The organism is Pseudomonadota bacterium (assembly GCA_041395565.1).
Taxonomy (GTDB): domain Bacteria; phylum Pseudomonadota; class Gammaproteobacteria; order UBA9214; family UBA9214; genus UBA9214.
Window position 1 is genome coordinate 228783 of record JAWLAI010000007.1, and the last position, 114110, is coordinate 342892.

At 63.7% G+C, this 114110-nt stretch carries 119 protein-coding genes, 1 other RNA gene and 2 pseudogenes (2 of these 122 cut by a window edge); 30 read left to right on the top strand and 92 right to left on the bottom strand.

Features of this window, described 5'->3' with window-relative positions; translation table 11 throughout:
- From R3F42_12865 to R3F42_12975, 23 genes and pseudogenes are all read right to left on the bottom strand, one after another.
- Positions 1-600, bottom strand: partial view of a conjugal transfer protein TraG N-terminal domain-containing protein gene (locus R3F42_12865; protein MEZ5542914.1) — the 5' portion only. 966 nt of this gene lie to the left of the window's left edge; only the first 600 of its 1566 coding nucleotides appear in the window; the start codon lies at positions 598-600; its stop codon lies off the left edge, out of view.
- On the bottom strand, positions 597-980 hold the full coding sequence (locus R3F42_12870; GenBank protein MEZ5542915.1) for a hypothetical protein: 384 nt from the start codon (positions 978-980) through the stop codon (positions 597-599). The genes R3F42_12865 and R3F42_12870 overlap by 4 nt, the downstream gene beginning before the upstream one ends.
- Positions 964-2208, bottom strand: coding sequence for an integrating conjugative element protein (locus tag R3F42_12875; GenBank protein MEZ5542916.1), 1245 nt, complete (start codon positions 2206-2208; stop codon positions 964-966). The genes R3F42_12870 and R3F42_12875 overlap by 17 nt, the downstream gene beginning before the upstream one ends.
- A gap of 137 nt (positions 2209-2345) precedes the next feature.
- The gene (locus R3F42_12880) at positions 2346-3344 is read right to left on the bottom strand and encodes a TIGR03756 family integrating conjugative element protein (GenBank protein ID MEZ5542917.1); all 999 of its coding nucleotides are present in this window, start codon (positions 3342-3344) and stop codon (positions 2346-2348) included.
- A 26-nt stretch (positions 3345-3370) separates the two neighbouring features.
- Positions 3371-3859, bottom strand: a complete 489-nt coding sequence (locus tag R3F42_12885; protein ID MEZ5542918.1) for a TIGR03757 family integrating conjugative element protein — start codon at positions 3857-3859, stop codon at positions 3371-3373.
- A gap of 107 nt (positions 3860-3966) precedes the next feature.
- The gene (locus R3F42_12890; protein ID MEZ5542919.1) at positions 3967-6708 is read right to left on the bottom strand and encodes a conjugative transfer ATPase; all 2742 of its coding nucleotides are present in this window, start codon (positions 6706-6708) and stop codon (positions 3967-3969) included.
- Positions 6705-7121: a TIGR03751 family conjugal transfer lipoprotein gene (locus R3F42_12895; GenBank protein MEZ5542920.1), complete on the bottom strand. Its 417-nt coding sequence runs from the start codon at positions 7119-7121 to the stop codon at positions 6705-6707. Before R3F42_12895 ends, R3F42_12890 begins: the two co-directional genes overlap by 4 nt.
- The gene (locus R3F42_12900) at positions 7078-8475 is read right to left on the bottom strand and encodes a TIGR03752 family integrating conjugative element protein (GenBank protein MEZ5542921.1); all 1398 of its coding nucleotides are present in this window, start codon (positions 8473-8475) and stop codon (positions 7078-7080) included. Before R3F42_12900 ends, R3F42_12895 begins: the two co-directional genes overlap by 44 nt.
- Before the next feature lie 3 nt (positions 8476-8478).
- Positions 8479-9282, bottom strand: coding sequence for a TIGR03749 family integrating conjugative element protein (locus tag R3F42_12905; protein MEZ5542922.1), 804 nt, complete (start codon positions 9280-9282; stop codon positions 8479-8481).
- 13 nt (positions 9283-9295) lie between these two features.
- The gene (locus tag R3F42_12910; protein ID MEZ5542923.1) at positions 9296-9949 is read right to left on the bottom strand and encodes a TIGR03746 family integrating conjugative element protein; all 654 of its coding nucleotides are present in this window, start codon (positions 9947-9949) and stop codon (positions 9296-9298) included.
- Positions 9921-10301 (bottom strand): TIGR03750 family conjugal transfer protein, encoded by a 381-nt coding sequence (locus R3F42_12915; protein ID MEZ5542924.1) that lies wholly within the window; start codon positions 10299-10301, stop codon positions 9921-9923. Before R3F42_12915 ends, R3F42_12910 begins: the two co-directional genes overlap by 29 nt.
- A 7-nt stretch (positions 10302-10308) precedes the next feature.
- The gene (locus R3F42_12920) at positions 10309-10656 is read right to left on the bottom strand and encodes a TIGR03745 family integrating conjugative element membrane protein (protein ID MEZ5542925.1); all 348 of its coding nucleotides are present in this window, start codon (positions 10654-10656) and stop codon (positions 10309-10311) included.
- A 92-nt stretch (positions 10657-10748) separates the two neighbouring features.
- Entirely contained in the window at positions 10749-10979 is a 231-nt protein-coding gene (locus R3F42_12925; GenBank protein MEZ5542926.1) for a TIGR03758 family integrating conjugative element protein, read from the bottom strand.
- Positions 10980-10988: 9 nt separating this feature from the next.
- Positions 10989-11291: an RAQPRD family integrative conjugative element protein gene (locus tag R3F42_12930; GenBank protein MEZ5542927.1), complete on the bottom strand. Its 303-nt coding sequence runs from the start codon at positions 11289-11291 to the stop codon at positions 10989-10991.
- Positions 11292-11500: 209 nt separating this feature from the next.
- Positions 11501-12235: a TIGR03747 family integrating conjugative element membrane protein gene (locus R3F42_12935; GenBank protein MEZ5542928.1), complete on the bottom strand. Its 735-nt coding sequence runs from the start codon at positions 12233-12235 to the stop codon at positions 11501-11503.
- Positions 12228-14348, bottom strand: a pseudogene (gene traD, locus R3F42_12940) (type IV conjugative transfer system coupling protein TraD). The gene R3F42_12935 and the pseudogene traD overlap by 8 nt, the downstream one beginning before the upstream one ends.
- Complete coding sequence (locus R3F42_12945; protein ID MEZ5542929.1) at positions 14345-14794, bottom strand: integrating conjugative element protein; 450 nt, start codon at positions 14792-14794, stop codon at positions 14345-14347. The pseudogene traD and the gene R3F42_12945 overlap by 4 nt, the downstream one beginning before the upstream one ends.
- Before the next feature lie 96 nt (positions 14795-14890).
- On the bottom strand, positions 14891-15436 hold the full coding sequence (locus tag R3F42_12950; GenBank protein MEZ5542930.1) for a lytic transglycosylase domain-containing protein: 546 nt from the start codon (positions 15434-15436) through the stop codon (positions 14891-14893).
- A gap of 2 nt (positions 15437-15438) precedes the next feature.
- Complete coding sequence (locus tag R3F42_12955) at positions 15439-16230, bottom strand: TIGR03759 family integrating conjugative element protein (protein MEZ5542931.1); 792 nt, start codon at positions 16228-16230, stop codon at positions 15439-15441.
- A complete protein-coding gene (locus R3F42_12960) occupies positions 16208-16501 on the bottom strand; it encodes a hypothetical protein (protein ID MEZ5542932.1) in 294 nt (97 codons plus the stop codon). Before R3F42_12960 ends, R3F42_12955 begins: the two co-directional genes overlap by 23 nt.
- 5 nt (positions 16502-16506) lie before the next feature.
- Positions 16507-17295: a hypothetical protein gene (locus R3F42_12965; GenBank protein MEZ5542933.1), complete on the bottom strand. Its 789-nt coding sequence runs from the start codon at positions 17293-17295 to the stop codon at positions 16507-16509.
- The gene (locus tag R3F42_12970) at positions 17285-17782 is read right to left on the bottom strand and encodes a hypothetical protein (GenBank protein MEZ5542934.1); all 498 of its coding nucleotides are present in this window, start codon (positions 17780-17782) and stop codon (positions 17285-17287) included. The genes R3F42_12965 and R3F42_12970 overlap by 11 nt, the downstream gene beginning before the upstream one ends.
- A gap of 129 nt (positions 17783-17911) precedes the next feature.
- Positions 17912-18778, bottom strand: coding sequence for a phage integrase N-terminal domain-containing protein (locus R3F42_12975; GenBank protein ID MEZ5542935.1), 867 nt, complete (start codon positions 18776-18778; stop codon positions 17912-17914).
- Positions 18779-19803: 1025 nt separating this feature from the next.
- Here R3F42_12975 and R3F42_12980 point away from each other — a divergent pair.
- Both R3F42_12980 and R3F42_12985 read left to right on the top strand, forming a co-directional pair.
- On the top strand, positions 19804-20088 hold the full coding sequence (locus R3F42_12980; protein ID MEZ5542936.1) for a transcriptional regulator: 285 nt from the start codon (positions 19804-19806) through the stop codon (positions 20086-20088).
- Positions 20085-21338 (top strand): type II toxin-antitoxin system HipA family toxin, encoded by a 1254-nt coding sequence (locus R3F42_12985; GenBank protein MEZ5542937.1) that lies wholly within the window; start codon positions 20085-20087, stop codon positions 21336-21338. The genes R3F42_12980 and R3F42_12985 overlap by 4 nt, the downstream gene beginning before the upstream one ends.
- 58 nt (positions 21339-21396) lie before the next feature.
- Here R3F42_12985 and dmeF read toward each other — a convergent pair whose 3' ends face one another.
- The 20 genes and pseudogenes from dmeF to R3F42_13085 form a co-directional block, all read right to left on the bottom strand.
- Positions 21397-22377 (bottom strand): CDF family Co(II)/Ni(II) efflux transporter DmeF, encoded by a 981-nt coding sequence (gene dmeF / locus R3F42_12990; protein ID MEZ5542938.1) that lies wholly within the window; start codon positions 22375-22377, stop codon positions 21397-21399.
- A 71-nt stretch (positions 22378-22448) separates the two neighbouring features.
- The gene (locus tag R3F42_12995; protein ID MEZ5542939.1) at positions 22449-22727 is read right to left on the bottom strand and encodes a metal/formaldehyde-sensitive transcriptional repressor; all 279 of its coding nucleotides are present in this window, start codon (positions 22725-22727) and stop codon (positions 22449-22451) included.
- Positions 22728-22838: 111 nt separating this feature from the next.
- Positions 22839-23087: pseudogene (locus R3F42_13000) on the bottom strand (TMEM165/GDT1 family protein).
- Positions 23088-23273: 186 nt separating this feature from the next.
- Entirely contained in the window at positions 23274-25619 is a 2346-nt protein-coding gene (locus tag R3F42_13005; protein MEZ5542940.1) for a heavy metal translocating P-type ATPase, read from the bottom strand.
- A 12-nt stretch (positions 25620-25631) separates the two neighbouring features.
- Positions 25632-26054, bottom strand: coding sequence for a hypothetical protein (locus R3F42_13010; protein MEZ5542941.1), 423 nt, complete (start codon positions 26052-26054; stop codon positions 25632-25634).
- Complete coding sequence (locus tag R3F42_13015) at positions 26051-26383, bottom strand: P-II family nitrogen regulator (protein ID MEZ5542942.1); 333 nt, start codon at positions 26381-26383, stop codon at positions 26051-26053. The genes R3F42_13010 and R3F42_13015 overlap by 4 nt, the downstream gene beginning before the upstream one ends.
- A complete protein-coding gene (locus tag R3F42_13020; protein MEZ5542943.1) occupies positions 26380-29472 on the bottom strand; it encodes a CusA/CzcA family heavy metal efflux RND transporter in 3093 nt (1030 codons plus the stop codon). Before R3F42_13020 ends, R3F42_13015 begins: the two co-directional genes overlap by 4 nt.
- Before the next feature lie 12 nt (positions 29473-29484).
- The gene (locus tag R3F42_13025) at positions 29485-30639 is read right to left on the bottom strand and encodes an efflux RND transporter periplasmic adaptor subunit (protein MEZ5542944.1); all 1155 of its coding nucleotides are present in this window, start codon (positions 30637-30639) and stop codon (positions 29485-29487) included.
- 39 nt (positions 30640-30678) lie between these two features.
- Complete coding sequence (locus tag R3F42_13030) at positions 30679-32004, bottom strand: TolC family protein (GenBank protein ID MEZ5542945.1); 1326 nt, start codon at positions 32002-32004, stop codon at positions 30679-30681.
- 521 nt (positions 32005-32525) lie between these two features.
- The gene (locus tag R3F42_13035; GenBank protein ID MEZ5542946.1) at positions 32526-33194 is read right to left on the bottom strand and encodes a hypothetical protein; all 669 of its coding nucleotides are present in this window, start codon (positions 33192-33194) and stop codon (positions 32526-32528) included.
- Positions 33195-33321: 127 nt separating this feature from the next.
- Positions 33322-33750 (bottom strand): DUF6573 family protein, encoded by a 429-nt coding sequence (locus R3F42_13040; protein MEZ5542947.1) that lies wholly within the window; start codon positions 33748-33750, stop codon positions 33322-33324.
- Between the two features lie 97 nt (positions 33751-33847).
- The gene (gene radC, locus R3F42_13045; GenBank protein MEZ5542948.1) at positions 33848-34339 is read right to left on the bottom strand and encodes a DNA repair protein RadC; all 492 of its coding nucleotides are present in this window, start codon (positions 34337-34339) and stop codon (positions 33848-33850) included.
- A gap of 104 nt (positions 34340-34443) precedes the next feature.
- A complete protein-coding gene (locus tag R3F42_13050) occupies positions 34444-34848 on the bottom strand; it encodes an STY4534 family ICE replication protein (protein MEZ5542949.1) in 405 nt (134 codons plus the stop codon).
- 194 nt (positions 34849-35042) lie between these two features.
- Positions 35043-36065 carry a ParM/StbA family protein gene (locus R3F42_13055; protein ID MEZ5542950.1) on the bottom strand — a complete coding sequence of 341 codons (1023 nt, stop codon included), beginning with the start codon at positions 36063-36065 and terminating at the stop codon, positions 35043-35045.
- A 42-nt stretch (positions 36066-36107) separates the two neighbouring features.
- On the bottom strand, positions 36108-36488 hold the full coding sequence (locus tag R3F42_13060) for a hypothetical protein (GenBank protein MEZ5542951.1): 381 nt from the start codon (positions 36486-36488) through the stop codon (positions 36108-36110).
- A gap of 75 nt (positions 36489-36563) precedes the next feature.
- Positions 36564-37373 (bottom strand): TIGR03761 family integrating conjugative element protein, encoded by an 810-nt coding sequence (locus R3F42_13065; GenBank protein ID MEZ5542952.1) that lies wholly within the window; start codon positions 37371-37373, stop codon positions 36564-36566.
- 175 nt (positions 37374-37548) lie between these two features.
- Positions 37549-38808 (bottom strand): STY4528 family pathogenicity island replication protein, encoded by a 1260-nt coding sequence (locus tag R3F42_13070; protein MEZ5542953.1) that lies wholly within the window; start codon positions 38806-38808, stop codon positions 37549-37551.
- A complete protein-coding gene (locus tag R3F42_13075) occupies positions 38801-39409 on the bottom strand; it encodes a DUF2857 domain-containing protein (protein MEZ5542954.1) in 609 nt (202 codons plus the stop codon). The genes R3F42_13070 and R3F42_13075 overlap by 8 nt, the downstream gene beginning before the upstream one ends.
- Positions 39410-39414: 5 nt before the next feature.
- The gene (locus R3F42_13080) at positions 39415-41028 is read right to left on the bottom strand and encodes a chromosome partitioning protein ParB (GenBank protein ID MEZ5542955.1); all 1614 of its coding nucleotides are present in this window, start codon (positions 41026-41028) and stop codon (positions 39415-39417) included.
- Positions 41025-41303 (bottom strand): hypothetical protein, encoded by a 279-nt coding sequence (locus R3F42_13085; GenBank protein ID MEZ5542956.1) that lies wholly within the window; start codon positions 41301-41303, stop codon positions 41025-41027. Before R3F42_13085 ends, R3F42_13080 begins: the two co-directional genes overlap by 4 nt.
- 95 nt (positions 41304-41398) lie before the next feature.
- Between R3F42_13085 and R3F42_13090 the strand changes: the two genes are divergently transcribed.
- Positions 41399-42085 carry a S24 family peptidase gene (locus R3F42_13090; GenBank protein MEZ5542957.1) on the top strand — a complete coding sequence of 229 codons (687 nt, stop codon included), beginning with the start codon at positions 41399-41401 and terminating at the stop codon, positions 42083-42085.
- Positions 42086-42288: 203 nt separating this feature from the next.
- Complete coding sequence (locus R3F42_13095) at positions 42289-42534, top strand: AlpA family phage regulatory protein (protein MEZ5542958.1); 246 nt, start codon at positions 42289-42291, stop codon at positions 42532-42534.
- Here the strand turns inward: R3F42_13095 and R3F42_13100 are convergent.
- From R3F42_13100 to guaB, 3 genes are all read right to left on the bottom strand, one after another.
- Complete coding sequence (locus tag R3F42_13100) at positions 42515-43714, bottom strand: tyrosine-type recombinase/integrase (GenBank protein ID MEZ5542959.1); 1200 nt, start codon at positions 43712-43714, stop codon at positions 42515-42517. The genes R3F42_13095 and R3F42_13100 overlap by 20 nt on opposite strands.
- Before the next feature lie 306 nt (positions 43715-44020).
- Positions 44021-45601, bottom strand: a complete 1581-nt coding sequence (gene guaA, locus R3F42_13105; protein ID MEZ5542960.1) for a glutamine-hydrolyzing GMP synthase — start codon at positions 45599-45601, stop codon at positions 44021-44023.
- Between the two features lie 263 nt (positions 45602-45864).
- Positions 45865-47325, bottom strand: a complete 1461-nt coding sequence (guaB, locus tag R3F42_13110; GenBank protein MEZ5542961.1) for an IMP dehydrogenase — start codon at positions 47323-47325, stop codon at positions 45865-45867.
- A 119-nt stretch (positions 47326-47444) separates the two neighbouring features.
- On the opposite strand from guaB, the gene xseA reads away from it, so the two are divergent.
- From xseA to R3F42_13125, 3 genes are all read left to right on the top strand, one after another.
- Positions 47445-48818 carry an exodeoxyribonuclease VII large subunit gene (xseA, locus tag R3F42_13115; protein ID MEZ5542962.1) on the top strand — a complete coding sequence of 458 codons (1374 nt, stop codon included), beginning with the start codon at positions 47445-47447 and terminating at the stop codon, positions 48816-48818.
- 71 nt (positions 48819-48889) lie between these two features.
- Positions 48890-49744, top strand: coding sequence for a peptidoglycan DD-metalloendopeptidase family protein (locus R3F42_13120; protein ID MEZ5542963.1), 855 nt, complete (start codon positions 48890-48892; stop codon positions 49742-49744).
- Between the two features lie 124 nt (positions 49745-49868).
- The gene (locus R3F42_13125) at positions 49869-50534 is read left to right on the top strand and encodes a YceI family protein (protein MEZ5542964.1); all 666 of its coding nucleotides are present in this window, start codon (positions 49869-49871) and stop codon (positions 50532-50534) included.
- 25 nt (positions 50535-50559) lie between these two features.
- Here R3F42_13125 and amrS read toward each other — a convergent pair whose 3' ends face one another.
- The 4 genes from amrS to R3F42_13145 all read right to left on the bottom strand — a co-directional run bounded on the left by amrS (position 50560) and on the right by R3F42_13145 (position 53633).
- Entirely contained in the window at positions 50560-51648 is a 1089-nt protein-coding gene (gene amrS, locus R3F42_13130) for an AmmeMemoRadiSam system radical SAM enzyme (protein ID MEZ5542965.1), read from the bottom strand.
- Positions 51645-52241: an AmmeMemoRadiSam system protein A gene (amrA, locus tag R3F42_13135; protein ID MEZ5542966.1), complete on the bottom strand. Its 597-nt coding sequence runs from the start codon at positions 52239-52241 to the stop codon at positions 51645-51647. The genes amrS and amrA overlap by 4 nt, the downstream gene beginning before the upstream one ends.
- Positions 52238-53041 (bottom strand): AmmeMemoRadiSam system protein B, encoded by an 804-nt coding sequence (gene amrB / locus R3F42_13140; GenBank protein ID MEZ5542967.1) that lies wholly within the window; start codon positions 53039-53041, stop codon positions 52238-52240. Before amrB ends, amrA begins: the two co-directional genes overlap by 4 nt.
- Positions 53042-53135: 94 nt before the next feature.
- Entirely contained in the window at positions 53136-53633 is a 498-nt protein-coding gene (locus tag R3F42_13145; GenBank protein MEZ5542968.1) for an O-acetyl-ADP-ribose deacetylase, read from the bottom strand.
- Positions 53634-53745: 112 nt separating this feature from the next.
- Between R3F42_13145 and R3F42_13150 the strand changes: the two genes are divergently transcribed.
- Positions 53746-55239 (top strand): 2Fe-2S iron-sulfur cluster-binding protein, encoded by a 1494-nt coding sequence (locus R3F42_13150; GenBank protein ID MEZ5542969.1) that lies wholly within the window; start codon positions 53746-53748, stop codon positions 55237-55239.
- A gap of 42 nt (positions 55240-55281) precedes the next feature.
- On the opposite strand, the gene R3F42_13155 is transcribed toward R3F42_13150, so the two are convergent.
- The 6 genes from R3F42_13155 to R3F42_13180 all read right to left on the bottom strand — a co-directional run bounded on the left by R3F42_13155 (position 55282) and on the right by R3F42_13180 (position 60005).
- Positions 55282-55659, bottom strand: a complete 378-nt coding sequence (locus R3F42_13155; protein MEZ5542970.1) for a ClpXP protease specificity-enhancing factor — start codon at positions 55657-55659, stop codon at positions 55282-55284.
- A 125-nt stretch (positions 55660-55784) separates the two neighbouring features.
- Entirely contained in the window at positions 55785-56408 is a 624-nt protein-coding gene (locus R3F42_13160) for a glutathione S-transferase N-terminal domain-containing protein (protein ID MEZ5542971.1), read from the bottom strand.
- Positions 56409-56452: 44 nt separating this feature from the next.
- Positions 56453-57190: a cytochrome c1 gene (locus R3F42_13165; protein MEZ5542972.1), complete on the bottom strand. Its 738-nt coding sequence runs from the start codon at positions 57188-57190 to the stop codon at positions 56453-56455.
- Entirely contained in the window at positions 57187-58437 is a 1251-nt protein-coding gene (locus R3F42_13170) for a cytochrome bc complex cytochrome b subunit (GenBank protein ID MEZ5542973.1), read from the bottom strand. Before R3F42_13170 ends, R3F42_13165 begins: the two co-directional genes overlap by 4 nt.
- A complete protein-coding gene (petA, locus tag R3F42_13175) occupies positions 58437-59030 on the bottom strand; it encodes a ubiquinol-cytochrome c reductase iron-sulfur subunit (protein ID MEZ5542974.1) in 594 nt (197 codons plus the stop codon). Before petA ends, R3F42_13170 begins: the two co-directional genes overlap by 1 nt.
- Positions 59031-59246: 216 nt before the next feature.
- Positions 59247-60005 (bottom strand): Nif3-like dinuclear metal center hexameric protein, encoded by a 759-nt coding sequence (locus R3F42_13180; protein ID MEZ5542975.1) that lies wholly within the window; start codon positions 60003-60005, stop codon positions 59247-59249.
- A 66-nt stretch (positions 60006-60071) separates the two neighbouring features.
- On the opposite strand from R3F42_13180, the gene R3F42_13185 reads away from it, so the two are divergent.
- Positions 60072-61268 carry a Do family serine endopeptidase gene (locus R3F42_13185; GenBank protein ID MEZ5542976.1) on the top strand — a complete coding sequence of 399 codons (1197 nt, stop codon included), beginning with the start codon at positions 60072-60074 and terminating at the stop codon, positions 61266-61268.
- A 502-nt stretch (positions 61269-61770) separates the two neighbouring features.
- On the opposite strand, the gene hisC is transcribed toward R3F42_13185, so the two are convergent.
- The 10 genes from hisC to R3F42_13235 all read right to left on the bottom strand — a co-directional run bounded on the left by hisC (position 61771) and on the right by R3F42_13235 (position 70116).
- Positions 61771-62850, bottom strand: coding sequence for a histidinol-phosphate transaminase (gene hisC / locus R3F42_13190; protein ID MEZ5542977.1), 1080 nt, complete (start codon positions 62848-62850; stop codon positions 61771-61773).
- Between the two features lie 620 nt (positions 62851-63470).
- Positions 63471-64772, bottom strand: coding sequence for a histidinol dehydrogenase (hisD, locus tag R3F42_13195; GenBank protein MEZ5542978.1), 1302 nt, complete (start codon positions 64770-64772; stop codon positions 63471-63473).
- 1 nt (position 64773) lies between these two features.
- Positions 64774-65415 carry an ATP phosphoribosyltransferase gene (hisG, locus tag R3F42_13200; GenBank protein MEZ5542979.1) on the bottom strand — a complete coding sequence of 214 codons (642 nt, stop codon included), beginning with the start codon at positions 65413-65415 and terminating at the stop codon, positions 64774-64776.
- Positions 65416-65477: 62 nt separating this feature from the next.
- Entirely contained in the window at positions 65478-66737 is a 1260-nt protein-coding gene (gene murA / locus R3F42_13205; protein ID MEZ5542980.1) for a UDP-N-acetylglucosamine 1-carboxyvinyltransferase, read from the bottom strand.
- A 19-nt stretch (positions 66738-66756) separates the two neighbouring features.
- The gene (locus tag R3F42_13210; GenBank protein ID MEZ5542981.1) at positions 66757-67002 is read right to left on the bottom strand and encodes a BolA/IbaG family iron-sulfur metabolism protein; all 246 of its coding nucleotides are present in this window, start codon (positions 67000-67002) and stop codon (positions 66757-66759) included.
- 72 nt (positions 67003-67074) lie between these two features.
- The gene (locus tag R3F42_13215) at positions 67075-67377 is read right to left on the bottom strand and encodes an STAS domain-containing protein (protein ID MEZ5542982.1); all 303 of its coding nucleotides are present in this window, start codon (positions 67375-67377) and stop codon (positions 67075-67077) included.
- Position 67378: 1 nt separating this feature from the next.
- On the bottom strand, positions 67379-67999 hold the full coding sequence (locus R3F42_13220) for an ABC transporter substrate-binding protein (protein MEZ5542983.1): 621 nt from the start codon (positions 67997-67999) through the stop codon (positions 67379-67381).
- A gap of 1 nt (position 68000) precedes the next feature.
- Positions 68001-68525, bottom strand: coding sequence for an outer membrane lipid asymmetry maintenance protein MlaD (gene mlaD / locus R3F42_13225; protein ID MEZ5542984.1), 525 nt, complete (start codon positions 68523-68525; stop codon positions 68001-68003).
- A 5-nt stretch (positions 68526-68530) separates the two neighbouring features.
- Positions 68531-69310, bottom strand: a complete 780-nt coding sequence (mlaE, locus tag R3F42_13230) for a lipid asymmetry maintenance ABC transporter permease subunit MlaE (GenBank protein ID MEZ5542985.1) — start codon at positions 69308-69310, stop codon at positions 68531-68533.
- Positions 69310-70116, bottom strand: a complete 807-nt coding sequence (locus tag R3F42_13235; protein ID MEZ5542986.1) for an ABC transporter ATP-binding protein — start codon at positions 70114-70116, stop codon at positions 69310-69312. Before R3F42_13235 ends, mlaE begins: the two co-directional genes overlap by 1 nt.
- A gap of 225 nt (positions 70117-70341) precedes the next feature.
- Between R3F42_13235 and R3F42_13240 the strand changes: the two genes are divergently transcribed.
- The 16 genes from R3F42_13240 (at position 70342) to R3F42_13315 (ending at position 83653) form a co-directional block, all read left to right on the top strand.
- On the top strand, positions 70342-71310 hold the full coding sequence (locus tag R3F42_13240; protein ID MEZ5542987.1) for a calcium/sodium antiporter: 969 nt from the start codon (positions 70342-70344) through the stop codon (positions 71308-71310).
- Positions 71311-71338: 28 nt separating this feature from the next.
- Positions 71339-72313, top strand: coding sequence for a KpsF/GutQ family sugar-phosphate isomerase (locus R3F42_13245; GenBank protein ID MEZ5542988.1), 975 nt, complete (start codon positions 71339-71341; stop codon positions 72311-72313).
- Positions 72314-72322: 9 nt separating this feature from the next.
- Positions 72323-72844 (top strand): 3-deoxy-manno-octulosonate-8-phosphatase KdsC, encoded by a 522-nt coding sequence (gene kdsC, locus R3F42_13250; protein MEZ5542989.1) that lies wholly within the window; start codon positions 72323-72325, stop codon positions 72842-72844.
- Entirely contained in the window at positions 72841-73404 is a 564-nt protein-coding gene (lptC, locus tag R3F42_13255; GenBank protein ID MEZ5542990.1) for an LPS export ABC transporter periplasmic protein LptC, read from the top strand. Before kdsC ends, lptC begins: the two co-directional genes overlap by 4 nt.
- Entirely contained in the window at positions 73391-73927 is a 537-nt protein-coding gene (gene lptA, locus R3F42_13260; protein ID MEZ5542991.1) for a lipopolysaccharide transport periplasmic protein LptA, read from the top strand. The genes lptC and lptA overlap by 14 nt, the downstream gene beginning before the upstream one ends.
- On the top strand, positions 73924-74649 hold the full coding sequence (lptB, locus tag R3F42_13265) for an LPS export ABC transporter ATP-binding protein (GenBank protein MEZ5542992.1): 726 nt from the start codon (positions 73924-73926) through the stop codon (positions 74647-74649). The genes lptA and lptB overlap by 4 nt, the downstream gene beginning before the upstream one ends.
- Before the next feature lie 364 nt (positions 74650-75013).
- Complete coding sequence (locus R3F42_13270; GenBank protein ID MEZ5542993.1) at positions 75014-76468, top strand: RNA polymerase factor sigma-54; 1455 nt, start codon at positions 75014-75016, stop codon at positions 76466-76468.
- A 25-nt stretch (positions 76469-76493) separates the two neighbouring features.
- Positions 76494-76814 (top strand): ribosome-associated translation inhibitor RaiA, encoded by a 321-nt coding sequence (raiA, locus tag R3F42_13275; protein MEZ5542994.1) that lies wholly within the window; start codon positions 76494-76496, stop codon positions 76812-76814.
- Positions 76815-76877: 63 nt separating this feature from the next.
- Positions 76878-77348: a PTS IIA-like nitrogen regulatory protein PtsN gene (gene ptsN, locus R3F42_13280; protein MEZ5542995.1), complete on the top strand. Its 471-nt coding sequence runs from the start codon at positions 76878-76880 to the stop codon at positions 77346-77348.
- Positions 77345-78289, top strand: coding sequence for an HPr(Ser) kinase/phosphatase (gene hprK, locus R3F42_13285; protein MEZ5542996.1), 945 nt, complete (start codon positions 77345-77347; stop codon positions 78287-78289). The genes ptsN and hprK overlap by 4 nt, the downstream gene beginning before the upstream one ends.
- Before the next feature lie 14 nt (positions 78290-78303).
- Positions 78304-79164 carry an RNase adapter RapZ gene (rapZ, locus tag R3F42_13290; protein ID MEZ5542997.1) on the top strand — a complete coding sequence of 287 codons (861 nt, stop codon included), beginning with the start codon at positions 78304-78306 and terminating at the stop codon, positions 79162-79164.
- Complete coding sequence (locus tag R3F42_13295) at positions 79161-79559, top strand: PTS sugar transporter subunit IIA (GenBank protein MEZ5542998.1); 399 nt, start codon at positions 79161-79163, stop codon at positions 79557-79559. Before rapZ ends, R3F42_13295 begins: the two co-directional genes overlap by 4 nt.
- A gap of 1 nt (position 79560) precedes the next feature.
- Complete coding sequence (locus tag R3F42_13300; GenBank protein ID MEZ5542999.1) at positions 79561-79830, top strand: HPr family phosphocarrier protein; 270 nt, start codon at positions 79561-79563, stop codon at positions 79828-79830.
- Positions 79831-79890: 60 nt separating this feature from the next.
- Positions 79891-81630: a phosphoenolpyruvate--protein phosphotransferase gene (gene ptsP / locus R3F42_13305; protein ID MEZ5543000.1), complete on the top strand. Its 1740-nt coding sequence runs from the start codon at positions 79891-79893 to the stop codon at positions 81628-81630.
- Between the two features lie 70 nt (positions 81631-81700).
- Positions 81701-83059 (top strand): magnesium transporter, encoded by a 1359-nt coding sequence (gene mgtE / locus R3F42_13310; GenBank protein MEZ5543001.1) that lies wholly within the window; start codon positions 81701-81703, stop codon positions 83057-83059.
- A 249-nt stretch (positions 83060-83308) separates the two neighbouring features.
- On the top strand, positions 83309-83653 hold the full coding sequence (locus tag R3F42_13315; protein ID MEZ5543002.1) for a hypothetical protein: 345 nt from the start codon (positions 83309-83311) through the stop codon (positions 83651-83653).
- Between the two features lie 237 nt (positions 83654-83890).
- On the opposite strand, the gene pmbA is transcribed toward R3F42_13315, so the two are convergent.
- Entirely contained in the window at positions 83891-85249 is a 1359-nt protein-coding gene (gene pmbA / locus R3F42_13320) for a metalloprotease PmbA (GenBank protein MEZ5543003.1), read from the bottom strand.
- Positions 85250-85335: 86 nt separating this feature from the next.
- Here pmbA and yjgA point away from each other — a divergent pair, with 86 nt between their 5' ends.
- Positions 85336-85839: a ribosome biogenesis factor YjgA gene (gene yjgA / locus R3F42_13325; GenBank protein MEZ5543004.1), complete on the top strand. Its 504-nt coding sequence runs from the start codon at positions 85336-85338 to the stop codon at positions 85837-85839.
- 247 nt (positions 85840-86086) lie between these two features.
- Here yjgA and R3F42_13330 read toward each other — a convergent pair whose 3' ends face one another.
- The 6 genes from R3F42_13330 to R3F42_13355 all read right to left on the bottom strand — a co-directional run bounded on the left by R3F42_13330 (position 86087) and on the right by R3F42_13355 (position 89978).
- Entirely contained in the window at positions 86087-87064 is a 978-nt protein-coding gene (locus R3F42_13330; GenBank protein ID MEZ5543005.1) for a nitronate monooxygenase, read from the bottom strand.
- A complete protein-coding gene (locus tag R3F42_13335) occupies positions 87061-87540 on the bottom strand; it encodes a DUF4442 domain-containing protein (GenBank protein ID MEZ5543006.1) in 480 nt (159 codons plus the stop codon). The genes R3F42_13330 and R3F42_13335 overlap by 4 nt, the downstream gene beginning before the upstream one ends.
- 49 nt (positions 87541-87589) lie before the next feature.
- Positions 87590-87958, bottom strand: a complete 369-nt coding sequence (locus R3F42_13340) for a DUF2784 domain-containing protein (GenBank protein ID MEZ5543007.1) — start codon at positions 87956-87958, stop codon at positions 87590-87592.
- A 59-nt stretch (positions 87959-88017) separates the two neighbouring features.
- Complete coding sequence (locus R3F42_13345) at positions 88018-88422, bottom strand: DoxX family protein (GenBank protein MEZ5543008.1); 405 nt, start codon at positions 88420-88422, stop codon at positions 88018-88020.
- Between the two features lie 81 nt (positions 88423-88503).
- Entirely contained in the window at positions 88504-89286 is a 783-nt protein-coding gene (locus R3F42_13350; protein ID MEZ5543009.1) for a phosphatase PAP2 family protein, read from the bottom strand.
- 353 nt (positions 89287-89639) lie between these two features.
- Complete coding sequence (locus R3F42_13355) at positions 89640-89978, bottom strand: helix-turn-helix domain-containing protein (GenBank protein ID MEZ5543010.1); 339 nt, start codon at positions 89976-89978, stop codon at positions 89640-89642.
- 150 nt (positions 89979-90128) lie between these two features.
- Between R3F42_13355 and R3F42_13360 the strand changes: the two genes are divergently transcribed.
- A complete protein-coding gene (locus R3F42_13360; GenBank protein MEZ5543011.1) occupies positions 90129-90602 on the top strand; it encodes a cytochrome P460 family protein in 474 nt (157 codons plus the stop codon).
- Between the two features lie 46 nt (positions 90603-90648).
- Here the strand turns inward: R3F42_13360 and tldD are convergent, their stop codons facing one another.
- The 12 genes from tldD to leuS all read right to left on the bottom strand — a co-directional run bounded on the left by tldD (position 90649) and on the right by leuS (position 106006).
- A complete protein-coding gene (gene tldD, locus R3F42_13365) occupies positions 90649-92097 on the bottom strand; it encodes a metalloprotease TldD (protein MEZ5543012.1) in 1449 nt (482 codons plus the stop codon).
- On the bottom strand, positions 92090-92917 hold the full coding sequence (locus tag R3F42_13370; protein ID MEZ5543013.1) for a carbon-nitrogen hydrolase family protein: 828 nt from the start codon (positions 92915-92917) through the stop codon (positions 92090-92092). The genes tldD and R3F42_13370 overlap by 8 nt, the downstream gene beginning before the upstream one ends.
- Before the next feature lie 83 nt (positions 92918-93000).
- Entirely contained in the window at positions 93001-96849 is a 3849-nt protein-coding gene (locus R3F42_13375) for a YhdP family protein (protein ID MEZ5543014.1), read from the bottom strand.
- Between the two features lie 39 nt (positions 96850-96888).
- Positions 96889-98361: a ribonuclease G gene (gene rng, locus R3F42_13380; GenBank protein ID MEZ5543015.1), complete on the bottom strand. Its 1473-nt coding sequence runs from the start codon at positions 98359-98361 to the stop codon at positions 96889-96891.
- Positions 98362-98461: 100 nt separating this feature from the next.
- Positions 98462-99049, bottom strand: coding sequence for a Maf family protein (locus R3F42_13385; protein MEZ5543016.1), 588 nt, complete (start codon positions 99047-99049; stop codon positions 98462-98464).
- On the bottom strand, positions 99046-99516 hold the full coding sequence (gene rlmH / locus R3F42_13390; protein MEZ5543017.1) for a 23S rRNA (pseudouridine(1915)-N(3))-methyltransferase RlmH: 471 nt from the start codon (positions 99514-99516) through the stop codon (positions 99046-99048). Before rlmH ends, R3F42_13385 begins: the two co-directional genes overlap by 4 nt.
- A 27-nt stretch (positions 99517-99543) precedes the next feature.
- Positions 99544-99939 (bottom strand): ribosome silencing factor, encoded by a 396-nt coding sequence (gene rsfS, locus R3F42_13395; protein MEZ5543018.1) that lies wholly within the window; start codon positions 99937-99939, stop codon positions 99544-99546.
- The gene (gene nadD / locus R3F42_13400; GenBank protein ID MEZ5543019.1) at positions 99940-100575 is read right to left on the bottom strand and encodes a nicotinate-nucleotide adenylyltransferase; all 636 of its coding nucleotides are present in this window, start codon (positions 100573-100575) and stop codon (positions 99940-99942) included. It abuts the gene before it with no gap.
- Positions 100576-100642: 67 nt separating this feature from the next.
- Positions 100643-101926: a glutamate-5-semialdehyde dehydrogenase gene (locus R3F42_13405; protein ID MEZ5543020.1), complete on the bottom strand. Its 1284-nt coding sequence runs from the start codon at positions 101924-101926 to the stop codon at positions 100643-100645.
- Between the two features lie 12 nt (positions 101927-101938).
- Positions 101939-102982, bottom strand: coding sequence for a DNA polymerase III subunit delta (gene holA / locus R3F42_13410; protein MEZ5543021.1), 1044 nt, complete (start codon positions 102980-102982; stop codon positions 101939-101941).
- A 10-nt stretch (positions 102983-102992) separates the two neighbouring features.
- Positions 102993-103553: a hypothetical protein gene (locus R3F42_13415; GenBank protein MEZ5543022.1), complete on the bottom strand. Its 561-nt coding sequence runs from the start codon at positions 103551-103553 to the stop codon at positions 102993-102995.
- Entirely contained in the window at positions 103553-106006 is a 2454-nt protein-coding gene (gene leuS, locus R3F42_13420) for a leucine--tRNA ligase (GenBank protein MEZ5543023.1), read from the bottom strand. The genes R3F42_13415 and leuS overlap by 1 nt, the downstream gene beginning before the upstream one ends.
- Positions 106007-106142: 136 nt before the next feature.
- On the opposite strand from leuS, the gene R3F42_13425 reads away from it, so the two are divergent.
- Positions 106143-106676 carry a zinc ribbon-containing protein gene (locus tag R3F42_13425; GenBank protein MEZ5543024.1) on the top strand — a complete coding sequence of 178 codons (534 nt, stop codon included), beginning with the start codon at positions 106143-106145 and terminating at the stop codon, positions 106674-106676.
- On the top strand, positions 106669-107061 hold the full coding sequence (locus tag R3F42_13430) for a Dabb family protein (protein ID MEZ5543025.1): 393 nt from the start codon (positions 106669-106671) through the stop codon (positions 107059-107061). Before R3F42_13425 ends, R3F42_13430 begins: the two co-directional genes overlap by 8 nt.
- 327 nt (positions 107062-107388) lie before the next feature.
- Here R3F42_13430 and lnt read toward each other — a convergent pair whose 3' ends face one another.
- The 7 genes from lnt to R3F42_13465 form a co-directional block, all read right to left on the bottom strand.
- Positions 107389-108885 carry an apolipoprotein N-acyltransferase gene (lnt, locus tag R3F42_13435; protein MEZ5543026.1) on the bottom strand — a complete coding sequence of 499 codons (1497 nt, stop codon included), beginning with the start codon at positions 108883-108885 and terminating at the stop codon, positions 107389-107391.
- A 126-nt stretch (positions 108886-109011) separates the two neighbouring features.
- The gene (locus R3F42_13440; GenBank protein ID MEZ5543027.1) at positions 109012-109893 is read right to left on the bottom strand and encodes a transporter associated domain-containing protein; all 882 of its coding nucleotides are present in this window, start codon (positions 109891-109893) and stop codon (positions 109012-109014) included.
- A gap of 118 nt (positions 109894-110011) precedes the next feature.
- The gene (gene ybeY, locus R3F42_13445; GenBank protein MEZ5543028.1) at positions 110012-110491 is read right to left on the bottom strand and encodes an rRNA maturation RNase YbeY; all 480 of its coding nucleotides are present in this window, start codon (positions 110489-110491) and stop codon (positions 110012-110014) included.
- 5 nt (positions 110492-110496) lie between these two features.
- Positions 110497-111480, bottom strand: coding sequence for a PhoH family protein (locus R3F42_13450; protein MEZ5543029.1), 984 nt, complete (start codon positions 111478-111480; stop codon positions 110497-110499).
- Positions 111477-112847, bottom strand: coding sequence for a tRNA (N6-isopentenyl adenosine(37)-C2)-methylthiotransferase MiaB (gene miaB / locus R3F42_13455; GenBank protein ID MEZ5543030.1), 1371 nt, complete (start codon positions 112845-112847; stop codon positions 111477-111479). Before miaB ends, R3F42_13450 begins: the two co-directional genes overlap by 4 nt.
- Before the next feature lie 142 nt (positions 112848-112989).
- Positions 112990-113342: RNase P RNA component class A (rnpB, locus tag R3F42_13460), an RNA gene on the bottom strand.
- 56 nt (positions 113343-113398) lie between these two features.
- Positions 113399-113887 carry a tetratricopeptide repeat protein gene (locus R3F42_13465; GenBank protein ID MEZ5543031.1) on the bottom strand — a complete coding sequence of 163 codons (489 nt, stop codon included), beginning with the start codon at positions 113885-113887 and terminating at the stop codon, positions 113399-113401.
- A 191-nt stretch (positions 113888-114078) separates the two neighbouring features.
- Here R3F42_13465 and ppc point away from each other — a divergent pair, with 191 nt between their 5' ends.
- Positions 114079-114110: the 5' portion of a phosphoenolpyruvate carboxylase gene (gene ppc / locus R3F42_13470; GenBank protein ID MEZ5543032.1), read on the top strand. The gene runs 2809 nt beyond the window's last position; 32 of the gene's 2841 nt are visible here — the first part of the coding sequence; its start codon is at positions 114079-114081; its stop codon lies beyond the right edge, outside the window.

Genomic DNA, 114110 nt, shown 5'->3' on the forward strand with positions numbered 1-114110 from the left:
CGGTCGCTCGGCCTGGTACTTAGAACGCGCCGGGATGTAGCACTGGCTGAAGAAGTCACTGACTTCCTGTCTCAACCGCGGGTCCGCGATGGTGGCCAGTCGCGCTTGTTGTTCGTAAGTACGCATGTCCGCAGCCGAGGGCAGGCCTTCGACCACGGCATGATTCAATCCCGATGTCATGGCCATCACCGCGTACCACCACACGGGGATATTCACCGTTGCCGGTGAGCCAGTAAACCCGGAAGTGCCGTAGGTGCCCTGAGGTGCAGCGACCGTCGCCGTGGTGGGCGTTGGATTGATCAAGGTTGGCGGTGGCGTGTAGCTGAGGGTGCCGGCGTTCAACGGTGTCAGCGCGGCCGGCTGTCCAGCCAGGACCACGACCAGCAGCGCAATGAACAGTTCGATCTCCATGCGGCGTAGCGACAGGCCGGTAACCGTCCCGAACTGACCACCCTCGGCGGGTTCGCGCCAGTTGTCGATGAGGATACCGAGAAACGGCAGGAACACGATGCCCGTGCCCACCAGCACGTCCCAAAGGATGCCGTAGAAGGCCCAGCCGAACAGCGTGGTGAAAAGTTCTAGATAACTGTCGACGGTCATGCACTGGCTCCATGCAATGCGGTCAGGAACTGACCGAGGAGATTCTGACCGAGCAGCAGTTCGATCACGACGAGCCAGGTCACGATCCGCCAACGCAGGGATAGTAATTGCACCGCACCACCCTCGTCGACGCGCCCCCATCGATGGAGCGTTCGAGTGATTGCCGGCCATGACAGTGCTACCAACCCAATTACAAGACATCGAATCGCGCTGAATACCGGCTTCATAATCTCGATTTGAGTCTGAATGTTCACGACGGACGACGATTGCACCGCGTTCCAGTGGAAGGCGCCTATGCCCAACGCCAGGCCAAATGCCAACAGCGTCAGCAGCACGAACCAGCGTCGGCGCATGGCAAAGCCGTTACGGAACGCGGCCATTGCTCAAGGGCCGCGGATCAATCGTTGGTACGGTCGGCGCGCTCAGGGATGACTGGCGTCGAGCCGCCGCACGTTGCAGCAACATGCTCACCGTGTCGGAAACGACCTCCTTGCGCACGCGGGTCTCGAACAGCAGGTTCTCGATTTCCTTGTCCAGCTCGGTGATGGACTTGTCGGCATGTTCACGGGCAACCTCGGTGGCGTAGACTTCCGGTACCTGCCGACCGCTAAGTAGTAGTCGCCTGGCGAACAGCGCCTTTTCCACCGTGCGCGCGGTACTGATCTCAGAGACCAGCCGCCCCATGATCAGGCTCTGCTCGGAGGCCGGCATCTCCCGGATCGCTTCGATGACCTGTCGCGTGATGGCAACGCCGGGCGCGGTAATATTCTCCAGGTTCGCGAGTGTCGACGGCGTCGCGCCGCTGACCAGATTCTGAACCTCCACCGTCACCGCACTGGACTCCTGGTACAATTTCGGCAGCAGCCCAGTGCCGGGAATGCTGTCCTTGCGGCAGGTATCACACGTGGTCACGATGTTCTCGCCCACTACATCCACCACCCACTCTCTGGCATCAGCGGGTGTGGCCCAGACCTCGGACAGCCGTGTTGCCGACGCCGGCGGCACCGGTCCCGCCGCGGTGATGGGACGGTTCATGTTGATGTTGTAACCGGCCTTGACGATGTCGCCGGTGAACTCCAGCACCGGCTGACCGGAGCCACCGGCCTGGCCGCCGATCCACGGCACACCGTTATTGCCGTTGGATGTCTCGACCGCATCCTTCGCGGTCACGGCGTCGTTGCCGCCGATGCCCATCTGTAGCTTCCAGTCGTTGCCCTTGGACAGCGTGATGAGATCGGCATAGGGATTCTTGCCCTTGGCAATCTCCGCTTCCATCTGTTCGCAAGACTTGGTGGCGAGTTGCATGGTCTCCTTGGCCTGCAACAGCGCATTCTGGAACATATCGTAGAGCCCGGGGTTGGCTCGCTGCAGTATCAATGCGGGCAAGGACGCGATAGCGGCGCTCGCAGCAGCGGTCATGGCATTCAACATGTTGTCGACACCGGAACCGATGTCGTTCAGCGTGTTGGTGACCGCTGCAACAGGATCGAATTTGCCGCAACTGTATCCAAGACCCAGCTGCGCCGAACCGCCGAGGGTGACCGAAACCACCGAGGGATTGGCAGGTGCCGACACCGGTTCCGCGCCGCCGATCTCGTAGTACCACAAGCTATCTTCCGTCGGCGCCTTGGCGGCGTACGCGTTATTCCACAGCAACATCGCGATTAGAATTGATGCACATGTGTTGCGTGAAATGATCCGTGTGGATCGGTGTATTGTCTCCATTGGGTATCCTTGCTTGTGCCTCATGGTGGATAGGGAATCCAGTCGATGTCGAACAGGAACCACTGGCCGCGCCGCTGACAACACTTGTAGGGACGCCAGAGGTTCCAGACATAGTCGCCCTCGCTATCGACCTTGCCACCACCCCACCCCGTCAGGGTTGCGAGATCGTTGGTACCGAACACATCACAACTCGTCTCGGTGCGTGGGACCATCATCTGCCAGGTACCGGTGCGGCGGTCCTTCTCCATCAACGGACCGGGCGACCACACCCGCTGGCTCGAAGATGACGACGCGGTCACTGGGACGTAGACGTGCGGCTGTCCCGTGCGAGTGACGATATCGCCGGCGCGCTGCGCATTGATGGCCGCGGCTTTGGGTTCTTCTGCTTGCGTGGTCCAACCGGTGCGTGGATATACTCCACCCCAGGTCTGCAACGGCCAGGTGCCGATCTCGCGCAGACCCGGGATGAAGCTCGGGGGATAAAAGATCTCCGGTACTTCCTGGCGCCAGGACAGCGCATCGAGCCCGGACTGGAAATACGGAACGAAAGAGGTTGTTTCCGTCTGACACAACATGCCGACACCGGCGACGATGCCCGAGAGCGAACTGAGCGGATGCCCGATGGCATCCGTCTCACGGAAGATCATGTTCTTATGGTCGCGGTTGTCGGAGGTACCTTCGGTGCGGTTGCCGGCACTGTCGATGGGTACAGGCAACAGTGACCCGAGCAATCCGTTGGCCGCCGTCTTCTGGGCGAGGCCGAGCGTCGCCCGGATCTCCGCCCAGGGATTACCGCCCAGTTCGTTGTAGCTGCTGACTACAAGGTCCGGGTTGTAGTGCCCGACCTTGAGCGAAGTATTGACGCTACAACCGAACAACGTACAGCGCAGCCAGAAGCACGTACCGATGGGCATCCACTGCATGCAGGCAAGCGCCGCGGCGGTCGTCTTGGCCACGATCTCCGGTGTCGTGATGGTACCTGCCTTGCCGGGCAACGGCATCGCCAGTAATGCGGCCAAGACAAGTGACAGAACCCTCTGCCCTGTCATCGCGTCCGGCCTTCACGCCACTCTTGATAGCGATGCAGTGCTTCACTGATGTCTGTGACGCCATAGATCGCGACCTCACCGTCGAACACAATCGCGGGATAGCGATTGATGCCGTACTGCATCGCCTTCGCCAAACCCACCGCCGCACGCTGCATCCGTGCGCGATCTTCTTCATGGAGTTGCTGGAAACGCTGCAGAACGACTTGCTTGGATTGTTCAGGATCGGCCGTAAGGCCATCAGACAGTTTTGTTTCGATACGCTGGATGCCATCCAGTTCGTAGATGTGGAGCTCCATTTCCGTGGAATCCGGCTGCCGATTGAAGGCTGACTCACCCGTGACAGGCGATTCGGTCGTGGTGAATACCTCGACGAGGTGTGGACGCCCCGCTGCTGGTTGAGCCGCTTGCGCAGTGCCGATGACCAGTTGCGCAAGAAGAACCGAAATCGGCAAGCTGAAGCTGATTGATTGTGTATTCCTGAACATTTGCACGAATAGCCCGCTGATTATGTGATGGGCTATCGTGGCTCGCCCGGCATTCCTATGAAATGGGTAATCCTTTCAACATGCGGCGTGGTTTTTTTGGATTTTTGCTAACTTCGATGACTCACTGCAATCCGTTCTGCAATGGCATAAACCGCCTCGATCTCGCTGCAGTTTCTTTCGCGCATGATTTCCGCGCGTTCCGCCTTTTCGTGCTTTTCCGTCATGGCGAGCGCAAGTGATAGTGGAGGCGGCACGTTGCGGAACAGGGCTTCGAGGTTGTCAGAGAGAACTACTCCCTCGACGTACTTGCCGGGTTCCTTGCGTGCCGACAGCAGGAGACTGCGCTGCACGTCGGTCAGGTCTTTGAAGCGTGCGATCTGCTCGACTTCTTCCTTAGGCATGACCAGACACAACCACCACTCCATCATGTTGAGCATCTTGCGACTGGTGTCGGGGAAGTCCTCGAGGTTCTGGGTGGCTATCCAGAACCAGGCTCCGAGCTTGCGCCACATCTTGGTGATCTTTACCACGTAGCGAGCCAACAAGGGATTCGTGGTGATGATGTGTCCCTCGTCGGTCACCACCAATGTGGGCCGAGCATCGTGCTGGTGGCGTTCCACCAGGTCGTTGATGTGGCTCATCATGGAAATGTAGGCCACGGTGAGCTGATCCTCGTAACCTTCCCGCGCCAGGATGCCCATTTCCAGTATGGTGACGTCAGCCTCCGGCCAGCGGGTACCAGGCCGATTGAAGAAATGACCGGCGAGGCCGGAGCAGAACAGCGCCATGCCATCGCCCATCTCGATTGCCCGGTTACGCCGGTGCTCTGGCAGGTCATGATCGCGACCGATGGTGTGCAAGGCGCTGACCACGTCCTCGGTGATCACTTGTTCGCGTCCACTCTCCTTCACGGTCTTGGCGGCCAGGAAGATGGCGTTGCGGATGAGCAGTCGATCGGCCCGACTCATGCGCGCGTCTTCGCGCTCGTCACCGCCGGTGATCATGATCCGGGCGGCGATTTCCATCTCGCCGAGAATGTCTCGACCGCCACCCTCGTCTTCGACTTCGTCATCGTCGTCGACCAGGTCATCCGATTCTTTGCCGAGACGCACACGGTGTTCTCTGTCCAGCACGCGTATGGCATCCGCGAACGGCGGCAGACTCACGTCCACGTTCGGATTCAAGGTGACCTGGTTGACGGAGACGCCGTGGGCCTTGAAGTGTTGGCCCAGCAACGAGAACGATCCACCAGCCTCGATGATAAAGATGCGCGGGCGGTACACGGCAGCCATCTGTTGCAGCAGATAGACCAGCAGCGCCGACTTGCCCGCGCCGGTGGGCCCGAGGATCAGCATGTGGGCGTTTTTCTTGCGGTCGGCTCTGTGCAACGGATCGAATGCCAGGGGTTCAGCACCGCGATTGAAGAACACCAGCCCCGGATGACCGGTGCCTTTCGATCTGCCATACAGCGGCAACAGATTTGCGGCATGACTGGAGAAGATCAGGCGCGAGCGGCGGCTGGACTTGTCCAACGAGACATCGTAGGCCATGGGTAAGTTGCGAATGTAGCTGTCCAGGGCGAGGAGATCCGTTTCCTGCAGGATCGGCTGCAGGCCGTTCGGAAGTAGAATTGCATTCAACTGATTGACGTTGGCGCGCAGCGATTTGGAATTATCCCCGCGCACATAAAAAGCGATATTCACTGGGTAGAGCTTGTTGCCTTGCGCCATCTCACGCTCGACGAGTTCCGCGTCCTCCCGTGTCAGCGCCGCTTCGGCGGAGTCACCCACCGCAGCCCGCTTGACCTGGGCGATATGGTTACGGGTGAAATCCTGAGGCTTGACCGTCAGGGTCAACACCATCACGGTGTACTCGGGCAAGCGATCGAAGAGCGAGAAGACGTGGTCGCCGGCCTGACGCTCGGCGGTCATGTGCCCTACCTCCGGCGCCCGCCGCAATCCCTGGATCGTGACTACGGTGTGCGGCAGTCCGTCAAACCACCAGGTTGCGGTCTCGTTATCCGAGCGTGGCATCGTGAGCGTAAGCCGCTCGGCAAGATCATAGCCAAATGGCAGGTCCTCGTCGCCGGGATATGGGGCGACATCCAACAGTTTGTCGGGATCGCCATCGGCGATTGCGGGTTTTGGGTTGAACCACTTCAACAGCCACTCGTAGAGATCCTTGCCGGTGCCGCGACGCGCATGTATGCCGGCGGAGGCGAGTGACGCAACCCACTTGGTCGCCACGTCATTCATCGCCTCTTCCACTTCGACCGCCGACGGGGTCTTGCCCTTTACCTTCAAGCGCCGGTAGAGAGTGGCACGCACACGGCGCACTTGTCCCCGCCAATGGGTTCCGGTAACGGCAGTGTCCTCGAATAGGCCACCGGGCCGGGTGATCCGCGCCAGATGTTTCGAAAAGGTCTCCTGGTAATGCCGGGTGAACGTGCTGTCCTTGGCGCTGGGCTGCGCATAGACGGCGACTTCCTGTTGGAACTCCTTCAGGCTTGGCTCGTCCTGCACATAGACCTGCAAGATCCACGGCGCATCGTCTTCTTCGGGGATGGCATCGGTGAGCGCGGTCTGGATGGCATCACGCAATTGCCTCATGAACTGGGTTGTGCGGGCCTCGGTGCCCGCCGGGATAATCTCGAACAAAACACCCACACTGACGCCGTCTTCCAGCAGGAAGGTGCGGCTGTCCGGATCGTACTCGACCCATGGCATGAGATCGGTGAAGGATGGCGGGCGATCATAGAGATGTTGGACTGCCGCTGTGGTCACGGGCGCTTCCGCCGGATCGTGTGCCTTCTTCGCTGAATTGTTCGCTTTAGACTTCGCCACGTTCATTTCCGCTGCAGTTTGGTCGGCACTTCGCCGGGCAATGCGTACTCGACCCGCTCATACATCGGAAAGGTCGTCACATAACCTGGCACCGGTACCTGCTCTTCGTCGGCCAGGTGCGGAAATACATACATGACCAGACTCGGATTCGGCAGCCGGGGAAAAGTGGTGTCGATCTCGTTATGGGCATCGCGCGTATAGCTATGAAGCGCACCGTCGCCGTCGATGACGGGACGGTTGCCCAGCGCCTCGCGCACCGCCATGGGATCGTTGGCACCCGATTCGCGCATGTGCTGCTCGTAGATCGTTTTCATGGACGGGCCGTCCTGGGGTAACACGGCGTCCTTGGTGTTGGCACAACCGCCCAGTACGAGACTAATCAAGCCGAGCGCGGTGATAAGGATTGATGGCTTTCGCATGATCGAGTTTCCTGCCTTTGAGATCGAGATCGATGGGGAGCTCCACGTCGACGTGGATTGCGATGTGAACACCGGCCGGGACAAAGACGGCATCGAAGCTCTGCGACTGGCGCTCCATGAGCCACTTGGCGACCTCGTCACTGCCGCCGGCGATGGTCTTGCCGAGCACATATTTCCCGACCTCGCCGGTGACGTTGTTGCTCGCAGCACCACTGTCACTCACCACGGTGGTCGTCTCGGCAGCGGCCGCTGCATCGGCGGCGGCCTGGATAGCCTTCACACCGATACGCTGAGTGAGAAACGCCGGGGCGTTGGTCTTGCGATCCCCGCTAACACAGGGAATGCCCTGCTGATCCGAGATCCAGCCCAGTGATCGCTTGTTGCCACCGGACTGATTTCCGCGATCGTCACTTGAGATCGTACGGATGGTACCGTCGTCGAACACGAAGGTAACCGAATCGAGCCGGCCGGTGACGCAGGAAAGGGTCCAGTCACCGATGGCGGTACCACTCCATACCATGCCCTGCACGCCGGGCACGGTGAGACCGTTGGCGGCGAGGTTGTCGGCGCCGGTGATCACCTTGAACGGCATGGGATCGCGCACCTGGCCCTGTATCGGTACCCGACCGACCAGGGCCGTCATGGCCGTCGAGCCGATGAGCGTGGCATTACGTGGCACCGTGTAGACGGGATGCACCGTATCCAATTTGTCGGAGATGTTGGCAGTCTGCTCGCGCGCGCTACTCAGCGCACCGCCCGTGGACTGGCGCACCTGGTGTAACAAGCTATTTCCTTTCGTGCCACTTGTGTCATCAGCGATAGCATCCAGCGGTTCGATCCAGACCAGGCTATTGGTAGGTGGCGCCGCTGCGCTGCCACCGTCGAAACCCAGTCCAACCGGGATATCGCCGGTACTCTTCGTCGACTTCCCGTGCGATAGCGATTGCGACAAGGCATCCACCCGTGCCGTTAGCGAGGACAGCACACTGGAATCCAATCGATCCTGCGCGGCCTTGTCATTCTCACGCGACAAGAGCTCGCGTTTGACGCGCGTGGCCACGTTCTCCTCGATCTGAGCACGACTGCTCAGCAGCCGCTGATTCTCGTTGCGCAGTGTCGTGTTGTCCTTGCGCAATGCTTCGACCTCGGCAGTCATCGCTGCGACGTTCGCGGTCAGGGTCTTGATGGTGTCGGCGGGTGTGTCCGCGTCCGGTACCGGTGCTTGCGGCACGGCGTCCATCACGACCTGTTGCTCCTTTCCGTTCGAGCAGGACTTGAGGGTGACGAACACCAGCATAAGCACTACCACGCCGGCGATGATGGGTAACAGTCGATTGCTGGTTGCGATGGCCATGTCTTACCTCGCAGCCTCGAACGGCCGTGCGGAAATCAGATACACCGCCGTGGTATCCGCCTCATTACCAGCCTGCAACAGGCGGTTGTGTTGAAAGGTCGCGGTCAGCCATTTACCACGCAGATTGCGTGGGTCCAGTGTCTGCGGCTGATCGCTACGGTTGGTTAGCTTGACGGCCGTGACATACAGCCCGCCTGCTCGCCAAGCCACCAAGGGCGTTGCATCGACCGCACCGCCAAACATCAAGCTGACGGGCTCACGCATCACCGGCACACGGACGATGCCCGGTCGATCCTGGACGAGGCGTGCGGGTGCATAGAGCTGCTGAGCCGCGAAGCGGGTCAGAGCAACGTAGCTGTATTGCACCGTTGCGCCCTGACTCGCAACAGATGAATCCATCATCTCGGCGTGACTCTCACCGTTCGTCTTCACGTACACCTGCACGGGATGCGTCTGACCGCCATCTTTGGATGCCGACACGTCGAAGAGAAACATCTGGCCACCGTCGAGGCTCTGTGCCATGACACGCGTGGCATCGAACGGTGCGCTGGCGAGAAGGTAAACAGTTCCGTTGACGCTTTGCGTACGCAGCAATGGCTGCAAGGATGCAGGCACACCGACTTTGACCGGACCGGGCAAAGTCACCAAGCGTTCGTGTCCGACATTGAGTTCGAGCTGGATGGGCGTCTTGTTCCATTCGATACGCTCGGTGACTTCCGGCTCGGCGTGGACCATCGACTGCATCAACAGCAGCCCGATTCCCAAGCAGAATATAGCGCCACGTTTGAACTTGTTGATCGAATACATGCGTTGATTCCCGTCAGCCACCCTGCCCGGCCTTGTCGTTGAGTTCGGATTCGCTCAGCCGCCGTGGGCCCGCCGCCGCAAAACCATCGAGCGCCAATCCCCACGGATTCGACTCCGGATCAACATCGAGCCGCACGACGCGTAGCGGATAACGGATGGTCGTCTTCTTCACTGTCATGCCTTTCACCGACTCGTAAAGATCGAGATCCAGCCACACAACCCAGACACCCGGTGCGAGCACATCGACTCGGCGTTCTTCATAGCCGTGACCGGGTACTTCTTGTACTCCTCGGACACGGTAGGCCAGCTCACCCTGTTTGCCTTTCAACTCCATGTCCGCGATGAGATCGGCCCGGTAGCGTGGGGTGACATACGATGAGATACGAAAGATCGCTTTGCCATAGTCGTGCGCGCCGTCCTCGGGCCAGCGATTGAGTTGCTGAAAGATGTAGAAGGCGAAGGAATACACGTTGGCCGGCGGGACTTCATCGACGGCTAGCGCCGCACCTGAGCGCAGGTCCGGTGGCACGTGCACGGTCAGACGATTTGGCGCCTGACTCCAACCAAACCACAGCGCCAGGATGACGACGATCTGCACGCCGATGATTACCCACAACGACCGCAAATGGGCGCGCACGTTATCGATCTCGTAGCGGTAGCGTCGCACTCCGACTCCTCCCGATATCCCAGGCGCCGCTGCGTCGAATGAACGGCGATCGACGCAAACCACGGTCATTAAGCTGTATGGCGATCTGTTGCTGGTAGTAGCCGCCCGGTCGACCGCGCTTCAGCCGCTGGAACAACGTGGCCATCGCGATCACCGTGGCGACCACGCCAACCCCGGCGATGCCGAAACCCATGGTGACCGCGCCCATCAGCCATGCCAGGAGGAGGGAGACAGGCAACCAGATGAGCGCGGCCACACCAACGATGACGCCCAGCTCGGACGACGAACAGCCCTTGAAAATCGACGGCTCAGCGTTGAGCCGATTGGCCAGAATGTCGTCGCGATCGGACATGGGCATGTTAGATAACGCCGGCGGCTTCGGTCAGCAGGTAGCTGGCGAAGATCAGCACCACCGCGCCAACGATACCGAGCACACCGACCTCGGCCCACTCGGCCTTGCCCTGGCGTGCCTCGTTGAACTTCGCGAAACCGAGATAGGCGATCCACAGGAACCCAAGCACGGCGATGGCCAAACCGAGCACGAGGCCGCCGTCCTTGATGTAGCCCTGAATGAGAGCGATCCAGTCACCCGCCGCCGGCGCCGTACTCGGTGCCACCGGTGTCGGCAAGGCCGCCCACACCGACTGATTTGCGAACATTGCCAGCAGCCCGACTGCGACTGCGCTCTTTTTGATTGTCTTCAGCATGATTGCTTTTCTCCGAGGTAACGGGGTTTCCCCCTTTGATGAATACCGGGGCATTCCCCGAACCGTTGCTGCAATGGCGTTATTCATCGCCATCACCGCAGATAAAAACCCAACACCATGAGCACGATGCTCGCGCGCAGCGCGCTCCACATCACGTCGAATATGCCGACCTGCCCGTCTTGCCAGGCCCGGAAGGTACCCAACGTCACCCAGATCACCCACACGAAAGCAAGCACGATCACCACGGAGGCGATGGCTGTGAGTAGCGTCGCAGAGGTGACGCCTGAACCTGCCTGAAATGCCGCGTCTTGAGCGGGTGTCATGATTTTTCATCACCGCCGATAGTCACCGCGCAAAGGCGGAAAGGTTCTCGGCTCCGTGCGCGGCGCATCGATGTGTTCCTGGATGCCTTGCTGCATCCTCGACAAGTCTTGCCGCAGCCAGTCGTATCGAAAATGAATGCGCGCATCCGGCTCGGCCTGCGACTCCGCCTTGCGAATCAGCGTTTCGAGCGCGTCGAGTTCATGGGCGATCTGCGCCAGTGCTTCACGCTCGGCATCTGCGTCCGCAATTGCTGACTGCATCGGCAAGGCCGTACTCAGCAGTACTACGATCAGCAAGTGGACGTTTCGCATCGATGTCTTCCTCATGTCGTTCATGAGGCGCCATGGTGCGGTATCGGTTTAGGACGGGATACGGAAAATCAATTCCGTAAGAGGTGTGGTTTTCCGATGCAGTGGTGACGGGATGACAATTGATAGATTCATGAAAAGGGACAACAACGCATGATCGAATATCCCTGCCGGGAAAATGCCGGCACATTGGAAACGACGTTACGCTTTTCCTATAGGTACTTCTTGAACGTACTTGCAGTCACTGCCACGGCAAGCGCGAACAGCATGGCGAAGGGAAGGATGACGAACGTCGGATGCAGGCTGAAAGGAAGTGAAAGGTAGACCACCCATGTCAGTACCATGAGCGGTATCGCCGCTTTCTTCGCGTAGTGATAGACAAAAGAACTTTCTCGCCCGCCTCCCCAACGTCGAAGATCTCGCCGTACGAGACCGTCCACCAGGGCCATCAGACTAAACAGCAGGAACACCGGCGTTGCCAACATGAGCATCGCCAGGCGTACCGAAAACACTTGAGTGACTTGCATAGCCGCGATCGTATACACGGCTATGGGCCGGTAGATTTTATGCAGCGTCGGTCGTAATCCCGTCTCTTCTGTTCGGGGTGGTGGCGATACCCAACGGATAAACGCGATGATGCGGGTGACCTCGAACAGGTAGTGGTAAGTCCCGTCCGCAACGTCCTTGGCGAAGCGGGCCGGGTCCGATGTCACGATGCTGCGGCGAAAATCCGTGTCCAGATAACTGATCTCTTTTGCGAGCATCGCACGACTGTGGTCGAGTCCTTGCTCCGGCCACCACAGGTTCATTCCGACCCATTCGACGACGATCGAAAACAACAGGGAGAACAGCAGCCACTTGATGCCTTGGGCGACGGCGGTCAGCCCTTTGGAAATCAGTCCTTGTCGAACGGCGGTTCGCCGCGGATCGGCGACCGCTTCAGCCATGACTGCCTTCTACCTCCTCGCTCGGCGCTGTCACGTCGGCCACTGACATCCACCACGGCTCCTGCACACGATACCATTGATCGTTGGTGATGTAGGTCCGTTCCATTTCATTGGCGATCTCCGCCAACCCTGCAGGCATGGCGTGATCCCCGCGCGTATCGGGCAGCGGCATGCGAAGTTTCCACAGCTGACCGCCTTCCAACAGCGCGAAGGCCTGACCCTTGGGCAGCGCCACCAGTTCCGCCGGCGTCAGCATGGGAACCTCCGAGACGCTGATGCGATCCTCGTTGCGGGACTTGAAGTCGATGCCCGAACCCGGGTCCGACGAATCGTCCACACCCGATACACTCATCAATGTGAATACCTCGACCTTCGGCAGTTGGTCGGTCATCATCTCGGCCGTGGCCAGCTCCTTGACCCGCAGCATGATCAACGTGTTGAAGTTGCCCGCCACCTGCCCGGCCTTGGCCCGGCTGCCGATGCGCGCCTCCACGTCGGACCAGGTTTGGGTGTAGGCCGTCACTTGAAAGCCGGCGCCGCCGGCCTTGTTCAACAGCGGCACGAACTCGTCGCCGATCAGTTCGTTAAATTCGTCGGCGTGCATGGAGATCGTTGGCAGAACATAGGCCCTGGGTGTATCGATCGGGGTAACGTCCACGCCGTGTTTGTAGATATGCCCTGCCACCGAGACCAGGTCGGCGAACATGGAATTGCCCACCGCACTGGCGACGGTGGTATCGGTCAGGGCATCGAGACCGACATACACGATCCCCTTGCGGCGGATGACATCCATCCATTCGAAGATGGGACGTGAATCGGTTTCGTCGAGATAGTTTGGCTAAATGAGCTCGGCGATCTTGCCGTTAGTGAGTTTCTCCATCAGCGGACCGACGGAACTGACGATCTTGTCGAAATAGGTCTTGTCGTACTTGAAGGCCGATACCAGCCCGTCGAGCACCGGGTCATAAAGGTCGAGTTCCTGCAGGTGCCGCATCAATGCAATGGCCTCGTCGTTGCGACCGCGCAGCGAGTTCGGCAGGTTGCGTTCCTTGATGTTACCGGCGATGTCCGCCACCTTCTCGCGCCAGTCCGCCGCCCCGTGCCGGCGCAGGTGTTCGCGCGCGTACTCGACGAACAGCGGTTCGATGTCGTTGATGTATCGGCGCACCTGCTGGTAGTCCGGCCGACGACCGAGTGCCACCAGCGCGCGGGCGATGATGTTGACGAAACGCCAGGCGAATTCCTTGAAAGCCGCCGAGTTGCCCTCACTCGGGAGCTGATTGGCGATGCGGGTCGCAACCTCGGTGATGCGGGAGAAGTTGCCGATGGCATTGTAGCGGGCCGAGGACTCGGGAAACCCGAGATGAAACATGTAGAAGTCCTTGGCTCGCCCTGCCCGCTTGGCCTCTGCGTACACCCGCCGCAGGAGATCGGCATCCCCCTTGGGATCGAACACGATCACTACATCGCCGCGCCGGATGTCCTGGGCGATAAGGATTTCAGCAAGCCGTGTCTTGCCGACGCGCGTAGTACCCAACACCAGTGTGTGTCCGACACGCTCACCGATATCCATCCAGACGTCCTGCTCGTCGGGTTCGACCGCGTGCAGGGCGGGCTTGCCGCCGACGGGTGGCAGCGGTGACAGGGGATTCCACCATCCGCGTGAACGGAGAAACCAGGCCAGCAGATTCAGTAGTGGTATCGATTCCCATGCCACTTCCTTTCGGCGTGCCCATTGATACAGCGCGCCCGGTTGGACGTAGTGTTGGACCTCGGGCCGTATCGTGTCGCGCAACCGCTGCGTGTGCCTCTGGGTCCAGCGAAAACCTTTGCCGAGAAACAGCTTGTGGCGACTGAGTGGGATCTTGTCAGCGCGCAACCGATAGATGGGTAGTCGGCGCATGTTGCGCTGATACCGCATGACCCGCCAGGCCTGGCGAGCGCGCATCACGCCGATCACCGCCAGCGCCGCGCCGGCGCTGTAGGCAACGCCCGGCGGCATCATCAAGGCCCATGGGGCCAGTAACGCGATGGTCGCGGTGGCGAACGCCACCAACGTCGACCACAACTCGACCGGCGGACGCAGCAAGGCCTCAATGGGATGCCGGCTCACTGCTCGATGCCTTGTGACGTTATCAGCACCGGATAATGTGAAATACCCAAAGCGGTCGCGATGTCCGCCGCAGACGCCGGAAGGATGGGAAGCCCGTTCGCCAACCGGGCGATGTTGCGCAAGTCCTCCTGCGTCTCTGCCTGAACCAGCATGCCGACCGCTCCGATCTCCTTGAGTCGTTCCCGGTATTCGACCAGCCACCGCCGGGATCGGTCATCGGCACCGATGAGGAAGAACGGACGTGAGAAGGGCCGGTTGTGCAGTCTCGCCTTTACCGGTCCAGGACTCAGACCGGGCGAGCGAATCGGTAACAGTGTTTGAACGTCGGCGGCGCCGAGCCTGGGTCTATTCGGCGTTCCGGTCGGCGGATTTGTGGGCAGCTCGGTGCGGTCGATGATCTCGAGATACGGCGCCAGCGGCCGGGTATTGCCGGCGTCGTAGATCACCGTGACTTCCGACCAGGCCAGTACCGGAGTCAACGCTATGCCAACGGACAGCACGGAACGCCATATATATAAGAATAACCTCGCCATCGAACCGCCCTAACTGTTTTCCGCCAAGCGCTGCCAATGGCCAACCACGCGCGATCGGTAACGTAGTGCGCGCGCCGCGTCCGCAGGGGCGTGATAACAACCGACGCCGGCCCACCAGTCGTGCCGCTGCTCGAAACACTGCCGTAAGATCACCGCCGCCACGCGCAGATTGAAATACGGGTCCAACGCCTGCCAGGTGTCCCCCAACTTGTCCTTGTGGAATCGCCAGTTCACCTGCATCAAGCCGATATCGATGGATCGTTCACCGCTAGCGATAAACGTGTTCAAGGCATGCCATGCCGCCTCGCGCGAAGGATAGACATGGCCATGACCGGCGACATTCAACGTCCATGGCCAGGGGCGACTCACACCGTTGACGTTTCCGACGCCGCTTTCCGTCAAGGCGATTGCGTAGAGCACCGAATGGGGAATCCCGTACTCATCCGCGACGACCCGGTAACCATCAGGAACGGATGACACACACCAGCCAGCGATCGGCCAGACGATCCCCAACACGACGCCCAGCCAGATGACCCGCCGTCGCGCCGGGCACATGGTTACAGCTCCGAAGCGCGAAGTACCGACACGTCCTCGCCGCGCCGACGCAGCAGATACGGAATCTCACCCTTGCCCTCGGTGAGCCGTTTCAGCGCACCGGCTTCATGGTTGAGGGTGACGCGACGATTGCGCACCCATGCAGGATCGATTCCGTGTCCAACCGCCCAGGTCCTCACTGCTTGGTCATCGCCCGGCTTCACACCGGCGATATAGAGATCGATGCCGGCCACCTCATCGATCCGCTTCAGTAACTTGCCCAATAGAGCATCGCAAGCGGGGCAATCCGGCCGGGTGAAGAACAGTACACGATCACTCTGCGACAAGGCGCTGGTGTTACTTCTGTGCGCGGGTAGGCGGCTGACATCGATGAGTTGCTCATTCGGATACAAACGCTTGCCCGCCTCATCATAGGCACGTTGGAAGGCCAGGATGCGATCCACGTCCTCGCGCATGGCACGAGCCCAGAGTTCGGCATACCGTCGGCGCTCATCCTCGTCTCGCGCGTGGATGCCCAACACTTCGATGGGTGAAATGGTCGGCGGGCTGATACTACCGCGAATACCTTGCATCAACAGTTTGTAGCGTTGCCATTCGGCTTCGGACAGGCCCCAGGTACGGGAACGCGCCAGATCGGAGGGCGTCAACGTATTCTTGGCCGTCGCCGAGACGCTGGTGTCGGTTTCGTTCGCCTGCGTGCCGGAGACTTCCACGGCGAACACCGGCGCTGCGAATACCAACGCCAGGAACATGCCGGCCCACCGCGCGCGACTATTCATCGGCGCACCGGCCATTGCAGTCACCGGCGGACTTTGTTGCGGTCACGATTTCATGTCCATGGGCGCGGGACAGATCCCGATAGATCATCTCGTGCCGGTTCAGCATGCAGTCCTGCAGTTGCGCCTCGTCGTCCTCTGATTCACGCACATCATCGGGTCTGTCCGGCGATACATTCACCGCGGCCGGCACTTCCACGGTCTTCGGCTCAGCTTCCATTGCGTCATGGGTTGTCGATCCCAGTGAGAAGGCCCCGAACAACAACAAAATGACAACGAATACTTCCATCAGCTTTACCTCCGTAGTGAAGTGGAATAGTCCTGACCATCGGGACCACGAAACGCGACCTGGCTCTTCATCCGATCGATGTGCATGACTTGCCAACCAGACTGCTGCTCGCCTTCGCGCAGGAAGGCGACCTGACCGTTGTGGGAGACCGCGACATAGACGGCGTCGTCCCACAAGTCGATGGCATCGATGAGAAACGGCGGGATGCTGGCCGCCTGCTTTTGTTGTGCCGCCGCCTTCTTTTTCCCGGCGATCTTGATGCCGTACACGTCCTTGGCGATGGCTTGCAACTTGGATTGTGCATCGCTGATGCGTTGCTTGAGTTCGTCGTTGCCTTTGCGCAGCTCGGTGATCGATTCTTGAATCGCACTCATGCTGGCGGTCAAACCTGACACTTCGCGATTCGCACTCGATTGCTCGGTTCGCAAGGATTCGAACCACTGGTTGACCCGATCGGACATGCCTTCGATGGCGCGCATGATCGTCTCGGAGGCGCCAGCCTCTGGCTGTACGCTGCTGCCGACGGTCATGCTATCGATGACTTTGTCCTTCGCGTTCGTCGCGCTCTCAGGAAGCACCGATGTGGCATGCTCTGGCATGTCCGTGCCGTTGCGCAGGGCGTCCATTTGACCGCGCAACATTACGAGTGCACCGATCGTTATCACGCTGACGATGGCGGCGATCAGCAGCGTCTTTCGCGATGAGCGTTTCGGCTTGCGTGATTCAGCGATATCTGCACGCGCCGTATCCTGCGGTGCTCGCTGCGACTGCTCATACGATTTCTCATTCTCCATCTCGCGGAACCTCCGTCTTCAAACTGGAATTTGTTGGCTGCATGACCCGCCCCGCCGACCTGCACAACTCGAAGGAGACCAACCGATGCACCGGATCGTGGATCAAACGAAAAGCCGGTCCCACCAGCGTTTCCAATGCTTGCGTCAATGTGATCGGGCCAAGATGTCGGTGCACGGCCGGCAACGGCAGCGTCAACAGGTCTGCGGTTTCTGGTTCTATTACAGGTGCGGTGGCCAGACGGTAACCGCTGCGCTGGAGCAGGTATTGCACGGCCTCTCCCACCGTGAAGATGCGCGCCGGAAACGAAACCGTGATGGTCGTCGCGAGCAGATCCGCCTGGGCGACCGTTGGCATGGCGGGCAGCGTCGAGTATCGACCGACCTGTACCTCCGCGGCATTCACGCCGGGACTGATGGCCATGCCGAACGCCGCCATACCCATGGCGGTGAGTATCGGTAAGAAACAATGGAATGGTCGTGTCGTCATAGTGCAACCTGGTTCAAGTGCGTGATAATCAACAAGCTCATTTGTTATGGAGCCCGTATGATTGCGCCTTGCCCCAAGGCGTGAAACGGGAAATCGATTCACCGACGAGCGCGCTTTATCAATGCGTTGTCAGCGGCCCAGGTAGACGGACGTGATCTGTTCGCGCTCATGCCCAAGTTCCCGACTGATCGTCTGCCGCGCGTGCCGGTCTATCACTTTCTGCCCGGGGCTCAGCGACCGTGTCACCGGCCCGCCGGCGGCCGGCGCCTTCCATCCTGCCAGCTCTTCGTAACGTCGCTGCGCATACGCGTGACGCAAACCGTGCATTTTCGAGAGCCCGGCATTGGCGGTGTGCCGTTCGTAGGCGCGAAGCTGTTGTACATAATTCCGATCGGTCGGAATGAGGGAACCGCCGGCGGCAAGCCGGCGCGCGCGATCCAATACGGCGCGCTGTTCATCGTTGCGCACCGGTACGTCGCGCTCCTTGCCGCCTTTGGTCCAACTGGCTTTCAGCGTGATGTGGTCACCACGGTCGGCGTAACCGGGACTGAACTTGATCGCCTCCTCACGGCGCAGGCCGAAGGCCTGCTGCAATTCGAGGCTCATCCGCACATAGGGATCGCGGATCTTGTCCAGGTCCGGCGCGCCCAGCGATTTTGCTTTCGACCCATTGGTCACGAACTGCCGATCCGGAATCCCGTAATGGTCATTCGATCGGGCCACGACGTTCTGCTTGTCCACCTTCTGCGCCCACCAGCGCAAGACCGCCATCCGGTTCTTGATCGTGCCGACGCTGAGTTGCTGCGCCAGCCAATCCTTGACCAGAGCCTCGACATGTTTCGGTTTCAATGTGCGCGCGTTCATGCCACGAAAACCCAATGCATCTAACTGGTTTGCGATGAGCATCAAGTGATGCATGCGCTTCGCTTGTGTTGCATAGCTGCCGTCACGGTTGCGATGGCAGAGTTGTTTGAGTTGGTAGTTCAGATCTCTCACGGTGTAATCTCTATCTGGTAAGTGTTTATGACCACCCGGCAGCCGTAGCTAACTGGGCTCGCTTGCGCGAAACGGTCAGGGACACCACTCCCATACGACCTGAATGTGCCTGGTCTCAGGCAACGCCGGTTCTCCCTTTTGGGTAATGGCCCGGCGCTGGCCAACCTGCCCGTTCTCGGGCGTTTTCTCAGTGTGGTTTCATGACATCACCTCCTTTCAATTGAGCGGACTTAGTCCGCGGGTTTATGGAAAATGAACGTCGACGGGATCGCCTGGTGTTGGATCACCAGAGCGCGACCGTCTCGGCTCGTTGAGTAAAAACAGGCTTGCGCCTACGTGAAGGGCGGACCTTGCGGTCCGAGTTGGCTGGAAGATGGACCAACGGCGTTTAGCCGCAGCGCGTTACATGGTCCGGATGCGCTTGTTTGCCACTGTACCCGCAGTGGCCACGGTTAAAATCGTTTCGAGGGCGGCAGTATACGAACACATCATCCCGCCGTAATCCCGAAATTCGATCGCAAGCCCGCGTCATTCCCGGGACCGCCGCCCTCGTCACTACCCCGCTACGCTCGCTAGTGACGAGGGCGCTTCGCCACACAACAAGCGACCCGCCAGGCTCTCGCCTGTCATGCCGCTTGAAAATGACGGTCGGCGCTGGCTTTCAGAACAGAACGCCTGACCACAGGGGCCCACAGGCGCCGCTGACGGCGGCCCCGCCCTTGGCTGCGCGAGTGAGAGGCTCGCTACGCCGTGGCGGGCAAGGCCTGTGGACTCTGTGGACAGCCCGATTTTCGATCGTTCGGGCTGAGGATCGGGAACAGCCAATAGCTAACGGAGCGGCCGGTTACAGTGTAACCACCCGTGACAGGCAGCCGGTGATACTCACCCTGGTTTGTACCGTACGTGATATTTTTTGGATATAGGCCGCTTGCACGCCTGTTTTATCACGTACGGTAACTATTTCTTGCCATCGGCCGATCGAGCTGTTATTTTTTACCGTACGGTATCTTTTTAGAGGTGCGGCCATGACAGAGGAAGACAATATTTACGGCGCGGTCCAGACGGCCGAGGAACTCGGCCGCTTGGCGCGTGCCCATCGCAAGCACCGGCGCCTGACCCTGGAAACGGTCTCCGGGCTCGGTAACCTGAGCACGCGCTTCCTATCGGAGTTTGAACGGGGCAAGGAGACGGCCGAGATCGGCAAGGTCTTGAAGGCGCTGCGCACCTTAGGCCTGGAGGTCATCATCCAACCACGCGGGCGGGCGACGCCGACTCACCGTACCGGCAAGACCCGTGAGGAGACCCCATGAGCGACCCCGACATCCTCAACGTCTGGCATGAGCAAAGCCTGGTCGGTCAGCTCTGGCGTAATACGATCGGGGCCATCGGATTTCGCTACGATCCCGCGTGGATCGCCGGTGGCGGCTTCGCCGTGTCCCGCTCGCTACCGCTGGCGGCCCGGGAGTTCGCCCCTGAGGAAGGCACCGCCCAGCGCTGGTTCGCCAATCTGTTGCCTGAGGGGGCGGTGCGCGAACACATCGTCCGCGACCTCAAACTGCCGAATACGGATTTCGACCTGCTGCGCGCCATCGGCGGCGAGTGTGCCGGCGCGCTGTCGATTCTACCCGTGGACCGGCAACCATCGGGCCAGCGGCAGTACCGTCCGTTGACGGAGAAGGACTTGGCCGAACTGGCGGCGCGCCGCGGACAGATCTACGCTGTCTGGCCGGCGGACGAGCGCCCGCGATTGTCGCTCGCTGGCGCCCAGGACAAGTGCCCGGTACTGGTGCGCGACGATCAGTATTTTCTGCCGCAGGGCGAAGCACCTTCCAGTCACATCCTGAAGTTCGAGCTGGCCGACTACCGTCATCTGCCCGCCTACGAGACCTTCACCATACAACTGGCCGCGGCCATCGGCCTGCCGGTGGTCGATATCAGTTTGCGGTCCATTGGAAAAACCCGGTATGCACAGATTGCGCGCTATGATCGGCTTTGGGATGACAGTGGCGAGGTGCAGCGATTGCACCAGGAGGATTTCTGCCAGGCCCTGGGTTACGGGCACGAGAAGAAATATCAGGAACACGGTGGACCATCCTTCGCGCAGTGTTACCGCCTGGTGCAGGAGGCCTCCAGCGAGCCGGCCATCGATGTGCAACACCTGTTGCGCTGGCAGATTTTCAATGTGCTCGCGGGCAACTCAGATGGCCACGCCAAGAACCTCTCCCTGTTGCATTTGCCTGATGACGCAACCCGCCTGGCACCGTTCTATGACCTGGTGTGCACACGCGCCATCGAACGCATCGACTACCATCTTGCCTTCGATGTCGGCGGAGAACGCAATCCCAGTGTGATCACGCCCGCCCACTGGGAAGCGCTCGCCAAGCAATGTGATGTACGGCCGCAATTCCTGGATAACCTGGTGCGTGAAACGGTGGCCGCTTTGCAAGAAAAGCTCGGCCCGGTACGGGAAGAATTTGAATCGCACTACGGCTCCTATCCAGCGCTGCAACGCATCGAGCAGGTCGTCACCACACAGTGCCGACGGATAGCGAAGCGATAGATGGTTCGTTTCTATATCCGACCCCGCCTGCGGTGCGGATTGAAGAAACTCTCAACTCTTAGGCGGAAACTGGCTGAGCAAGTACATCAGGGCAGTAATGTACCTCGATGGTCGAGTGTGCAATTTCCTCATGCACCGAAAGCCGCTCCCGGACAACGGCGGGCGTCAGTGTCGCGTCGTGGGTGACGAGCGTCATGGCACAGGAGTACACCTTCTTGCCCACGCGCCAGACATGCAGATCCGTGATGCGCGTATGCCCGGTATCACTGTCCGTTTCGATCACCTCGCGGATTTCATCGACCACCGGGTGATCCATCTCACGGTCCAGCAGCACCTTGCTGGTGTCGGCGATCAGTCCCTTGGCCCACACCGCAACCAACACCGCGCCGACGATACCCATCATCGGGTCGAGCCAGGACCAGCCATAGATCCATCCGCCGACGAGCGCCACGATGGCGAGCACCGAGGTCGCCGCATCGGCGATAACGTGCAGGTAAGCCGACTTGAGATTCAGATCGTGGTGATGGTCATGATCATGATCATGGTGGTGATCGTGACCATGGGAATGCCCATGATCATGATGATGGGCCTTACCGAGTATCATCGCGCAGACGACATTGACGACCAACCCCAGCACGGCGATCACGATCGCTTCCTGGTACTGGATCGGCTGGGGCGAGACGATGCGTTCCGCTGATCCGATCACCATCATCGCCGCCACACCCAGCAGGAAAATGGCACTGGCGAAGCCGCCCAGTACCTCGATCTTCCAGGTGCCGAAGGCGAAGCGCGGGTCCTTGGCGTAGCGACGCGCCGTCGCATAGGCCATCGCCGAAAGACCGATGGCCAGGGCATGGGAACTCATGTGCCAACCGTCGGCGAGCAGCGCCATCGAGTTGAACCACCAACCGGCGGCGATTTCGACCACCATCATTACCGCGGTGATCCACATTACGATACGCGTGCTGCGTTCTGCCGCCTCGCTGCTGGCATCGAAGACGTGGTCGTGCGTCCAGGTGGACAGGTTCTCGGTATGCATGGTGTATCTCCTCGGGAATCCGGCGATCGTAGCACTCCGAACAAGACCACTCGTTCGGGGCGGTACTGTTGTTACTTGAGGTATGCGCGAAGCACGTGTATCAACTCGTCGGCACCTTGACTGCGCTCCGCGTCACTGGCGATCGCCGGATCGGCGATGTGCGTTCTGACGTGATCCTCCAGCACCTCCGCCATCAATCCATTGATCGCGCCACGCACGGCGGCAATCTGATGCAGTACTTCGGCGCAGCCCTTTTCGGCCTCAAGCGCCCGTTCCAGGGCCTCGACCTGGCCCCGGATGCGGCGCACGCGGCCCAATAGCTTGGACTTCTGGCGGACGGTGTGGCTCATAACCCCGCTTACCTCATATGGTATAGGGGGGTAGGGTATCATGAGCGCCGCTAACACGCCACTCGCACTTGTCGATACTCCAATTGGACTCGCCCGATAGCCAGCGAGACATCACACACCAAGCCCGGTGCCTGCTCCCAATAAGGTCGCCGCACCGAGTAACGCAAACAGCGCGGCTACCACCGTATGCACCAACTTCATCGGAATCCGCGCCGCCAACTTATCACCGACAAAGATGGCCGGCACATCGGCGATCAACATCCCCAGCGTCGTTCCCACAACCACCGTGAGCGGGGCACCGTAGTGAGCTGCCAGAGCGACCGTGGCGATCTGCGTCTTGTCGCCCATCTCGGCAAGGAATTGCGATGTGCGACCGCAATTTCTACGTAATCTGGCACAAGAGACCATGGCCGCCCTGCAAGATAGACTCGGCCCAGTGAGGGAAAAATTCGAGGCACGTTACGGCGCCTATCCAGCGTTGCAACGCATCGAGAAGATCGTTACGCAACAATGCCGGAGGACCACCAGGGAGTAGCACGGCTCGCGTCAGCGGTCAGTTATCCTGAGCAAACGCAAGCTGTTGGCAATAACAATCAGACTCGCGCCCATATCGGCGAACACGGCCATCCACAACGTCGCCTGCCCAAGAACAGCCAGCACGAGAAAGATCGCTTTGAGTCCTAACGCAATGGTGATGTTCTCCTGGATCGCACGCAATGTCGATCGAGACAAGCGAATGGCAAACGGCAACCGGCTGAGGTCGTCGCTCATCAATACCAGGTCCGCCGTTTCCAGAGCAGCGTCCGATCCTGCCGCGCCCATGGCGATACCTATGGTCGCCGCAGCCATCGAAGGTGCATCGTTGACGCCGTCACCGACCATACCAACCCTTGCGTATCGCGCAATGAGGTCCTTGACGGCTTGCACCTTGTCCTCGGGCAGTAGCTCGGATTTGGCTTCGTCGATTCCCAGCTCCCCGGCAATGGTCTGTGCGGTGCGCCGGTTGTCGCCGGTTAACATCACGATGTGTTGAATGCCAGAACGACGTATGCGTTGCAGACTGCTTTTCGCTTCCGGTCGTACCTTGTCAGCGATAGCGATGAAACCCATGATCTTGTTCTGATCGCCCAGGATGACCACGGTTTCTCCCTCGGCCTCGTGCCGATCCAGTACGGCCTCGACTTCAGGCGTGCACAAACCCCGTTCTTCGAATAGCCGGTGATTGCCCAACAGATAATCCTGCCCCTGGACACGCCCCCGAACACCTCGTCCGGTCAGAGCCTGGAAATTTTCGACCGGTTCGGTTTGTACCTCCATTGATTGAGCATGCTCACGTATGGCTTGCGCCAGGGGATGCTCGGAGCGGGATTCCAGACCGGCCGCAATGCGAACAAGATCCTTCTCGGCAGTCGCATTGATCGCTTCAACATGCCGTACACGCGGCCGGGCTTCCGTGAGCGTGCCGGTCTTGTCGATGGCTAGCGCCTTTAGATGCCCGATATTCTCCAGGTGTACCCCGCCCTTGATCAACACACCCGCACGGGCACCGCGGGCGAGACCGGAAACGATGGCCACCGGGGTGGAGATCACCAGGGCGCAGGGACAGGCGATGACCAATAGCACCAGGGCGCGATAGAACCAATCACCGAAAGGCTGGCCGAACAGCAATGGCGGCAGAAAGGTGATCAGGGCCGCCAGCAGCAGCACGATCGGCGTATAGATCCGTGCAAAGCGGTCGACAAAGGCCTGGGAGGGTGCGCGCGCCGCTTGTGCTTCTTCGATCAAATGAATGATGTGTGCCAGGGTTGTGTCGGCCGCCTTATGCGTCACCCGCACATCGAGGCTGCCTTCACCGTTGATAGACCCCGCGTAAACGCTGTCCCCCGGTGCCTTATCCACTGGCACGGACTCACCGGTGATGGGGGCCTGGTTAATGGCGGAATGTCCCACCATAATCTCACCATCTAGCGGCACCTTCTCGCCAGGACGCAATCGGAACACCTCATCGATCCGGACCTCGTCCACTGCAACGGTGACCTCCTTGCCTTCACGCAATACTCGCGCCACGGGCGGCGCCAGTTCCATCAGTGACCGCACCGCATGCCGGGCACGGTCCATGGCTCGGCCTTCCAGCACCTGGGCGAGCGCGAACAGGAACACCACCATGGCTGCCTCGTCCCACGCATCGATGAATAGTGCGCCGACCACGGCGACACTCATCAGAAAATTCATATCCAGTGCGCCATGGCGCGCGGCTGCGACGCCTTTACGGGCAATGAACCAGCCGCCGCTCAGGATGGCCAACGCGTACACCAACTTTTCCCACGGACTGGCGGGCTGGATGAAATGCAGCACCAAGCCAATGGCGGTTAATACACCCGCTGTGAGTGTTGAGACCAGTCGGCCATGACGCTGCCAGAGACCGGCCACCTCTCTCGATTCACCGAATGGCGCCGCCTTGAGACCTACACTGTCCAGGGCGGCGATCAGATGCCCCACCGGCAAGGTGCTATTGTCATGGACCACGGTCAGGCGCTCAGTCATCAGGTTGACCTCGAATCGCTCCAGCCCACGCAATCCGGTTAACGCCTTTTCCACCAGCGCTGTTTCTTCCGCACAGTCCATGCCTTCAACACGCAACACGCTCGTGACCCGTGCGGCACCCTCGACGACGCCATAACCCAGTGTACGTACGGTGTCACGTATCCTGTTTACGTTTTCAGTTGAGAACACCTGCGCCGACAAGGTCTCGCTGGCGAAGTCCACATGCACTTCAGTCACTCCCGGTAACTCGCCCACCACTTTCTCGACCTTGGCAGCGCAATCGGGGCAGTCCATGCCGCCAATGCGGCATTGAAATCTCTCTCTGTCTTGGTGGCTCTCTTTACTCATATGTCACTAGGGTCATTCACAATGGAGCTGCTTACATGAGAAAACAGCGCGGGTATCGTGCGTCACGCGTATCGTGCTGCCCGCAGCAGTCGCTGGTTTTAACGTGGTGTGAAATGTTGCGTATCTCGCTTTGACGCTGCGTCGGTGATATTCGATAACGGCTTCTTTCACTATTTCACCATCAGGGCCGATCACCTGCAGATCGATATGCCCCGGAATAGAACCCCGGACAGGGGGCCAGCGCACCACCTCACCGCGCAGCGTGACTTCGCCGTCCTCCTGGACAACATTGACGGACCTGACGGTCGCCCACCTTGAAGATACCTTTTCGATCTGCACGGTATTGTCACGGACGAGATCCCTACCCGTCGTGGCGCATCCGGTAATGAAGAGGGTGGCCAAAATAGCTAGACGACGGCCCCATTTTGCGATCATGGCGTTTCCTCCTGTGCTTCATCGATAACATGGCTGCGAATCACCTCGCTGATGTAGATCCAGCCCGCCTCGGGTTGGCCGGTGCGGCCGTTCTCCCGGATCAGCTGTACCGCTGCGTCGACGCGCTCATCCTCACACACCAGCTCCAGCTTGACCTCGGTGATGGTCTCCTCGCCCAGTTCGATGGAGTAGTCGCGCTCCCGTTCATCGAGCGCCGCCAGCATGCCCTTGACGTCCACCACCGAGAGGTTGCCGTAACCCGCTCCTTTCAGGGCTCGGATCACGTCGGCGGCGCGGTTGCGGTGGATGAAGGCCTTGATCTCTTTCATGTGTGTTTCTCCTTTCTGGATTCGAGCCATTCGTAAATAACGGGTAACAGAACCAGCGTCAGCAAGGTTGAGGTGATGAGCCCACCCACCACCACCGAGGCCAGCGGCCGCTGGGTCTCGGCGCCAACGCCAGACGACAGCAGCATCGGGATCAGACCGAGGATGGCCACACTCGCCGTCATCAGCACCGGCCGCAGCCTGAGCTCGCAGCCGCGGCGTACCGCCTCGGCGACGCTCAGGCCCTTCTCGCGCAGCTCGTTGATAAACGACACCAATACGATGCCGTTCAGCATCGCCACGCCGAATACCGCGATGAAGCCGATCGCCGAGGGCACCGACAGATACTGGCCACTGATGAACAGCGCCACCAGTCCGCCGATCGTCGCGAAGGGCACGTTGGCGATGATCAGCGTTGCGTACTTCACCGAGTTGAACGCGGTGTACAGCAACACGAAGATGAAGAAGATGGTCAATGGCACGATGATCGACAGGCGTGTCAATGCGCGCTGCTGGTTCTCGAACGCCCCACCCCACTCGATCCAGTAGCCGGGCGGTAATTTCACCTGCTGCTCGATGGCCGCGTTGGCGTCTTTCACAAAACCATCTACATCACGACCGCGCACGTCCATCTGGATCACCGCATAGCGCTGCAACTGCTCGCGGCGCACGAAGGAGTAGCCCTCCGCCGTGGTCACCTCGGCCACCTTGCCAAGCGGCACGATGGCGCCAGCGGCGGTGCGCAGCGGGATGTCGCGGATCGCCTCCACGGACGCCTTGGATGCATCCTGGATGCGCGCGGTGATGTCGAAGCGCTTCACCCCGTCGATCAGGGTGGACACGGGCTGGTTACCGATGCCTGTTCTTACGACGGTCAGGACGTCGTCGGCATTGAGGCCGTAGCGGGCCAATGCCTCTCGGTCCACCTGGATGCGGATCTGGGGCTTGCCGAGATTGGCCTCCAGCGACAGGTCGGCCACGCCCGGCACCTTGGTCAGTGCGTTCTTGATCTGCACGCTCAGCCGATCGAGTTCACCCAGGTCCTCGCCATACAGCTTGGCGGCCAGTGTGGCTCGCACCCCGGAGATCAGTTCTTCCACACGCATCTGGATCGGCTGGGTGAAGGCGACCACGGCCGTCGGCACCGTTACCTCCAGCTTTTCGCGCATGGCCTCGGCCAGTTCCTCGACCGAGCGTTCCCGCTCTTCCTTGGGTTTGAGCCCGGTGTAGATCTCCATGTAGTTCACATCGGCGGTCTCGCCCTTCTCGGCACGACCGATCATGGCAATGGTGGTTTCGACTTCCGGAAACTCACTCAGCGCTCGTTCGATCTTCTTCGATATCTCGATGGACTCTTCCAGCGAGGTGGACGGGATCGAGGTCACCCGCCACATGATGGAGCCCTCCTGCAGCTGCGGCATGAACTCCTTGCCCAGCAATGGAAACAGTGCCAGGCTGGCGACCAGCAGGACCACGGCACTGACCACCACCGTCTTCTTGTTGGTCAGCGACCAGGCGAGCAGCGGTAGGTAACCGCGCTTGATCCAGCGCACCAGGAGGGTATCGCGTTCCTCCTTGGGCTTGAGGATGATCGCCGCCAGCACCGGGATCAGCGTCAGCGTGAGCAACAGCGAGCCCGCCATGGCGAAGCTGATATTGAAGGCCATGGGTTTGAACAGCTTGCCCTCCAGCCCCTGCAGGCTGAACAGCGGCAGGAACACCACGATGATGATCAGGATGGCGAACGCAATCGGATTGGCCACCTCGCGCGCCGCCGTCAGCACCGCTGCGGTGCGGTTGACCTTTTCCCCCTTCTCGCGCCACTCGGCCATGATGCGGAAGGCGTTCTCGGTCATCACCACCGCGCCGTCCACCATCATGCCGATGCCGATGGCCAGCCCCGCCAGCGACATCAGGTTGGCCGACAACCCCGCCTCGCCCATGAAGATGAAGGCGATGAGCATGGCCATGGGCAGCGCGGCGATCACCACCAGCGCCGAACGCAGCTCGCCAAGAAACAGGAACAGCACGATGGCCACCAGGATGGAGCCCTCGATCAGCGCACGTTCAGCAGTCGCGACCGCCTTTTCCACCAGCTCGGTGCGTTCGTACACCGGCTTGATCTTGACACCGTCGGGCAGGGCCGAGGCGGCGATGTTGACCTTCTCTTTCACGGCGTCGACCACGTCCGCGGCATTGGTGCCGATGCGCGATAGTGCCATACCCAGCACCACCTCCTTGCCGTCGCGGGTCACCGCGCCGAAGCGCAGACTCGGCGCCTGCTCGATGGTCGCCACGTCACGCAGGTACACCGGCGTGCCGTCCACGGCCTTGAGCATGATGTTGCCGATGTCGCGCTCGTTGGCCACCAGCCCCAGGCCGCGCACCAGATATTGCTCGGGGCCGAGGTTGACGTACTGGCCGCCGACCTGGCGATTGTTGGCCTCGATCACGGTCATCACGTCGGTGTAACTGAGGCCGTATTTGATCAGCCGCAGCGGGTCGATCACCACCTGAAACTGGCGCTCCTGACCGCCCCATGACATGACATCATCGACACCGGGCGCGGTGCGCAGGATCAGGCGCACGGTCCAGTCCTGGATCGTACGCAGGTCCATGTCGGTCAAACCGCCGTTGAGCTTTTCGTCGGCCCGCTCAACGGTGTACCAAAAGACCTGACCGAGGCCCGAGGAATTCGGGCCCATCTCCGGCGTGCCATAACCCGCGGGAATGCGATCGCCCACCTCCTGCAGGCGCTCCATTACCAGCCGGCGCGCGAAGTAGATGTCCATGTCGTCCTCGAAGTAGATCGAGACGTATGACAGGCCGAACAGGCTCACCGAACGGATCTCGGTCACGCCGGGCAGGCCCGCCATACCGGATTCCACCGGGAAGGTGAGCAGCTGCTCCACGTCCTCCGCGGCGAGGCCAGGCGATTCGGTATAAATATTGACCTGCACCGGTGTGACATCCGGAAAGGCATCGATCGGTATCGTTGTCACCGCCCGCCAGCCGAGAAAACCGATCACCAGGAAGATGATGATCACCAGAAACTTGTAGCGTAAGGACGCCTCCACGAGTTTGTTTAACATGCCGGCATCCCTTTAATGTCCGTGGCCTTCGCCCATCTGTGACTTGAGCGTGAGCGATTTGAGCAGGAAGGCGCCCTGGGTGACGATCTCGTCGCCGCTGGCAAGCCCGGCCTTGATCTCGGTGAAGCCACCACGGGTCATACCGGTCTCCACCGGCTGCGGATGCAGCTCATCGCCCTCCAGCTTGAACACCGTGGGCGCGCCCTGCATCAGCAGCACGGCGTCTTTCGGTACCGCTATACGTGCCTCGATCGGAGCGGTCTGCACACTCACATCCACATACTCGCCGGGATGCAATGCATCCCCAAGGTTGGCCACCTCAATACGCACGCCCTGGGTGCGGGTACCTTCATCGAGCCGGTGGTGCAGCTGCACTGCCTTGCCGTCGAGCCACTGTTTCCCATCGCGGCTTACGCGCGCGAGTGTGCCGACGCGAACGCCACCGACCTGCTCCGGCGACAGCCGCGCTTCGACCCACAGCCGCGACTCGTCGCTCACCTCGAATAGCACCCGCCCCGGTTCGACCACCTCACCGGCGACGAAGTCGTCACGGATCACGGTCCCGGCCTGCGGACTCAACAGGTCGAAAGCGCCGGTGGCGCGCGAGGCATCGCTATCGGCCAGCAGGCGCTCGACGTGCGCATCGGACATACCGTAGGCGCGCACCGTGGCGTACGCACGCTGGCGCGCCACTTGCGCCGCCACATAGCGCTGCTCGGACACCACCTCGCGACCCAACTTGCGGACACGCTGCCATTCCCGGTCGGCCTCGATCAATGCGCCCTGGGCCTCGGCCATGGCGACGCTGGAGAGAGTCACCAGCGGTTGATCCTTCGCGACCTGTTCACCAAGTCGCGCATGACGCGCCACCACCTGGGCGCTGATACGCGGCGTCACCTGGGCCGAGGCATAGGCGTTCATGCGCACCTCGCCGGGGGCGGTGACGGCGCCGGCCAGTGCGCGCGACTCGACTTTCGCAGTCCGGATGCCTTGCGCTTCGCGTTCGGCCGCCGACATCTTCAAGGCGCCCTCTTCCTCGTGGCCGTCCGCCTCTTTATGGCTGCCTTCCTGTTCGTGGCCCTGCTCAGCCAGTGCGACAGAAGCCGGCAAACCCGGACCCACAAGAGTGAGGCACAACAACAGTGCCTGTGTGATTGTTGTCTTCATGTTTTGTATCTCCAGAATTCGTGTGTGAAAGCTTAAGATTCAACGCACATCGGCGCCGCCAAGCCAGGCATCCATCTGGCCGCTGGCCATCAGCCAGTCGGCCCAGGCCGTCCACAGGTGTCCCTGCGCCTCCAGGGCAGTGGTGCGTGTATCGAGGGTTTGATTCAGCTGTACCAGGTAATCGGCGGTACTCATCTCGCCGGCCCGCCAGATGCGTTCCAGCAGCGTCACCTGGCTGCCGAGGCTGGCCTGGCCGCTGGCTTGCCATACCGCCCAGGCGCCGCGAGCCAGCCGATAGCGCTCGGCGGCGGACAATAACTGTGCCCGCGCCCGGCGATAGGCGTCCTGCAGGGACTGTTCGGCTTGCGTCTGCTCGGCACCGGCGGCCGCCACCTCGGCGCTAAAGTTGTTGCGGACATATAAGGGAATGCTCAAGGTGAGACCGGTGACGCCATAGGCGTCGTCGTTGCCGTTGCGGAAGGCACGTTCCTGTCCGGCACGCACACCAATCGTCGGATCGGGCCGGCGCTCACGGCTGCGTAAGGTAACGGTGGACCGGGCGGCACCGACCCGCGCCTGTTGGGCGCGCAATACCGGCAAGTCTCTGAGCAGCGTGTCTGCGTCGACCGTTTGCAAAATAGGCAGATCACCCGGTAACAGCGGCCAGTCCCGGCGCGGGTTGCCGGTGATCGCGGCGAGGGCCTGCTCCGCCTCGGCCAGATCCGAGGCCGCTTGGGAGAGTTGGAGCGTAGCCTGGGTGCGCGCGAGTCGGGCCAGGTCCAGCTCGACTTGATTGATGTCGCCGGCCTGGCGACGCTGTTCCGCCAGATCCTGAAAACGTTGCATCAGGTCCTGGCGTTGCTGCGCCAAGCGCTGAATGTCTGTGGCGGTGTGAAAGCGCCCCAGTGCCGCGAGCAGCTCGCCAGCCAGTTGTTGGCGCACGGCCGTATACTCCGCCCGCGCATTATCGAGCTCGGCACTCGCCACTGCGGTACGCGCACCGCGTTTGTCGGCCCAATCGATGGTCTGGCTCAAGCCCAGGGTTCCGGTACGGGTCTCGGCCTGCTCGGCATCCAGCTCCAGTTCCGGGTTGTAGAGCGGCTGGTCCGCGCCTCGGGCGCGGGCCTCGGCGGCTTCGACCGCGGCACGCGCGGCCTGCACGCCGGGGCTCTGCTCCAGCGTCTCGCTAAGCAATTGCCGCAGCGCCGGCGTAACCGATGTTGTGATGGGATTGTTTTGCGCCGCAACGGCGGTCGCAGCAACCAGTGTCAGAAATATGCCCAGCAGCCGAACCGGCCACGGCATTCGCAGTGTGTACATGAAATCCAAGTCTCCATTCGACAGATCAAAGTCACGCGCTCGCATACGCGCGAGGCGTTATAGCAACGGATCGAGAGAGACTTAGATATTGGGAGGTGGAAGAGGAGGTTCTGTGTCGCGGGAGTAACAGGTGGTCAACCACGAGGTGGGCGTAGTGGAAGTAAATTGCGGGAATGCAATAACAGCATCCGGGGGAAACCCGACGTAATGCGCCGTCCCATGACAGCAGTGATCGCACGGACCATGCTTGAGTCCAGCGTGGTCAGTGCCACCGTCTTCGTCGGGTTGACCATCCAGCGTGCTGATGGATGCCTGCACCTCGGCGGGGTCATGCGCAATACCGCGCTCATACCCATCCGCAGCCCAAGCGAGGTTCGCGAACAAAATGAAGAATATGAGTGCTTTGACGACAGTTCGGCGCATTCTCGTCACTTTATAGAACTTTCACTTATTTTTCAATCGCGAGGTCCTTATAAGCGGCATGAGGGTAGAGAGTCAGGCGGCACGCGAAGCAATGACCTACCCCAGACAGAATACGCCCCGCACGAGGCGGGGCGTGAAAGTGACTACGCGTCGATGGACCGGAATACCTCATCAAGATCGATACGGGCCGGCTCGATCCATGGTTCGACGACATACGCTTTCGAGCGACTGCCGTCGGATTGCGTGATGTCACACAGGCCTTCCGGCGCCTGCCCCTCGATATCGTAATCGACGACGGCGACAGCAGGCGCGGCCCCCGGCTGATCGGCAATCACCGCTTGCACGATGCCGCCTTCCATGACGACGGCAAGCCGCGAGCAGCGCGGACTCGACTCGGGATGATCCGTCTCCGGACTTGCTCCTGACGCCTGAAGCGCCGCTTGGTAGGCCTGATCCAGGTCCTCCCAGTCGATGCTCCCGCCCCGCTTTTCACCGCAACGGTAGGCCTCGATCAGCAGGCGGACTGCTTGGAAAGCCGCGTCCCGGCGGCGGACCGCCTTGACACTGGCGTCGGGTTCCGGCCAGTCGCCGCATACCTCGTCCTCCACGGTAAACTCAAGGGGAACACCGGCGTCACCCTTTTCCTCGAAGTCATCGTAGAGCAGCGGTACTTCTGCTGAGTCTTGCCAGATATCACCCTGGTCGAACAGCTCACCGGCCTTGGTGATGGCGGCTTCCCGGGTTTCGGCCTCGATGCCGACCATGACCCTGTGTTCATAGGGCAAGGTGTATTGAATGATATATCTCATCATGATTCTCCTCTTGGTTCCTCAATCGGAGAGACCATCCCCCATCAGGGAAAAGATCTCCCCGATGGGGTTGGTTGTGTACTCGAGTCATAGACCCGATTGATTTGAAATAACGCTGTTGAAACGCTTCTCAGTCCTCATCAGGCAACAGGATGGTGATCACGGGTTCCCCTTGATCACCTGGGCCGACGATCAGTTTCAGCGTCGCTAGTATTGCCTCCTTCGAATACCCGTCGCGACGCACCCGGTAGAGCTTGAACAACAACCGATCGCCTGAACCTGAGCCCTGTCGAATAGCGTGGGACGCCATGAAGAGCACATCCCACAAACGACCGGATTGGTCCTGATAGACCTGCTTGTCGCTGTCATCCTCCGTCCAGGCTATGCAATCGGCCCAGGCTGCGGATGTCACGGCTACCGGCCATTTGAAACCGGCTTCCTGTGCCATGCTGCCTGTGTCGATCAGTACACCATCTTCGATGGCCTGGGCTCGGGCATAGGTCGAGATAACCTCACCGAAAAACGATTCGGTACTGCGATTAATTGAAGAGTTGGACATGGTGTTCCTCCTGTTAGGAATTAACACCGGGTCACACCTCCTTCCCGACCGGGAAAGTGGATGCTTTCCCGGCTGGGTTTGTGAAAAATTACGAATGTCAGAGCAGGCCACGTTCAGCGAATGACACGCTCTCACCACCGGACACCACGAAGTGGTCGAGCACACGCACATCGACCAGTGCAAGTGCCTCTTTCAGCCGGCGGGTAAGCATTTCATCCGCACGACTTGGCTCCGCGACTCCGGAGGGGTGGTTGTGGAAAAAAACCATGGCGGCCGCATTCACCTCCATGGCTTGTTGCACGATGACGCGCGGATGAACCGAGGCACCGTCGATGGTGCCCTGAAACAACTCGCGCACGGCGATGATCCGATGCCGGTTGTCCAGGAACAGACAACCGAATACCTCGTTGCGGTAGTCGGCCAGACGAAGACGCAGAAAATTGCGCGTCTCATCCGGACTGCTCAAGGTTCTTCCGGCGCGATGCTTGATCGCCAATACCTTCATCGCCAACGTCACCACTGATTGCTTCTCCGCGTCGTTGAGCTCCGACGGTGTTAGACCAATGAACCGGTCTTCCGTGTTTTTCATGACTGATCTCCTCGAATGAACGGGGAGACCAGACCCGCGGGGGGATGATCCCCCGATGGGTTGGAAGGTGGCCGGGTAATTGAGTTACCCGGCCGGATGTGGACTTACGCAGCGCTCTCTTGCTCCGTGAAGAACGGCTGGCCATCGACCTTGGCCCATGACACGCGAAGCAACCGGGCCTTCAGACTGACACCGGTCTCGCCTGCCTTGTCGCCGTTCTTGAAGGTGAAGGGTTCCGCATACAGATCACTGAGCGTGAATCCGATGAGCACCTTCAATTTGCCCTCCACGGCCGACTTGAGCTGGCGCACAATTTCCTGCGCCTTCTTGCCGGACACGGGACACTCGAAGTGAGTGTATTGGACGTTGTCGACACTGCCGCGAAGGGCAGCGATGGTGACGCTCAGAAAAGGGCTCCCCTCTTCCGGCGTCACCTCACGGACACGGTTGAGATAACCGATGCCGTTGGTGTGAAGATCGAAATACTTGGTACTTTCGTTGTTGGACATAGCGTTTACTCCTTCAGGTTGTTTTCATCCGGAGCAAGCGCGACCCTGACGGGAAGGCTTCCCCGGCAGGGTTGGTGAATAACGGAAACGATAACGTTTCCTTGCTGGACCGAGGCTTTCGCCGCGGCGCCTGTTGCACGGTCCTAAGGCGCCTTATTTGTCACTGAGACCGCAGTGACCACGTATAAAACCTGTCAGGCCACGTTCGACTCATCACAAACGTATTGCAGATACTTCAACATCCCGCGTGCGTTGGCGAAGGCCGGGTGTTCGGCGATGGCCTGGTTGGGAAACCAATTGGCGATGTGCTCCGCCAGCGCCACGGTGCCACCGCCGACGAACACTATCCGGTCCAGTTCCACGCCCAGCCCGAGTTGGCGGCGGGTCTCCGCATACAGGCGTTCCACCAACTCCCGCTTGGCAGCGTCAACCAGTTCCGCGACATCGTGATCCTTGCCGTGCAAACGCACGACGCCACATTCAACGGCGGATGACACCAGTTGCTCGCCCACGCTCTCAAGATCGAAGCGTTCCTGGATGCCGTTGGCCACGTGTTGTTTCACGTCCAACATGCCGCCCTGCAGGGAACCCGATGAGGCGTGAACGACGCCCTGATCCTTTACGACCACGTAGTCCGTGGTGCGCCCGCCGATGTCCACGATGGCGATCGGCACCGACAAGCGTGCTTCATCGAGGATGGCTTCGTTGGCTTTGGTAACGATGACATAGTCGTACCATGCGGCCAGCGCCTCCGGGATCACCTCGTGGAACGCGATCGCAGCGGGCAGTCGCTCAGTCTTCGGTTGCACCGCCTGCTTCAAGCTGAGGCGCTTCTTCTCGATGGTGTCGCGGCGCTGCTCGCCGTTCTTCTTGTAGAAGGCACTGACGGGAAGACCGGAGACCGCATGAATGGAGCGACCCGCCAAACCTGCTTCCTGCAGGGCATGCTGGACGATGACGCGGTTCAGGCCCGAGGTGGGATAGCCTTCGAAATGCGTGGGCGCACCGTCAAGAGCGCCCACCGCATACACGGCCCCTTCGGTTTCGTATTCGAAGATGCGTTGTCGGCCCTTATCGATCCAGGTGACGCCAGCCTTGCCCACCCTGGCCCGCGAGGGAATGGCAATCAACCTGCCATCCGGCAGAGCCACCTTGGTAAATGCATAACCGTCATCGACACCTACCTGGATGGGTGTCATCGTATTGGAATCCGACATCGTTGCTCCTCCGTTCTTGTCTTGTGTTTTATGCAACCGGCCTCAGCCGATCACCTTTCTCAGGCCAGCGAAGGGCTTACCCTGACCCGCCGCGTTGTTCGCTTCGATTGCCACTGGCGTCGTTTCGGTTTCGGTAGCCGATGGAGCCGATGGTTGTGCCAACCACGCGGCAAACGCGGTTCGTGGTTGCCTCGTCGACACGCCTTGTCCTTGCGGTGGTCTCATCGGTTGCGGAACAATCTCATCCTGCACCACCCGCAACGATTGGCATTCATGGCGAAAGCCCTGGACCAGGAGACCGCGCAACCACTCTTGACGCCGAGCTTCTGGAATTCGCTCCAGCCGGTTCAGGATCAGGGCCTCGAATGCCACGCGCGGATCAAGCTGTAATGCGATGCGTTTGCCTGCCGTTGTCTTAGCCATACGGCATCGGCCCCACCGTTATTGACCAAGTCGTTGCAGGAGTATGAGGAACCGAGCGCCGCATACCAGCGAAAACTAGGTGCTACCAGTGACGTCGTTTACGGAAGCCGCGATATCCGCTTTTGTTGCGGAATCAACGGGCCGTAGTCGGATGTGCTTGGCCGCCTCTTCGGGGAATCGGATTTTGCGGGGTGCCAGCGGTGCCTGGCGCGCTCCGTTCAACACGTCTTCCGGAACTTCGCCCATGAGCTGGCGGGCGCGACTCGCATTGGCGGTGCCTTGTTGGAGTGCCGTGCGATCGATGTTGAGGAAGTGATAGCCTTGCGGTACTGCGAACGCGCCGCGGATCTTGCTCGCACATGCATTGAGTAAACCTTCCATCGCCGCGCCGGTTAGCACTCCCACATGGTGGGCGGTCAATAGCGTGCGCACAAACCTGTCGTACTCGGCGATCAGTTGTGCGCCACGATAGGCGTAGGGATTGGCGAACTGCAGCGCGATCCGGAACGGCTTCATCGACTCCGCCACGGCCACCTCCAAAGCGGTGAGCTGTTCGAGGTGTGCGTCCAATGCGGCCTGCTCGTTCTTGACCAGGTCACGCACCCTTTCCAGTGCCTCGTGCACCTTCACCAGCCACCAATCGGCATAGGGATCGTCACTACGTGCCGCCTGCCAGATCACACGCAAGCGATCGGCAAATCCCACCAGTCCGATGATCGCCGGTTTGTCGGCGTTGCCGTTGCGCCCGCGGATCAACCGTTGCGCCTGCCGGGTCTGGACCGTCAACCACGCTTGTCCACGCAGCGCTCCCGGACCGGCATCGACGTTCGTTTCTTCCGGGCGCAGTTCTGTCTTTTGTTCTGGATCCGATTTACCGAAATTCATGCGCCATATCCTTCATCCTAATTGACTTTGAATGAGCCCTCATCAATCCATGACCGGCGCCGACAGACAAGGCTTTATTCATGCACGGTTCGACGTGTTTGAAATCGCAAGATGAAAATAAGAAGAAGACGAGTCGATGGCGGTTACACTGTAACCACCACATTGCCGGTATCAGTCAGCCTGATTCGTTGTCGCTCTTCGGGCGTGCCGGCAGGTTGAGCGACTTGCGTAGCTCAGCGAGTTGTCTTTGACCTGAGGCGCTGGAACTATCGCGACGCTTCGCCTCTGCCAGACTTTGTTCCTGTTGCTTCTGGTACCTTAGGCGCGCCTTCTCCCGCTCGATGCGTTCGTCGCGCACCTTGATGCCGAGATTCGGTACGAACTCACCCTTGTTCGCGGCGCGACACAGAAAGTGCAGGAAGCGCATTTCGTCGTACACGGGTTTCATGCCCTTTTGCTCCGAACGAAACCGGCCTTCCAGCTCATCGAGGATGGACTGGCGTGCAGCTGCAGGTACGGATTTCAGATAACGATCTGCCAGTTCGCGCTGATTGTCCGAGAGGCGCTTGGGATAGATCAGGGGTGGCTCGTTATTCAATGGCCCTGAATTTTCAACCTCGCCTGTAGTTTTTGTAGTAGTAGTTTTATTTATATAACTACTACAACTACTCGACTTCGAATTTTGTGGGCTCAAAATTTGGAGCGCTGTTTCATCCGCCTTTGAATTTTGGTCCCGGTGATCCGCGCCGTCTTCACTGACCACGTTGCGCAGTTGCGTCATTACCTTTGCGCTGAACGCAAAATAGCGCCGCGCTGAATCCTGCTGGATCACCTCCGCCGCCTGCATACGACGTTCGAGTGGATGGCCTTGCGCACAAATATCGAGACCTTCCTGAATATCCTCGTCGATGGTATCCAACACGCCCTTGGCGACCAGGCGCACGCGCGCATGATGATGCCCGAGCGACTGCTGCAGGAACTTCATATAGTCCGGGTCCAGATGCAGGGCGTCCACTAACGGGAGAGGTTCGTCGTGCAGCGCATACACGTTGCCGCGGAAACGGCCACTCGCTTCGCGCAGCCGCGCGCACAAGGTCAGCCAACGAGTGGCGCGCAGAATGGCGATAGCCCGGGAGATGGTCGATGTGGATGAGACGTTGGTCTTCTTGGCGAGATACTCATAACTGGGGAACGCCGTACTACCACCGGTCTCCTGGGCCTGCAGCATGATGACCATCCATGCAAGCTTGTCCACGGGTTCGAGTACAGGGTCTTGCACCACCAGTGTGGGGAACGCCTGATGCCGGTTCCCCATGAACAACATGGTATCAGTGTGCGTGCTACCCGATTCCTGTTGTGCCCGTTCGATGGTTGCCAGTATCAGTGCATCGAGTGCATGGGTCTCGGGTCGGAGTCCGCGAGAACCTTCACCCATCCGAACACGCTCGCTCCGCAGAATCGTGACCGCTTCGTCCTGTCAGATCACCGTATTGATTCCAACGTTGCGTCAAGTTCCATATGGCCCGCATCGATATGCCGGTTTCACGGTGGATAGCAAGATACTGGTCCGGCTGGAGCGGACCCTCTTCTTCGCGGTTCGCCTGTTGGACCCAGACGTTCCATAGCTTGTGTGTGCTCTCTTCGTCGGGTTCCGCCGGACGGCCGACCGATGGATCGACGGTGAGCATACGACGCAGCCGCGTGTATTCGCGGGAGCCCAAACCGAAGAGTGTTTGCATCATCTCCAATGGTGCATCAGCGGCGATCAGCACTTGTTGCAGGTCTTCGGATTCGCGCTGCCGGCGCAGGTGGTCGATCATGGGCCAGTACACGTCCCGGTTGAGAACGATATCCAGACAATGGGCCCGCAAGGACTCGACGCGATAGAGATCGGCCAGGTTCATCTCGCGCAATGCCTCGATTTCGCGCGGACCGAAGTTCATGTTGCGCAGCGCAGCTTGATCGCCTTCGGCCAGGCAGCGGATCGCATACATCAGCACGGCCGTGATCAAATCAGATTCCTTGGTCCCATCCATCGCGTCTACTCCCAGAGCCTGACCTGCGAGGCCTCCGCCGCACGACGAATACGACGGTAGGTGTCCATCAAGTTGAGCAGATCCTGCCAGTCCTGCTCGCCGAGTTGGCGCCACAGGCGATAGCCGGTGTGTCCCGGGTCCAACGTCCAGACGCTGTTAAAGAGCAGACCGGCATCCTGGTTCTCAAGCGCCCGGCGCAGGATCGAGTCGTCGGACAAAGTGGTGATGACGGCATCCAGTGGCGCCACGGTCATTTCCGCACAAGCCGCGAGGTGCCACCACAACATGGAGACTTGACCGAGCGTGTCGGCGTCCAACTGATCGGCCAACGACGAGTCCGGCACGTCACGGAGGATGAATCCGAGTCCCTTTCCGGACAGAGGCGCGACCAGGCCGCCGATACCATTGCGTTGCGCGAGACGAGCGGCCAGCGTCCAAGCACGAGCACGCAGCGATTTGAGGTCCGTGGTAACGGGTTGGCTAAGCGTGATCGAACTCTCGACGGAATCCGCCCTTGCCTCGATCGAGTCATCCGGTGGTTCCTCTGACTCTTCCTCCGAAGCATCGGGCACATTCACAATCGATGGTCGTTGCGATGGAGACGCTTCACGCTTAGATGCCGCATCTGAGTTACTACCGCGTGAGTCACCAATATTCTGGTCCTCGGCGACACATTTCCCTTTCACCAGAGAAACTACTGGAGCAGCGTCTCTTTCCTCCGGTGCATCTGCATCGTGGTCGTTCTCGATGATTGGAATTTCGATCTCGCGGCCTGAAAGCTGCGCATCCAGCTCAACGCGAATGGCCTGGATGCTCACCTCGAGCTCTTCCGCAATCTCGATCTCAATTGCATTGCGTAACAGTTCGATATCCCACTCGGGACCGTCGTATCGTTCACACAATGCCGCGAACACTGCACCGAAGGATTCGTCATCACCCAGCTTGCGCTTATTCCAGATACAGCGCGCCGCCCTGTCCAGGGCGCGAATTCGTTCCACCTGCGGTCGGCCGAGACCCGACTTCAACGCACGAGGAATCACCGGAAACAAGGTGTGAACCGCGTAGCCCATCTGGGAGATCAACCCATGGCTCAAGCTGTAGCCGCGCTCTCGGAGTATCGTTTCAAGATGGCGCTGCGAAAGACTATCGATGGCCATCTCCTCTTCCAGAAGCGTCTTGGCCTCGAACACGGCCTGGGCCTTGTCGATGAAACTTAATCCGCCGCGCAGATCGTTTTCCCTCAGATGCGCCAGGAGCACATCCGACTCTTGATGCCACGGTTTGAACAGGCAATCGACCCATTGGAATCGTTCGTCGCCCGTTTCCTGATACAACGTCTGCAGGATGTGCAGCCGCGTGTTGCCGCCGGCGCCGACAATGTAGTCGACTTCCCCGGGTCGGCAGGTGACGACCAAGGGCTGATCCATTCCATCGGCACGGATGGAGGCCTTGATGCGATCGTATTCCGGATTCTCGTTTCGGCGGGGATTGCGGTCGTAGGCCTTGATGCACGTTACCTCCAGGCGCAACGGTGTCGGCCCATCCGGCAGTATCCCGGGCTCGGGTGATGGCGAAGGACTGGCTGGTGTAGTCTTTTTGTCGGCGGCCCGTTTATTCATGGTGATACGCCATAGTCGATATCGGGCTCCTCGCGCACGCCGGCGAAGATCTCCGGGTGCCTGACCAGGCTTTCCCTTGGTACCACCTTGAGCCGACCGTCGGATTTCCTGGCCAGCCGCCGGGTGATTTGCTCAATCCGGGTCGCCAGCAGGGCGCTGGCGTAGCGATGCCGTCCCGCCAACTGGTAGAGATACGAGACGGAATCGCTACAAACCTCGGCTATTTCGGCGCGTTCCCGCTTGGTTGCCGCCCTTAGAAAGTCTTTTAACTCCATGACAAAAACATTAGCATTGAGCTAATTCTCTGGCAAACACCGCGTGTTTATCTTTGTGCTAAATTTTACAGTAATCTGGTGCTATACTATTTCGCATGAAGCGAAAACCCGAAAAGGTCAGGCTCCTGAATCTAGAGCTACTGATCGCCGAGGCCGGTTCTGCGGCCAAACTCGCCCGGGTCGCCGGCACCAATAGTTCCTATCTGAGCCAGGTCCGAAATCAAATGCCCACCAAGAAGGGCACGCCCAGGGGAGTGGGTGATGATCTGGCGGAAAAGCTGGAACGTGGCATGGGAAAACCGTTGGGCTGGATGGATGAAGCCCACGACGACCCATCGCAGCAACCAGCTGAGTCCCCAGAACCGAACGCCGATGAAGGGCCCGATATTCGCAGCTTGCGGCCGCTGATTTCCTGGGTGCAGGCGGGTGAATGGTCTGAGATTTCCGAAGGTTTCGCCCCGCAATACGGGGTAGAACTGCTCCCCTGTCCCGTAACGTGCAGCCCGGAATCCTTTGTATTGCGCGTTCGCGGCTCAAGCATGGAGCCCAAATTCCATGAAGGTGATCTGATTTTTGTGGACCCCGATGTCGCCGCAGTACACGGGAAATACGTGGTGGTACGCATCGATGAATCCAACGAGGCCACCTTCAAACAACTGATCGTCGAAGGGAACCGGCAGTACCTGAAGGCACTGAATCCGGACTGGCCGAACCGCATCATTGAACTCAATACGACCGCGACCATCGTCGGCGTCGTAGTGTTCAAAGGTGAAGTCGTGTGAGCGAACTTGCCTACCTCGAGGACCGCAATCACACTTTGTCTCGTTAAGCCCGCCCGGCAACCCCATCAGCGTTCTCTTGTTAGGCAAAGTGCTTATCACTTTGCTAAACATTCTCTTTTGTCAGAAAGATTCGCACCGTGCTAACGTTATAGCATTGTTAATCCAAACTCCGGTATCCGCATTACCGGGACGGAGAGAATGCGATGGACGAAGCACACCGGACTCTGCCGGGAAAGACACTGATCAATCGAAAGACACTGCTGGCCATGATCCCGCTGTCGGAACGCGCCATTTTCAACATGGAGAAGCGCGGAGATTTCCCACGCCGAATCGCACTCACGAGCCGAAACGTTGCGTGGGATCTGGCTGAAGTGGAGGAATGGATCGAATCGCGAAAGCGATCCGGAGAACAGGCCGACCGCCCTGGCGTTACCGCCGTTGCCCGTTAGTCCACTCGTCAATCATGTCTGCCCAGTCTTGCAACATCGCCGTACGCTGCTCTCGGTACTCGGCCTTGTTATAGATGGCTCTCACCCCCTTCTGCTCATGAGCAAGACATTTCTCGATCCAGTCCGTGTTGTAGCCGGCCTCATGCAGTAGCGTGCTGGCCGTACGGCGAAGATCATGCGGGCCGAATTTGGAGAGTGGTTCACCTTTCTTCTGGGCAGCCTGATACGTCAACGTCATGACTCGATTCAACGTTGCGGCGCTCATAGGCACGTCCGAATCGTATCGTGACGGAAGCACGAATTCAGATCCACCCGCAAAGGTCTTGAGCGCGATGAAAATATCGAGCGCCTGACGAGACAGGTACACCAGATGCGGGTTCCTCCGTTTCATCCGTTCTTTCGGGATAGTCCAAAGTGCCTCGCTGAAATTAACCTCGGACCATGTTGCATTGGACAGCTCCGATTTTCGAACCATCGTTAGCAATAACAGCTTTATCGCCGCTCGGTATTGGGGCGATGTCCCCACCCGATCCATGTACCGGTACATCAAGCCAATCTCGGCCGGTGTTAACGCGCGATCGCGCGGCTCGAATCGGGCGATGCTTGTCGGGCGCACCATCTCGGCAGGGTTCTCCACCTTCTGCCCGCGTTCGATTGCCCAACGATAGACCTGCAACACCACTTCGCGAGCATGCACCGCCGTTGCTGGCGCGCCTCTTTCGACGATGGCATCGGTCAATGCACGCAGATCTTCATGCGTGATTTCGGCGAGCTTCTGACTACCAAATTGCTTTTTCAATTCTCGTGTATAAACCGACTTGCGCATGTCGCGCGTCGAGTCAGCCATCTGATAGCCACGCAGCCACTTTTCAGCCCATGCACCGAACGTCTCGGCATCTTTCACGCGCGCCTTGTCACGCGCCTTTTCCCTGGCAGGTGATTTCCCGGCTGCCACCATCTTCTTCGCTTCGTTCAATCGTTCCCGCGCTTCCGAAAGCGTGATGCCACCCGTTCCATACCGGCCTATCGTCAGCGTCTCCTGACGCCCGTTGACCGAGTAGTTATATCTGAAGGAGATGGCTCCTGCCGGCGTCACCGCTGCATAGAGCCCATCGCGGTCGTTCACCTTGTAGAGCTTGTCTCCAGGCTTCAAGTTACGCAGCTTGGTATCCGTCAGCATGACAATGTCCTCCCTTGGGTATAAATACCATGATTCGGTACAGCGTGTTTTTCGATTAAAAACACTTTAATATCAATATGATGTAAATTTTCGATACCATGAACTTCCAGAAAAACATGGTATGGTATTTTGTCGCGATCATGGTATGAGATATGACGATACCATCAAACATACCATTAAAAAAGGCTGCTTGAGCGTGCTCGCCAGTGCCGGCAAGTGCCAGACACAAACACAAAAAAGCCCGCTATTACGCGGGCTTAGGTGTGTTTTGATGCCTTCAGGTGCCAGTGGGTGCTGGACGCCGGATCATTCCCACTCGATGGTCGCAGGCGGCTTGCCGGAGATATCGTAGGCGACGCGCGAGATATGCGGCACCTCGTTGATGATGCGGCGCGAGACGGTATCGAGAAACTCGTATGGCAGGTGCGCCCAGCGCGCGGTCATGAAGTCGATGGTCTCCACGGCGCGCAACGCCACCACCCAGGAGTAGCGCCGCCCGTCGCCGGTCACGCCGACCGAGCGCACCGGCAAGAACACCGTGAAGGCCTGACTGACCGCGTCATAGAGCTGGTGCCGGCGCAGTTCCTCGATGAAGATGTGATCGGCCAGGCGCAGGCAGTCGGCGTATTCCTTCTTCACCTCGCCCAGGATGCGCACGCCCAGCCCCGGCCCCGGGAACGGATGGCGGTAGACCATGTCGTAGGGCAGGCCGAGCTCGATACCGAGCTTGCGCACCTCGTCCTTGAACAGCTCGCGCAGCGGCTCGAGCAGTTTCAGTTTCATGTCCTCCGGCAGACCGCCGACGTTGTGGTGCGACTTGATCAGGTGCGCCTTGCCGGTCTTGGCGCCGGCGGATTCGATCACGTCGGGATAGATCGTGCCCTGCGCCAGCCACTGGGTGTCGGCACTGAGCCGCGCGGCCTCCTCCTCGAAGACCTCGATGAACAGGTTGCCGATGATCTTGCGCTTGCGCTCCGGATCGCTCACGCCGTCGAGCGCGGCGAGAAAACGCGCCTCGGCGTCGACGCGGATCACGCGCACGCCCATGTGTTCGGCGAAGGTCGCCATCACCTGGTCACCCTCGCGGTAGCGCAGCAGGCCATTGTCGACGAACACGCACACCAGCTGGTCGCCGATCGCCTTGTGCAGCAGCGCCGCAACCACCGAGGAATCCACGCCGCCCGACAGGCCCAGCAGCACCCGCTCGCCGCCGACCCGCGCACGGATGTCGCGGATGCTGCTCTCGACGATGTGGTCCGGGGTCCACAGGGCGTCGCAGGCGCAGATATCGATGACGAAGCGCTGCAGGATGCGCCCGCCCTGGCGGGTGTGGGTCACCTCGGGATGGAACTGGATGCCATAGTAGCCGCGCTCGTCGTCGGCCATGCCGGCGATCGGCGCGCTGTCGGTCTCGGCGATCACCCGGAACCCGTCCGGCAGCGCGATCACGCGGTCACCGTGACTCATCCACACGTCGAGCAGACCGTAGCCGGCCTCCGACATGTGATCCTCGATGTCGGTCAGCAGGCGCGAGTGACCGCGTGCGCGCACCTGGGCATAGCCGTACTCGTGGTGGTCGGCATTTTCCACGCGTCCGCCGAGTTGCGCCGCCATGGTCTGCATGCCGTAACAGATACCGAGCACCGGCAGGCCGGACTCGAACACCACGGCCGGCGCACGCGGCGAGGTCGCTGCCGTGACCGTCTCGGGTCCGCCGGAAAGAATGATGCCGCGCGCCCCGAATTCAGCGATCTGCCCGACCTCGGCATCCCAGGGGAAGATCTCGCAGTACACCCCCAGCTCGCGCACGCGGCGCGCGATCAGCTGGGTGTACTGGGAACCGAAATCCAGGATCAGGATGCGATGGGCATGGATGTTATCGGTCATCAGGCAATTCCGGTAGCGAGGGTGTCAGCACCTGCTTCCACCTGCGAAGCGCGCGCCGTGGAAAACAAACGGGAAATGGGTACGACCTGAATGGTACTTCCACAGGCCGATGATCCTGTCATTCCGGACGCAGCGCAGTGTAGATCCGGAATCCAGTTCGACCGGTTCCCGCACATTCTGGATTCCCGCCTGCGCGGGAATGACGGCACACAAAGCAAATAATTCTTACGCAAGCGCCATCCGGCAATGTACCTGTTGGGACATCAGGTATCGAGCCGGTAGTTGGGCGCTTCCTTGGTGATGGTCACGTCGTGGACGTGGCTCTCGCGCATGCCGGCATTGGTCACGCGGATGAATTCCGGCCGTGTGCGCATTTCATCGATACTGGCGCATCCCGTGTAGCCCATGCTGGAACGCAGGCCGCCCATGAGCTGGTTCAGGATGCCGATCATCGAGCCCTTGTACGGGACGCGGCCCTCGATACCCTCGGGCACCAGCTTGTCCGGTTCGCCGCCCTCCTGGAAATAGCGGTCGCTGGAACCTTCCTTCATGGCGCCCAGTGAACCCATGCCGCGATAGGCCTTGTAGGAGCGGCCCTGGTAGAGCTCGACCTCGCCCGGCGCCTCCTCGGTACCGGCCAGCATGCTGCCGATCATCACCGACCACGCGCCGGCAGCCAGTGCCTTGGCGATATCGCCGGAATAGCGGATGCCGCCGTCCGCGATCAGCGGAATGCCGTCCCGGCGCAGTTCCTCGGCGACGTTGGCGACCGCGGATATCTGCGGCACGCCGATGCCGGAAACGATACGAGTGGTACAGATCGAGCCGGGACCGATGCCGACCTTGACCGCGTCCGCGCCCGCCTCGACCAGCGCGCGCGCCGCCGCCGCGGTGGCGATGTTGCCGCCGATCACCTGCAGGTCGGGATAGTGCTGCTTCACCCAGCGCACGCGGTTGAGCACGCCCTGGGAATGGCCGTGCGCGGTATCGACCACCACCACGTCGACCTCGGCCGCCGCCAGCGCCTCGATACGGGCCTCGCTGTCGCCGCCGGTGCCGACCGCCGCGCCGACCCGCAGGCGGCCATACTCGTCCTTGCAGGCGCTGGGGAAGTCCGTGGATTTCTGTATGTCCTTGACCGTGATCATGCCGCGCAGCTTGAAATCGTCGTTGATGACCAGCACGCGCTCGATGCGGTGCTTGTGCAGCAGCGCGATCACCTCATCCTTGGAGGCACCCTCGTGCACGGTCACCAACCGGTCCTTCGGCGTCATCACGCTGGAGACCGGATTGTCGAGGTTGGTCTCGAAGCGGCGGTCACGGCTGGTGACGATGCCGACCAAGTCGTCGCCGTCGACCACCGGCACGCCGGAGATGTTGTTGGCGCGGGTCAGCGCGATCACGTCGCGGATGCTGGTACTCGGCGCGACCGTGATCGGGTCCTTGATGACCCCGCTCTCGAACTTCTTGACCCTGCGCACCTCAGCCGCCTGACCTTCGATGGGCAGGTTCTTGTGGATGATGCCGATGCCGCCTTCCTGCGCGAGGGTGATGGCGAGGCGCGACTCGGTGACGGTATCCATGGCCGCCGAGAGCAGCGGGATCTGCAGGCGGATATCGCGGGTCAGCTGGCTGTGCAGACTGACGTCGCGCGGCAGTACGTTCGAATGTGCGGGCAGCAGCAGGACGTCATCGAAGGTAAGGGCTTCCTGCACAATGCGCATGGGTATTCGGTTCCCGCCGGTGACTGGTGGCCGCCCATTATAGGGACTGGAACGACGCCGGTAAACCGCGCCCCGACGGGATCCGCAGACAGCCCCGGATTCGGGTATGCTCTGCGATCATGCCCGCGCTGACGACTCCGACGGACTCTCCGCCCCCGGCACGCGACGTGTTCACCGTCGCGCGCCTGAACCTGGCGGCACGCACCCTGCTGGAACAGGGTTTCCCGCGCATCTGGATCGAGGGCGAGCTGTCCAACGTCTCCCGACCCGCCTCGGGGCACCTGTATTTCACCCTCAAGGACAGCCAGGCCCAAGTGCGCGGCGCCATGTTCCGCAACCGCAACCAGCTGCTGCGCTTCCGCCCGGAGGAAGGCATGCAGGTACTGGTACGGGCGAAGGTCAGCCTGTATGAACCCCGCGGCGACTACCAGCTGATCGCCGAGACGATGGAAGCGGCCGGCGACGGCGCGCTGCGGGCCGCCTTCGACGCGCTCAAGCACCGGCTCGAGCGCGAGGGCCTGTTCGACGCCGCACACAAGCAGCCGCTGCCGGCGCTGCCCGCCCGCATCGGCGTGATCACCTCGCCCACCGGCGCGGCATTGCGCGACGTGCTGAGCGTGCTGCGCCGGCGCTTTCCGGCCATTCCGGTCCTGGTGTACCCGGTTCCCGTCCAGGGCCGCGAGGCCGGGCGCGAGATCGCCGCCATGCTGGCCAGCGCAGACCGCCGCAACGACTGTGACGTCCTCATACTGACCCGTGGCGGCGGCTCGCTCGAGGACCTGTGGGCCTTCAACGAGGAGGTCGTCGCCCGCGCCATCCATGCCTGTCACATCCCGGTCATCAGCGCCGTGGGACACGAAATCGACTTCACCATCGCCGACTTCGCGGCCGACCGACGCGCCCCGACGCCCTCGGCGGCGGCCGAACTGGTCAGTCCCGACCAGGCGGAGTGGCTGGCACGGGCGGACGCCCTGCAGGCCCGCGCGGTCAGGCGCATGCAGGGCCAGCTCGAAGCCCGCCGCCGCCAGCTCGGCTGGCTCGAACAGCGCCTGGCCCTGCGCCATCCAGGCCAGATACTGCGCCGCCATGCCCAGCGCCTGGACGAGCTGGAGAGCCGCTCCCGCCTCACTATCCGCTCTTATTTCAGCAGATTGGATTCTTATGTTCATAAGTTGCATGCAGTTCTGCAACAACAGACCCCGCGCCACCGCATCCACCGCACCGAAGCGCTGCGCCAGGCCCTGGCCGCCCGTCTGCAGGTCGCCATCGACGCCGTGCTCGCGCACCGGCAGCGCCGCCTGGCACTGGCCTGCAAGGCACTCGACACCGTCAGCCCGCTGGCCACGCTGGAGCGCGGCTATGCCATCGTCCGCCGCGCCGGCGCACGAGAGATCCTGCGCCGGGCCGCTGCTGTCCGGCCGGGCGAGCGGGTGACCGCGCGCCTCGCGCACGGCAGCCTGCAATGCACGGTCGACGCCGTCGAACCGGACTAGCGCCGTCTTGGCGCGGCGGGAACCGCGCGTTAGAGTCAATCGCAGCACCGTCACGGGAGGAACCGACCCACATGCCCAGCCGCCGCCTCGCAGCCCTGTTCGCCGCCCTCGCCTGCCACAGCCTGGCCCACGCCCTGCCGTCGGATACCACGCCCGTGCCCGGCGGCATCGCCGTCCTGCGCCTGCCCGCGGATGCGGATGCCGGCACGCTGCGCTACAACGGCCGCAAGGTGCTGGTGACCCGGCTCGAGGGCGCCGACCATGCCGTGATCGGGCTGGCGCTGGGAACCAAGCCCGGACGCTACCAGCTGCAGGGCAAGACCACGCAGGGCCAGGCATTCAAACTCGCCTTCGAGGTCGCGGCCAAGCAATACGAGGAACAGCGCATCACCATCAAGGACAAGCGCAAGGTGAACCCGGAACCACGCGACCTGGAACGCATCGGGCGCGAGAAGAAACAGATCGATGCGGCGCTGGAGCACTGGTCCGACCGCGACGGGGTCGTGGTCGACTTCCACCCCCCGGTCGCGGGCCCGACCAGCAGCCCGTTCGGGCTGCGCCGCTATTTCAACGACCAGCCACGCAGCCCGCACAGCGGCCTGGACATCGCCGCCGCCGAGGGCACGCCGATCCATGCCCCGGCCCCGGGCACCGTCATAGAGACCGGCGATTTCTTCTTCAACGGCAAGACGGTGCTGATCGACCACGGCCAGGGCCTGGTTACCATGTACTGCCACATGAGCAGCATCGACGTGACACCCGGCACCACGCTCGCGACCGGCGCGGTCATCGGCAAGGTCGGGATGACCGGCCGCGTCACCGGTCCGCACCTGCACTGGGGCGTCAGCCTGAACGACGCGCGGATCGACCCGACGCTGTTCCTGGCGCCGGATTACACCGCGGATCCTGCGCCGGGCGGTGAATAAGGCGGTCGCAGCGGTACGCCGGCAGCGCCGCATGCGGGCACCGACTTGACCGTGGTCAAGTGCAACCAGCCGGCGCGGGCATAAGCTCTAGAAACATAATGCCTGTCCAGCACCGTCTCGCCGCATGCAACTCACCCGCCTCATTCACCTGATCCTGACCGCGCTGCTGGCGCTGGCGGCCGGCAACGCCCGGGCTGCCGAACCCTGCACGCCCTTCGAAGGCGGGCGCGTGGACGCGAAACTGCTCGCGGAGATGCGCGCGGCCGCGCACGAGGGACGGCTGTACCGGGTCGTGCCCGGACACTCGAAGGTGGGATTCTGCGTGCGCTACTTTCCGTTCCAGGAGTTCCGCGGCGAGTTCACCAACGTCGTCGGCGGACTGACGCTGCCGCCCGATACGGAGCGTCATGGCCAGGCCCTGCTGCTGATCCACACCACCGCCATGGAATCCAGCAATCCGGATCTCGATCCACTCGTCCAGGGCCACGAATTCATGGACGTCGAGCATTATCCCGAAATCCTGTACGTAGGCCGTGCCTTCCAGTGGTACAACCCGCTGCAGGCCTACATCTATGGCGACATCACCCTGCGCGGAATCACGCAACCCGTGGTGTTCAATATCGAGATCGACGCACCGGAGCGGGACGCGGAAGGCAATCCCGAAACCATCCATCTGCGCGGCACCAGCGAGGTCAACCGCACGCAATTCGACATGCGCACCCATCGCATCATGATCAGCGAGACCGTGCGACTGTGTCTGTCCGTGGAACTGGTACGCTGGGAGCCCTGAGCCGCGCCGCGGCCGGCACACCGGTTCAGCGCGCGATCCGGACCGGGACGCGGCGCCCGCCGAAGGCGCCCTGGTAATCGCCGAAACGGCCGGCCAGCGCGGTGTTGCAGTCGGGACAACGGCCATCCGCACTCACCCGGTATTCCAGGATGTCGTACCAATCGCGCACGATCAGCGCCCGGTGACAGCCGGGGCAGTAGGTGGTGCCGCCATCGCGGTCGTGCACGTTGCCGGTGTAGACGTAATGGAGGCCCGCCTCCAGCGCGATCCGGCGGGCGCGGGCGAGCGTCTCCGGCGGCGTGGCCGGCACGTCGCGCATGCGGAAATCGGGATGGAAGGCGGTGAAATGCAGCGGCACCTCCGGCCCCAGTTCCGCCATGATCCAGCGGCTCATGCGCCGGATCTCGTCGTCGCCGTCGTTATGGCCCGGGATCAGCAGCGTGGTGATTTCCGTCCAGACCTGTGTCTCGTGGTGCAGGTAGACCAGGGTGTCGAGCACCGGCTGCAGGTGGGCCCCGGTCAGCCGGTAGTAGAAGTCGTCGGTGAAGGCCTTGAGGTCCACGTTGGCCGCATCCATGACGGCGAAGAATTCGCGGCGCGGCTCGGGATGGATGTAGCCCGCCGTCACCGCGACGGTCTGGAGCCCCAGCGCATGGCAGGCCCTGGCCGTGTCGATGGCGTATTCGGCGAATATCACCGGGTCGTTGTAGGTGAATGCCACGCTCCTGCTGCCCGATTGCTGCGCCGCCTGCGCAATCGCCTCCGGGCTGGCCTGGTCCATGAGCCGGTCCATGTCCCGCGACTTGCTGATATCCCAGTTCTGGCAGAACTTGCAGGCCAGGTTGCAGCCGGCGGTGCCGAACGACAGCACTGCGGAGCCCGGGTAGAAATGGTTGAGCGGCTTCTTCTCGATCGGGTCGACGCAGAATCCGGACGAGCGGCCGTAGGTCGTGAGCACCATGCGCTCGCCCTCGCGCATGCGCACGAAGCAGGCGCCGCGCTGGCCCGCATGCAGCCTGCAGTCGCGCGGACACAGGTCGCACTGGATGCGACCGTCCGGCAGCGCGTGCCACCAGCGTGCCGGGTACAGCGCGGTTGCAGCGCTCGCCTTCATGCCGCCCCGCGCTCGGGTTCGCGCCACTTGCGCACGCGATAACGTGCCAGGCGGATACCGTCATCCCAGAAACCGGGCGGCAGTCCGGCCTTGCGCTTGAGCTGGGCCAGGAATTCCTCCGGGCTTGGCAGGGCATCCCACACTTGCGGCAGAAAGGTGCCGCGGGCCTGGCCATAGGTCAGGACCACGCCGTCGACACCGGGACGCAGCCGGGCGATGGCATCGGCCTGCGAGGTGAACTCCATGGCCTCGGGCACGGACAGCAGCGAAACCTCGATGCACGTGGCATCCAGCTCCTGTACGCGCAAAGGCGGGAAACGCGGATCGCGCACGGCCGCGGCGACGGCATTCGCGCGCACGTCCTCCAGCAGCTGCCGGTAGGCCTCGAGACTGCCGATGCAGCCGCGCAGGTCGCCGTTCAGGGTCAGCGTCACGAAGCTAGCGCCCGGCTCCAGCAGCCAGGCGGCCGGCGTGTAGGCGACTCCCGCCGCGCCCAGGCGGCGCGCGATCGCGTCGCGCGCCACCGCCAGCAGCGTGGGATCGTCCGCCGCGGGCTGCAGCCCGGGCTCGGTCAATTCGGGCAACGGCTTCATGCCGCCTTCGCCTCGTAGAAGGCGATCGCGCAGTAGCCGACCACGCGCGCATGATCACCGGCGGTGTCACCCGAATTGCGCAGATCCAGCACCTCGGCCGTGAGACCGCGGTCGGCGGCGAAGGCCAGCAGGCCGTTGACCGGCGTGGCGCCACAGGCCTCGTCGTGGTCTATGTCCGCCCGCAGTTCCAGGATGCGCTGTACCGTCTCTTCATCCACGCGGCGTGCCGCCCGGTACGGCAGGTAATGCGAGAGATCGGAGCTGATCACGACCAGCGTCTCGGCACCGCCCCAGACGCGGTCCAGCACGGCAGCGACCTCCGCCTGGGTGGCATCGCCGACGGCCAGGGGCAGCAGGGTGAAATCGCCCAGCACGGTCTGCAGGAACGGCAGGTGCACTTCCAGCGAATGCTCCTGGGCGTGCACGGCATCGTTCACCGTCACTGCCGGGAGCTTGCGCAGTGCCGCCATCGCCGCCGTGTCCAGCGGCACCTCGCCCAGGGGCGTGGTGAACGCGGTGGCTGCGGGCAACGCCAGGCCGCGCACCGGTATCCGGTGCACCGGACCCAGCAGCACGACGCGGCGGATACGGCCGGCCAGCGGTGCCAGCCGGGCATAGGCGCTGGCGGCGACCGGTCCCGAATAGACATACCCGGCATGGGGCACGATCAGGGCCTTGGGAGGACGCAGCGCGCCGCCGTCCGGCACCGCGGCGAGCAGCGCGCGCACCTGCGCGGACAGCTCGGAGCGGCTCGATGGATAGAACAGGCCCGCCACGGCAGGCGCACGCGATGAATTCATGGACACCTCGATCTCACTTACCTCTTACATGTGGCCGCGGCCGGCAAACACAAGCGCGGCCGGAGTGACAAATCGCCGCACCCGCCGGCGGGCTTCAGTCCGGCTGCCCCAGCGCGGCACGGTAGAGCGCGGCATCCGCGTCGCTGTAGCAGCAGGCGATGAGACGCTCGAAGCGCGACTCGTACTCGCGCAGCGCCGTCAGTGCGATGCGCGCTGCCTCCGCCCGCGGGAAACCGTACACGCCGGTACTGATGGCGGGAAAGGCGATACTGTGTACATCGTTCTGCAGTGCCAGCTCACAGCTGTTGCGGTAGCAGGCCCGCAGCAATGCCGCCTCGTAGTTCGTGCCGCCCTGCCATACGGGTCCGACGGTGTGGATCACGCGCCGCGCCGGCAGTCCGAAACCGGGGCTGATCTTGGCCTCGCCCGTACGGCAACCGCCCAGCGTCCGGCAGAACTGCGCAAGCAATGGGCCGGCCGCGCGGTGAATGGCGCCATCCACCCCGCCGCCCCCGAGCAGACTGCTGTTCGCCGCATTGACGATCGCGTCGAGTGCGAGGGTGGTGATATCCGCGGTAACGATCTCGATCACGTCCGGTTGCCAGGGTTTGCGCTGCTGCGAGTATAGCAGCCCGGCGCGGATTGCCTCTTCTTGCCGTTGCGTTATAGTGTTATGGCACGAACCGCGGGGGGACCGGAACGGGATGCTGCCAAACTTGATCACGTTGTCGCGTGCTGCGCGCCTGGTCGGCGTCAAGCGCGGCACCCTGCAGAAACAGATCCAGCGTGGTGAACTGCGTACCTTCGAGGGCGAGCTGCTGCTGTCCGACCTGCTGCACGCCTATCCGCAGACCGAAATCGAAGACAGCACCATGCTGGAACGGGTCGGCGCTATCAAGGAACAGGCCGTCAACAAGATCATCCGTGCGGAAGTGGACAAGCCGGATGTCGATACACTCTACGCGCGCGTGCTCTCGCTCGGCCGGGAACTGGCTGCGGCGCGCGCGCAGGCACGCCGCAGCGAGGGCCTGGTCGAAAGCCTGAAGCGGAAATTCGGCGAGCCAGCGGCCGGCGCGGCAGACGAGCGCACGCTGGCGGCAGCCTACACCGGCCTGCGCGACTGGTTCTTCCAGACGCTGGAGGCGGCCGAATCACCGGATGATTCCAGCGGTTTCTTCGCACGGGAGGCGTTTCTCAGGGTCATGGCTGCTCAGGTCAGAATCGTGCCCAGTGGGCACGAGTTTTTCATCGAGGGTTCCGATTCCCTGCTGGAGGCCGGGTTACGCGGCGGCCTGGCGCTCGATTACGGCTGCAGCAACGGCAACTGCGGCATGTGCAAATGCCGGGTGGTATCGGGCGAGGTCAAGAAGATAGCGCCGCATGACTACGCGCTCTCCGAAACGGAAAAGGGTCTCGGCTACATCCTCGCCTGCTCCTATACCGCGGTGACGGACGTGGTCCTGGAAGCCAACGAGGCACACGGCGCGGGCGACATCCCGCAACAGGAGATCGAGATCAGGATCAGGAAACTGGAACAGCCCGATGACCGGGTGGTCATTCTGCATGCGAGAACCCCGCGCACCCGGCGCCTGCGCTTCCTCGCCGGCCAGTTCCTGACGCTCGGCCGCGACGACCTGCCGGCCCGCGAGTGCGCCATCGCCAGCTGCCCATGCGATGACATGAACCTGCAGTTCCATATTCCGGTCACGGCCGGCGACCCGTTCAGTGACTGGCTCGGCACGCTGAAGCCCAACGTCGGACTGACCATCCGCGGGCCAAACGGCGACTTCACGCTCGACGAGGATTCGCCGCGTTCGCTGGTATTCATCGCCGTCAACGCCGGCTTCGGCCCGGTGAAGAGCCTGATCGAGCATGCCATGGCCCTCGATATCGCCGAGACCATCGACCTGTTCTGGATCATCACACCCGGGAACAGTCATTACCTGGGCAACCTGTGCCGGTCCTGGGACGATGCGCTCGACAATTTCACCTATCACCCGCTCGCGGCAAGCGCGACGCAGCCGGTCGAGACGCTGTTGCCCGCCATCCTGGGGCGACTGGAAGACGCCGGCAGCCGGGACTTTTACGTCTGCACGCCGTCGCCGCTGCTCGATGCGCTTGAGGGTTTCCTGCGCACCAGCGGCATCCCGGCGCCGCAGATCCGCATGGAACCGGTGCGCCAGGGCACGTCGACCTGATCCCTGTCAGGCACCGCTTTTACTCGCAGACGCGGTCCGCGCCTACTTGACGATCTTGAGAGAGGGACGTTTGCCGGATGGCGGTTCGCTTGGCGACGGGGAACTGCCACCATCGTGGTCACTGAACACCATGCCGCGACCGTTCTCCTTGGCGTAGATGGCCAGCACCGCGTCGACCGGCACATACACATCCGTCGCGATGCCGCCGAAACGCGCCCGGAAGGCGATGGCGTCGTTACCCAAGGTCAGGCCCTCGACGGCGGCCGGGCTGATATTGAGCACGATCTTGCCGTTCTGCCCGTGCTGGGCCGGGATATCGACCCCTTCACCCTCGATATCCACCAGCAGGTGCGGGGTCATTTCATTGTCCAGGATCCATTCGTGGATGGCACGGACAAGGTAGGGACGACTGCTGTTCATGGGCAAGACAATACTAGAACCCATGCCATTATGCCACGCGGCCCGCGCGGCATAACGGTGCAGGCAACCGCTGACCAGCCCGGTTAGCGTGCGGCGGCACGCACGGGCCGGGCGCGCAGCGTCGTTCAGTCGCGCATTTCCCGCTCGACCTCGGACAGGCTTTCCTTGAACGATTCGCGTGCGAACATCCGTTCTGCATAGTCGAGCACGGGCTTGGCCTGGCGCGGGAGGTCGATCCCGTAATGCTTGATACGCCACAGGATCGGCAGGATGCTCGCGTCCACCAGCGAGAATTCGTCGCTCAGGAAATACGGCTTCGCGGCAAACACCTCGGCGCTCGAGGTCAGGCTGTCGCGCAGCTGCTTGCGTGCCTTGGCCGCGGTCTTCTCGCCCTTGGACTCCAGCGCCGGCACCAGGCCGTACCAGTCCTGCTCGATGCGGTACAGCGCCAGCCGGGTACGCGCGCGTGACACCGGATCGACCGGCATCAGCGGCGGATGCGGAAAGCGCTCGTCGAGGTACTCCATGATCGCGCGCGGGTCGTAGAGGACCAGTTCGCGATCGACCAGGGTCGGCACGGTGTTGTAGGGATTCAGGTCGATCAGGTCCTCGGGCTTGTTGTTGTCGACCTCGACGATCTCGACGGTAATGCCCTTCTCGGCCAGCACCACGCGAACCCGGTGACTCTGCGGACAGCTGGCAGACGAAAAAAGACTCATCACGGAACGCCGGTTCGCTACGAGTGCCATATTGTGTATCCCCTTGAAAATGGAGTCACCCTCGCTTGCGTGGCTCAATGCACGTCTTTCCAGAATTCACGCTTCATCAGGTAGGCCAGCACCAGGAAGAGCAGCAGGAACATGATGACCTTCACGCCCAGCGTCTTGCGCTCATGCTTGGCGGGCTCACCCATGTAGTCGAGGAAGTTGACCAGATCGCGGATCGCGCGGTCGTATTCCTTGGGCGTCAGCTTACCCGGTTCGACGAGTTCGAGCGTGACATCCTTGGTCTCGGTACCGTCCTCGTTCTTGACGGTGTGGATCTTGGCCTCCTGCCAGCCCTGCAGCTCCCACAGCACGTGCGGCATGCCGACATCCGGAAACACCAGGTTGTTGACGCCGGTGATCTTCGTCTTGTCGAGATAGAAGCTGCGCATGTAACTGTACAGCCAGTCCACCCCGCGCGATCGCGCGATCACGCTGAGGTCCGGCGGCACGGTGCCGAACCACTCCTTTTCGTCTTCCGGGTGGGTCGCAACCGTCATCAGCTCGCCCACCTTGCCGCCGTTGAAGACCAGGTTCTCGGCCACCAGCTTCTCCTTGATGCCGAGGTCCTTGCCGATGCGCTCGAAGCGCATCAGGGCCGCCGAATGGCAGCTCAGGCAGTAGTTCACGAACAGACGCGCACCGCGCTGCAGCGAGGCGGTGTTGTTCGGATCGATGTTTGCCTCTTCCAGATGGGCGTGCTCCGCAGCCATCGCGGCCCAGGCCGGCGCCAGCAGTAACAGTACGGCAATCAGTTGCTTTTTCATGATGTCACCCTGTCAGGTACCGGTTTGGTCTTGTCCATTTTCGTGTAAATGGGCATCAGGAAGAAGAACGCGAAGTACACGATCGTGCAGATCCGCGCAATCAGGGTCTTCACTTCCGAGGGCTGTTCCATACCGAGCCAGCCCAGGATGACGAAGCTGACCACGAACAGCGCGAGCCAGACCTTGTAGACCGTACCGCGATAGCGGATCGACTTGACCGGGCTGCGGTCCAGCCAGGGCATGAAGAACAGCACCACGATGGCAACGCCCATGGCCAGCACGCCCGGGAAGGCGGAACCGCCGACCGAGGGCACCGCGCGCAGGATGGCGTAGAACGGGGTGAAATACCACAGCGGCGCGATGTGCTCGGGTGTCTTGAGCGGGTCGGCCGGGATGAAGTTGTTCGCCTCCAGGAAGTAACCGTTCATCTCCGGCAGGAAGAACACCACGATGGAGAAGAAGATCAGGAACACGACCACGCCCACGATATCCTTGACCGTGTAGTAGGGATGGAACGGTATGCCGTCCAGCGGAATGCCGTTGGCATCCTTGTTCTGCTTGATCTCGACACCGTCCGGATTGTTGGAGCCGACCTCGTGCAGCGCCAGGATATGCAGCACGACCAGCGCCAGCAGCACGATCGGCACCGCAATCACGTGGAAGGCGAAAAAGCGGTTCAGGGTGGCGTCGGCGACGACGTAGTCACCGCGGATCCACAGGGCGACGGATTCGCCGATGCCCGGGATGGCGCCGAACAGGTTGATGATCACCTGCGCACCCCAGTAGGACATCTGACCCCAGGGCAGCAGGTAGCCCATGAAGGCCTCGGCCATCAGGGCGACGTAGATGATCATGCCGAAGATCCAGATCAGTTCGCGCGGCTTCTTGTAGGAACCGTAGATCAGGCCGCGGAACATATGCAGGTACACCACGACGAAGAAGGCCGAGGCGCCGGTCGAGTGCATGTAGCGGATCAGCCAGCCCCAGTTCACGTCGCGCATGATGTACTCGACGGAGTTGAAGGCCAGGTTTGCGTCGGGCTTGTAGTTCATGGTCAGCCAGATGCCGGTCAGGATCTGCATCACCAGCACCATCAGCGCCAGCGAACCGAAGAAGTACCAGAAGTTGAAGTTCTTCGGTGCGTAATACCGGGCCAGGTGGTCGTACCACATGCTGCTGAGCGGGAAACGCGCATCGATCCAGCCCAGCAGGCCGCCCTGCCATTTTTCACTCGTATTGCCAGCCATTATGCGGTCTCCTCGTCTTCACCGATCAGGATTTCGGTTTCACTCAGGTAACGGTAGGGCGGGACCGGCAGGTTCTTCGGCGCCGGCATGCCCTTGAACACGCGTCCGGCGAAATCGAAACGGGAACCATGACACGGACAGAAGAACCCGCCCGGCCAGTCCGGACCCAGGTCGGCCGGCGCCACGTCGGGACGGTAGGTCGGCGAGCAGCCCAGGTGGGTACAGATACCGATCAGCACCAGGTATTCCGGCTTGATCGAACGCCATTCATTCTGCGCGTAAGCCGGCTGCTGCGGCAGCTCCGAGGCAGGATCGGCCAGCCGGGAATCCAGACTCGGCAGCCGGTCGAGGTCCGCCTGGGTGCGGTTGACGATCCACACCGGCTTGCCGCGCCACTTGACGCGGATCATCTGGCCCGGTTCCAGCTTGCTGATATCGGCCCGGACCGGGGCGCCGGCCGCGCGCGCCTTCGCACTGGGCTGCATGGAGGAAATGAAAGGTACCAGTACAAAGCCGGTCCCCACCGCACCCACGACCGTGGTGGCCGCGGTCAGGAATCGACGCCTGCCGGAATTGGTGTCCTCGCCACTCATAGGGGCATTCTCCAGAGTTTTAATAAATTCAGTGAGTTATCTGCACCCTGCGGCCCGACGCCGGCACAGGACGCACAACAATCATTTCGGAATATTCTGAATTGTTTCAGGCAGATTCCAAGGGCCGTATAGGATGGTCGAAGTACCTGCCAAGGTCAAGCGGAATGCGGGCCAGTAACGCTGGCGCAGCCCCTGGGCAAGCGCCCCCCTGCCCGGTCAGACGGGGTTGTCGATATCGATGAACCGGTGGTGCAGACCGAACCGCCCGGCCAGGTGTTCACCCAGCGCGCAGGCGCCGAAACGTTCCGTGGCATGATGCCCGGCCGCGAAGTAGTGGATCCCCGTCTCGCGCGCCACATGCACGGTCTGCTCGGAGACCTCGCCGCTGACGAAGGCGTCCAGTCCGCGCGCGGCCGCGGCCGTGATGTAGGACTGGGCCGCGCCGGTACACCAGCCGATGCGCTCGATCTGCGGCGCGCTGCCCGCGATGTGCAGGGGCGAGCGTCCGAGCGAGCTCTCCAGGTATTCGCAGAAGCCGGCGGCGTCCAGCGGCCGCGCCAGGCTGCCGTACTGCGCCAGCTGCAGTCCGCCGTCGTCACCGAAGCAACCTGCCGGCTCCAGGCCCAGCACCCGCGCCAGCTGGGTGTTGTTGCCGAACTCCGGATGCGCATCGAGCGGCAGGTGATAGGCCAGCAGGCTGATGTCGGCGTCGAGCAGCAGCTTGAGCCGGCGCCGCAGCATGCCGGTCACGCAGGGCGAGTCACCTTTCCAGAACCAGCCATGGTGCACCAGCAGGGCATCCGCCCCGGCTGCAGCTGCCGCCTCGATCAGCGCGAGGCTGGCGCTCACCCCGCTCACCAGCAGGCCCACCTCTGCCCTGCCCTCCACCTGCAGACCGTTCGGGCAATAGTCCGTGAAGCTGGTCACGTTCAGCAGTTCGTTCGTATAATCAACCAGTTCTTTCAGTGCTACCATCGTGATATGTCCCGTACCGGGGGCCGGCCTGTGTTGAGCGACATGCCGGCCAAGGGTAACCGACCTATGCCATTTCGCAAGAGCGCCCAGTTCATCCTGCAGACCGTCGTCATCGGGCTGGCGGCCGCGTTCGTCTATGTCCTGCTGATCGAGCCGCAGCTGCTCAAACACGACGCCAATGTGGTGGAGGTCACCGAGACCCCGGCGACGCCGGCCCAGCTGCAGCCGCTGCCGGGCGCCGGCAGCGCCGGCCTGGGCTCCGGACCGGTCTCGTACGCGGACGCGGTCGCGCGGGCGGCACCGGCCGTGGTCAACGTCCACACCGCCAAGATCATCACCCGCAAGGTACACCCGCTGCTCGAAGACCCGATCTTCCAGCAGTTCTTCGGCGATCGATTCACGCAATCGCGCCGGGAGATCCAGACCAGCCTCGGTTCCGGCGTGCTGATCAGCAAGCAGGGTTACATCCTGACCAACAACCATGTGATCGAGGGCGCCGACGAGATTCAGGTGCTGCTTGCGGACGGACGCCGCATGCAGGCCACGGTGGTCGGCACCGATGCCGACACTGACGTGGCCGTGCTGCACATCAGCGCCGACAACCTGCCGGCCATCGTCATCGGCGATTCCAGACGCCTGCGCGTGGGCGACGTGGCGCTGGCCATCGGCAATCCCTTCGGCGTCGGCCAGACCGTGACCTTCGGCATCATCAGCGCGACCGGCCGCGACCACCTCGGCATCAACGCCTACGAGGAATTCATCCAGACCGACGCAGCGATCAATCCCGGCAACTCGGGCGGCGCGCTGATCAATGCCAGCGGCGAGCTGATCGGCATCAATTCCGCCATCTACAGCCGCACGGGCGGATCGCAGGGCATCGGCTTCGCCATCCCCATCAGCCTTGCCAAGGGCGTCATGACGCAGATCATCGAGCAGGGCCATGTCGTGCGCGGCTGGCTGGGTATCGAGGCACAGGACCTGACCGAACAGCTGGCGGAATCCTTCGGCCTGTCCAGCCTGCAGGGTGTGCTGATCTCCGGCGTGCTGCGCGATGGCCCGGCAGACCAGGCCGGCCTGCTCCCCGGCGATGTCGTGACCACCATCAACGGCCGCGCGGTCAACGACAGCAGCGCGGCGATGAAGGTCATCTCCGAACAGCAGCCGGACTCGGTGATCGTGCTGGGCGGCGTGCGCGAGGGCAAGCCCGTCTATCTCAAGGTACGGGTGCAGCAGCGCCCGCGCCAGGCGGGGCTGGGCAACTAGCGCACCGACGTCGACAGCGCAGACAACAAGCCTGTCTCGCGCCACGACGACAGGGATGCAGGAGGCAGCGCAATGCAGGGAGCCATTGCAGAAGACGCATTGGCGCGGACGAAACCCGTGCCACGGACGGCACAGAGAACACGGTGTTTTTAGAACCTATCTCAAAATTGGCACAAGTGTTCTTACATCGTCATGCCCGCGCAGGCGGGCATCCAGAAACCACGCGAAATACGGGATTCCGGCCTGCGCCGGAATGACGACAAACATGGTCGCCGCAGGATTTTCCAATTTTGAGAGAGGTTCTAATATATTTGCCGCGGCGCCTCATGCCGGCAGCACCGGCAAATCTCATGAAGTTGCCCGGCCTTGAAAAATTGCTGGTGCGCTGCCGTGTTCCCGGACGGACCTGAATTGACACTGTGTTGTCTCTGCCCTCTGTGGCGAATATATATTCATTTTCTTCGCGCCTTTGCGTCCTGGCGCGCACAGGCTTTTTCTGCTGTCACAGCAACCCGCCGAGCGCGGCGAGGAAGGCCGCGTTCTCCTCCGGCCGGCCCACGGTCACGCGCAGGCAGTCGCGCAGTGCGGGCGCCGAACCGTCCAGGTTCTTGATCAGGATCCCGGCCTGTTGCAGGCCTGTAAAGACGGCGCCGGCACGTCCGGCCGGTACACGGAACAGGATGAAGTTGGCCTCGCTCGGATACACCGTCAGCGCCGCAAAACCGTGCAAGCCGGCTGCGAGTTCCGCACGCGCGGCGCGGATCTGCGCGGCCTGCGCGTCGAACACGTCGCGGTGCGCCAGGGCCAGTGCGCCGGTCGCCTGGTTCAGCGTACCGATGTTGTATGGCAGGCGGGTCTTGTCGATTTGCGCGATCCATTCCGGATGACCGGCCAGCAGGCCCAGCCGCAGACCGGCGAGCCCGAGCTTGGAGACGGTGCGCAGTACCAGCAGGTTGTCATGGCGGCCGAGTTCCGCCATGAAGCTCGCGCTGGTAAACGGGGCGTAGGCCTCGTCCACCACGACCAGCCCGGTGGCGGTCTCGAGTAGCGCGCGGATGACGGCGGCATCGAACAGGTTGCCGGTCGGATTGTTGGGGTAGGCCAGGAAGGTCACCGCCGGCTGCAGCGTCGCGACAGCATCCAGGACCGCTTCCCGGGCCAGCGCGAAGTCTGGCGCCAGCGGCACGCCACTGAATTCCAGTCCCGCCACGGTCGCGATCTGCCGGTACATGACGAAGGTCGGTTCCGGCGCCAGGATGACGCGGCCCGGCCCTGCCACGGTCTGGACGATCATCTGGATCAGCTCATCCGAACCGTTGCCGAGCATGACCCCGGCCGTTGCCGGCACCCCCATGGCGGCACGCAGCGCGGCCTGCAGCTCCCCCGCCGCGGGATCGGGGTAGCGGTTCAGCTCGAGGTCGCGCAATGCGTCGAGCCACGCCGCGCGCAGTTCGTCCGGCCATGGCCACGGGTTTTCCATGGCGTCGAGCTTGATCATGCCCGTCGCCGGTGGCACGTGGTAGGCGTGCATGGCCTGGATTTCCGGACGTACCAGTCTGGTTATCTTGTCTTGAAGGGACACAGTTAGTTTCTCGATCGATCAGTATTATCTAAATTTCAATTCTTGAATTCTCATTTCGCCCTGTCGGGCGAGATACTTTCTCTTGCGTGCCCAAGAGAAAGTACCCAAAGAGAAGGGCACCCGCTGGCCGCGCCGGCTGTGCCGGTGCCCTGCGTTCCTCGCCCGGCCGGGGCGTGCACAACTCGGAGCCGGAGCGGGATGTTGATCCCGCTCCGGCTTGCCTCGGACAGGGTGCGCGCCAATATCCCGGCCGGGCTGCGGTACTCGGCGCGGCCGACGGGACCGGGGTGGCAGTAACAGCCCCGTCAGGCGTAGCCGAGCAGCGCAACCGGTTCGGGATTGAGCGAGCCGCCGTGTCGAGCTGGATTTGCGAGCCGGCAGGCGCGGCAAATCCTGCGAGTTCGGCGAGCGCCCGAACCGGCGAGCAGCGCAGGTAACCCGGTAAGTCAGCAAAGCTGACTTACCGGGCAAGCCTCCGGGCCGCCTTTCTTTTGGGTACTTTTCTTTGGCGGCGCAAAGAAAAGTACCTCGCCCGACAGGGCGAAACCTGGCAGACATCCGGAATTCTGGACTGTGAACAGGGATCTTGTCAGCCAGGATTCCCTGTTCGACAATTTTAATCAATCCCTGTCAAGGATACGCACTTCCGCCGAGCGCGCATGCGCGGTCAGCCCCTCGCCGTGGGCGAGTACGGCGGCGGTCCTACCCAGCGTGCTGGCGCCCGCGGGCGAGCACTGGATCAGGCTGGAACGCTTCTGGAAATCGTACACCCCCAGCGGCGAGGAGAACCGCGCGGTACGCGAGGTCGGCAGTACGTGGTTCGGCCCGGCACAGTAATCGCCCAGCACCTCGGCCGTGTAACGACCCATGAAGATCGCCCCGGCGTGACGGATGCGCGCGGCCACGGCCTGCGGCTCCGCCACCGACAGTTCCAGATGTTCGGGCGCGACCCGGTTGGCGACCTCGATCGCCTCGTCCAGATCGCGCACCTGGATCAGGGCGCCCTGCCGCGCGAGCGCGGCCTCGATGATGGCCGCGCGCGGCATCTCCGGCAGCAGACCTTCGATGCGCTCCGCCACCCGGTCGAGAAAGGCGCCGTCCGGACTGACCAGGATGGCCTGCGCGTCCTCGTCGTGCTCGGCCTGGGAGAACAGGTCCACCGCGATCCAGTCCGGATCGGTCTGCCCGTCGCAGATCACGAGTATCTCCGAGGGCCCCGCGATCATGTCGATACCGACCTTGCCGAATACCATGCGCTTGGCCGCGGCAACATAGGCATTGCCCGGCCCCACGATCTTGTCCACCGCCGGCACGGTTTCCGTGCCGTAGGCGAGCGCGGCCACGGCCTGCGCGCCGCCGATGGCGAACACCCGATCGACGCCGGCGATGTGCGCCGCGGCCAGCACCATGGCGTTGACCTCGCCGCCCGGTGTCGGCACGACCATGATCAGTTCTGTCACACCGGCGACCTTGGCGGGTATGGCGTTCATGAGGACGGAAGACGGATAGGCGGCCTTGCCGCCCGGCACATACAGCCCGACCCGGTCCATGGGCGTGACCTGCTGCCCAAGCAGCGTACCGTCCGCCTCGGTGTACGACCAGGATTCGAGCTTCTGGCGTTCAGCGTAGGCGCGCACGCGTGCGGCCGCGGTCTCCAGCGCCGCACGCCGTTCCGCGCCGATGGTATCGACGGCGGCGGCACAGGCGGCCCGTGGCAGTTCCAGGCCGGCGCCGGCACTGCGCCGGTCGAAGCGTTCGGTGTACTCGACCAGCGCCGCATCGCCGCGCGTGCGCACCGCCGTGATGATCTCGCGCACCACGGCCTCGACCCGGAGATCGGCCGATTGTTCCCAGTCGAGCAGTGCCCCGAGTTCGGCCGCGAAGCCGCCGGCGCGCGAATCGAGTCGCCTGATGGCCACCATGTCAGCGCCCGTCGGCCCCGACTGCGGCGCGCAGGCGCCTGATGAAATCGCTGATACGCCCATGCTTCATCTTCATGGATGCCTTGTTCACGACCAGCCGCGAGCTGATGTCCGCGATGTGCTCCAGCGGAACCAGACCGTTCGCCTTGAGGGTATTGCCGGTATCCACCACATCGACGATGCGGTCGGCCAGACCCACCAACGGCGCCAGTTCCATGGAACCATAGAGCTTGATGATCTCCACCTGTTCCTGGCGGTCGGCGTAGAAGCGGCGCGTACTGTGCACGTACTTGGTGGCGATGCGCATGCGCCGGCGCGCCGGGCCGGCCCCGGTCGGCCCCGCGACCATCAGCCGGCAGCGTGCGATCCGGAGATCGAGCGGCTCGTACAGGCCATCGCCGCCATGCTCCATGAGCACGTCCTTGCCGGCCACCCCCATGTCGGCGGCGCCGTAACCGACGTAGGTCGGTACGTCCGCGGCGCGGATGATCACCAGCTTCACGTCGTCCTGGTTGGTGTCCAGGATGAGCTTGCGGCTGGTCTCCGGATCGTCGACCGGCACCACGCCTGCCGCTTCCAGCAGCGGCAGGGTTTCCTTGAAGATGCGCCCCTTGGACAGGGCGATGGTCAGCGCGGTATTCATGGATGGCAAGTTTCCGGCAGTTACGGCCGGTTTACAAGCGCAGCGGCGGCAGCAGCCGCGGTTCAGTCCGGGACGCGGCGGATATCGGCGCCGAGTTGGGCGAGTTTTTCCTCGATGCGCTCGTAGCCGCGGTCGATGTGGTAGATGCGGTCGATGACGGTCTCGCCGTCCGCGACCAGACCCGCCAGCACCAGGCTGGCCGAGGCACGCAGATCGGTCGCCATCACCGGCGCGCCGGTCAGACGCGGCACACCGGAGCTGATGGCGGTATTGCCCTCCAGCCGGATGTTCGCACCCATGCGCTGCATCTCCTGCACATGCATGAAGCGGTTCTCGAACACGGTTTCGGTGATGGTGCCGGCGCCCTCGGCGACGGCATTGAGCGCGGTGAACTGCGCCTGCATGTCGGTCGGGAACGCCGGATAGGGCGCAGTGTGCACGTGCACCGCCTGCGGCCGGCGGCCGTGCATGTCCAGCGCGATCCAGTCCGCCCCGCTCTCGATCTCGGCGCCGGCTTCGCGCAGGGTCTGCAGCACGGCGTCCATGATGTCAGGACGCGTATCCTTGAGTTTCACCCGCCCGCCGGTGATCGCCGCGGCGACCAGGAAGGTGCCGGTTTCGATTCGATCCGGCAGCACGCTGTACTCGGTACCGGTCAGCCGCTCGACGCCCTCGATGGTGATGGTATCGGTACCGGCACCGCTGACCTTCGCTCCCATGGCGTTCAGGCAGTGCGCGAGATCGACCACCTCGGGTTCGCGCGCGGCATTTTCGATATAGGTGACGCCGTCGGCCAGCGTGGCCGCCATCATCAGGTTCTCGGTACCGGTCACGGTAACGAGGTCCATCACCAGGCGTGCGCCCCGCAGGCGCTCGACCCGTGCCTTGATATAGCCGTTCTCGACCGTGATCTTCGCGCCCATTGCCTGCAGGCCCTTGATGTGCAGGTTCACCGGGCGTGAACCGATGGCGCAGCCGCCCGGCAGCGAGACATCGGCACTGCCGAAGCGCGACAGCATCGGTCCGAGCACCAGGATGGACGAACGCATGGTGCGCACCAGTTCGTAAGGCGCATACAGCGAATTGATCGCACGCGCGTCCACCTCGATATCCATCCGCTCGTTTACCGTCAGGTGCACGCCCATGTGGCCGAGCAGCTCCATGGTGGTGGTGACATCGTGCAGGTGGGGAATATTGCGGATGACGACGGGCGCGTCTGCCAGCAGGGTGGCAGCCATGATCGGCAGTACGGCGTTCTTTGCCCCGGAGATGCGGATCTCGCCGTCCAGCGCGGTGCCGCCCTTGATGATCAGCTTGTCCACGGCGCTGCAGTCCGGCCGGTCACTGGATGCGGCGCTGGCTGCGCCACTGTTCCGGGGTATAGGTCCGCAATGCAAGCGCGTGGATCTCCCCGCCCATGCGGTCGCCCAGGGTGGCGTATACCAGCTGATGCTGCTTGACCAGGTTGCAGTCTGCGAAGCGCTCGCTGATCACGGTGGCCTCGAAGTGGTCGCCCTCCCCCTTAACCATGACCTCCGCGCCGGGTATGCCGGCCCGGATCAGCGCCTCGAGTTCCTTGTTCTGCATGACTGCTACCCCGTTGAATGACTACCAAACCGCGGCGCGGGCGCACGGCTGCCGCCCGCTCCGTCCATCCTGCTAATGCGAAAGCGGGAGTATTTCTTCCAGCCCGCATACGCGGGCGATCAGCATCAGCTGCTCGGGCACGTTGACGAAACTGATGCTCGCCCCTGCGCGCTCCGCCCGGCGCAGCCACTCCAGCAGCAGCGCCAAACCCGCGCTGTCCGCGCGGGTCACGCCCGCGAGGTCCACCCGGATCGCGCCGCTGCCCGCGGTCCAGGTCCGCGCACGCGCGAGGACCTCGGGCACGGTGGTGAAATCCAGCTCGCCCTGCAGCAGCCAGTCGCCGCCGCCACGTTCGGTAAACTCCGCCGCCGGCATGTCAGGAGCTGTTCTTCCGCGCCAGCTGGTCGATCAGGCTGTCCATCCCCTGTTCGCGGATGATGTTGCCGAACGAGGAACGGTAGTTGGTGACCAGGCTGACCCCGCTGATGGCGACATCGTAGACCTTCCAGCCGTCCCGGCTGCGGTACATGGAATACGAGATGGGGATGGTCGAGCCGGCCTGCTCGATCTCGGTCCGCACCGTCACGGTCGGCGCGGAGACGTCGCCCGCGAACGGCAGGTATACGATCTTTTCATCCGCGTAATCCAGCAGGGCCTGGCCGTAGGTACGCACGAGCAGGTTGCGGAACTGCTCCACGAAACGCGTGCGCTGGTCGGGCGTCGCCGTGCGCCAGTTCTTGCCCAGCACCCACTGGCTCATGCGCTCGAAATCGAAGTACGGCAGCACGATGGTGGACACCAGGTCGTACAGGCGTCCCGAGTCCCTGCTGATGGTGGGGCGCTCGCTTTTCAGGGCTGCCAGCATGCGTGAGGAGGTGTCCTCCACCAGCTCCTGGGGCGTGATGTCGCTCCCCGCGACTGCCTGGGCGCAGCCCAGCACGGCGCCAAGCAGCGCCAGCAGCAGACCCGAACGCTTCACTGTGAATGAATGATGCATGTCACTTCGACTCCGCGGCCGGGGCCGGGTTCAGCTGCGGCTCCGGCTGGGCGGCCGCCTGTTCGGGCTTTTTCCCCGCCGCATTGTACAGGAACTGGCCGATTATCTGCTCCATGACGAGCGCGGACTGGGTCAGCTGGATGCGGCTGCCATCCTCCAGGTTGGTCATGGAGCCGCCCGGCTCCAGGGCAACGTACTGCTCTCCCAGCAGGCCGGCGGTGAAGATGCTGGCCGAGGTGTCTTCCGGAAATCCGTTGTAGCGCGCCTCGATCTTGAGGGATACCACGGCCTCGAAGGTTTGGAAGTCGTAGTCGATGCCCTCGACCCGGCCGACCCGCACCCCGGATACCGTGACCGGGGCGCGCACCTTGAGACCGCCGATATTCTGGAAGCTGGCCGTGACCACATAGCCGTCGTTGTTACCGAGCGTGCTGAGATTGCTGACCTGCATGGCCAGCATGAACAGGGCCGCCATGCCGCAGGCGACGAACAACCCGACGCCGATCTCTACAGTTCTGGTATTCACTTCATCTAGTCTCCAAACATCAGTGCGGTCAGCACGAAGTCCAGCCCCAGCACGGCCAGCGCCGTATGCACCACCGTGCGGGTCGTCGCGCCGCTCACGCCTTCCGCCGTCGGCACGGCATCGTAACCTTCGAACAGGGCGATCCAGCCGGCGATGAAGCCGAACACGATACTCTTGATGACACCGTTGAGGATGTCGTCGTATACATCCACCTTGTCCTGCATCTGCGACCAGAACGCGCCGTCGTCTACGCCCAGCAGTCCGACACCGACGAAATGGCCGCCATAGACACCGACCGCGCTGAAGATCGCCGCGAGCAGGGGCATGCACAGGAACGTCGCCAGGAAGCGCGGCGCGATCACGCGCTGCACCGGGTCGACCGCCATCATCTCCATGCCGGACAGCTGCTCGGTGGCCTTCATCAGGCCGATCTCCGCCGCCAGCGCCGAACCGGCGCGCCCGGCGAACAGCAGCGCGGCCACCACCGGGCCGAGTTCGCGCACCAGCGACAGGGCCACGAGCACACCGAGCGACTCCTCGGCTCCGAAATCGACCAGGGTATTATAACCCTGCAATCCCATGACCATACCCACGAACAGTCCGGAGACCACGATGATCACCAGGGTGAGTACGCCGACGGAATACATCTGTTTCACCAGCAGCACCGGACGCAGCAGCATGCCCGGCATGCTGGCCAGGATCTGCAGCAGGAACAGGTGCCCGCGGCCGAGGCGCTCGAAGAAGCCCAGCGTCCGGTGACCCAGCCGTTGCAGCGATTTCAGCATCAGGCCTGCCCTCCGCCGATCAGGTCCTCGCGGAAGCCCGGTGCAGGATAATGGAATGCCACCGGCCCGTCCGGTTCGCCATGCAGGAACTGCCGGGTCCATTCGGATTGCGATTGCCACAGGTCGTCCGGCCTGCCGTGGTCCATCACCCGGCCGTTTGAAAGCAGGTAGGCGTAGTCGGCAATGGCGCTGGTCTCGCGAACGTCGTGCGAGACCACGATACTGGTCAGGCCGAGTGCGTCGTTGAGTTCACGGATCAGCTTGACGAGGATGCCCATGGAAATCGGATCCTGGCCGGTAAAGGGTTCATCGTACATGACCATCAGCGGATCCAGCGCGATCGCGCGCGCCAGGGCCACGCGGCGCGCCATGCCGCCCGAAAGTTCGCTGGGCATGAGCCCGGCCGCACCGCGCAGGCCGACCGCCTGCAGCTTCATCAGCACCAGGTCGCGCACCAACGCCTCGGGCAGTCGGGTATGCTCGCGGATCGGGAATGCGACGTTGTCGAACACGCTGATGTCCGTCAGCAGCGCCCCGGTCTGGAACAGCATGCCCATGCGCTTGCGCAGACGATAGAGTTCGGGACGGCCGAGGGCCGCCACCTCCAGGCCCTGCACGCGAATGGAACCCGACAGCGGCTGCAACTGCCCGCCGATCAGCTTCAGCAACGTGGTTTTGCCGGTGCCGCTCGGTCCCATGATGGCGGTGACGGTGCCCGGCCGGATGTCGAGGTCCACGCCGTCGAAGATCATCCGTGCGCCACGGGCAAAGCGCAGACCGCGTATCTGGACAACTGGCTCCGACATGGTTCCTGTTCCGTGCTCGGATAAAAGGTCGACATTATGTACAGGCAGGTCGCCGGATTACAAACCGAGATTCCTGCCGCCTGCCACGGTGTGTATCATCACGGGTCTTCGCCCAACAGGTCCCCCGTCTGATGAAGCACGCATTATCGGCCCGCCCGCGGGATACCCGCAAGCAGATTCCGGGGCCCTGTGCGCCGCAGCATCGACCCGCGTCAGGTAACCGTTGTGTGGACTGAACTGCTCGCCATCGTGGCCGGCTTCGGCCTGCTGGGCTGGAGCGCGGGGCGGCTCGTCGAGGGCGCCAGCGCGATCGCGTGGCATCTGGATATCCCGCCGCTGGTGATCGGTCTGACCGTGGTCAGCATCGGCACCTCGGCCCCGGAGATCGTGTTTTCCGGCATCGCGGCCTGGCAGGGCAACGCCGGCCTCGCGGTGGGCAATGCGCTGGGCTCGAATATCGTCAACACCACCCTGATTCTCGGCGCCGGCGCACTCATCCAGCCCCTGCGCGTGCATTCCAGCATCATCCGCCGCGAACTGCCGGTCATGGTGCTGGTCATGGGCTACACCTACGCCCTGCTCGTCGACGGCGTGCTCGGCCGCCTCGACGGCGTGGCGTTGCTGACCGGTATGGTCGTCATGCTGTACTGGATCGTCCGTGTCGGCATGCGCGGTCAGGCCGCGCGCGACCCGATCGGCAGCGAGTACGCCCATGAGCTGCCGACGGATATCGGGCGCGGGCGGGCGGTGCTGCTGGTGACGGTCGGTCTGCTGGTGCTGCTCGGGAGTTCGCGCCTGCTGGTCTGGGGTGCGGCCGCGCTGGCGACGCGCTTCGGCGTCAGTGACCTGATCATCGGCCTGACGATCGCCGCGCTCGGCACCAGCCTGCCGGAACTGGCCGCCACGGTGATGAGCGCGCTCAGGAACGAGCACGACATCGCACTCGGCAACATCATCGGTTCCAATATATTCAACCTGCTCGCGGTACTCGGCCTCGCCGGGCTGATCCGGCCGGAACCGCTCGAGACCGCGGTGCTGACACGCGATTATCCCTGCATGGTGGGCACGACGCTCGCCATGTTCTTCATGGCCTACGGTTTTCGCGGTCCCGGCCGGCTCAGCCGGGCCGAAGGCGTGCTGCTGCTGTGCGCCTATGGCGCCTACCAGACCCTGTTATACTTCACCGGAACCTGAACCGGACGCGCGGGACGCCCTGGCACCCATGAACGACAACAAGCTGCAGGATCTCGCCCTGGCGGTGATCGACACCGAGGCACGCGCCATTGAGCGGCTCGGCGAGGAAATCCGCAAGCCCTCGTTCACACAGGCCTGTCACCTGATGCTCGAATGCCACGGGCGGGTCGTGGTCACCGGCATGGGCAAATCCGGCCACATCGCCGGCAAGATCGCGGCGACCCTGGCCAGCACCGGCACGCCCGCCTTCTTCGTGCATCCCGGCGAAGCCAGCCACGGCGACCTGGGCATGATCACCACCAGCGACGTGGTACTGGCGCTGTCCAACTCCGGCGAAACCGCCGAGATCGTCACCATTCTGCCGCTGATCAAACGCCTCCAGGTGCCGCTGATCGCCATGACCGGCAACCCGCACTCGACCCTGGCGCTCGCCGCCACCGCCAGCATCAACGTGAGCGTGGAAAAGGAGGCCTGCCCGCTCGGCCTGGCGCCGACCGCCAGCACCACCGCGGCGCTGGCCATGGGCGACGCACTCGCGGTCGCGTTGCTGGAGACGCGCGGCTTCACCGCGGAGGACTTCGCGCGCTCGCATCCCGGCGGGACCCTGGGCCGGCGCCTGCTGCTGCTGATCGACGACCTGATGCACACCGGCGACGCCATCCCGCGCGTCACCGCGGACACCCTGCTCAGCGACGCACTGGTGGAAATGACCCGCAAGGGTCTGGGCATGACCGCAGTGGTGGACGCCGCCGGCAAGCTGCTCGGGGTGTTCACCGACGGCGACCTGCGCCGCACCATCGACCACCGCATCGACGTGCATAGCGCCCGGGTCAGCGAGGTCATGACCGCCCGCTGCAAGGCGGTGCACCCCGGCATGCTCGCCGCCGAGGCGCTGCAGATCATGGACGCGACCAAGATCAATGCCCTGCCCGTCATCAACGACGACCATGAACTGGTCGGCGCGCTCAACATGCACGACCTGCTGCGCGCCGGCGTGGTATAAATTGACCGCATGAAAGACATACTCGAAAAAGCCGCGCACGTCCGGCTCCTGATCTTCGACGTGGATGGCGTGCTCACCGACGGCACCCTGTTCGTCGGCGACGATGGCCAGGAATACAAGGCATTCCACTCGCGCGATGGCCACGGCATCAAGATGCTGCAGAAGCACGGGGTGATCGTCGGCATCATCACCGGCCGCACCTCGAAAGTCGTCGAGCACCGCATGGCGAACCTGGGCATCACCCACGTCTACCAGGGCAAGCTGGACAAGCTGCCGGCCTACGAGGAGCTGATCGACAAGCTGGGCATCAGCCCGCACGAGACGGCCTATGTCGGTGACGACGTGGTCGACCTCCCGGTCATGCGCCGCGTGGGACTGGCCATCGCCGTGCAGGATGCGCATCCGCTGGTGGTACGCCACTGTCACTGGCAGACACCCAGTGGCGGCGGGCGCGGCGCGGCGCGCGATGTCTGCGAGATGCTGCTGGAGGCACGTGGCGTGCTCAAACAGGAACTGGACAGCTACCTGTGAGCAGCGTCCGCAAGCTCATCCTGCTGCTGGTCGCGGTGCTCGTCATCGCCACCACCTGGCTCACCCGCCAGCAGGACGCCGGCGACGAGACGGCAGTGCGGACCGATCGCGGCCCGGACGCCTACGCCGACGACGTCCGCATCCAGGTCATGGACACGAACGGCCTGCCGGCCTACCACCTGCGTGCCGAGCATATCGCCTGGTATCCTGACAACGATCAACTGGCGCTGCAGCGCCCGCGCCTCGACGTCCACAGACCCGACGGCGCTCACTGGGAACTGCGCGCCGAACAGGGGCTGACAGGACGCGCCGGCGATCCGGTTTCCCTGACCGGCACTGTTATCATTCAGAAAGTTGCGGCCAATTCCGGCAGCGCTCTCAAGATCACGACCGCCGACGTCACCGTCATGTCAGACGCCCGCCTGGCACTGACCGAAGCGCCCGCCCTGGTGGAAGGTGCGGGCTACCGCTTCGAGGCGACGGGGCTGACGGCGGACTTCCGCGAGAACAGGCTGGAACTGCGTTCACAGGTACGGGGCCGGATCGATGCGCGCAGCTAATGCGACCCTGCGCGCCTGTGTCTGGCTGCTGACCCTGATGCCCTGCCTGGCCTGGGCGCTGGCCAGCGACCGCAACCAGCCGATCCAGATCGAGGCGGACCGCGCCACCCTGGACGAGAAGGCAGGACTGAGCGTCTACGAAGGCAACGTGGTCATGCAGCAGGGCACGCTGAAACTGCGCGGCAGGCGCATGGCCGTGCAGGTCCGCGACAATCAGGTGGAGAGCATCACCCTCGACGGTGCGCCGGCCAGTTTCATGCAGCGGCCCGACGGCGGCGCTACCGACCAGCATGCAGAGGCGGATCATATCGAGTACATCACCGCCGACCAGCAGCTGATCCTGCGCGGAAACGCCCAGATCCGCCAGTCCGACAAGGAACGGTTCAGCAGCAACCGCATCATCATCAACCTGCGCGACAACACGGTCAGCGCCGGCGGCAGCAGCAGCGGCAGCCGCGTGCGCATCACCCTGCAACCGGAAGCCGTCCCACCCGCGGCCCCGCCGGCGGACCCGGCGCAGTGAGCGTGCTGCAGACCTTCAGCCTGGGCAAGAACTACCAGTCGCGACGCGTCGTCGATGACGTCTCGCTCACCGTTGGCAGCGGCCAGGTCATCGGCCTGCTGGGGCCGAACGGCGCCGGCAAGACGACCTGCTTCTACATGATCGTGGGGATCATCCCCTGCAGCGAGGGCCGCATCGAACTCGACGGGACGGATCTGACCGGTCAGCCCATGCATGTCCGCGCACAGCACGGTCTCGGCTATCTGCCACAGGAGGCCTCGGTGTTCAGAAAGCTGTCGGTGGCGGATAACATCATGTCCATACTCGAGATCCGCAAGGACCTGGACGGACACGAACGCGGCGAGCAGCTGGAATCCCTGATGCACGAACTCCATATCGGCCATCTCGCCGAACAGCCCGGCATCAGCCTTTCCGGCGGGGAACGCCGCCGCGTGGAGATCGCACGCGCCCTGGCCGCGAATCCGCGTTTCGTCCTGCTCGACGAACCGTTCGCCGGCGTCGATCCGATCTCGGTCATCGATATCCAGCACATCATCGAGCATCTGTGCAGCCGCGACATCGGCGTGCTGATTACCGACCATAACGTGCGCGAGACCCTGGGCATCTGCGACCAGGCCTACATCCTGAGCGAAGGCCGGGTGATCTCGGCCGGCAGCCCGCAGAGCGTGCTGGCCGACCAGCGGGTACGCGAAGTCTATCTCGGCACCGAATTCCGCCTGTGAGCCTTCCCCTGTCCAACTGCCCGTCCTGCGGGCGGGCGGTGCCGGTGCCGCACCCGTCTGCAAGACCCCGCAACCGGTTGCCACGGTTACGTCAATTTGGCAGGTCGGCAGGCGCCGCGGCACGCTGGATATTGCCGGCATGGCATGGATCATGCACTATAATGATTCATAAAGGACCGGTATCACCGCGTGGCGACAAAACCGGAAAATCCATACCGGACTGCCCTTGTAAAATGCCAACAAAGACAAATGCTTGCACGCGATCATGGCCGCCCCAGCGCGGCGGGCGCAATGGACCCGTGCGGCGCTGGCAGCAGCAATCCTCCTGCAGGTACATGACAAAAGCGCAGTGCCCTGACAATTCATGAAGCAGTCCCTGCAACTCAAACTCGGCCAGAATCTGACCATGACCCCCCAGCTGCAGCAGGCTATCCGCCTGCTGCAGCTGTCCACGCTGGAACTGCAGACCGAGGTGCAGATGGCGCTGGAATCCAATCCGATGCTCGAACAGGACGATGGCAGCGGCGGCAGCGGCGACCTCGGCGAGCCGGTTACCGAATCCGGCAGTGCCGAGCACGAAACCACGGCGGGGAGCAACGGCGAGGCGGATGCCATCCCGGAAGAACTGCCGGTCGACAGTAACTGGGAGGACATCTTCGATACCGGTGCCACCAGCTACAGCGCCCCCGACACCAGTAACCGCGACTACTTGGATACGGTGACCGTCAGCGGTGAGAACCTCCACGACCACCTGCTCTGGCAACTGGAACTGTCCAGCTTTTCCGATACCGACCTGGCGATTGCCCACACCGTCATCGACGCTATCAACGAGGACGGCTACCTCAGCATCGGCGCCGAAGACATCCGCAAGTCGCTAGGCGCCGATTTCGAGGTGGATACGGACGAAATCGAGGCCGTCATCCACCGCGTCCAGCAGTTCGATCCGCTCGGGGTGGGTGCCCGGGACCTGCAGGAAAGCCTGCTGCTGCAGCTGCAGCAGTTCGCCGATGGCACCCCCTGGCTGCGCGAGGCACGCCTGCTGGTGCGCGATCATTTCGGCCTGTTGAGCAACCGTGACTACAACCGCATCAGCAGCAAGCTGAAACTGGGCAAGGACGACCTGCAGCAGGTGATCCAGCTGATCCAGTCACTGAATCCGCGGCCCGGCGCCGGCTACACGACGGCGGCGCCCGAATACATCGTCCCGGACGTGTACGTGTTCCGCAAGGACGGCAGCTGGCAGGTCGAACTGAATCCCGATTCGATCCCCAAGCTGCGCATCAATTCGATGTACGCGAACATGATCAAGCGCGGCAGCAACAGCTCGGACAACAACTACCTCAGGGACAACCTCCAGGAAGCACGCTGGTTCCTGAAAAGCCTGCAGAGTCGCCACGAAACCCTGCTCAAGGTCGCCAACTGCATCGTCGAGCGCCAGCACGGTTTTCTCGAGCATGGCGACGAGGCCATGCGTCCCATGGTGCTGCGCAGCATAGCCGAGGCCATCGGCATGCACGAGTCGACCGTTTCGCGCGTCACCACGCGCAAATACATGCATACTCCGCGCGGCATCTACGAATTCAAGTATTTCTTCTCCAGCCACGTCACCACGGAAACCGGCGGAGAATGTTCGGCCACGGCCATCCGGGCAATCATCAAGAAGCTGGTGGCCGCGGAAAACCCGGCGAAACCGCTCAGCGACAGCAAGATGGCCAGCGTCCTGGCCGATCAGGGTATCAACGTCGCCCGCCGCACCATTGCCAAGTACCGGGAATCGCTCTCGATATCGCCGTCCAACGAACGCAAACGCCTCACCTAGGCTCTACCGAACAAGGAGTGCAGTCATGCAAATCAGCCTGACCGGAAACCACGTCGAACTGACCGACCCCCTGCGCGAATACGTCAACACCAAGATGGAACGCCTCGAGCGCCATTTCGATATCGTGCGCGAAATCCACGTCGTCTTGAGCGTGGAAAAGCTGCGTCACAAGGCCGAAGCGACGGTGCACATCAACGGCAACAACCTGTTCGCCGACTCGGTCCAGGAGGATATGTACGCGGCCATCGACGCCCTGACCGACAAGCTCGACCGCCAGGTGAAAAAGCACAAGGAAAAGATGACCGATCATCATCGCAGCGAAGGCTCGATCTCCAAGGACCTGTAGTGTAACCGTGCACGCGCGCCATGACCGGGCAGACCGCCTGTCACACCCGACTCCCACACGATCATGAACATTACTTCCCTATTGACACCGGAACGCGTCGTCTGCTGTGACAACATCGCAAGCAAGAAGCGGCTGCTGGAACACCTGAGCGAACTGCTCGGCAACAGCGCGCCGCACCTGTCGCAGCAGGCGATCTTCGACGCGCTGGTAAACCGCGAGAAACTCGGCAGCACCGGACTCGGACGGGGTGTCGCCATCCCGCATGGCCGCATGGCCATGCTCGAGGAACCGGTATGCGCCTTCATCAAGGTGGAAAAGCCGGTCGATTTCGATGCCGCAGATGACCAGCCCGTGGATCTGGTGTTCTGCCTGCTGGTGCCGGAGGACTCGACCGAGGAACACCTGCAGGTCCTGTCCACGATCGCGGAAATCTTCAGCAACCCCGCCATGTGCAGCGCGCTGCGCGAATGCGACAGCGGTGAATGCATAATGCAGCAACTCTACCAGTGGGAACGCCAGCGCATTTCCGCATGAGCACAACGCTTGATGTCCGGACGCTGTATGACGACCTGGAGGAGAAGCTCGGGCTGAGATGGATTTGCGGCGCCGAATTCGAGCACAAGATCATTCACGCCAGCAGGACCCCGGCCACCGAGGTTTCCCTGGTCGGCCAGCTCAACCTCATCAACCCCCATGTCATCCAGATCCTCGGCAGGAAGGAACTCGAGTATTTCGACAAGCTGAGACAGAACTCGCGCAAGGACGCCATCGCCCAGCTCTATGCCGGCGAGTCGACGCTGGTAATCCTCGCCGGCAGGCTCGAGGCGCCGGAAGATCTGCAGGCAGCGGCGCAGGCGCGGCAGACGCCGCTGCTGTCCTCGCAGCTGAAGAGCCAGGAGACGATTGAGAACCTGCAGTACTACCTGACCAACTATTTCGCCGAGAAAATCACTCTGCACGGCGTGTTCCTGGAAGTCATGGGCACCGGCGTGCTGATCACCGGGGAATCGAGCATCGGCAAGAGCGAGCTGGCGCTGGAGCTGCTGACCCGCGGACATCGCCTGATCGCGGATGACGCGCCGGAATTCGCCCGCGTCGCGCCGGATACGCTGATCGGCACCTGCCCGGAAATGCTGCGCGAGTTTCTCGAGGTGCGCGGGCTCGGCATCCTCAACGTCCGCGCCATGTTCGGTGCCAGCGCCATCAAGCAAAGCCGCAACCTGCGGCTGATCATCCGGCTGCAGGACATGGACGAGGCGGTGAAGATGGACCGCCTGCACGGCAGCCGGCACCTGCGCACCATCCAGGACGTCGAGATCCCCGAGGTCACCCTGCCGGTCGGACCCGGCCGCAACCTCTCGGTGCTGGTTGAAGCCGCGGTACGCAACCACATCCTCATCAGCAAGGGTTACGATGCCAGCGAGGCCTTCATCGAGCGGCAGAAGAAACGCCTGGAAAAGGCCCACGAGCCCTGACTGCCATGGCGCGCATGAACCTGGTCATCATCAGCGGACTGTCGGGCTCCGGCAAGAGCGTGGCCCTGCACGCCCTCGAAGACATGGACTTCTACTGCATCGACAATCTGCCGATCGGCCTGCTGGCCGCGTTTGCCAGCGATTTCCAGGAGCACGATCTCGCGCAAACCGGCAAGGTGGCCGTCGGCATCGATGCACGCAACCGGGGCGATTGGCTGGAGCGGTTTCCGGAAATCATCGACGGGCTGCGCGCACGCGGCTTCGAATGCCGGATCCTGTTTCTCCAGGCCGATGATCCCACGCTGCTGAAACGCTTCAGCGAAACGCGTCGCAAGCACCCGCTCAGCAACAGCCGTACGCCGCTGTCCGACGCGATCGTGCGCGAACGCGCCTTGCTGGAACCGATCGCCGCCAATGCCGACCTCTTCATCGATACCAGCCGCACCAACGTTCACCAGCTGCGCGAGCTCATCATGGAAAGCATCGGCAAGACCCACGGCAAGGGTTTTGCGCTGCTGCTGCGCTCGTTCGGCTACAAGCACGGCATACCGGCCGATGCCGATTTCGTGTTCGATGCGCGCTGCCTGCCGAATCCGCACTGGCAGCCGGACTTGCGTAACCGGACCGGACTTGATAAAGAAGTGGCTGACTACCTTGAATCGCAGCCGGTTGTAGCCGAATACCTGGAACAGCTCGCGCAGTTCCTGCAGCGCTGGATCCCGAAATTCATGGCTGACAACCGCAGCTATCTCAGTATCGCGATCGGCTGCACGGGAGGCCAGCACCGTTCCGTCTACCTGGTCGACCGGCTGGCCGCACAACTGGGCAATACAGTAGGCGAGGTCCTGACCCGCCACCGGGAGCTGCAGGCATGAGCGGAGTGTTACTGATAACCCACGGCAATATCGGGCAGGACATGCTGGATACGGTCACCGCCATCCTGGGCGGCTGCCCGCTGGATGCACTGGCACTTGGCGTCGCTTCCGATTGCGATCCCGATGCCATCTACGCGACCGCTCGCGAGAGCTGCGCGTCGCTGGACGACGGCAGCGGTGTACTGGTGCTGACCGATCTTTTCGGCAGCACCCCCAGCAATATCGCCAATCGCCTGCTCGATAGCAACAACGTCACGGTGGTGGCCGGCATCAACATGCCGATGCTGCTGCGCGTCATGAATTATCCCGACCGCGAGCTCGCCGAGCTCGCGGAATGCGCCGCCAGCGGCGCGCGTAACGGCATCGTACTCACGCAGACAAGGCAGGCATCCTGAGATGCAGGAACGTTCAGTCACCATCGTCAACAAGCTCGGCCTGCACGCCCGCGCGGCGGCCAAGTTCGTCACCACCGCCTCGGGTTTCGCCAGCAGCATCGATGTCGCGAAAAACGGTCAGCGGGTCAACGGCAAGAGCATCATGGGGGTCATGATGCTGGCAGCATCGCGCGGCACCGAGCTGATCATCATCACGTCGGGCACTGACGAACAGGAAGCGGCAGAAAGTCTCGTGCAGCTGATCCAGGACAAATTCGGGGAAAACGAATAAGACAGGCGTGCAGGCTGGCGTCAGCGCCGCCTCCGCCGGCACCAGGGGGCGACAGGCACCATGAGCCTGATGTTATCCGGCATCGGTATCTCGCGCGGCATTGCCATCGGCAAGGCCCACTTCATGCGCAACAGCATCGAGGTTCAGCAGCGGAGCATTCCGGCGCCGCTGCTGGAACGCGAGAGCGCGCGTTTTCTCGCCGCCGTCGAGCTCGCGCGCAGCCAGCTGCGCGCGATCCGCGAGCGGATCCCGACGGAAACCAGCGTCGATATCACCGCGTTCATCGACACCCACCTGCTGATGCTCGACGATGCCACGCTGGTCACTTCGCCGCTGGAATTGATCCGGGAGCTGGGCTGCAACGCCGAGTGGGCACTCAAGCAGCAGCGCGATGCCGTCATCAGCGTGTTCGAGAAAATGGACGATCCCTACCTGCGCACCCGCAGCGACGACGTCGACCATGTCGTCAACCGCATCCTGCGCATCCTGGTCGACTGCGAGCACAACGACGGGACGGCCGAACCGGGCCAGCTGGCGGACGCCATCGTGCTGGCCGACGAACTGACTCCCGCGGAGACCGTCCTGCTCAAGCACCAGGGCATGACGGCCTTCGCCACGGAATTCGGCGGCCCGCTCTCGCACACCGCGATCCTCTCGCGCAGCATGCAGATACCGGCCGTGGTTGGCGTGCACGGCATCCTGCGCTACCTGCGCGACGGTGAAACACTCATCCTGGACGGCCTGCAGGGTATCGTCATCGCCGACCCCGACTCCGGCACCCTCGCCCACTACCAGCAGCGCCAGCGGGACGAATGGCGCCGGCAACAGGACCTGGCGCGCCTGGCCAGCCGCCCGGCGATCACCCTGGATCGGCAGCCGGTGCGGCTGCTGGCCAACATCGAGCTGCCCGAGGATATCGAGGCCGTCGGCGTCACCAATGTCGATGGCGTCGGACTGTACCGGACGGAATTCCTGTTCATGAACCGCCAGCTCCCGCCCGACGAACAGGAGCAGTTCGAAACCTACCTGGCCGTGCTCGACGCGCTCAAGGGCAAACCGCTCACGATCCGCACCCTGGACATGGGCGCCGACAAACAGGTGGACAGCGGCAAGGGCCGCTGCGCCAGCAACCCGGCCCTGGGGCTGCGCGCCGTGCGCCTGTGCCTCAAGGATCTGTCGCTGTTCCGGCCGCAACTGCGCGCCATCCTGCGCGCCTCCGCGCATGGCCCGGTGCGCATGATGATTCCCATGCTCACCAATACCCAGGAACTCCACCAGGTACTGGCGCTGGTCAGCGAGACCCGCAACGCGCTGCAGCGCGAGGGCCTGGCATTCGATCCACACATGCAGATCGGCGGCATGATCGAGATCCCGGCGGCGGCGCTGTCGGCACGCGAATTCGCCCGCCACCTGGACTTCCTGTCCATCGGCACCAATGACCTCATCCAGTACACCCTCGCGATCGACCGCGTCGACGACGAGGTCAACTACCTGTACGACCCGCTGCATCCCGCGGTTCTGCGCCTGATCCAGATGACCATAGAGGCCGGTCGGGCGGCCGGCATTCCCGTGGCCATGTGCGGCGAGATGGCGGGCGATCCCCGCTATACCCGGCTGCTGCTCGGCATGGGACTGACCGAGTTCAGCATGCATCACACCTCGCTGCAGGAAGTGAAGAGCGTCATCAACAGCAGCCACGTCGCCACACTGCGTCCGCTGGTCGAGGAACTCGTCAGCCACACGACCGCCGGCCAGATCCATGCCCGCGTCGAATCCCTGAACAGCAACCTTACCGAATGAGCGGTGTGCTACACTGCCCTTGCCGGCGCTGGCGGGGGGACCGTTTGCGCGTCCGGGAAACGACACGGCCATGAACGAAACCACGACCACAAAAATAAGCGAGAGCCGGCTGGAGCGCCTGACGCGGGCGCTGGACTCCGGAGCGGCCGGGCAGGTGCGCTACCTGCTGACCAATCTGCACGCGGCCGAGATCGCCGAACTGCTGGAGTCCTTCCCGCACGGACCGCGCGAGATCCTGTGGGAACTGGTTGACCCGGATGACCGCGGTGAGATCCTGGTCCACCTCAACGAGGAGGTCCGCGCCGGCCTGATCCGGGAGATGGAGACCCACGACCTGGTCGCCGCGACCGAGGGGCTCGATCCGGACGACCTGGTGGACCTGCTGCAGGATCTGCCGGACGCGGTGACCCGGGAGATCATGCGCGTCATGGACAAGCAGAATCGCGTGCGGCTGGAAGCGATTCTGCATTACCCGGAGGACTCTGCCGGCGGCCTGATGAACGTCGACGTCATCACCGTGCGCGCCGACGTGACGCTGGACGTGGTGCTGCGCTACCTGCGCCTGCACAAGGAGATGCCGGAGACCACGGATACGCTGTTCGTGGTCGACCGCAACGACCGCTACCGTGGCTCGCTGCCGCTGACCAGCCTGCTCACCAACGACCCCGACCTGATGGTGGCGGCGGTCATGCACCGCGAGGTCAAACCCATCCTCGCCAGTACGCCGGACGTCGAGGTCGCGCGGCTGTTCGAAAACCACGACCTGGTCACCGCGCCGGTGGTCAACGACGACAACAAGCTGCTCGGTCGCATCACCATCGATGACGTCGTGGACGTGATTCGCGATGACGCCGAGCATTCCCTGCTGAGCATGGCCGGCCTCGACGAAGAGGACGACACCTTCGCCCCCATCGTCAAGAGCGCGCGGCGGCGCGCCGTCTGGCTCGGCATCAACCTGGCAACCGCCTTTCTCGCGTCCTGGGTGATCGGCCGTTTTCAGGCCACCATCGAGCAGGTGGTCGCGCTCGCCGTACTGATGCCCATCGTCGCCAGCATGGGCGGCATCGCCGGCAGCCAGACCCTCATTATCGTGATCCGCGGCCTGGCGCTGGGCCAGCTCGGCGCCAGCAACGCACGCTGGCTGATGTACAAGGAGCTGTCGGTCGCCATCATCAACGGTATCGGCTGGGCACTGGTGGTGGCGGTGATCTCGGCGCTGTGGTTCCACAACACCAATATCGGCGTCATCATCGCCGTGGCACTGATCGTCAACCTGTTCTGCGCCGCACTGGCCGGCCTGTCCATTCCCTTCTTCCTCAAGCGTGTCAACATCGATCCGGCGCATGCCGGCTCCGTGATCCTGACCACGGTCACCGACGTGGTCGGTTTCCTGGTGTTCCTGGGGCTGGGGACGCTGTTTCTGCTGTAAATCCCGCTCTGTGGCAAGACGCAAGGCCGCCAGGCACAAGGCGCGCCCGCGCAATACACCGGATTTTCGCTCCCGCCGGTGCCACTGCTGGTACCGGCGGTGGCACCGGCGCTGCAGGCATTGATCAGAGCCGCGCGCCGTCTGCGGCACTGTTCCAATCGGTATCCGGTGGTATAGACTGCAGGAATGACCGGGACAAACCACCATCAACCGGTCGGCTGGCATTAACAATAACTATCTGGGGGAAGCATGAAAATCCACGCTATCATTCCGGCACTGATGCTGGCCTGTCCGCCGGTGTATGCGAACGAGGTAAGCACGCAACTCGAAGCCATGCCTGCGCCGGAGCGGGCCAATGCCCTGGCCGGCGTCCTGCGGCAGAGTGGCAGGGATTGCAGCAACGTCTTTCGTATTTTTCTGCAGGGCCACGACAGCGGGGATGTCGCGTTCTGGAATGTCACGTGCAGCAACGGCAAATCCTATAACATTCTGGTTAACCCGGACCCGGATGCGCAGACCGCCATCATCGATTGCAGCGATATGCGGGCCATTGCGGGGATAGACTGCTTCGAGCAATTCATAACTGCCGACTGATGAGCGCGCTGCAATTCGCCAGCATGCTCGGCAATGCTGCAACACACACAATTGCAGGCACCCTGGCGCCTGGCACGCTGGCTGGATAATATCCGGCCCGCCTCGCGGCAACTGCATTCCTCGCGTTGCCCCGGTACCGGCACCCTGCCGCACCCAGCCCCGTACGCGTATCGCCCACATCCCGGAAGCCGCGTGTGCGGCAGGTTCACATGGCGATTATGCGCACGACGGATCTGGTCACGACCCCGCGATGGTCAGGTGATCGATCAGGACCGACCCGGTGCGGATGTTGCCGCGCGGATCGACGTCGCTACCCACCGCGGCGATACCCATGAAGATATCCCTGAGATTGCCGGCCACGGTGATCTCATCGACCGGATAGGCGATTGCGCCGTTCTCGACCCAGAAGCCGGCGGCCCCGCGCGAATAGTCTCCGGTGACGATGTTCACGCCGAAACCGATGAACTCGGTCACCAGCAGGCCGGTGCCCATCTCGCGCAGCAGACCGTCCAGGTCGTGCGTGCCTGGCTCGACGATCAGGTTATGCACACCGCCGGCGTTGCCGGTGGTGTGCATGCCGAGCTTGCGCGCCGCGTAGCTGTTCAGCACGTAGCCCTGCAGGATGCCGTCACGCACGATGTCACGTGCCTGCGTCGCCACCCCTTCCGCGTCGTACGGTGCGCTGCCCAGCGCCTTGGGCAGGTGCGGCTGCTCGTGGATATGCATGAAGTGCGGAAATACCGGTTTGCCGAGGTGGTCGAGCAAGAAGCTGGATTTGCGGTACAGGTTGCTGCCGCTGATGGCATTGATGAAATGCCCGAACAGGCTGGCGGCACTTTCCGCGGCAACGACGACCGGCGCGGTGCGCGTGGTCAGGCGCCGCGTACCCAGACGCCGCGCGGTACGCGCTCCGGCCCGGCGACCCACGGCGGCCGGTGCTTCCAGATCGGCGCGGTCGCGGGCCGCGGTCGACCAGTAATCACGCTGCATCTCATCGCCCTGGCGCCCGATCACCGCACAACTGATGCTGTGATAGCTGCTGCGGTAGCATCCCCGGAAGCCCAGACTGTTGGCCTTGACCCGCAGACTCACATAACTGGCAACCGTCGCACCCTCGGAATTCTCGATGCGCGGATCCACCGCCCGGGCGGCATCCTCGCATTCCCGGGCCAGCACGATGGCCTGCTCGGCCCCGGGTTCCCAGGGATGGTACAGGTCGAGGTCGGGAATGTCCGTGGCGAGCCGGTCGGCATCGGCCAGCCCGGCGTAGGGATCCTTGCTCGTATAGCGCGCGATATCGCAGGCGGACTGCACCGTCGCCGCGACGGCGTCCGGCCCGAAGTCCGCGGTCGTGGCCGTGCCCTTGCGCTGATCGAAATAGACCGTCAGCCCCAGCACGCGGTCGCGGTTGAATTCCAGCGTCTCGGTCTCGCCCAGGCGCACGGTCACCGCCAGGCCGGCGTCGATGCTGACCCCCGCCTCCACCTGGTCGGCACCGGCGGACCGGGCCCGGGCAATGACATCCTGCACCAGCGCCTCCAGCTGCGCGGCCTCCGGCAGCGGTGCGGTCGGATCGGTGATCTGGCTGGCTGGCATGGTCGTCCCTCGGGCTGAAAGGACGGATTCTACCGGCCCGCAGGGTACCGGACAAACCCGGGGAAAACGACTATCCTTGCACCCGTATGACAGACCGCGACCACGAAGCCATCAGCAAGTCACAGCGCAAACGCGACCTGGGCGAACTCAAGGAACTGGGCCTGAAACTCCTGGCCTTCAGCGAGGACAGCCTGCGCCGGCTGGACCTGCCGGAGCCGCTGCTGGAAGCGGTGCTGGAGGGCAAGCGCATCACCTCGCACGTGGCACGCAAGCGCCAGCTGCAGTACATCGGCAAACTGATGAAGGAATTCGACGCCGAACCGGTACGCGCGGCTGTCGCCGCGCGCGAACATCAGCACGACACGTCCACCCGTGAATTCCATGAACTCGAGGCACTGCGCGAACGCCTGCTCGCGGAAGGCGACGCGGCCATCCCCGCGGTACTCGGACTGTTTCCGCAATCCGATCGCCAGCACTTGCGCAAGCTGGTCCGCCAGGCCCGCCAGCAGCAGCTAACCGGCCAGCCGGCCGGTGCGGCGCGCGCCCTGTTCCGCTACCTAAGAGAACTGCAGGATGCAGCGGAGTCTTAAGTACCCCGCGCGCAGCCGCAAAGCTTGAAAAACCGATTTACCGCAGAGCACACAGCGGAACTGCTTGCTAGCGTTTCTGGCACCGAACTCATGATTCCGCGCGAACCGCGTTGCTGACCGCATCACCACTCCCGGGATCCGCATCTTGGTAGATCTTCCCCGCCGCCGGTTGGCATATGCAATGCATGCGCAAGCTCTGCACACGCTGTGGCGTTGCTTTGCTAGACGTCCTGGCGGCTTGGCGAGACTATCCTTCCAGCGCCGCCGCGAAATCCGCCACGATCTCCGCCACCGGCTGCACGGAATCGATGCCCGCAACGCTTTTGCCGGCCTGGTAGATATCCCGGTAGCCCATCCCGTGCAGAGCGGCGCGCTTCAGCTTCCAGATCGACTGCAGCGCATAGAGCGTGCGCATCCAGTGCTTGGTGCGCCGGCCGCGCAGCATCCACCGCGCCAGGGGACCGGCATGCACGCCCATGCGTTCGACCCAGGGCGTGCGAATGATCGACACCGGTACACCGGTGATCCGTTCTGACAGCACGATATCCTGCTCAGTGGCGGCGACGATGGCCTGCTTGTAGTCGGCATGCGCCGAACATTCGCTGCTGGCGATGAAGCGCGTACCGAGCTGCGCACCGGCATAGCCCAGACGCAGCGCCGCGGCGAATTCCGCCGGCGTACCGATCCCGCCGGCGCAGACCAGCGGCTTGCCCAGCGGGCCGATCTCGTCCAGGAGCCGGGCTGCCGAGAATGTACCGGCATGTCCGCCGGCACGGTTGTTCACGCAGATGAAGCCGTCGACCCCGCCGTCGAGCGCCTTCTCCGCCCAGCGTCGCGCCGTCACGTCGTGGTAGACTGTGACGCCCGCCGCTTGTGCACGCGCCACCACCCATGCAGGGTTGCCCAGCGCCGTCACCAGGAACGGCACGCCCTCCTCCAGCGCGATATCCAGCCAGGCCTGCACGCGTTGCAGGTAGCGCTGCGAACTGCGCTCTATGATCAGGTTCACGCCGACGGGACGGTCGGTCAGGCGGCGGATGTAACGCAGGCCGTCACGGAAGTCGTAGCCGTGGACGTAGGTCAGGCTGAGCGGCTGGACGATACCGATCGCGCCCGCGGCGGACACCGCCGCGACCAGCTCCGGGTTGGAACACGGATACATCGCGCCACAGATCAATGGCACCTCGATGCCGAGCGCGGCGCTGAGCGCGGTCTGCCGGATCACGCCGCGCGCTCCGGACCGAGCTGCCAGCTCGCACTGACGCGCGCCACGACCTCCGCCGCGGCATTGCGGATCTCGCCGTCCACCTGCCAGGCCTGCGCGGCGACAGCGGCCGGCACCGCGCAACGGCATTCGGCGTGCAGACAGCCCCGGGCCTTCTTCAGGTAGTCGATGCGATAGCCGGTGAGAATACCGCGCATGCCTTGCGGCAGCCCGCTCAGCAGTGCCAGCCCGGTGGCCAGTTCCCCCAGGTTGGCCAGCGCCATGGCGTGGACGGAATGCAGGTGGTTGCGCACGCGGCGCCGGTCGCGCAGGGTCACGATGCAGTGTCCCGGCTCCAGCAGCTGCACACGCGCACCGAGTGTGCCTGTGTACGGGACGCTGCGTGCCAGGCCCAGGCTGAACAGCCAGCGACCGCCGCGACTGCCGCCCAGCAGCTGCCAGCGCCGCCGCAGGCGGGGGCCGATGGAACTCGACATTAGCTCACTCCTGCCGCAGCGCGGCATCATCCTGTTTAGCGTCGCGGTGTCACCGTTTCCAGCGCCGACGCAGCAGCGTGCCATAGACACCGCCGTTGACGACGAGCACGATACCGGCCAGTACGTGCTGCACGCCCGGCAGCAGCCCCGCGGGATAGATCAGGGGCAGCAGATAGTGCGGGATGAAGCCGCCGCTGTAGCCGGTCTCCCCCGCAGCCGCGCGCAGCTGCTGCTCCCATGGCGTCAGCGGACAGTACCAGCCGTTCAGTTCCAGCAGCACCGCCCATAGCACGGCCGGCAGATGCAGCAGTGCGCACCGTGGCCAGCGCCACGCCAGCAGCCCGCCGCACAGCACGAACACGATAAACGCGAAATGGAATACGACCAGGGCGTCAGCGGCGAAGCGGTACAGCTGCACGCGTCGCGCCGCCGGCGCTCAACCGCCGGGTTGCAGATTCGACCGGCGGCGGTGCCGCATCAGTCCGGCCGCAGCGCGTAGCGGCCGCTGCCCAGAAACGCGATGGCCAGTCCCCCGAACAGGTAGAACATCTGCAGCTCCAGGCGGTAGCCGCCATGTTCGCCGAGACTGAACAGGTCGCCCGTGTGCATCAGCACGATGGCAAACAGCATGTTGATGACGATGATCAGTCCGCTGATCCGCGTAAACAGACCCGCGATCAGCAGCAGCGGCGCAACGATCTCGCCCGCATAAACGCCGTAGGCGACGGCATCGGGCAAACCCATTGCGGTGAGACGACCCGTGATGAATTCGAGCGACCCTTGCGAGGTTACCTTGGACAGACCGTGGAACAGCAGCAGGATGCCCACCGTCAGCCGCACGATCAGCTTGCCTACCGCATCACTCTTATTGAGATCGAACATGGTGCCCCCCTGGACCGTTGTTTCGATGACCACAGCTACAGCTCACGCTGTGCTAACTATATCAGCACCCGGCGGCCGGGATCACTGTCCCGCAGCGGGCTCCTCCCCGCCGAGATACACCAGGGCCCAGCACAGGGTCGCGGTCCAGCAGATGGCCAGCGAGATCAGGTCATGGCTGAGAAAATGGGCACCGCGCAGTTCCTGGGTCAGCGCGAACACGCCACCCAGCAACAGCGGGAAGAGCAGCGCGGGCCTGCGCCAGCGACTGCCCGCGGCCAGCAGCAGGAAATAGGGACCGAACCAGGCAAAGCCCCCGCTGGCATGCCCGCCCGGGAAGGCGTGGCCGGGCAGGCTGCCCGCCGGCGCGCCGTCGAAGAGACGGACATAGGGCATGTCACCGCCGAAGCGGGCCAGGCTCCAGGGGGTGTAAATATGCGTCGTGCTCTTCAGCAGGCTGACGATGGCCGGTCCGGTCGCCGCGGTGAGCAGCGTGAAAATCAGGGCCCGGCGGTAGGGGGCGAGTGCGCGCAAGCGGTAGCTGGCCAGCAGCAACAGCAGTGTCGTCAGCCCGAGCAGCACGACAAAGTGACGTCCGCCGGTATGCAGCACGGTGCTCGTGAGCACGAGTGAGCGGTAGGGCCAGCTGCCCGTGGCCGGCTCGTAGACCAGGCCGGCCAGATACAGGTCCAGGCCGGAGTATTCGCAGCCAATCGCCAGCAGGGTGACGACGACGCCCGCGAGCAGCGCCCCGCGCGCCTGCCGTGGCGCGAGCCGCGCGCGGCCGGACCAGGGCGACAGCGCCGCGCCCGATCCGGTAGCAGGAGCACTGCCGCCCTGCCCTGCCTGTCCGTCGCGCCTGCCCATGCCGTCTGGATAACCCGCCCGGCTTAAGCCTGGCTTAGGCCGGGCCGCGCCCCGCCTGCGAAGCGCTTCACAGATCCGCGCACAGGCCGGGTTGTAAGCTGCGTCGTCCTAAAGCTCGGGGTCATAGGTGTCGTTATATAAGCAAGTTCTAATTTATTAACTTATTTACATACTGATTGTCAGGTATCAACCAAGGAGGTTCACCATGTACTGGGACGCACTGACGGCAACCGGTGTCTACATCTCGCTGCTGCTGGCGGCGAGCATGATCTATCTCGTCATCCGCGATGAGCCGGGCGCGCCGCGCGACTGAGGCCGGACTGCACCGCCCCGCGCCAGCGGGGCGGTCAGGCCTACCCGGCGCTGCGGCCACGGCCGGCCTCTAACTGCGCGAGATCGTGCTGCACCCGCTCGACCGTGTCCACGATATCCAGGAAGCGCCGGCCGAATTCGGTAAAGCGGTACTCGACGCGCGGCGGCGATTCGGGATAAACGAGCTTCTCCACGATGCCGTAACGCAGTAGCTTGTTGAGCCGCTCGTTCAGCACCTTCGTCGTCAGCCCATCGATTTCGCGCTGCATGGCGCCCGGGCGGTTCACGCCGTTGCGCAACAGTCGGATCACCGACAGCGACCACTTGCAGCCGATGATCGACTCGACCATGTGTGCGACGTTGTGTTCTGTTGCTGTCATGAAAAAAGTTTGTCCCGCCGATCAGCATCATGTACCGGAAAGTACCTGACATACCGGCTGGTGCGTACTGTTCTTCACATCCGGCTTCCACTCTAATCGAGCCCTGCCTGCCATGCAATGCAGGCAATACAACCCGAATCGGAGGCCGACATGTCACAACCAACCACGCGATCACTACTCCTTGCCGCAATGTTCGCAGCGGCCCAGACGGCGGCAGCCGTCGACTATCCCGCCGACTATCGCGGCTGGACCCACGTCAAGACGCTTACCCTGCACGCGGACCATCCCCTCGCCGACCCGTTCGCCGGCATCCACCACGTCTATGCCAATCCGGCGGCGGTGACCGGATTGCATGGCGGACACTACCCGGATGGCGCGGTGCTCGTCTTCGATCTGCACGAAGCGGTGGCAGGCGACCGCGCCACGGCGGAAGGCAAGCGCATCCTGCTCGGCGTGATGCAAAAGGATCGCGCACGCTACAGCACAACGGGTGGCTGGGGATTCGACGCCTGGGCCGGCGACAGTCACACGGAACGGCTGGTGCAGGACGGCGGCAAGGCCTGCTTTGGCTGCCACACCGAGCAACAGGAACACGACTACGTCTTCAGCCGCTGGCGCGAGTGATCCGCCACGGGCATGAGCGAGGCTTGCAGCGCGCGGCCGCCCGCCCTCAGCCGGCGCTGGTACCGCCGACGGTGAGTTCGTCGATCAGCATGGTCGGCTGGCCGACCCCGACCGGCACGCTCTGGCCTTCCTTGCCGCAGGTACCGACACCGCTATCGAGCTGCAGATCGTTGCCGAGCAGGGAGACATGCTTGAGCACCTCGGGACCGTTGCCGATGAGGGTCGCGCCCTTGACCGGCCGCGTCACCCGGCCCTGTTCGATCAGGTAGGCCTCGCTGGCGCTGAACACGAACTTGCCGGAGGTGATGTCGACCTGGCCACCGCCGAAGTTGACGGCATACAGTCCCTTCTGCACCGAACGGATGATGTCCTGCGGATCGCTGTCGCCGGCGAGCATGTAGGTGTTGGTCATGCGCGGCATCGGCAGGTGGGCATAGGATTCGCGCCGGCCGTTGCCGGTCGGCGCCACCCCCATCAGGCCGGCATTCATGCGGTCCTGCATATAGCCCTTGAGGATGCCCCGCTCGATCAGGACCGTGCGCTGCGTCGGCGTGCCCTCGTCGTCCACATTGAGCGAGCCGCGCCGGCCCGGCAGCGAGCCGTCGTCAACCACGGTGCACAGCGGTGATGCCACCTGCTGACCGACCCGGCCGGCGAATGCCGAGGTCCCCTTGCGGTTGAAATCGCCTTCCAGGCCGTGTCCGATCGCCTCGTGCAGCAGGATGCCCGGCCAGCCCGAACCCAACACCACCGGCATGGTGCCGGCGGGTGCGTCGACCGCCTCGAGATTGACCAGCGCCTGGCGTACGGCCTCGCGCGCGTAGCCCGTGGCACGCCCGTGCTCGAGGAAGAAACTGTAGTCGGTGCGTCCGCCCCCGCCGGCGGTGCCCTGCTCGCGGCGTCCGCCCTGCTCGACGATGGCGGTGACATTGCAACGCACCAGCGGACGCACGTCGGCGGCCAGCGTGCCGTCACTCACCGCGACCAGCATCACCTCGTGTACGCCGGCCAGACTGACCACGACCTCCTTCACCCGCGGATCCTGACGCCGCGCCTCGGTATCGAGCTCGCGCAACAGCGCAACCTTGGCATCCGCCGACAGCCGGTCGAGCGGGTCGATGGCAGCGTACAGCTGCTGCTCGCCACGGGCATGCCAGGCCTGCAGCCGGCCGGCCTGGCCGCGGCCGGCGATGGCACGCGCCGCACCGGACGCCTGCAGCAGTGCCGGCATGACGATCTCGTCGGAATAGGCGAAGCCGGTCTTGTCGCCGCTGATGGCGCGCACGCCTGCGCCCTGCTCGATGTTGTGGCTGCCTTCCTTGACGATGCCGTCCTCCAGCACCCACGATTCGTAGCGCGTGGACTGGAAGTACACGTCACCGCCGTCGACCGCGCGCCCCAACAGCCGGCCGAACACCGACTCGAGGTCGTGCTCGTCGATGTTGGCGGGCGTCAACAGCCGCGCCCGGGCTATGTCGAGACTGGTCTCAGGCACGATTCAGGCATTGCAGGCGGCGATGCGCGATGCTGGGAAAATTGCGCCGCGCACTCTGCAGGCGCGCCAGATCGACATCGGCGCACACCACACCGGGTCCGCGCGCGAGCGAGTTGAGCACCGTTCCCCACGGATCCACGATCATGCTGTGCCCGTAGGTCTCGCGGCCGTTCAGGTGATAGCCGCCCTGGTCCGGCGCGATGACGTAACACAGGTTTTCGATGGCACGGGCACGCACCAGCACCTCCCAGTGCGCGCGTCCGGTAATGGCGGTGAAGGCCGACGGCAGCACGACGATTTCCAGCCCGGCATCGAGCTGTTGGCGGAACAGTTCCGGAAAGCGCAGATCGTAGCAGACCGCGATACCCATGCGCCCGAACGGGCTTTCGATCACCACCACCTCGTTGCCGGGCTCGATGGTATCCGACTCGGTGTACTGCTCCCCGGAATCGACCAGCGCCACGTCGAACAGGTGGATCTTGTCGTAGCGTGCGACCTGCCGGCCCGTGTTGTCGTACACCAGACAGGCCGCGCGCACCTTGTTGTCGGCCTCGGCCACCAGCGGGATGGTGCCGCCGACCAGCCAGATCCCGTGCAGGGCCGCCTGCTCCGCCAGGAAGGTCTGGATGGCGCCGCTGCCCGGCTGCTCGCGCACCGCAACCTTGTCGTGCTCCGACTTGCCCATCAGGGCGAAATTCTCGGGCAACACCACCAGCTGCGCCTGCTGGCTCACCGCCTCCGCGATCAGGCGCTCGGCCTCGAGCAGATTGGCGCCGATGTTCGGGCTCGAGGCCATTTGTACGCAGGCAACCACACTCATCGCTTCACGCCATCCTCTTGTTTGCAGCGGGCTAGGGAGAATACCACAGAAAACCGGATGCGCAGTGCGCGCTGCCGGAGGGGCTAGCGGAAGAAGCCATCGGCGTCCAGCGCCGGGTCATGCCGCACGGGTGCCGGTTCCGGCACATTCAGCGGCTGCACGACCGGGTTCGACCACGGCCCGGTGACCTCGTACTGTTTGCGGGCGAGCTCGTTGAGCCGGAGCTTGCTCTCCAGGAGCTTCTCCGCGACGATGACCGCCGCGCCGACCGCGGGCCCTCCGGCGATCGCACCGGCCAGCGGCAGGCTGGAGCTGAGGTACGGGGTTACGGTGACCAGCTCGTCGTAATCCTGCGCCACCAGACCGACCCGCCCGGAGATCTCGATCTTCGCCGCTGGCCCGTCAATCACCATCTTTTCGGTATAGGCATCGCCGTTGTCGAGCACGAAATCACCCTCGATGCGGTCGAAGCTGAAGCCCGCACCGAACAGATCGTTGAAATCGAGCGTCAGTCGCTTGGGCAGCTTGGTCAGGCTCAGCAGGCCCAGCGCCCGCCCGGTCGCACCGGGTTCGACATCGAGCAGCTGGCCATCCTTGATCAGGGCGTGGAAGCGGCCGTCGATGATTTCCGTCCTGGCCTCCCAGGGCGCACCGCGCCAGCTCGCCTTGAGCTGCCCCGAAGGCCGCCCGGCCTTCATGAGCTTCTGGTAACCCAGGGCGTCGAGCAGCGCGCCGATATTCCCGCCCGTCACCTCGACGTCGGCATGACTGACCTGATCGACGCCCTGCCGGCGCCAGTCGCCGGAAAGTTGCACGGACAACAGTTTGGATGCCAGCGAGAGTCGCTCGATCCGGTAGCCGCCGCCGGCCGGGCGGCTGGTCTGCAGCTGCAGCCGGCCGAAATCAATGTCCTGGTAACGCAGCTTCGCGGCATTGATCTGCAACAGCGGAAAGCTGTCCGGCTGGGCGGGCTGCGCCGGCGCGGTGGTTTCTGCCGCCAGCGGTTCGAGCACGAGCTGCTGCAGGTCCAGACTGACCTCGTCGATCACGCCGGCACGCTGCACCAGCTGCCCCTCGCCTGCCACCGAGGGACCGATCGCCTTGAGCGTCCAGCCGGTGCCGGATTCGACCAGCTCGACACCGGTGTCGTGCAGGCGGTAACCGTAGATATCCAGCGCGGCAACCTGCAGCGATATCCGCAGCGGCGGCCCGGCGGTGCCCGTTGCGGCGCCCGCCAGATGCGGCTGCCAGTCCGCCAGCCGGAAGTGCTCGAGCCTGCCGCTGAGCAGCAGCTGCGGTATCTGCGGCGCGACCGGTGCGGCGTCGCCGATGACGATGTTGCCACGCCGCAGCGCCCAGCCGCGGCCGTCGCCGCCGAGCACCAGTACCGCACGCAGGGCATCGCCATAGCGTGCCTGCAGGTAGCGTTCGCTGCGCGTGAGCGCGGCGATATCGATCGTCAGCGGGCGCGCCATTGCCGCGGGTTTGCCGAACGGTGCCGGTAGGTCGATCGCCATACCCGCCAGCGTGCTGCTGATGCCGAGCCCGATCTCGACGGATTTGTCGCGCGCCGGCTTGCCCGCGACCGTCAGTTCCAGGTGCCAGTCGGGATCGCCGTGCAGGGCGTTCCGCAGCGGTGCGGACGCGGCCAGTACCTGCTCGTGCAGGGCCAGTTTGCCGTCCAGGGTGACATGCGTCACCGGCTTGCCCGTATCCGTCCAGACCCGGGCGGCCGCCTGCCGCCCGAACAGCTCGGCCTGCAGGCCGTCACTCCTGATCCCGGCGGCGTCGAACGCAAGCCGGCCACGAATGCGCTTGAGCACGATGTCGGTACCGGCGACCTGCAGGGTGTTGTCGTGCAGTCCGATCCGGCCGGCGACGGTGATCTCGCTGCCGTCATGCGCCAGCGGGATGACGATATCCAGCGCCAGATCGTTGTGTCCGGTCGTGGTCACATGATCGACCAGACCGCCGTAGGTCGATCCGAGCGGGCTGCTGCCCAGTTCCGCCAGCATGACCGGCAGCTCGCCCTGCACCTTGCCTGCGATGGTCAGATGCGGTCGGGCGAGGTCGCGGATCTGCGCGTGCACCTGGTCCAGCGCGGCCGTGCGAATGAAACCCCGGCTGGAGCGGATGTCCATCTGCCGGCCACTGAACTCGACCAGTGCGTCCAGCTGCGTGATCGGTGACCAGTGTTCATCGAACGCCAGCGTCGCATCGCTCACCGGCAGGCGCACTTCCAGGCGCCCCTCGCCGTGGTCGAAAGGCAAGCGGTCGAGGGGCCCCTGGATGAGCACGCTGCCGTCATGGACCATGCCGCCCGCGAGCGCGCGGTCCAGCCAGGCCACACTGGTCGCCGGCATCACCTGGGCCGGCAGATAAGCGCCGGTATGCGCCACAGCGAACTCGTGCACCTGAATACGGGTATCGCTTGTCGCCGCGCCGCCGGCGCGGGGAATCTCGAGCTGCAGGTTGGCCGTCAGTGCGAGCTGCGGGTTGACGAGTGTCAGCGCCGGACTGCTCAACGCCAGCGTCGTCTCCCGCAGCTGCCAGGACAATGCACCGCCGGCCTTGTCGAACTGCAACGGCGCACGGAACAGGCGCCCATCCTCTACGACCAGCCGGTCGCTGCCGAGCAACACGGTACCACCCTGCGCAACGCCGTCGATGCTGCCATCCAGGCCGGCCAGGCGCGGCAAGGCACCGTACTGCAGCATCCCCAGCCCGGTGAAACGGGCGGCAATCCGGTCCAGCACCGCGCCGGTCGCAGTGCGCGTGAACGTGCACCGTAAATCCTCGATCAGCCCGGTCGGCTGCACGCTGACCAGCAGGTCGCGCAAGCGGGTATCCAACGCCGGCAGCAGCGGCACCAGGCCGGTGATCTCGTCGAGGTCGAGGCGTGCCGTCGCCAGCTGCAGCTGCAGGCCGTCCGCCTGCGGGGTCGCGGCCACCAGCAGATGACCGGTGTTCCATTGCCGCCCGGGACGCGTGACCTGCAGCTGCTGCAGCACAGCGCGCCAGCCCTGGTCGAACTGCCGCCAACCAAACGTGGCCTGCAGCTTGTCCGCCGCGAACGCGGACTGATGCCCGCCGGCGGCATACGACATGTCCAGGTCATCGACCTGCAGTTCTCCGCTCACCGCCGTGATGCGGGATGCCGCCAGCTGCGCCCACAGGCGCAGGTCGGCTGTACCCTGCACGCGGTGTGACGGTTCCAGGGTGGGGGCGAGCAGGCTCGACAGGGTGAGTCCCTGGCCCTTGAAATAGGCACGGCCGCGCCAGTCGGAGGGGCGCGCGATGTCACCGCGCAGGCGGGCCACGATCTCGATGCGGTCGCCCAGCTGCCCCGGCAGCTGGGCATGGCCGCTCATGTAGTGTTCGTTGCCGTCGTTGGTGAGCGTGAGGTTGACCGCCGAAAAATGCTGCGCACCGGCACCGCGGGGGATATCGGTGACGGTGACTTCGGTATCGTGAATGGACAGTCGCGACATCGCGGCCAGCGCACCGAACTGCAGGTCCGTCCCGGCCCTGCCGGCGAACTCCTGGACGATCACGCGACCGTCGGCATCGCGTGCCAGGGTCAGCGTGGCGCCGATGATGTCGATGCCCGAAAAGCGCAGCTCGCGCGCACGCAGCAGCTGTATGACATCGATACTGACCTGGATCTCGCTCACGCCGAGCGAGCGGACCGGCTGCGTGCCGGCAATGACGACGTTGCGCAGCCTGAACACCGGCTGCAGCCCGCGCCAGGTCGCCTCGACATGGCCGATCGAGACCGGCCGCTGCAACGCCGCGCTCGCGGCCGTCTCGATATCCTGCCGGTAGGCACCGAGCGACGGGGCCCACACGCGCGCGACGGTAAGCACGACCGCGATCAGGAACAGACCCGCGGCGAGCGCGCTCCAGGCCAGCTGCAGTACGCGTCTCAGCATGCGCTGACCGTCACCGGCAGGCGCCCGCCGTCGAGTGCGCTACATGGGGACGACGTCATACTGCTCCTGGGTATACAGGGACTCCACCTGGAAACGGATGGGCTTGCCGATGAACACCTCCAGCTCGGCCAGGCTCGAGGACTCCTCGTCCAGCAGCAGGTCGACCACCTCCTGCGAGGCCAGCACCAGCAGCTGTTTGACGTCGAACTGGCGCGAGGCGCGCATGATCTCGCGGAAGATCTCGTAGCAGGTGGTCTCGGCGGTCTTGAGCGAGGCACGGCCGTTGCAGGTCGGACAGACCTCGCACAGGACATGCTCCAGGCTCTCGCTAGTGCGCTTGCGCGTCATCTCAACCAGACCCAGCGTCGACACCTCGCTGATATGAGTCTTGGCGTGATCCTTTTCCAGGCTCTTCTCGAGCATGCGCAGTACCTGGCGCTTGTGCTCCTCGTCCTGCATATCGATGAAATCGATGATGATGATGCCGCCCAGGTTGCGCAGGCGCAGCTGGCGCGCGATGGTCTGCGCCGCTTCCAGGTTGGTCTTGAAGATGGTCTCTTCCAGGTTGCGGTGACCGACATAGCCGCCGGTATTGACGTCGACCGTGGTCATGGCCTCGGTCTGGTCGATGATGAGATAGCCCCCGGACTTGAGCTGCACCTTGCGTTCCAGCGCCCGCTTGATCTCGTCCTCGATAGCATAGATGTCGAAGATGGGCCGCTCGCCCGGATAGTACTCGAGCTGGGTCTGCATACCCGGCATGAAGCGTTCGCAGAATTCGAGCGCGCGCTGGTGACTCTCGCGCGAGTCGATGCGTACGCGTTCGATGTTGTCACCCAGCATGTCGCGCATCACGCGTATGGTCAGCGGCAGGTCGCCGTAGACAAGGTCGCCGGCCCGGCTTGCGGCCAGCGTCTCGGAGGTCGACAGCCACAGCTTGCGCAGGAACAGCATGTCCGCGCGCAGGGCCTCGGCGCTGGCGCCCTCGGCGGCGGTGCGCGCGATATAGCCGCCCCCGTTCTGCTCGGACATGAACAGCTGGATGATGTCACGCAGGCGTACGCGTTCGGTTTCGGTCTCGATCTTCTGCGAGATACCGACATTGTCCACGTCCGGGATGAACACCAGGTAGCGGGAAGGTATGGTGATCTGCGTGGTCAGCCGCGCACCCTTGGTGCCGAGCGGATCCTTGATGACCTGCACGCAGATCTCCTGCCCTTCGTGCAGCAGGTCACCAATGTCGCGGCTGGCGCTGCCGCCTACGTCGGCCGCGGCGGCATCCTCGCGCCGCCCGATATCGGACGCGTGCAGGAAGGCCGCGCGCTCCAGGCCGATGTCCACGAATGCGGCCTGCATGCCGGGCAGCACGCGGCACACCTTGCCCTTGTAGATGTTACCCACCAGGCCGCGCCGGCGCGCACGCTCGATGAAGATCTCCTGCAGCACGCCGTTTTCCACGAGCGCCACCCGGGTCTCGCGCGGCGTGACATTGATCAGAATTTCCTCGCTCATGCTGCCTGCCCAGACTTGTTGTTGGGTACGCCACGCGGTGTGCGCAGCCACGGGAGCTGCGCGCCGCCAGCGCCGGTCTGCGACTCCCGCGGGAGTCGCCCTAGAGTACCGTTATCCCGTATTCTTTCAACAACTCCGCGGTTTCATACAGCGGCAGTCCCATGACCCCGGAATAGCTGCCCTCGATGCGCGTGATGAACGCCGCGGCCAGACCCTGGACCGCGTAGGCGCCCGCCTTGTCGGCGGGCTCGCCCGTAGCCCAGTATGCCGCGCATTCCCGCGCCGTGAGCGTGCGGAAAGTCACGCGGCTGCTGCTGACGCGCACCGCCTCGCCGGCAGCCCCGGCCATGGCCACCGCACTCAGGACCTCGTGCGTGGTGCCGGACAGGCACGCCAGCATGGCCAGTCCGGCGTCGCGGCCGGCCGGTTTACCCAGCACCTCGCCCGCGCAGACCACGCTGGTATCGGCCGCGAGCACCGGCTGTGTATGCGCGCGACCGAGCAGGCCGCGTCCGGCGCGCGCCTTGTCCAGCGCGACGCGCGCCACATAGGCTTGCGGCGCCTCCCCGGACCGCCGCGTCTCGTCGACCGCGACCTTGAGCACCGCATGAGAGACCCCGATCTGGTGCAGCAGTTCACGCCGCCGCGGCGACTGCGAAGCCAGGTAGATGCGGGGATTGCCGCTCATGCTCGGTGATAGGGATGGCCGCTGACCAGCGTCCAGGCGCGGTAGAGCTGCTCGGCCAGCACCACGCGCACCAGGGCATGGGGCAAGGTGAGCGGCGACAGCGACCAGCGGGTATCGGCGCGCGCCAGACACGCCGGCGCCAGGCCATCGGGCCCACCCACCAGCAGCGCGACGTCGCGTCCCGCGCCGAGCCAGCCCTGCAGTCGGCCGGCTAGCACCTCGGTGTTCCAGGCCTGGCCGGTCACGTCGAGCGCGATCACGTGGCAGTCCCGGGGCACTGCCGCCAGCATGTGCCGGCCCTCCGCCGTGCGCGCCCGTTCCGCGTTACCCGATCCGCCGCGCCGGCCGGTCGCGATCTCGACCAGCTGCAGACTGCATTCACGCGGCAACCGCCTGGCGTAGTCCTGGTAGCCGGTGGCGATCCAGGCCGGCATGCGCGTGCCGACTGCGATCAGGTGGATGCGCATGTGCGCCAGCGACCGGACCGGTAACGCTCAGCGTTCGCGCTCCGCGGCGCTGCGCTGCTCGCCGCCGACGGACCACAGCTTCTCCAGCGCATAGAAGGCACGCACCTCCGGCATCATCACGTGCACCACCACATCGCCGAGATCGATCAGGATCCACTCCGCCCCCTTCTCGCCTTCCACGCCCAGCGCTCGTACGCCGATCTGCTTCGCCTCCAGCGCGACATGATCGGCCACGGCCTTGACATGTCGGGTGGAGGTACCGCTGGCGATGACCATGATGTCGGTGATCGAGGTCATTTCGCGCACGTCGATGACGCGGATGTCGACCGCCTTCATGTCCTCCAGCGCGCGCAAGGTGACCGCGAGCAGGTGCTGCGTACGTTGTTCCGGATCCTGTTGCCGTGTCTCTGTCTCTCTGTCCATTCAAACGCCTGCCGTGTACAAGTCCTGTTTCCGGATGAGCCGCAGCACGCCGTCCGGCATGAGGAAGTCCGCCGCCGCACGGCGCGCCAGCAGCGCCCGGATGCGGGTACCCGATATCTCCAGCTGGGTCACTTCCTGGAAATACAACAACCCCGCTGCCTGACTGCGCAGCGCATCCGCATCCGGCACCCGGTGCAGCCCGATGAAGTCGCCGAGTTCGCCGTGCTCCGGAAACACCGCGCCCGGTCGCGTCATCACCACGATGTGGCAGTACTCGATCAGCTCATGCCAGCGGTGCCAGGTGGTCAGACCGCGAAAGGCATCCATACCGAGGAGCAGGCACAGGTCCCGGCCCCTGCTGTCAGCACGCAGCGACTGCAACGTGTCCAGGGTATAGGACGGACCCTCCCGCTCCAGTTCGCGCCGGTCGATCACGAAGCCGTCATGCCCGGCGATCGCCGCCTCCAGCATGGCCAGCCGCAGCTGTGCCGAGGCGATCGGCTGCGGCCGGTGCGGTGGCTGATGGCAGGGTATCAGGCGGATCTCGTCCAGTCCGAGCGCCTCGCGCACATCCAGCGCCGGGCGCAGGTGGCCGTAATGCACCGGATCGAAGGTGCCGCCGAGGATGCCGATCATGCCCGTGACGCCCCGCTGCTGCGCGCGCCCGGCGTCTGCGGCTGGTGTACGACTGCGCGCGGCTGCATCAGGTGCGGATGTGCCCGTCGCCGATGACGATGAATTTCAGCGTGGTCAGGCCTTCCAGCCCGACCGGGCCGCGCGCGTGCAGCTTGTCGGTGCTGATGCCGATCTCGGCGCCGAGCCCGTACTCGAAGCCGTCCGCAAAGCGGCTCGAGGCGTTGACCATGACCGAGCTGGAATCCACCTCGCGCAGGAAACGCTGCGCGCGCCCCAGCGACTCGGTGATGATCGCGTCGGTGTGGTTGGAGCCGTGGGCTGCGATATGCTCGATGGCGGCGTCGAGGCCGTCGACCACGCGTATCGCCAGGATCGGCGCCAGGTATTCCTCGTCCCAGTCGGCTGCCGTGGCGGCGTTGATATCGGGCAGCACGGCCCGGGTGCGATCGCAGCCGCGCAGCTCGACGCCGGCCTGGCGGTACTGTTCGGCCAGCGGGGGCAGTACACGCGCCGCGATCTCACGGTCCACCAGCAGGGTCTCCATGGTGTTGCAGGTACCGTAGCGCTGGGTCTTGGCGTTGTAGGCGACCCTGATCGCCTTGTCCAGATCGGCAGCGGCATCGATGTAGGTGTGGCATACCCCGTGCAGATGCTTGATCACCGGCACGCGCGCCTCGGCGCTGATACGCTCGATCAGCCCCTTGCCACCGCGCGGCACGATCACGTCCACGTATTCCTGCATCCGGATCAGCTCGCCGACCGCGGCCCGGTCGGTGGTCTCCACCACCTGCACCGCTTCGGCCGGCAGGCCGGCCTCGGCCAGCCCTGCCTGGATGCAGCGCGCGATCGCCTGGTTGGAATGCATGGCCTCCGACCCGCCACGCAGGATGGCGGCATTGCCGGCCTTGAGACACAGCCCGGCGGCATCCGCCGTGACGTTGGGACGCGATTCGTAAATGATGCCGATCACCCCGAGCGGCACGCGCATGCGCCCGACTTGGATACCGGACGGACGGTACTTCATGTCGCTGATGCTGCCGACCGGGTCTGGCAGCAGCGCGATCTCGCGCAATCCCTCCGCCATGGCGGCGATGCGCGCGGCGTTGAGTGCCAGGCGGTCGAGCAGCGCGGCGTCCAGCCCGTGTGCACGCCCGGCCTCGAGATCCTGCGCATTTGCGGCCTGCAGGGCGGCGCTCGCCGCCTCGATGGCCCCGGCAATGGCAAGCAGCGCGGCATCCTTGTGCCCGGTTTCCGCCCGACTCATGGCGCGCGCCGCGGCACGTGCGCGCTGCCCGACCGTGCGCATGTAACCGCCGACGTCGAAGCCCATGGTTTCTGCCTTAGCACTCATGCTTGGATGCCTTCACCCTGCCTGTTCCAGTGGGGACGGACCGGCCAGCGCCGGCTGACCCGCCAGTTGCAGGATCAATTGTAACAGTTCGTCCCAGGGGTTGCCCGGGGCCCGGCCCTTGCAGACGCGGTCGACGGCGGCGCACTGCCGTAGCAGGCGCGCGCAGGCCGCTGCCGGCAGCCGCTGCAGGGCGCGCCCGACCAGGTCGCGCCGGTTGTTCCAGACCCGGTAGCGGGCCAATACCCCTCCCGGCGCCTGGCCCTGCCGCAGTTCCGCCGCCATGGCCGCGAGCTGGCGCAGTTCCCGGGCCAGCGCCCACAGCACCACCGGCGGCGCGACGCCCTCGGCCTGCAGGCCGTTGAGCACGCGCACGCCGCGGGCCGCGTTGCCGGCCAGCGCGGCATCGACCAGGGTATAGACATCGAAACGGGCGTGATCCGCCACCAGACCCGTAACGGCCGCGGCATCGACGGGGCCGGCACCGCGCAGCAGGTAGAGCTTGTCGATCTCCTGTACGCAGGCCAGCAGGTTGCCCTCCACCCGTTCGGCCAGCAGCTGCACGGCCTCGTCAGCGGGCTGCAGGCCGCGCCGGCGCATGCGTGCGCGCACCCAGGCGTTGAGCTCCTGCGGCGCGAGTGGCCACACGAACACCAGCGCGCCGGCCTGCTCCAGGGCCTGCACCCACTTGCTCTTGCGTGCGGCCGGATCGAGCTTGCCCGCGGTCACCAGCAGCAGGGTATCCTCCGGCGGCCGCGCCGCGAATTCCCGCAATGCGGCCGCCCCGGCGTCCCCGGGCTTGCCGGACGGCAGGCGCAGGTCGATGATGCGGCGTTCCGCGAACAGCGACAGGTTGCCGGCCTCGGTCAGCAGGCTGTTCCAGTCGAAGCCGGCCTGCACGGTCAGCACCTCGCGTTCCGTGTAGCCCCGCGCGCGCGCCGCCGCGCGCACCGCGTCGGCCGCCTCCAGCACCCGCAGCGGTTCGTCGCCGCTGATGCAATACACGGGCAGCAGGGTCTGCTGCAGGTGGGTCTCGAGCTGTTCGGGCTTGAGCTGCACCGCGCCGATCTCAGCGTGCCGCGGCGGCGATGCGCAGCATGGCCATACCGACCAGGTTTTCCTGCAGGGTCGCCCGCACCACCTGTTCCTCGCGCTGCTTGCCGAGGACATCGGTGCTGCTGAAAATGTAATCGCGGCTCAGCGCCACGCTCTGCTCGGGCACCACCGTGGTTCCGTCCGCCGCCGTCACCGCGAAGCGGATGGTCTGGCGCAGCTCGTATTCCAGCACGTTGCCGTGTATATCGACCGACAGCACGTCCTTGTCGGTGCGGTCCTCGATGATCTGCAGCAGCGCCGTGGCCAGGTGCGCGCGGTCGGTCACCTTGACGCCGCGCAGGCGCAGGGCCGCGCTGAAATCGTCGGCCAGCGTCCCGAACGGCCGGATGCCCTGGATATGGGTCACCGCCATGGCCGGCGGCAGGTCGGCGCTGCCGCGCAGGTGAAAGCCGCAGCCGGCCAGCAGCACGGCCACGAGCAGCAGCAGGATAAACGGGGACAGACGACGGTTTCCGCCCGCTGGTATGGCGGAAGCGATGCAGCCTGCCCGGGAAAGGTGGTCTGTCCCCATCATCAGACGACGATGTTCACCAGCTTGCCCGGTACCAGGATGAGCTTCTTCACCGGCTGCCCGCCGATGTGACGCGCGACGTTCTCCTCGGCCAGCGCGGCGCGCTCGATCTGCTCCCGGTCGGCATCCGCGGCCACCTCGATGGTGCCGCGCAGCTTACCTTTGACCTGTACCGCCAGCGTCACCGTGTCCTGCACCAGCGCCTGCGCGTCGACCGCCGGCCAGCGGCAGTCGACCACTGCCGTGGCGTGACCGAGCGCATGCCAGAGCGTATGGGTGATGTGCGGCACGATCGGCGACAGCATCAGCACCACGCATTCCAGCGCCTCCTGCAGTACCGCCCGGTCCTGGTCGCACCCCGGCTCGAAACGCCCGATTTCGTTCAGCAGCTCCATGTTGGCGGCCACCGCGGTGTTGAAGGTGTAGCGCCGGCCGATGTCGTCGTCGACCTTGGCCAGCGTCGCGTGTACGCGCTGGCGCAGCTGCTTCTGTGCCCCGCTCAGCGCGGCCTTGTCCAGCGCCGGCGCGGCGCCGGCCGCGACGTGCGTATGCACCTGCTTCCACAGCCGCTTGAGGAAGCGCGCGGCGCCCTCCACCCCTGAATCCGCCCATTCCAGTGACTGGTCGGGCGGTGCCGCGAACATGGTGAACAGGCGGACGGTATCGGCGCCGTAGCGGTCGATCAGCCCCTGCGGGTCGACGGTGTTGCCCTTGGACTTGGACATCTTCGAACCGTCCTTCAGCACCATGCCCTGGGTGAGCAGGCGCGTGAACGGTTCGGCGGGCGCGAGCAGCCCCTCGTCGCGCATGAGCTTGTTGAAGAAACGCGCGTACAGCAGGTGCAGCACGGCATGCTCGATGCCGCCGATGTACTGGTCCACCGGCAGCCAGTAGTCGACGCGCCCGTCCAGCATCTGCCGCTCCTGGTCGGCACAGGCGTAGCGTGCGTAGTACCAGGACGACTCGAAGAAGGTGTCGAAGGTATCGGTCTCGCGCTCGGCCGGGCCGCCGCAGGCGGGACAGACGGTGTCGATGAAGTCATGCATCTTCTTCAACGGCGAGCCGGTCGCATCGACGGTCACGTCGGTCGGCAGCACGACCGGCAGGTCGGCCTCCGGCACCGGCTGTGCGCCGCATTTTTCGCAGTTGATGATCGGGATCGGACAGCCCCAGTAGCGCTGGCGCGACACACCCCAGTCACGCAGGCGGTAGTTCACCCGGCGCGCGCCCTTGCCCGCGGCGACCAGCCAGTTCGCGATCGACTCGCATGCCTGCGCGGAACTCAGCCCGCTGAAGCGTCCGGAATTCTGCAGGATGCCCTTATCGGTGAACGCGGCCCGGCTGAGATCGGCCGCCTGGTCGCGGTGCGCCGGGCAGATGACCTGGCGGATGGGCAGACCGTTCTGTTGCGCGAACTCGTAGTCGCGCTGGTCGTGCGCCGGCACTGCCATCACCGCGCCGTGGCCGTACTCCATCAGTACGAAGTTGGCGGCCCACACCGGCACGCGGTCGCCGGTGACCGGGTGGATGGCCCTGAACCCGGTGTCGACGCCCTTCTTTTCCAGGGTCGCCATGTCGGCCTCGGCCACACGGGTATTGCGGCATTCGTCGACGAAGGCCGCGAGCGCGGGGTTGCCGGCCGCCGCCTCCGCCGCGAGCGGGTGCTCCGGCGCCACCGCCACGTAGGTCACGCCCATCAGCGTGTCCGGACGCGTGGTGTAAATCGGCAGCGTTGCATCCCGGCCGTCGATGCCGAAGATCATCTCCACGCCTTCCGAGCGGCCGATCCAGTTGCGCTGCATGGTGACCACCTGCTCCGGCCAGCCGCTAAGCTGGTCGAGGTCGGCGAGCAGTTCGTCGGCGTAGTGCGTGATCTTCATGAACCACTGCGGGATCTCGCGGCGTTCCACCAGCGCGCCGGAGCGCCAGCCGCGGCCGTCGATCACCTGCTCGTTGGCCAGCACGGTCTGGTCGACCGGGTCCCAGTTGACGAGCGCGGTTTTCTTGTAGACCAGGTCCTTGCGGAACAGCCGCGTGAAGAACCACTGCTCCCAGCGGTAGTAGTCCGGGTCGCAGGTCGCCAGCTCGCGCTCCCAGTCATAGCCGAAACCGAGCAGCTTGAGCTGGTTGCGCATGTAATCGATGTTTTCATACGTCCATTGCGCCGGCGGCACCCCGTTCTGGATGGCGGCGTTCTCCGCCGGCAAGCCGAAGGCATCCCAGCCCATGGGCTGCAGGACGTTCTTGCCCTGCATGCGCTGGTAACGACTGATCACGTCGCCGATGGTGTAGTTGCGCACGTGGCCCATGTGCAGGCGCCCGCTCGGGTAGGGGAACATGGACAGGCAGAAATACTTTTCCCGCGCCGGATCCTCGACCGCCCGGAAAGTCCCATGCTGTTCCCAGAAGGCGCGGGCCTCGGCCTCGATCTGTTCGGGGTGGTAGGTTTCTTCCATGGGGCTGAATCGCTTGAAAATCGGAGCCCGAAGAATACCGTAGCAGCGACGCCCCCCACAACACGGCGGGCGGTTTTTCCTGCAGGCTGCGCGCGCTTTGGTACACTTGACGCATCGGCACACACGGGATACCGGCATGAAGGACGAACACACCACACGCGAGCGCTGGCACGCCGCCTACGACAAGATGATGGCACGGGTCAGGACGGCCCTCGAAGAGGCCGAGGAAAACACCCGGCCCAAGGTCAGCGCTTTCATCGACAAGGCCCGGGACACCGCGGTCGAACTCGAGGAGCTGACCCGCGACGAGGCCGAGCGGGTCGCCTACTACCTCAGGCGCGATCTCGAGGACGCCGGCCGGCACCTGGCCGAGACCGGCCACGAGCTGGGCGACTGGCTGCGCTTCGACGTGCACCAGATCGAGGACCGCCTGCTCGAGATTTTCGCCTCGGTCGCCGACCGCACGCGGCTCGAGATGCTGCAGTTCGAGCAGGAGGTCGACGAGGGCCTGGCCTGGCACGCGGGCGAGGTCACCGGACCCGGTTCGCTGACCTGCGATGCCTGCGGCGCCGTGACCCGCTTCAGCGCCACCGGCACGATCCCGCCCTGCGCGAACTGCGGGCACACGGTGTTTCACCGCCCGCCGCCGCAGGCGCCTGCGGATGATTGAACCGGTCCGGCGCAGCCGCGCCCTGGCACGGCTGTGCGCCCTGCTGCTGGTTTGCCTGGCAGTATGGGCGCGGGCGGACGGCGGCATCGAGCATGTCGTCATCATCTGGCTGAACGACACCGGCAACACCGCGCACCGTGCCCGCGTCCTGGAAGCCAGCCGGGTGCTTGCGGGCATCCCCGGCGTGACCGCCGTCAGGGGCGGCACGGTCGCAGCCAGTGCACGCCCCAGCGTCGACGACAGCTTCGACGTCGGCCTGGTCATCAGCCTGACGGATCGCGCCGCACTGGATGCCTACCTGGTGCACCCGCAGCACCTGCAGCTCGTAAACGAAACGCTGCGACCGCTGGTCAGGCGCATCCTGGTCTACGACCTGCACCGGTGAACACCGGGGCTGTCCACACCCGCCACGCGCCGAGACGCAGCGGCGAACGGCAACGATTTCACGCCACAGCGCACTGCGGGAATCATTTACCCGCCACTCGAACTTTGCCGGTAATGCATACAACCATCCGCAATGCAGCGGTGCTTGGACCGGGTCCTGTATTGCCTGGTACTGAGCAATCCTTGCGCCAGGACCAAGACACGGCGGCAGTAACGGGAAATTAGCCGGAGCGCTCCGCGTTCTCGGTGGCATCGGTATTGGGCTGAGCGCCTTTGCGTCTCGGCGCGAGACAAAGCCGTGCGCGGGAGTCCGCGCGGACGCCACCGCCTAGCGCGTGCGCCGCCCGGAGATGCCGGCACCCAGCAGCACGAGCACACACAGCGTCACGAGCGGCCAGTTGCCGAAACGCACGAACGGCGTCGTTCCCTGCATGGGCACCACGCTGCCGTGCACCACGGCCTGGCGAAACTGCGGGCTGCGCGCCACGACACGGCCCTGCGGGTCGATGATGGCCGAGATACCGGTATTCGTCGCGCGCAGCAGGGCACGTCCGGTCTCCAGCGCACGCACCCGCGCGATCTCCAGATGCTGGTGCGGCGCCAGCGAGTCGCCGAACCAGCCGTCGTTGCTGACGTTGACCAGCATGGCCGCCGCGGGCACGCTGGCGGCGATCAGCCGGCCGAATGCCACCTCGAAGCAGATCGAGGTACCCACCGGATAACCTGCGGCCTGGAGCAGCGGCTGGCCGGCCCGGCCCGGCGTGAAATCCGCATTCGGCACCGCCAGCGCATCGAGTGTATCCCCGATCAGCCAGCGCAGCGGCAGGTATTCCCCGAACGCGACCAGGTGCTGCTTGTAATACAGCGCCGGGACAGCCGCGAGCGCGAGGATCGCGTTGTAGTACTGCCAGGTATTCCGATCCAGCACCGGGATACCGGTCAGCAGCGCGGTGTGCAGCGGCGCCAGGCGCTCGGCCAGCGCCGGCAGGTAATCCTGCTCGACCTCGTGGTAGAACGCCGGGATCGCGGTCTCCGGCCATACCACCAGGTCGCTGGGCTCGGCCTCGAGGGTCAGCCTGGCGTACAGGACCAGCGTCGATTCCAGGTTCTCCGGCAGCCACTTCTGCTCCTGCGCCACGTTGCCCTGGATCAGGTTTACCGTGAGCGCCGCGCCACGCGGCTGGACCCACTCGACCCGCTGCAGCAGCCAGCCCCCGCCCCAGAGCGCGACCAGCAGCAGCGCCGGCAGCAGGCGCCGGCGCGTGGCCGGCAGCGCCACCAGCAGCCCGGCCGACAGCGCCGTCAGCGCGCCGGCGCCGTATTCGCCGAGCAAGGGCAGATAGCCGGCCAGCGGGCCGTCGACCTGACTGGCCCCGAGATTCAGCCAGGGGAAGCCGGTGAACAGCCAGCCACGCAGCCATTCCGCCAGCACCCAGCCGGCGGGCATGACACCGACCAGCACGCGCCAGCCCCGGCCCGGCAGGTACCGCCGCAACAGATAGCCGAGCAGTGCCGGGAACAGCGCCAGCACCAGGATGAACAGCGCCGCAACCAGCGCCGCGACCGGTGCGGCGACATGACCGTAGGTATGGACACTGACATACACCCAGGAGACGCCACAGCCAAAGTAGCCGATCCCGAACAGCGCGCCCTGGACACCGGCCACTGACGGGTCGGCGTTGCGCCAGCCGTGAAACAGGCCGGCCAGTGCCAGCACCGCGAGGGGGTACCAGCCGACGGGGGCGAAGGCGAGCACGGCGGCCGCCCCGCTGACGAGCGGCAGCAGGTAGCGGTGCAGGCGGGTCGGGAGCGCGCGGGCTGTCACGTTGCGGTGCGAAACGCTAGGACGGTACGCAAACACAGGGCAGCGGGGCTGTTGCCAGCCGGGGTGACGGCTGCCCGTGCCGCTCCCGGCCCGGGTGGGCGTCCTGGCACCCGCAGCTGGCGCAGGTCACAGATCGACGTCCTGTGCCTCCGGCTGGTTCTCGACTGCCCTGGGCAGCACGGTCAGCTGCAGCATGTGCACGCGCCGGTTGTCCGCGCGCAATACCTTGAACAGCAGGTTGTCGATAACGGTACGCTCGCCGCGCTTGGGCAGATGCCCGAGCTGGTGCACGACCAGCCCGCCGATGGTGTCGAATTCCTCGTCGGAGAATGTGGTGCCGAAATATTCGTTGAAGTCCTCGATCGGTGTCAGCGCCTTGATGGTGTAATGCACCTCGCTGTGGCGCCGGATGGTGTAGTCCTCCTCGACATCGTGCTCGTCCTCGATCTCGCCGACGATCTGTTCCAGCACGTCCTCGATGGTGACCATGCCGGCCACCCCGCCATACTCGTCGACCACGATTGCCATGTGATTACGGCTCGCGCGGAACTCTTTCAGCAGGACATTGAGGCGCTTGCTCTCCGGCACGAACACGGCCGGGCGCAGGATATCGCGCAGGTTCAGCCGGCCCTCGCCCCCGCCCGTATAGGGCAGCATATCCTTGGCCAGCAGCACGCCGACCACCTCGTCACGGGAGTCGCCGATGACCGGAAACCGCGAATGGCCCGATTCGGTGATGACGCGCAACAGCACGTCCGGGCTCGCATCACGCTCCAGGAACACCACCTGGGAACGCGGGATCATGATGTCGCGCACCTGCATCTCGCCCACCTGCAGCACCCCTTCCAGCATGGCGAGCGCGTCCATGTCGATCAGGTGACGGCGCTGCGCGGCACGCAGAAACTCGACGAGTTGTTCGAGAGTGGTGGGTTCCCGCAGGAACAGCTGCTGCAGTCCGGCCAGCCATCCAGGCGCGGCGGGACCGCTGGGAGGTCGATCTTTATTCATTATTTCAATTTGTTACAGAGTTTATTTGATCAGCGTCTCAGGTCTTGCCTGACCACGAGGGTGATCGGCAGCGCCACTATATCGGGATTGCCCGCCGCAATACAGCACCCGGGCGCATTTACCCGGCGGGCAGCACGTCCTGCCAGGGATCCGGGAAACCCAGTTGGCCGAGCAGCTCGCTCTCGCGCCCCTCCATGCGCGCCGCATCGGCCGGATCGTGGTGATCGTAGCCGAGCAGGTGGAGGACGCCATGCAGCACCAGATGCGCCCAGTGGGCGGCAGGCGCCCGACCCTGGGTCGCGGCCTCGGCAGCCGCCACCGGCGCACAGATGACGACATCGCCGATGAGGTCGGACGGTACGCCGGGAAAACCCTCGTACGGAAAGGACAACACATTGGTGGGTCCGTCCTTGCCGCGGTAACGCCGGTTGAGCGCCGTGATCTCCGCGGTATCGACGATACGTACCACCAGTTCGGCCGGCCGGTCGCGCTCCGCGAGCGCCAGCGTGGCCCAGCGCCGGATCTCGGTCGCGGCGGGTACGCCGGGCGCCTGCACCGCGTACTGGACAGCGATAGCGTGGGAGCGCGCCGACGGCATGGGGGTCAGTTCTTGCCCGACAGGCGTTCGTAATCCTCGTAGGCAGAAATGACGCGCTGCACCAGCGGATGCCGCACCACATCCTGCGAGGAGAAGAAGCTGAAGCTGATGCCCGGGCAGTCCTTGAGCACATCGATCACCTGGCGCAGCCCGGATTCGGTGTGCTTGGGCAGGTCGACCTGGGTGATGTCGCCGGTCACTACTGCGGTGGAACCGAAACCGATGCGCGTGAGGAACATCTTCATCTGCTCGACCGTGGTGTTCTGCCCCTCGTCGAGGATGATGAAGGCATCGTTGAGACTGCGGCCGCGCATGAAGGCCAGGGGCGCCACCTCGATCACGCCGCGTTCGATCAGCTTCGCGACCTTGTCGATGCCGAGCATCTCGTAGAGCGCGTCGTACAACGGCCGCAGGTAGGGATCGACCTTCTGGGTCATGTCGCCAGGCAGGAAACCGAGCCGTTCACCGGCTTCCACCGCCGGCCGCACCAGCACCAGCCGGCTGACCCTCTCCTGCTCGAGCGCCGCCACGGCGCAGGCCACCGCGAGGTAGGTCTTGCCGGTGCCGGCCGGCCCGATACCGAAATTGAGATCGTTGGCGAGGATGCTGCGCAGGTAGTGTTTCTGGTTGCGACTGCGCGGCGTGATGACACCGCCCGGCGTCTTGATCGCGATCGCGGCGCTGTCCGGCTCGGAGACTGCAGGCTGCGCCGCGTGCTCGGCACTCTCCTGCAGGTAGAGGTGGATCTTGCCCGGCGTGAGCGGCGCTTTCGCGGTTTCGTGATACAGGTTGGCGAGCACCTCGCCGGCGCGGCGCACGGCGCCCGCATCGCCGATGATGCGGAAGCGGTTGCCGCGGTTGTTTATTTCCACGCCCAGACGTTGCTCGAGCTGGCGCAGGTGGCTGTCGAACTGACCGCAGAGCGCGGCCAGGCGTTCGTTGTCGGCGGGTTCCAGGGTGAGATCGCTGGATTGGACGTCGGCGTTCAAGAGACCCTCAGGTTCGACATGGTATTACCCCCCTCATCGGCCGCTGTGACGAATTCTCCACGCAGGGAATTCGGCAGGGCCTCGGTGATGCGGATGGTAACGAACCGGCCGAGGCAGTCTGCCGGCGCCTTGAAGTTCACCACGCGGTTGTTTTCGGTGCGGCCGCTGAGCCAGGCGGGATCCTTGCGCGAGGGTTTTTCCACCAGCACGCGCTGCAGGCTACCGACCATGCCGGCGCTGATCGCCGCGGCCTGCGCGCCGATGCACTGCTGCAGCCGCGCCAGGCGCGCCTTCTTGACCGCGAGCGGCACGTCGTCGGGCAGCTCGGCCGCCGGGGTGCCGGGGCGTCGGCTGTAGATGAAACTGAACGAATGATCGAAACCGACCGCCTCGATGAGCGCCATGGTCTGTTCGAAATCCGCGTCCGTCTCTCCCGGGAAGCCGACGATGAAATCGGACGAGATGCTGATGTCCGCTCGCGCCGCGCGCAGGCGCCGGATGATGGCCCGGTATTCCAGCGCGGTGTGTTTGCGTTTCATCAGCGCCAGGATGCGGTCGGATCCGGACTGCACCGGCAGGTGCAGGTGGCCGACCAGCTGCGGGACCTCGGCATAGGCAGCGATCAGGCGGTCGCTCATCTCGAGCGGATGCGAGGTGGTGTAGCGGATCCGCCCGATGCCGTCGATGGCGGCAAGCCAGGAAATCAGCAGCGCCAGGTCGGCGCTCCCGCCGTCGTGCAGCGCGCCGCGGTAGGCGTTGACGTTCTGCCCGAGCAGCGTCACCTCGCGCACGCCCTGCGCGGCCAGCTCCGCCGCCTCGGCGATGACGTCGTCGAACGGCCGGCTGACCTCCTCGCCCCGGGTATACGGAACCACGCAGAAGCTGCAGTACTTGCTGCAGCCTTCCATGACGGAGACGAAGGCCGTCGGACCGTCGGCGCGCGGCGCCGGCAGCGCGTCGAATTTCTCGATCTCGGGGAAGCTGACATCGATGACCGGCCGCTGCGCACGGCGCGCGGTATCCAGCAGCGCCGGCAGGCGGTGCAGCGTCTGCGGTCCGAATACGATGTCGACATACGGGGCGCGCGCGCGGATCGCCTCCCCCTCCTGGCTGGCCACGCAGCCACCCACGCCGATCACCAGGTGCGGCCGCGCCGCCTTGAGCTCCTTCCAGCGCCCCAGCTCGGAGAAGACCTTTTCCTGCGCCTTTTCGCGAATGGAACAGGTGTTCATCAGCAGCACGTCCGCCGCTTCCGGGTCCTGAGTGAGCTCCAGGCGATGGGAGGCCGCCAGTACCTCCGCCATCTTCGCGGAGTCGTACTCGTTCATCTGGCAACCATGGGTCTTGATGTAGAGCTTGCCTGACATCCTGCCTGAAAAATAGTCGCTATCTAACTGGAATATATTGATTTATTAATGGGGATCATGCCGGACACCCCACGCGCACCTAACATTAACCGCAAGCGGGCCGGGAACGCAAAGAAAACCGCACGGATCCGCGGCCGGAAAGGAGTGGAGTCGGCCGATAAGCCGGGTTCTGTCGCGGACAGCCATTCATCTGGACACTGCGTCACCGCAGGTCTCGAGCAACCTACCCGGGAGCCGTACGGGCCGCACGCTCGCTCCCCTATTTGGTCTTGCTCCAGGTGGGGTTTACCCTGCCACGCCTGTTGCCAGGCGCGCGGTGCGCTCTTACCGCACCTTTTCACCCTTACCGGCGCCGCCCGTTCCAGGCGCAGCCGGCGGTATATTTTCTGTGGCACTTTCCATGGACTCGCGCCCTCCAGGTGTTACCTGGCACCTTGCCCTGTGGAGCCCGGACTTTCCTCCCCGCTGACGCGGAGCGACTGTCTGGCCGACTCCTGCCCCCGAGTATAGAGGTCGGCGGGCCGCCGCACTACCCGCACCATCCGGGGGCATCATTCCGCCCGGGCGCCGCGCACGCGCTGCAGGATGCGGTTGAGCAGGCGGTTCAAGACATTGTCGCGGCGCAGTCCGGGTATGAGACTGCGGTTTTCTCCCAGTTCCAGTTCGCGCCGCAGGTGCAGCAGGCCGCGATGGCCCGGTTCGAGTACCAGGCCGCGCCGCAGCGCCGCGCGGGCGCTCTCCCGCTGTCCCAGCCGGTACTCGGCCAGGGCGAGGTTGTAGAAGACCTCGGGGTCGCGGGTCTCGCCGAGCGCCGCCTTGCGGCACAGCTTGATGCCGTTGCGGTCCCCCAGGCAGACCCGGCACAGGCCGTGAAACGAGGTATAGCGGTTCTGGTAGGTATCATCGATGGCCGCGCTCGCGTCGGCGGCACGGAAAAACACCAGCGCGCCCTCGTAGTCGTCGCCGCGAAAACACTTCAGGCCATCGACGAAGTCGTGGTGCAGCCCGCTCCGTCCGGCCACCGTTCCTGGCTCGCGCATGTGCTCCATACATCCCCCAATGTATGTTCCCTGGCGTTGACCGCGTTCATAGCGCGGCCATGTGCCTTTTTTGCGAAGGTTAAACCGTTTACGCGAAAACGCAAGCTGGCCGCGGCCCGCGCTAGCGGAAACCGGACCAGCCGGTATAATCGCAGGCCGGATAACGCAGCCGCGCCTGGACGTGGCATTTCATGCTCATGTCAAAAGCGCACTCGCCAGAATT

Coding starts and splice junctions, on each gene's coding strand:
- R3F42_13210 (MEZ5542981.1), bottom strand. CDS start 67,002: ATGCAGAACAAGGAACTCGAGGCGCTGATCCGGGCCGGCATACCCGGC.
- mgtE (MEZ5543001.1), top strand. CDS start 81,701: ATGAACGAAACCACGACCACAAAAATAAGCGAGAGCCGGCTGGAGCGC.
- R3F42_13040 (MEZ5542947.1), bottom strand. CDS start 33,750: ATGTCCAACTCTTCAATTAATCGCAGTACCGAATCGTTTTTCGGTGAG.
- R3F42_13025 (MEZ5542944.1), bottom strand. CDS start 30,639: ATGAAGACAACAATCACACAGGCACTGTTGTTGTGCCTCACTCTTGTG.
- R3F42_13060 (MEZ5542951.1), bottom strand. CDS start 36,488: ATGGCTAAGACAACGGCAGGCAAACGCATCGCATTACAGCTTGATCCG.
- R3F42_13300 (MEZ5542999.1), top strand. CDS start 79,561: ATGCAGGAACGTTCAGTCACCATCGTCAACAAGCTCGGCCTGCACGCC.
- R3F42_13415 (MEZ5543022.1), bottom strand. CDS start 103,553: ATGATGGGGACAGACCACCTTTCCCGGGCAGGCTGCATCGCTTCCGCC.
- R3F42_13350 (MEZ5543009.1), bottom strand. CDS start 89,286: ATGGGCAGGCGCGACGGACAGGCAGGGCAGGGCGGCAGTGCTCCTGCT.
- R3F42_13035 (MEZ5542946.1), bottom strand. CDS start 33,194: ATGATGAGATATATCATTCAATACACCTTGCCCTATGAACACAGGGTC.
- guaB (MEZ5542961.1), bottom strand. CDS start 47,325: ATGCGCATTGTGCAGGAAGCCCTTACCTTCGATGACGTCCTGCTGCTG.
- R3F42_13385 (MEZ5543016.1), bottom strand. CDS start 99,049: ATGAGCGGCAATCCCCGCATCTACCTGGCTTCGCAGTCGCCGCGGCGG.
- R3F42_13160 (MEZ5542971.1), bottom strand. CDS start 56,408: ATGGCACTCGTAGCGAACCGGCGTTCCGTGATGAGTCTTTTTTCGTCT.
- R3F42_12935 (MEZ5542928.1), bottom strand. CDS start 12,235: ATGGCTGAAGCGGTCGCCGATCCGCGGCGAACCGCCGTTCGACAAGGA.
- guaA (MEZ5542960.1), bottom strand. CDS start 45,601: ATGACCGATAACATCCATGCCCATCGCATCCTGATCCTGGATTTCGGT.
- R3F42_13070 (MEZ5542953.1), bottom strand. CDS start 38,808: ATGGGTGAAGGTTCTCGCGGACTCCGACCCGAGACCCATGCACTCGAT.
- kdsC (MEZ5542989.1), top strand. CDS start 72,323: ATGAAAGACATACTCGAAAAAGCCGCGCACGTCCGGCTCCTGATCTTC.
- R3F42_13090 (MEZ5542957.1), top strand. CDS start 41,399: ATGAAGCGAAAACCCGAAAAGGTCAGGCTCCTGAATCTAGAGCTACTG.
- R3F42_13010 (MEZ5542941.1), bottom strand. CDS start 26,054: ATGATCGCAAAATGGGGCCGTCGTCTAGCTATTTTGGCCACCCTCTTC.
- petA (MEZ5542974.1), bottom strand. CDS start 59,030: ATGAGTGGCGAGGACACCAATTCCGGCAGGCGTCGATTCCTGACCGCG.
- R3F42_13155 (MEZ5542970.1), bottom strand. CDS start 55,659: ATGAACAGCAGTCGTCCCTACCTTGTCCGTGCCATCCACGAATGGATC.
- R3F42_13215 (MEZ5542982.1), bottom strand. CDS start 67,377: ATGCCGGCGGCGGAGTTTACCGAACGTGGCGGCGGCGACTGGCTGCTG.
- R3F42_12915 (MEZ5542924.1), bottom strand. CDS start 10,301: ATGTCCGATCGCGACGACATTCTGGCCAATCGGCTCAACGCTGAGCCG.
- R3F42_12955 (MEZ5542931.1), bottom strand. CDS start 16,230: ATGGCCGGTGCGCCGATGAATAGTCGCGCGCGGTGGGCCGGCATGTTC.
- R3F42_13355 (MEZ5543010.1), bottom strand. CDS start 89,978: ATGACAGCAACAGAACACAACGTCGCACACATGGTCGAGTCGATCATC.
- R3F42_13425 (MEZ5543024.1), top strand. CDS start 106,143: ATGAAGGACGAACACACCACACGCGAGCGCTGGCACGCCGCCTACGAC.
- R3F42_12950 (MEZ5542930.1), bottom strand. CDS start 15,436: ATGTGCCCGGCGCGACGGCGGGTCATCTGGCTGGGCGTCGTGTTGGGG.
- R3F42_13085 (MEZ5542956.1), bottom strand. CDS start 41,303: ATGGAGTTAAAAGACTTTCTAAGGGCGGCAACCAAGCGGGAACGCGCC.
- R3F42_13020 (MEZ5542943.1), bottom strand. CDS start 29,472: ATGTTAAACAAACTCGTGGAGGCGTCCTTACGCTACAAGTTTCTGGTG.
- hisD (MEZ5542978.1), bottom strand. CDS start 64,772: ATGGTGGCCATCAGGCGACTCGATTCGCGCGCCGGCGGCTTCGCGGCC.
- amrA (MEZ5542966.1), bottom strand. CDS start 52,241: ATGAAGCCGTTGCCCGAATTGACCGAGCCCGGGCTGCAGCCCGCGGCG.
- R3F42_13465 (MEZ5543031.1), bottom strand. CDS start 113,887: ATGCGCGAGCCAGGAACGGTGGCCGGACGGAGCGGGCTGCACCACGAC.
- R3F42_13100 (MEZ5542959.1), bottom strand. CDS start 43,714: ATGCTGACGGATACCAAGCTGCGTAACTTGAAGCCTGGAGACAAGCTC.
- R3F42_13005 (MEZ5542940.1), bottom strand. CDS start 25,619: ATGAGTAAAGAGAGCCACCAAGACAGAGAGAGATTTCAATGCCGCATT.
- mlaE (MEZ5542985.1), bottom strand. CDS start 69,310: ATGCTGAAATCGCTGCAACGGCTGGGTCACCGGACGCTGGGCTTCTTC.
- radC (MEZ5542948.1), bottom strand. CDS start 34,339: ATGAAAAACACGGAAGACCGGTTCATTGGTCTAACACCGTCGGAGCTC.
- R3F42_12905 (MEZ5542922.1), bottom strand. CDS start 9,282: ATGTATTCGATCAACAAGTTCAAACGTGGCGCTATATTCTGCTTGGGA.
- R3F42_12980 (MEZ5542936.1), top strand. CDS start 19,804: ATGACAGAGGAAGACAATATTTACGGCGCGGTCCAGACGGCCGAGGAA.
- lptA (MEZ5542991.1), top strand. CDS start 73,391: ATGCGCGCAGCTAATGCGACCCTGCGCGCCTGTGTCTGGCTGCTGACC.
- R3F42_13220 (MEZ5542983.1), bottom strand. CDS start 67,999: ATGCATCATTCATTCACAGTGAAGCGTTCGGGTCTGCTGCTGGCGCTG.
- R3F42_13065 (MEZ5542952.1), bottom strand. CDS start 37,373: ATGAATTTCGGTAAATCGGATCCAGAACAAAAGACAGAACTGCGCCCG.
- R3F42_13440 (MEZ5543027.1), bottom strand. CDS start 109,893: ATGAATAAAGATCGACCTCCCAGCGGTCCCGCCGCGCCTGGATGGCTG.
- R3F42_13080 (MEZ5542955.1), bottom strand. CDS start 41,028: ATGAATAAACGGGCCGCCGACAAAAAGACTACACCAGCCAGTCCTTCG.
- nadD (MEZ5543019.1), bottom strand. CDS start 100,575: ATGATCGGCATCCTCGGCGGCACCTTCGATCCGGTGCATTACGGCCAC.
- hprK (MEZ5542996.1), top strand. CDS start 77,345: ATGAGCACAACGCTTGATGTCCGGACGCTGTATGACGACCTGGAGGAG.
- R3F42_13125 (MEZ5542964.1), top strand. CDS start 49,869: ATGCAACTCACCCGCCTCATTCACCTGATCCTGACCGCGCTGCTGGCG.
- raiA (MEZ5542994.1), top strand. CDS start 76,494: ATGCAAATCAGCCTGACCGGAAACCACGTCGAACTGACCGACCCCCTG.
- R3F42_13150 (MEZ5542969.1), top strand. CDS start 53,746: ATGCTGCCAAACTTGATCACGTTGTCGCGTGCTGCGCGCCTGGTCGGC.
- ybeY (MEZ5543028.1), bottom strand. CDS start 110,491: ATGCCGTCGGCGCGCTCCCACGCTATCGCTGTCCAGTACGCGGTGCAG.
- R3F42_12970 (MEZ5542934.1), bottom strand. CDS start 17,782: ATGACGACACGACCATTCCATTGTTTCTTACCGATACTCACCGCCATG.
- R3F42_12925 (MEZ5542926.1), bottom strand. CDS start 10,979: ATGACACCCGCTCAAGACGCGGCATTTCAGGCAGGTTCAGGCGTCACC.
- R3F42_13015 (MEZ5542942.1), bottom strand. CDS start 26,383: ATGAAAGAGATCAAGGCCTTCATCCACCGCAACCGCGCCGCCGACGTG.
- R3F42_12920 (MEZ5542925.1), bottom strand. CDS start 10,656: ATGCTGAAGACAATCAAAAAGAGCGCAGTCGCAGTCGGGCTGCTGGCA.
- R3F42_13270 (MEZ5542993.1), top strand. CDS start 75,014: ATGAAGCAGTCCCTGCAACTCAAACTCGGCCAGAATCTGACCATGACC.
- R3F42_12960 (MEZ5542932.1), bottom strand. CDS start 16,501: ATGGAAGTATTCGTTGTCATTTTGTTGTTGTTCGGGGCCTTCTCACTG.
- xseA (MEZ5542962.1), top strand. CDS start 47,445: ATGCCCGCGCTGACGACTCCGACGGACTCTCCGCCCCCGGCACGCGAC.
- rlmH (MEZ5543017.1), bottom strand. CDS start 99,516: ATGCGCATCCACCTGATCGCAGTCGGCACGCGCATGCCGGCCTGGATC.
- amrS (MEZ5542965.1), bottom strand. CDS start 51,648: ATGAAGGCGAGCGCTGCAACCGCGCTGTACCCGGCACGCTGGTGGCAC.
- R3F42_13295 (MEZ5542998.1), top strand. CDS start 79,161: ATGAGCGGAGTGTTACTGATAACCCACGGCAATATCGGGCAGGACATG.
- dmeF (MEZ5542938.1), bottom strand. CDS start 22,377: ATGCATACCGAGAACCTGTCCACCTGGACGCACGACCACGTCTTCGAT.
- rsfS (MEZ5543018.1), bottom strand. CDS start 99,939: ATGGACAGAGAGACAGAGACACGGCAACAGGATCCGGAACAACGTACG.
- R3F42_13030 (MEZ5542945.1), bottom strand. CDS start 32,004: ATGCGAGCGCGTGACTTTGATCTGTCGAATGGAGACTTGGATTTCATG.
- amrB (MEZ5542967.1), bottom strand. CDS start 53,041: ATGAATTCATCGCGTGCGCCTGCCGTGGCGGGCCTGTTCTATCCATCG.
- R3F42_13120 (MEZ5542963.1), top strand. CDS start 48,890: ATGCCCAGCCGCCGCCTCGCAGCCCTGTTCGCCGCCCTCGCCTGCCAC.
- yjgA (MEZ5543004.1), top strand. CDS start 85,336: ATGACAGACCGCGACCACGAAGCCATCAGCAAGTCACAGCGCAAACGC.
- hisG (MEZ5542979.1), bottom strand. CDS start 65,415: ATGAATACCGCGCTGACCATCGCCCTGTCCAAGGGGCGCATCTTCAAG.
- miaB (MEZ5543030.1), bottom strand. CDS start 112,847: ATGTCAGGCAAGCTCTACATCAAGACCCATGGTTGCCAGATGAACGAG.
- R3F42_13050 (MEZ5542949.1), bottom strand. CDS start 34,848: ATGTCCAACAACGAAAGTACCAAGTATTTCGATCTTCACACCAACGGC.
- R3F42_12890 (MEZ5542919.1), bottom strand. CDS start 6,708: ATGAACGTGGCGAAGTCTAAAGCGAACAATTCAGCGAAGAAGGCACAC.
- R3F42_13185 (MEZ5542976.1), top strand. CDS start 60,072: ATGCCATTTCGCAAGAGCGCCCAGTTCATCCTGCAGACCGTCGTCATC.
- R3F42_13095 (MEZ5542958.1), top strand. CDS start 42,289: ATGGACGAAGCACACCGGACTCTGCCGGGAAAGACACTGATCAATCGA.
- R3F42_13235 (MEZ5542986.1), bottom strand. CDS start 70,116: ATGTCGGAGCCAGTTGTCCAGATACGCGGTCTGCGCTTTGCCCGTGGC.
- ptsP (MEZ5543000.1), top strand. CDS start 79,891: ATGAGCCTGATGTTATCCGGCATCGGTATCTCGCGCGGCATTGCCATC.
- R3F42_12965 (MEZ5542933.1), bottom strand. CDS start 17,295: ATGGAGAATGAGAAATCGTATGAGCAGTCGCAGCGAGCACCGCAGGAT.
- R3F42_12885 (MEZ5542918.1), bottom strand. CDS start 3,859: ATGTTCAGGAATACACAATCAATCAGCTTCAGCTTGCCGATTTCGGTT.
- ptsN (MEZ5542995.1), top strand. CDS start 76,878: ATGAACATTACTTCCCTATTGACACCGGAACGCGTCGTCTGCTGTGAC.
- R3F42_13370 (MEZ5543013.1), bottom strand. CDS start 92,917: ATGAGTGTGGTTGCCTGCGTACAAATGGCCTCGAGCCCGAACATCGGC.
- leuS (MEZ5543023.1), bottom strand. CDS start 106,006: ATGGAAGAAACCTACCACCCCGAACAGATCGAGGCCGAGGCCCGCGCC.
- R3F42_12895 (MEZ5542920.1), bottom strand. CDS start 7,121: ATGCGAAAGCCATCAATCCTTATCACCGCGCTCGGCTTGATTAGTCTC.
- R3F42_13375 (MEZ5543014.1), bottom strand. CDS start 96,849: ATGCTGAGACGCGTACTGCAGCTGGCCTGGAGCGCGCTCGCCGCGGGT.
- R3F42_12985 (MEZ5542937.1), top strand. CDS start 20,085: ATGAGCGACCCCGACATCCTCAACGTCTGGCATGAGCAAAGCCTGGTC.
- R3F42_13360 (MEZ5543011.1), top strand. CDS start 90,129: ATGTCACAACCAACCACGCGATCACTACTCCTTGCCGCAATGTTCGCA.
- R3F42_13335 (MEZ5543006.1), bottom strand. CDS start 87,540: ATGTCGAGTTCCATCGGCCCCCGCCTGCGGCGGCGCTGGCAGCTGCTG.
- R3F42_13180 (MEZ5542975.1), bottom strand. CDS start 60,005: ATGGTAGCACTGAAAGAACTGGTTGATTATACGAACGAACTGCTGAAC.
- rng (MEZ5543015.1), bottom strand. CDS start 98,361: ATGAGCGAGGAAATTCTGATCAATGTCACGCCGCGCGAGACCCGGGTG.
- R3F42_13165 (MEZ5542972.1), bottom strand. CDS start 57,190: ATGAAAAAGCAACTGATTGCCGTACTGTTACTGCTGGCGCCGGCCTGG.
- R3F42_12900 (MEZ5542921.1), bottom strand. CDS start 8,475: ATGGCCATCGCAACCAGCAATCGACTGTTACCCATCATCGCCGGCGTG.
- R3F42_13405 (MEZ5543020.1), bottom strand. CDS start 101,926: ATGAGTGCTAAGGCAGAAACCATGGGCTTCGACGTCGGCGGTTACATG.
- R3F42_13345 (MEZ5543008.1), bottom strand. CDS start 88,422: ATGTTCGATCTCAATAAGAGTGATGCGGTAGGCAAGCTGATCGTGCGG.
- R3F42_13170 (MEZ5542973.1), bottom strand. CDS start 58,437: ATGGCTGGCAATACGAGTGAAAAATGGCAGGGCGGCCTGCTGGGCTGG.
- R3F42_12930 (MEZ5542927.1), bottom strand. CDS start 11,291: ATGCGAAACGTCCACTTGCTGATCGTAGTACTGCTGAGTACGGCCTTG.
- R3F42_13430 (MEZ5543025.1), top strand. CDS start 106,669: ATGATTGAACCGGTCCGGCGCAGCCGCGCCCTGGCACGGCTGTGCGCC.
- R3F42_13075 (MEZ5542954.1), bottom strand. CDS start 39,409: ATGGATGGGACCAAGGAATCTGATTTGATCACGGCCGTGCTGATGTAT.
- pmbA (MEZ5543003.1), bottom strand. CDS start 85,249: ATGCCAGCCAGCCAGATCACCGATCCGACCGCACCGCTGCCGGAGGCC.
- rapZ (MEZ5542997.1), top strand. CDS start 78,304: ATGAACCTGGTCATCATCAGCGGACTGTCGGGCTCCGGCAAGAGCGTG.
- R3F42_13245 (MEZ5542988.1), top strand. CDS start 71,339: ATGAACGACAACAAGCTGCAGGATCTCGCCCTGGCGGTGATCGACACC.
- R3F42_13315 (MEZ5543002.1), top strand. CDS start 83,309: ATGAAAATCCACGCTATCATTCCGGCACTGATGCTGGCCTGTCCGCCG.
- R3F42_12995 (MEZ5542939.1), bottom strand. CDS start 22,727: ATGAGCCACACCGTCCGCCAGAAGTCCAAGCTATTGGGCCGCGTGCGC.
- R3F42_12870 (MEZ5542915.1), bottom strand. CDS start 980: ATGGCCGCGTTCCGTAACGGCTTTGCCATGCGCCGACGCTGGTTCGTG.
- R3F42_13055 (MEZ5542950.1), bottom strand. CDS start 36,065: ATGTCGGATTCCAATACGATGACACCCATCCAGGTAGGTGTCGATGAC.